Annotated in this window: 109 protein-coding genes, 3 tRNA genes and 5 pseudogenes (2 of these 117 only partly in view); 63 read left to right on the top strand and 54 right to left on the bottom strand. The window is 54.7% G+C overall.

The features are described 5' to 3' along the window. Positions 1–1,137: the 5' portion of a DHH family phosphoesterase gene (locus IPI71_06045; protein QQR70256.1), read on the bottom strand. Its footprint begins 261 nt before the window's first position; only the first 1,137 of its 1,398 coding nucleotides appear in the window; the start codon lies at positions 1,135–1,137; the stop codon falls past the left edge of the window. Positions 1,138–1,368: 231 nt separating this feature from the next. Here IPI71_06045 and IPI71_06040 point away from each other — a divergent pair, with 231 nt between their 5' ends. The 12 genes from IPI71_06040 (at position 1,369) to IPI71_05985 (ending at position 7,965) form a co-directional block, all read left to right on the top strand. Continuing rightward, positions 1,369–2,709, top strand: a complete 1,341-nt coding sequence (locus tag IPI71_06040) for an NAD(P)H-hydrate dehydratase (GenBank protein ID QQR71964.1) — start codon at positions 1,369–1,371, stop codon at positions 2,707–2,709. Continuing rightward, positions 2,709–3,173 carry a cyclic pyranopterin monophosphate synthase MoaC gene (gene moaC / locus IPI71_06035; protein QQR70255.1) on the top strand — a complete coding sequence of 155 codons (465 nt, stop codon included), beginning with the start codon at positions 2,709–2,711 and terminating at the stop codon, positions 3,171–3,173. Before IPI71_06040 ends, moaC begins: the two co-directional genes overlap by 1 nt. A gap of 120 nt (positions 3,174–3,293) precedes the next feature. Further along, positions 3,294–3,884, top strand: coding sequence for a 50S ribosomal protein L15e (locus IPI71_06030; protein QQR70254.1), 591 nt, complete (start codon positions 3,294–3,296; stop codon positions 3,882–3,884). Between the two features lie 31 nt (positions 3,885–3,915). Beyond that, the gene (locus IPI71_06025) at positions 3,916–4,557 is read left to right on the top strand and encodes a ribonuclease P (GenBank protein QQR70253.1); all 642 of its coding nucleotides are present in this window, start codon (positions 3,916–3,918) and stop codon (positions 4,555–4,557) included. Beyond that, positions 4,554–5,039: a ribonuclease P gene (locus IPI71_06020; GenBank protein QQR70252.1), complete on the top strand. Its 486-nt coding sequence runs from the start codon at positions 4,554–4,556 to the stop codon at positions 5,037–5,039. The genes IPI71_06025 and IPI71_06020 overlap by 4 nt, the downstream gene beginning before the upstream one ends. A 2-nt stretch (positions 5,040–5,041) precedes the next feature. Further along, complete coding sequence (psmA, locus tag IPI71_06015; GenBank protein QQR70251.1) at positions 5,042–5,767, top strand: archaeal proteasome endopeptidase complex subunit alpha; 726 nt, start codon at positions 5,042–5,044, stop codon at positions 5,765–5,767. A gap of 10 nt (positions 5,768–5,777) precedes the next feature. Further along, positions 5,778–6,482, top strand: coding sequence for a ribosome assembly factor SBDS (locus IPI71_06010; protein ID QQR70250.1), 705 nt, complete (start codon positions 5,778–5,780; stop codon positions 6,480–6,482). A gap of 44 nt (positions 6,483–6,526) precedes the next feature. Continuing rightward, positions 6,527–6,817, top strand: coding sequence for a 50S ribosomal protein L37ae (locus IPI71_06005; protein QQR70249.1), 291 nt, complete (start codon positions 6,527–6,529; stop codon positions 6,815–6,817). A 6-nt stretch (positions 6,818–6,823) separates the two neighbouring features. After that, entirely contained in the window at positions 6,824–6,958 is a 135-nt protein-coding gene (locus IPI71_06000; GenBank protein ID QQR70248.1) for a DNA-directed RNA polymerase subunit P, read from the top strand. Further along, positions 6,955–7,359 carry a hypothetical protein gene (locus tag IPI71_05995; protein ID QQR70247.1) on the top strand — a complete coding sequence of 135 codons (405 nt, stop codon included), beginning with the start codon at positions 6,955–6,957 and terminating at the stop codon, positions 7,357–7,359. The genes IPI71_06000 and IPI71_05995 overlap by 4 nt, the downstream gene beginning before the upstream one ends. Next, positions 7,349–7,606, top strand: coding sequence for a hypothetical protein (locus tag IPI71_05990; GenBank protein QQR70246.1), 258 nt, complete (start codon positions 7,349–7,351; stop codon positions 7,604–7,606). The genes IPI71_05995 and IPI71_05990 overlap by 11 nt, the downstream gene beginning before the upstream one ends. Beyond that, positions 7,603–7,965, top strand: a complete 363-nt coding sequence (locus IPI71_05985) for a prefoldin subunit beta (GenBank protein ID QQR70245.1) — start codon at positions 7,603–7,605, stop codon at positions 7,963–7,965. The genes IPI71_05990 and IPI71_05985 overlap by 4 nt, the downstream gene beginning before the upstream one ends. Before the next feature lie 8 nt (positions 7,966–7,973). On the opposite strand, the gene IPI71_05980 is transcribed toward IPI71_05985, so the two are convergent. Further along, positions 7,974–9,512, bottom strand: coding sequence for a 2-isopropylmalate synthase (locus tag IPI71_05980; protein ID QQR70244.1), 1,539 nt, complete (start codon positions 9,510–9,512; stop codon positions 7,974–7,976). Positions 9,513–9,639: 127 nt separating this feature from the next. Here IPI71_05980 and IPI71_05975 point away from each other — a divergent pair. Then, positions 9,640–9,749: transfer RNA gene (locus tag IPI71_05975), tRNA-Tyr, on the top strand. An 11-nt stretch (positions 9,750–9,760) separates the two neighbouring features. After that, positions 9,761–9,833 (top strand) — tRNA-Asp (locus IPI71_05970). 918 nt (positions 9,834–10,751) lie between these two features. On the opposite strand, the gene IPI71_05965 is transcribed toward IPI71_05970, so the two are convergent. Continuing rightward, complete coding sequence (locus IPI71_05965) at positions 10,752–11,666, bottom strand: DNA adenine methylase (GenBank protein QQR70243.1); 915 nt, start codon at positions 11,664–11,666, stop codon at positions 10,752–10,754. Between the two features lie 703 nt (positions 11,667–12,369). Here IPI71_05965 and IPI71_05960 point away from each other — a divergent pair. The 4 genes and pseudogenes from IPI71_05960 (at position 12,370) to IPI71_05945 (ending at position 20,271) form a co-directional block, all read left to right on the top strand. Next, positions 12,370–13,924 (top strand): annotated as a pseudogene (locus IPI71_05960) (IS1634 family transposase). A gap of 19 nt (positions 13,925–13,943) precedes the next feature. Continuing rightward, positions 13,944–14,783, top strand: a complete 840-nt coding sequence (locus IPI71_05955) for a hypothetical protein (protein ID QQR70242.1) — start codon at positions 13,944–13,946, stop codon at positions 14,781–14,783. Between the two features lie 543 nt (positions 14,784–15,326). Next, the gene (locus IPI71_05950; protein ID QQR70241.1) at positions 15,327–16,799 is read left to right on the top strand and encodes a potassium/proton antiporter; all 1,473 of its coding nucleotides are present in this window, start codon (positions 15,327–15,329) and stop codon (positions 16,797–16,799) included. A gap of 514 nt (positions 16,800–17,313) precedes the next feature. Continuing rightward, positions 17,314–20,271, top strand: a complete 2,958-nt coding sequence (locus tag IPI71_05945; protein QQR70240.1) for a hypothetical protein — start codon at positions 17,314–17,316, stop codon at positions 20,269–20,271. 350 nt (positions 20,272–20,621) lie between these two features. On the opposite strand, the gene IPI71_05940 is transcribed toward IPI71_05945, so the two are convergent. From IPI71_05940 to IPI71_05925, 4 genes are all read right to left on the bottom strand, one after another. Further along, positions 20,622–23,192 carry a right-handed parallel beta-helix repeat-containing protein gene (locus IPI71_05940; GenBank protein ID QQR70239.1) on the bottom strand — a complete coding sequence of 857 codons (2,571 nt, stop codon included), beginning with the start codon at positions 23,190–23,192 and terminating at the stop codon, positions 20,622–20,624. Between the two features lie 754 nt (positions 23,193–23,946). Next, positions 23,947–25,329 carry a glycosyltransferase gene (locus tag IPI71_05935; GenBank protein ID QQR70238.1) on the bottom strand — a complete coding sequence of 461 codons (1,383 nt, stop codon included), beginning with the start codon at positions 25,327–25,329 and terminating at the stop codon, positions 23,947–23,949. Then, entirely contained in the window at positions 25,316–26,416 is a 1,101-nt protein-coding gene (locus IPI71_05930; GenBank protein ID QQR70237.1) for a DegT/DnrJ/EryC1/StrS family aminotransferase, read from the bottom strand. The genes IPI71_05935 and IPI71_05930 overlap by 14 nt, the downstream gene beginning before the upstream one ends. 380 nt (positions 26,417–26,796) lie before the next feature. Further along, a complete protein-coding gene (locus tag IPI71_05925) occupies positions 26,797–27,564 on the bottom strand; it encodes a methyltransferase domain-containing protein (GenBank protein ID QQR70236.1) in 768 nt (255 codons plus the stop codon). 919 nt (positions 27,565–28,483) lie between these two features. Here IPI71_05925 and IPI71_05920 point away from each other — a divergent pair. Together IPI71_05920 and IPI71_05915 are read left to right on the top strand one after the other, a co-directional pair. Beyond that, the gene (locus IPI71_05920) at positions 28,484–30,151 is read left to right on the top strand and encodes a glycosyltransferase family 61 protein (GenBank protein ID QQR70235.1); all 1,668 of its coding nucleotides are present in this window, start codon (positions 28,484–28,486) and stop codon (positions 30,149–30,151) included. A gap of 293 nt (positions 30,152–30,444) precedes the next feature. After that, the gene (locus tag IPI71_05915) at positions 30,445–32,463 is read left to right on the top strand and encodes a glycosyltransferase family 61 protein (protein QQR70234.1); all 2,019 of its coding nucleotides are present in this window, start codon (positions 30,445–30,447) and stop codon (positions 32,461–32,463) included. 38 nt (positions 32,464–32,501) lie between these two features. Here IPI71_05915 and IPI71_05910 read toward each other — a convergent pair. Next, positions 32,502–32,931: pseudogene (locus IPI71_05910) on the bottom strand (WxcM-like domain-containing protein). 177 nt (positions 32,932–33,108) lie between these two features. After that, entirely contained in the window at positions 33,109–34,047 is a 939-nt protein-coding gene (locus IPI71_05905; protein QQR70233.1) for a GNAT family N-acetyltransferase, read from the bottom strand. Between the two features lie 383 nt (positions 34,048–34,430). Between IPI71_05905 and IPI71_05900 the strand changes: the two genes are divergently transcribed. After that, positions 34,431–35,021 (top strand): N-acetyltransferase, encoded by a 591-nt coding sequence (locus IPI71_05900; GenBank protein QQR70232.1) that lies wholly within the window; start codon positions 34,431–34,433, stop codon positions 35,019–35,021. Positions 35,022–35,296: 275 nt separating this feature from the next. On the opposite strand, the gene rfbB is transcribed toward IPI71_05900, so the two are convergent. The 4 genes from rfbB to rfbA form a co-directional block, all read right to left on the bottom strand. Next, positions 35,297–36,358: a dTDP-glucose 4,6-dehydratase gene (gene rfbB / locus IPI71_05895; protein ID QQR70231.1), complete on the bottom strand. Its 1,062-nt coding sequence runs from the start codon at positions 36,356–36,358 to the stop codon at positions 35,297–35,299. After that, positions 36,355–37,203, bottom strand: a complete 849-nt coding sequence (gene rfbD / locus IPI71_05890) for a dTDP-4-dehydrorhamnose reductase (protein ID QQR70230.1) — start codon at positions 37,201–37,203, stop codon at positions 36,355–36,357. Before rfbD ends, rfbB begins: the two co-directional genes overlap by 4 nt. After that, positions 37,200–37,784: a dTDP-4-dehydrorhamnose 3,5-epimerase gene (gene rfbC / locus IPI71_05885; GenBank protein QQR70229.1), complete on the bottom strand. Its 585-nt coding sequence runs from the start codon at positions 37,782–37,784 to the stop codon at positions 37,200–37,202. The genes rfbD and rfbC overlap by 4 nt, the downstream gene beginning before the upstream one ends. 99 nt (positions 37,785–37,883) lie before the next feature. Continuing rightward, the gene (gene rfbA / locus IPI71_05880; protein ID QQR70228.1) at positions 37,884–38,756 is read right to left on the bottom strand and encodes a glucose-1-phosphate thymidylyltransferase RfbA; all 873 of its coding nucleotides are present in this window, start codon (positions 38,754–38,756) and stop codon (positions 37,884–37,886) included. Between the two features lie 483 nt (positions 38,757–39,239). Between rfbA and IPI71_05875 the strand changes: the two genes are divergently transcribed. Beyond that, complete coding sequence (locus IPI71_05875) at positions 39,240–40,841, top strand: hypothetical protein (GenBank protein ID QQR70227.1); 1,602 nt, start codon at positions 39,240–39,242, stop codon at positions 40,839–40,841. A 236-nt stretch (positions 40,842–41,077) separates the two neighbouring features. Next, a complete protein-coding gene (locus IPI71_05870) occupies positions 41,078–41,272 on the top strand; it encodes a hypothetical protein (protein QQR70226.1) in 195 nt (64 codons plus the stop codon). Positions 41,273–41,482: 210 nt separating this feature from the next. Here the strand turns inward: IPI71_05870 and IPI71_05865 are convergent, their stop codons facing one another. Both IPI71_05865 and gmd read right to left on the bottom strand, forming a co-directional pair. Continuing rightward, positions 41,483–42,433 (bottom strand): GDP-L-fucose synthase, encoded by a 951-nt coding sequence (locus tag IPI71_05865; protein ID QQR70225.1) that lies wholly within the window; start codon positions 42,431–42,433, stop codon positions 41,483–41,485. A gap of 16 nt (positions 42,434–42,449) precedes the next feature. Continuing rightward, a complete protein-coding gene (gmd, locus tag IPI71_05860) occupies positions 42,450–43,502 on the bottom strand; it encodes a GDP-mannose 4,6-dehydratase (GenBank protein QQR70224.1) in 1,053 nt (350 codons plus the stop codon). Between the two features lie 413 nt (positions 43,503–43,915). On the opposite strand from gmd, the gene IPI71_05855 reads away from it, so the two are divergent. After that, the gene (locus tag IPI71_05855; GenBank protein QQR70223.1) at positions 43,916–44,623 is read left to right on the top strand and encodes an SAM-dependent methyltransferase; all 708 of its coding nucleotides are present in this window, start codon (positions 43,916–43,918) and stop codon (positions 44,621–44,623) included. 152 nt (positions 44,624–44,775) lie between these two features. Here the strand turns inward: IPI71_05855 and IPI71_05850 are convergent, their stop codons facing one another. From IPI71_05850 to IPI71_05840, 3 genes are all read right to left on the bottom strand, one after another. After that, the gene (locus tag IPI71_05850; protein ID QQR70222.1) at positions 44,776–45,207 is read right to left on the bottom strand and encodes an FAD synthase; all 432 of its coding nucleotides are present in this window, start codon (positions 45,205–45,207) and stop codon (positions 44,776–44,778) included. After that, on the bottom strand, positions 45,204–45,575 hold the full coding sequence (locus IPI71_05845; GenBank protein QQR71963.1) for a Mov34/MPN/PAD-1 family protein: 372 nt from the start codon (positions 45,573–45,575) through the stop codon (positions 45,204–45,206). The genes IPI71_05850 and IPI71_05845 overlap by 4 nt, the downstream gene beginning before the upstream one ends. Before the next feature lie 153 nt (positions 45,576–45,728). Next, positions 45,729–47,141 carry a dihydropteroate synthase-like protein gene (locus IPI71_05840; GenBank protein ID QQR70221.1) on the bottom strand — a complete coding sequence of 471 codons (1,413 nt, stop codon included), beginning with the start codon at positions 47,139–47,141 and terminating at the stop codon, positions 45,729–45,731. A gap of 72 nt (positions 47,142–47,213) precedes the next feature. Here IPI71_05840 and IPI71_05835 point away from each other — a divergent pair, with 72 nt between their 5' ends. The 8 genes from IPI71_05835 to IPI71_05800 all read left to right on the top strand — a co-directional run bounded on the left by IPI71_05835 (position 47,214) and on the right by IPI71_05800 (position 52,678). Next, a complete protein-coding gene (locus IPI71_05835) occupies positions 47,214–47,537 on the top strand; it encodes a hypothetical protein (GenBank protein QQR70220.1) in 324 nt (107 codons plus the stop codon). Between the two features lie 250 nt (positions 47,538–47,787). Continuing rightward, positions 47,788–48,456 (top strand): PHP domain-containing protein, encoded by a 669-nt coding sequence (locus IPI71_05830; protein ID QQR70219.1) that lies wholly within the window; start codon positions 47,788–47,790, stop codon positions 48,454–48,456. Beyond that, complete coding sequence (gene truA / locus IPI71_05825; protein QQR70218.1) at positions 48,420–49,235, top strand: tRNA pseudouridine(38-40) synthase TruA; 816 nt, start codon at positions 48,420–48,422, stop codon at positions 49,233–49,235. Before IPI71_05830 ends, truA begins: the two co-directional genes overlap by 37 nt. Positions 49,236–49,310: 75 nt before the next feature. Continuing rightward, positions 49,311–49,871 (top strand): YkgJ family cysteine cluster protein, encoded by a 561-nt coding sequence (locus tag IPI71_05820; protein ID QQR70217.1) that lies wholly within the window; start codon positions 49,311–49,313, stop codon positions 49,869–49,871. A 57-nt stretch (positions 49,872–49,928) separates the two neighbouring features. Further along, positions 49,929–50,810 (top strand): pyruvate synthase subunit beta, encoded by an 882-nt coding sequence (locus IPI71_05815; GenBank protein ID QQR70216.1) that lies wholly within the window; start codon positions 49,929–49,931, stop codon positions 50,808–50,810. Continuing rightward, positions 50,804–51,916 (top strand): pyruvate ferredoxin oxidoreductase, encoded by a 1,113-nt coding sequence (gene porA / locus IPI71_05810; protein QQR70215.1) that lies wholly within the window; start codon positions 50,804–50,806, stop codon positions 51,914–51,916. Before IPI71_05815 ends, porA begins: the two co-directional genes overlap by 7 nt. Continuing rightward, positions 51,909–52,436, top strand: coding sequence for a 2-oxoacid:acceptor oxidoreductase family protein (locus IPI71_05805; protein QQR70214.1), 528 nt, complete (start codon positions 51,909–51,911; stop codon positions 52,434–52,436). Before porA ends, IPI71_05805 begins: the two co-directional genes overlap by 8 nt. Next, entirely contained in the window at positions 52,433–52,678 is a 246-nt protein-coding gene (locus IPI71_05800) for a 4Fe-4S binding protein (protein ID QQR70213.1), read from the top strand. The genes IPI71_05805 and IPI71_05800 overlap by 4 nt, the downstream gene beginning before the upstream one ends. A gap of 144 nt (positions 52,679–52,822) precedes the next feature. Here the strand turns inward: IPI71_05800 and IPI71_05795 are convergent, their stop codons facing one another. From IPI71_05795 to IPI71_05785, 3 genes are all read right to left on the bottom strand, one after another. After that, entirely contained in the window at positions 52,823–53,185 is a 363-nt protein-coding gene (locus IPI71_05795; GenBank protein ID QQR70212.1) for a hypothetical protein, read from the bottom strand. 77 nt (positions 53,186–53,262) lie between these two features. After that, on the bottom strand, positions 53,263–54,921 hold the full coding sequence (locus tag IPI71_05790; GenBank protein ID QQR70211.1) for a TCP-1/cpn60 chaperonin family protein: 1,659 nt from the start codon (positions 54,919–54,921) through the stop codon (positions 53,263–53,265). Between the two features lie 51 nt (positions 54,922–54,972). Next, positions 54,973–55,887 carry a transcriptional regulator gene (locus IPI71_05785; GenBank protein QQR70210.1) on the bottom strand — a complete coding sequence of 305 codons (915 nt, stop codon included), beginning with the start codon at positions 55,885–55,887 and terminating at the stop codon, positions 54,973–54,975. Between the two features lie 51 nt (positions 55,888–55,938). Between IPI71_05785 and IPI71_05780 the strand changes: the two genes are divergently transcribed. The 5 genes from IPI71_05780 (at position 55,939) to IPI71_05760 (ending at position 60,155) form a co-directional block, all read left to right on the top strand. Continuing rightward, on the top strand, positions 55,939–57,186 hold the full coding sequence (locus IPI71_05780) for a DUF1743 domain-containing protein (GenBank protein ID QQR70209.1): 1,248 nt from the start codon (positions 55,939–55,941) through the stop codon (positions 57,184–57,186). Positions 57,187–57,212: 26 nt separating this feature from the next. Further along, positions 57,213–58,142, top strand: coding sequence for a deoxyhypusine synthase (locus IPI71_05775; protein QQR70208.1), 930 nt, complete (start codon positions 57,213–57,215; stop codon positions 58,140–58,142). Next, positions 58,139–58,774, top strand: coding sequence for an orotidine-5'-phosphate decarboxylase (pyrF, locus tag IPI71_05770; protein ID QQR70207.1), 636 nt, complete (start codon positions 58,139–58,141; stop codon positions 58,772–58,774). Before IPI71_05775 ends, pyrF begins: the two co-directional genes overlap by 4 nt. Positions 58,775–58,893: 119 nt before the next feature. Further along, positions 58,894–59,256 carry an oxidoreductase gene (locus IPI71_05765; GenBank protein ID QQR70206.1) on the top strand — a complete coding sequence of 121 codons (363 nt, stop codon included), beginning with the start codon at positions 58,894–58,896 and terminating at the stop codon, positions 59,254–59,256. Continuing rightward, positions 59,253–60,155, top strand: a complete 903-nt coding sequence (locus IPI71_05760) for an adenosylcobinamide amidohydrolase (protein QQR70205.1) — start codon at positions 59,253–59,255, stop codon at positions 60,153–60,155. Before IPI71_05765 ends, IPI71_05760 begins: the two co-directional genes overlap by 4 nt. A gap of 71 nt (positions 60,156–60,226) precedes the next feature. On the opposite strand, the gene IPI71_05755 is transcribed toward IPI71_05760, so the two are convergent. Further along, complete coding sequence (locus IPI71_05755; protein ID QQR70204.1) at positions 60,227–60,418, bottom strand: DUF1858 domain-containing protein; 192 nt, start codon at positions 60,416–60,418, stop codon at positions 60,227–60,229. 116 nt (positions 60,419–60,534) lie between these two features. Between IPI71_05755 and IPI71_05750 the strand changes: the two genes are divergently transcribed. Genes IPI71_05750 through IPI71_05740 form a run of 3 tightly spaced genes read left to right on the top strand, consistent with a single transcriptional unit; the run spans position 60,535 to position 62,564 of the window. Further along, positions 60,535–61,758, top strand: coding sequence for a nucleotide-binding protein (locus IPI71_05750; protein ID QQR70203.1), 1,224 nt, complete (start codon positions 60,535–60,537; stop codon positions 61,756–61,758). Positions 61,759–61,766: 8 nt separating this feature from the next. Further along, positions 61,767–62,345 carry a nucleic acid-binding protein gene (locus IPI71_05745; GenBank protein ID QQR71962.1) on the top strand — a complete coding sequence of 193 codons (579 nt, stop codon included), beginning with the start codon at positions 61,767–61,769 and terminating at the stop codon, positions 62,343–62,345. Positions 62,346–62,396: 51 nt separating this feature from the next. After that, positions 62,397–62,564: a hypothetical protein gene (locus IPI71_05740; protein ID QQR70202.1), complete on the top strand. Its 168-nt coding sequence runs from the start codon at positions 62,397–62,399 to the stop codon at positions 62,562–62,564. 2 nt (positions 62,565–62,566) lie between these two features. On the opposite strand, the gene IPI71_05735 is transcribed toward IPI71_05740, so the two are convergent. Genes IPI71_05735 through IPI71_05725 form a run of 3 tightly spaced genes read right to left on the bottom strand, consistent with a single transcriptional unit; the run spans position 62,567 to position 64,180 of the window. After that, complete coding sequence (locus tag IPI71_05735; protein QQR70201.1) at positions 62,567–62,788, bottom strand: ferredoxin; 222 nt, start codon at positions 62,786–62,788, stop codon at positions 62,567–62,569. Positions 62,789–62,843: 55 nt separating this feature from the next. Further along, positions 62,844–63,518, bottom strand: coding sequence for a 3,4-dihydroxy-2-butanone-4-phosphate synthase (ribB, locus tag IPI71_05730; GenBank protein ID QQR70200.1), 675 nt, complete (start codon positions 63,516–63,518; stop codon positions 62,844–62,846). Beyond that, entirely contained in the window at positions 63,515–64,180 is a 666-nt protein-coding gene (locus tag IPI71_05725) for a DUF120 domain-containing protein (GenBank protein ID QQR70199.1), read from the bottom strand. The genes ribB and IPI71_05725 overlap by 4 nt, the downstream gene beginning before the upstream one ends. 115 nt (positions 64,181–64,295) lie before the next feature. Here IPI71_05725 and IPI71_05720 point away from each other — a divergent pair, with 115 nt between their 5' ends. From IPI71_05720 to IPI71_05705, 4 genes are read left to right on the top strand one after another with little or no spacing between them, the layout of a single operon-like run. Next, positions 64,296–65,006 (top strand): helix-turn-helix domain-containing protein, encoded by a 711-nt coding sequence (locus IPI71_05720; protein QQR70198.1) that lies wholly within the window; start codon positions 64,296–64,298, stop codon positions 65,004–65,006. Further along, entirely contained in the window at positions 65,000–66,052 is a 1,053-nt protein-coding gene (locus tag IPI71_05715; GenBank protein QQR70197.1) for a hydroxymethylglutaryl-CoA synthase, read from the top strand. The genes IPI71_05720 and IPI71_05715 overlap by 7 nt, the downstream gene beginning before the upstream one ends. Continuing rightward, complete coding sequence (locus IPI71_05710) at positions 66,049–67,212, top strand: thiolase domain-containing protein (protein QQR70196.1); 1,164 nt, start codon at positions 66,049–66,051, stop codon at positions 67,210–67,212. The genes IPI71_05715 and IPI71_05710 overlap by 4 nt, the downstream gene beginning before the upstream one ends. Before the next feature lie 6 nt (positions 67,213–67,218). Beyond that, on the top strand, positions 67,219–67,611 hold the full coding sequence (locus IPI71_05705; GenBank protein ID QQR70195.1) for a Zn-ribbon domain-containing OB-fold protein: 393 nt from the start codon (positions 67,219–67,221) through the stop codon (positions 67,609–67,611). Positions 67,612–68,003: 392 nt separating this feature from the next. On the opposite strand, the gene IPI71_05700 is transcribed toward IPI71_05705, so the two are convergent. Together IPI71_05700 and IPI71_05695 are read right to left on the bottom strand one after the other, a co-directional pair. Beyond that, entirely contained in the window at positions 68,004–68,312 is a 309-nt protein-coding gene (locus tag IPI71_05700; protein ID QQR70194.1) for a hypothetical protein, read from the bottom strand. 41 nt (positions 68,313–68,353) lie between these two features. Then, positions 68,354–69,019: a hypothetical protein gene (locus IPI71_05695; GenBank protein ID QQR70193.1), complete on the bottom strand. Its 666-nt coding sequence runs from the start codon at positions 69,017–69,019 to the stop codon at positions 68,354–68,356. Between the two features lie 86 nt (positions 69,020–69,105). Between IPI71_05695 and IPI71_05690 the strand changes: the two genes are divergently transcribed. Then, the gene (locus tag IPI71_05690) at positions 69,106–69,315 is read left to right on the top strand and encodes a molybdopterin-binding protein (protein ID QQR71961.1); all 210 of its coding nucleotides are present in this window, start codon (positions 69,106–69,108) and stop codon (positions 69,313–69,315) included. A gap of 95 nt (positions 69,316–69,410) precedes the next feature. Here the strand turns inward: IPI71_05690 and IPI71_05685 are convergent, their stop codons facing one another. Continuing rightward, positions 69,411–70,322 carry a methyltransferase domain-containing protein gene (locus tag IPI71_05685; protein QQR70192.1) on the bottom strand — a complete coding sequence of 304 codons (912 nt, stop codon included), beginning with the start codon at positions 70,320–70,322 and terminating at the stop codon, positions 69,411–69,413. A 26-nt stretch (positions 70,323–70,348) separates the two neighbouring features. Between IPI71_05685 and hmgA the strand changes: the two genes are divergently transcribed. Then, positions 70,349–71,554: a hydroxymethylglutaryl-CoA reductase (NADPH) gene (hmgA, locus tag IPI71_05680; protein QQR70191.1), complete on the top strand. Its 1,206-nt coding sequence runs from the start codon at positions 70,349–70,351 to the stop codon at positions 71,552–71,554. Here hmgA and rimI read toward each other — a convergent pair. Beyond that, positions 71,551–72,012 carry a ribosomal protein S18-alanine N-acetyltransferase gene (gene rimI / locus IPI71_05675; protein ID QQR70190.1) on the bottom strand — a complete coding sequence of 154 codons (462 nt, stop codon included), beginning with the start codon at positions 72,010–72,012 and terminating at the stop codon, positions 71,551–71,553. The two genes, hmgA and rimI, sit on opposite strands and share 4 nt — an antisense overlap. A 73-nt stretch (positions 72,013–72,085) precedes the next feature. Between rimI and IPI71_05670 the strand changes: the two genes are divergently transcribed. From IPI71_05670 to IPI71_05660, 3 genes are all read left to right on the top strand, one after another. Then, positions 72,086–73,339, top strand: a complete 1,254-nt coding sequence (locus tag IPI71_05670; protein ID QQR71960.1) for a DUF1015 domain-containing protein — start codon at positions 72,086–72,088, stop codon at positions 73,337–73,339. A 38-nt stretch (positions 73,340–73,377) separates the two neighbouring features. Continuing rightward, a complete protein-coding gene (locus IPI71_05665) occupies positions 73,378–74,250 on the top strand; it encodes an ATP phosphoribosyltransferase (protein ID QQR70189.1) in 873 nt (290 codons plus the stop codon). Between the two features lie 214 nt (positions 74,251–74,464). Beyond that, positions 74,465–75,133 carry a reverse transcriptase-like protein gene (locus tag IPI71_05660; protein ID QQR70188.1) on the top strand — a complete coding sequence of 223 codons (669 nt, stop codon included), beginning with the start codon at positions 74,465–74,467 and terminating at the stop codon, positions 75,131–75,133. Between the two features lie 675 nt (positions 75,134–75,808). Here IPI71_05660 and IPI71_05655 read toward each other — a convergent pair. Next, positions 75,809–76,247 (bottom strand): annotated as a pseudogene (locus IPI71_05655) (N-acetyltransferase). Here IPI71_05655 and IPI71_05650 point away from each other — a divergent pair. Beyond that, a complete protein-coding gene (locus tag IPI71_05650; GenBank protein ID QQR72025.1) occupies positions 76,170–76,928 on the top strand; it encodes a hypothetical protein in 759 nt (252 codons plus the stop codon). The pseudogene IPI71_05655 and the gene IPI71_05650 overlap by 78 nt on opposite strands. A 58-nt stretch (positions 76,929–76,986) precedes the next feature. On the opposite strand, the gene IPI71_05645 is transcribed toward IPI71_05650, so the two are convergent. Then, positions 76,987–79,059 (bottom strand): exo-alpha-sialidase, encoded by a 2,073-nt coding sequence (locus IPI71_05645; protein ID QQR71959.1) that lies wholly within the window; start codon positions 79,057–79,059, stop codon positions 76,987–76,989. A gap of 2,387 nt (positions 79,060–81,446) precedes the next feature. Between IPI71_05645 and IPI71_05640 the strand changes: the two genes are divergently transcribed. From IPI71_05640 to IPI71_05620, 5 genes are read left to right on the top strand one after another with little or no spacing between them, the layout of a single operon-like run. After that, complete coding sequence (locus IPI71_05640) at positions 81,447–82,427, top strand: hypothetical protein (protein QQR70187.1); 981 nt, start codon at positions 81,447–81,449, stop codon at positions 82,425–82,427. Beyond that, positions 82,417–82,956: a hypothetical protein gene (locus IPI71_05635; GenBank protein QQR70186.1), complete on the top strand. Its 540-nt coding sequence runs from the start codon at positions 82,417–82,419 to the stop codon at positions 82,954–82,956. The genes IPI71_05640 and IPI71_05635 overlap by 11 nt, the downstream gene beginning before the upstream one ends. Continuing rightward, positions 82,944–83,297: a hypothetical protein gene (locus tag IPI71_05630; protein QQR70185.1), complete on the top strand. Its 354-nt coding sequence runs from the start codon at positions 82,944–82,946 to the stop codon at positions 83,295–83,297. Before IPI71_05635 ends, IPI71_05630 begins: the two co-directional genes overlap by 13 nt. After that, positions 83,278–83,766, top strand: a complete 489-nt coding sequence (locus tag IPI71_05625; protein QQR70184.1) for a hypothetical protein — start codon at positions 83,278–83,280, stop codon at positions 83,764–83,766. Before IPI71_05630 ends, IPI71_05625 begins: the two co-directional genes overlap by 20 nt. Before the next feature lie 32 nt (positions 83,767–83,798). Then, positions 83,799–84,566 (top strand): hypothetical protein, encoded by a 768-nt coding sequence (locus tag IPI71_05620; protein QQR70183.1) that lies wholly within the window; start codon positions 83,799–83,801, stop codon positions 84,564–84,566. A gap of 78 nt (positions 84,567–84,644) precedes the next feature. Here IPI71_05620 and IPI71_05615 read toward each other — a convergent pair. From IPI71_05615 to eif1A, 3 genes and pseudogenes are all read right to left on the bottom strand, one after another. Beyond that, positions 84,645–86,070: pseudogene (locus IPI71_05615) on the bottom strand (IS1634 family transposase). A 994-nt stretch (positions 86,071–87,064) separates the two neighbouring features. Then, complete coding sequence (locus IPI71_05610) at positions 87,065–87,250, bottom strand: hypothetical protein (GenBank protein ID QQR70182.1); 186 nt, start codon at positions 87,248–87,250, stop codon at positions 87,065–87,067. A 103-nt stretch (positions 87,251–87,353) separates the two neighbouring features. Beyond that, positions 87,354–87,659 (bottom strand): translation initiation factor eIF-1A, encoded by a 306-nt coding sequence (gene eif1A / locus IPI71_05605; GenBank protein QQR71958.1) that lies wholly within the window; start codon positions 87,657–87,659, stop codon positions 87,354–87,356. Between the two features lie 221 nt (positions 87,660–87,880). On the opposite strand from eif1A, the gene IPI71_05600 reads away from it, so the two are divergent. Together IPI71_05600 and IPI71_05595 are read left to right on the top strand one after the other, a co-directional pair. Beyond that, positions 87,881–88,021 carry a hypothetical protein gene (locus IPI71_05600; GenBank protein ID QQR70181.1) on the top strand — a complete coding sequence of 47 codons (141 nt, stop codon included), beginning with the start codon at positions 87,881–87,883 and terminating at the stop codon, positions 88,019–88,021. A 54-nt stretch (positions 88,022–88,075) separates the two neighbouring features. Beyond that, positions 88,076–88,609: a Holliday junction resolvase gene (locus IPI71_05595; GenBank protein QQR70180.1), complete on the top strand. Its 534-nt coding sequence runs from the start codon at positions 88,076–88,078 to the stop codon at positions 88,607–88,609. A gap of 66 nt (positions 88,610–88,675) precedes the next feature. Here IPI71_05595 and IPI71_05590 read toward each other — a convergent pair whose 3' ends face one another. The 3 genes from IPI71_05590 to IPI71_05580 form a co-directional block, all read right to left on the bottom strand. Then, positions 88,676–89,230 carry a hypothetical protein gene (locus IPI71_05590; protein QQR70179.1) on the bottom strand — a complete coding sequence of 185 codons (555 nt, stop codon included), beginning with the start codon at positions 89,228–89,230 and terminating at the stop codon, positions 88,676–88,678. 597 nt (positions 89,231–89,827) lie between these two features. Then, on the bottom strand, positions 89,828–90,088 hold the full coding sequence (locus IPI71_05585) for a hypothetical protein (protein QQR70178.1): 261 nt from the start codon (positions 90,086–90,088) through the stop codon (positions 89,828–89,830). Positions 90,089–90,175: 87 nt separating this feature from the next. Next, positions 90,176–90,394 (bottom strand): hypothetical protein, encoded by a 219-nt coding sequence (locus IPI71_05580; protein ID QQR70177.1) that lies wholly within the window; start codon positions 90,392–90,394, stop codon positions 90,176–90,178. Between IPI71_05580 and IPI71_05575 the strand changes: the two genes are divergently transcribed. Further along, complete coding sequence (locus IPI71_05575; protein QQR70176.1) at positions 90,393–90,653, top strand: hypothetical protein; 261 nt, start codon at positions 90,393–90,395, stop codon at positions 90,651–90,653. The two genes, IPI71_05580 and IPI71_05575, sit on opposite strands and share 2 nt — an antisense overlap. Positions 90,654–90,773: 120 nt before the next feature. On the opposite strand, the gene IPI71_05570 is transcribed toward IPI71_05575, so the two are convergent. From IPI71_05570 to IPI71_05540, 7 genes are all read right to left on the bottom strand, one after another. Continuing rightward, entirely contained in the window at positions 90,774–91,475 is a 702-nt protein-coding gene (locus tag IPI71_05570; GenBank protein ID QQR70175.1) for an HAD family hydrolase, read from the bottom strand. Then, positions 91,439–92,449 carry a hypothetical protein gene (locus tag IPI71_05565; protein ID QQR70174.1) on the bottom strand — a complete coding sequence of 337 codons (1,011 nt, stop codon included), beginning with the start codon at positions 92,447–92,449 and terminating at the stop codon, positions 91,439–91,441. The genes IPI71_05570 and IPI71_05565 overlap by 37 nt, the downstream gene beginning before the upstream one ends. Then, on the bottom strand, positions 92,439–92,936 hold the full coding sequence (locus IPI71_05560; GenBank protein QQR70173.1) for a hypothetical protein: 498 nt from the start codon (positions 92,934–92,936) through the stop codon (positions 92,439–92,441). Before IPI71_05560 ends, IPI71_05565 begins: the two co-directional genes overlap by 11 nt. Next, positions 92,926–94,491: a ribonuclease J gene (locus IPI71_05555; GenBank protein ID QQR70172.1), complete on the bottom strand. Its 1,566-nt coding sequence runs from the start codon at positions 94,489–94,491 to the stop codon at positions 92,926–92,928. The genes IPI71_05560 and IPI71_05555 overlap by 11 nt, the downstream gene beginning before the upstream one ends. A gap of 447 nt (positions 94,492–94,938) precedes the next feature. Further along, positions 94,939–96,291, bottom strand: coding sequence for a Fic family protein (locus tag IPI71_05550; GenBank protein ID QQR70171.1), 1,353 nt, complete (start codon positions 96,289–96,291; stop codon positions 94,939–94,941). A gap of 217 nt (positions 96,292–96,508) precedes the next feature. Continuing rightward, positions 96,509–96,591: transfer RNA gene (locus tag IPI71_05545), tRNA-Leu, on the bottom strand. Between the two features lie 181 nt (positions 96,592–96,772). Further along, positions 96,773–97,951: a cysteine desulfurase gene (locus tag IPI71_05540; GenBank protein QQR70170.1), complete on the bottom strand. Its 1,179-nt coding sequence runs from the start codon at positions 97,949–97,951 to the stop codon at positions 96,773–96,775. Between the two features lie 104 nt (positions 97,952–98,055). On the opposite strand from IPI71_05540, the gene thiC reads away from it, so the two are divergent. Beyond that, entirely contained in the window at positions 98,056–99,306 is a 1,251-nt protein-coding gene (gene thiC / locus IPI71_05535; GenBank protein ID QQR70169.1) for a phosphomethylpyrimidine synthase ThiC, read from the top strand. A gap of 16 nt (positions 99,307–99,322) precedes the next feature. On the opposite strand, the gene IPI71_05530 is transcribed toward thiC, so the two are convergent. From IPI71_05530 to IPI71_05490, 9 genes and pseudogenes are all read right to left on the bottom strand, one after another. Then, complete coding sequence (locus IPI71_05530; GenBank protein ID QQR70168.1) at positions 99,323–103,183, bottom strand: DNA-directed DNA polymerase II large subunit; 3,861 nt, start codon at positions 103,181–103,183, stop codon at positions 99,323–99,325. Between the two features lie 61 nt (positions 103,184–103,244). Next, positions 103,245–103,754 carry a HEAT repeat domain-containing protein gene (locus IPI71_05525; protein ID QQR70167.1) on the bottom strand — a complete coding sequence of 170 codons (510 nt, stop codon included), beginning with the start codon at positions 103,752–103,754 and terminating at the stop codon, positions 103,245–103,247. A 2-nt stretch (positions 103,755–103,756) separates the two neighbouring features. Then, positions 103,757–104,581, bottom strand: coding sequence for a mechanosensitive ion channel family protein (locus IPI71_05520; protein ID QQR70166.1), 825 nt, complete (start codon positions 104,579–104,581; stop codon positions 103,757–103,759). A 1-nt stretch (position 104,582) separates the two neighbouring features. After that, complete coding sequence (locus IPI71_05515; GenBank protein ID QQR70165.1) at positions 104,583–105,293, bottom strand: DUF432 domain-containing protein; 711 nt, start codon at positions 105,291–105,293, stop codon at positions 104,583–104,585. A gap of 44 nt (positions 105,294–105,337) precedes the next feature. Beyond that, the gene (locus IPI71_05510) at positions 105,338–106,588 is read right to left on the bottom strand and encodes a HEAT repeat domain-containing protein (GenBank protein ID QQR70164.1); all 1,251 of its coding nucleotides are present in this window, start codon (positions 106,586–106,588) and stop codon (positions 105,338–105,340) included. A 114-nt stretch (positions 106,589–106,702) separates the two neighbouring features. Next, the gene (locus tag IPI71_05505) at positions 106,703–107,878 is read right to left on the bottom strand and encodes an aconitase X catalytic domain-containing protein (protein QQR70163.1); all 1,176 of its coding nucleotides are present in this window, start codon (positions 107,876–107,878) and stop codon (positions 106,703–106,705) included. A 4-nt stretch (positions 107,879–107,882) separates the two neighbouring features. Continuing rightward, positions 107,883–109,122, bottom strand: a pseudogene (locus IPI71_05500) (UbiD family decarboxylase). Between the two features lie 180 nt (positions 109,123–109,302). Further along, the gene (locus tag IPI71_05495; GenBank protein QQR70162.1) at positions 109,303–109,746 is read right to left on the bottom strand and encodes a hypothetical protein; all 444 of its coding nucleotides are present in this window, start codon (positions 109,744–109,746) and stop codon (positions 109,303–109,305) included. A 75-nt stretch (positions 109,747–109,821) separates the two neighbouring features. Then, entirely contained in the window at positions 109,822–111,027 is a 1,206-nt protein-coding gene (locus IPI71_05490; protein QQR70161.1) for an HD domain-containing protein, read from the bottom strand. Between the two features lie 47 nt (positions 111,028–111,074). Here IPI71_05490 and IPI71_05485 point away from each other — a divergent pair, with 47 nt between their 5' ends. Then, complete coding sequence (locus tag IPI71_05485; protein ID QQR70160.1) at positions 111,075–111,974, top strand: 2-phospho-L-lactate transferase; 900 nt, start codon at positions 111,075–111,077, stop codon at positions 111,972–111,974. A gap of 95 nt (positions 111,975–112,069) precedes the next feature. On the opposite strand, the gene IPI71_05480 is transcribed toward IPI71_05485, so the two are convergent. After that, positions 112,070–112,444 (bottom strand): hypothetical protein, encoded by a 375-nt coding sequence (locus IPI71_05480; GenBank protein ID QQR70159.1) that lies wholly within the window; start codon positions 112,442–112,444, stop codon positions 112,070–112,072. 105 nt (positions 112,445–112,549) lie between these two features. Here IPI71_05480 and IPI71_05475 point away from each other — a divergent pair, with 105 nt between their 5' ends. From IPI71_05475 to IPI71_05465, 3 genes are all read left to right on the top strand, one after another. Beyond that, a complete protein-coding gene (locus IPI71_05475) occupies positions 112,550–113,197 on the top strand; it encodes a nucleotidyltransferase domain-containing protein (GenBank protein QQR70158.1) in 648 nt (215 codons plus the stop codon). Between the two features lie 77 nt (positions 113,198–113,274). Next, complete coding sequence (gene aspS / locus IPI71_05470; protein ID QQR70157.1) at positions 113,275–114,567, top strand: aspartate--tRNA(Asn) ligase; 1,293 nt, start codon at positions 113,275–113,277, stop codon at positions 114,565–114,567. A gap of 17 nt (positions 114,568–114,584) precedes the next feature. Then, on the top strand, positions 114,585–115,343 hold the 5' portion of the coding sequence (locus tag IPI71_05465; protein ID QQR71957.1) for a methionine synthase. It continues 123 nt past the right edge of the window; the window shows 759 of its 882 coding nt (coding positions 1–759); its start codon is at positions 114,585–114,587; the stop codon falls past the right edge of the window.

The raw sequence follows: 115,343 nt of genomic DNA, 5'->3' as shown, positions 1-115,343 counted from the left end.
CTTGTCCATGTTCAGTTTCGAGAGCGCCATCCCGGCACCGATGCCCACGATGGTATCCGGATACCGGTCGCCGACATGGATGAACTGGAGGTGGGAGAGCTCGGTCACCCCCGCCTCAAGGATGTACTGGAGGAGATCACGTATAGCGGCGCGATGGTTGGTTAGCATGTGTTCGGCCTGCCGGTAGGCGACACCACGGTCGCCGCGACAGATGGAGCCTCCCACGCTGGGTCGTGACCACCGCCCGCAGGAGTTCAAAAGAGTCGCGAACTCCTGGGCGTTCCGGAGCGGGGTGCGTTCCGGCTCACCGGGGAAGATGTACGATTCGGCAAAGAGGCGGGAGATACCTTCTCCGTGAGCAAGAAGCTGCTGGGCAAGCGCGCTGGTGACCCGTCTCCGGTGCTCATCGGGCACCTCCTCCCATACCAGCATGCCCTTAACCGGGTCACGGAGCGGGATGCCAAGCCGCTGGAGGAACTTCATAGCCCCGGGGGCATTATTGCTGATGCCCGGGATGAAGGGATCGTCGTTGTACGAGAGACAAACATGGAGTGGGCGGGTTGAAATGCCGTAGCAGTTGAGATCGCGCTCCCGGATCTCGATCAGGCCCTGGGATGCCCCTTCCCTCGCGATCTCGCGGGCCAGGCCCACCAGGCCACAGTCCTCACGTGCCATCATGTCACCGATGTTCCCGATCACCGCGAGGGGGGCCAGGTCTGCATTGGAGGCATCCAGTTCCTTTGCCACCAGGTAGGCAACCCCGGCAGCAGCAAGCTTGGTGTGGCCGTAGGGCAGGCAGTTGACCTGCTGGTAGGCGGTCCCGCAGTCCTGGCTCACGTGGTGGTCGATGATCAGCACTTCTTCGTTCGAGAGCCCGTACCCCTCGAGCAGGTTCTGCTGACCGGCACCGAGGTCGCAGAAGATCTTGAACGAGTCGTCCATGGGCACCTGCCGCATGGTCAGCGGCTCAAGCTGGCGGACAAAGACCGAGGTCGTCCGTATACCTTCCCTGGCGAGGGCCTGCGCGAGAATCGCCTCGCCGGATATCCCGTCCGCATCGATGTGGGATATGATGGTTGCTTCGGGATGCGAGGAGATCTCCTGCACCGCTGCCCGAACGTCCTCAGAAAGTCCCATCATTCTAGTAATTTGCGGATCCGGTCAAAAATGTTGGCGTTCGGCTGTTTCATCGCCACGGGAACACTTCCCGGGTTTGTGAACCCCGGTGCTGCCTCATAATTCATAAGCACTGCCGCCAGATGCTCTTGCACACCAGGGAGTTTCATGAGGCACCTGAACCAGGGGCTGGACCCTCTTCCGCATGGGATGGAGGAATTTGCCGAAACCGGGCTGATCAGCAACGAGCGGATGCGGGTGGTGGATGCAAACGCCCGGGCACTGGGACTCACCGCGCTGCAGCTGATGGAGGGAGCCGGCCGGGCCCTCGCTGAATCGGTCAGGGCTACCGGCGGGAACCAGGTTCTGATCCTCTGCGGCAGGGGAAACAACGGTGGCGATGGCATGGTTGCTGCACGCTACCTGCAGGATCTCGGACCGCATGTGGTGGTCGTTTCCGGAGCAGGGATGACTGCCGAGACGGCAAGCCAGCTCGGGGTTCTCTCCCACTGCCGGGTCTCAATATATCCGGTCACCTGCAGGGAAGATGTCATGGAGCTCCGCGCCCTGTTCTCGCAGGCAGAGGTCATTGTTGATGCGCTGCTCGGCACCGGGCTGTCAGGTGCGTTGAGAGAACCGGTCCGGACCTGCGTGGATCTGACGGCCGGCTCCCCGGCAACGGTCATCAGCGCCGATATCCCCACCCCAGGAATCCGGACCGATGTGATCCTCGCCTTCCACAGGCCAAAGGTGGAAGGTTCACGGGTCGCGGGGATCGGCATTCCTCTCGAAGCCGAGGTCTTCACCGGGCCCGGCGACCTCCTGGTATTGAAGAAGAGGCGGCCTGATGCCCACAAAGGAAACGGCGGGGAAGTGCTGGTGGTGGGGGGAGGGCCATACCAGGGAGCCCCGTATCTCTGCGGGCTCGGGGCGCTCCGGGCCGGGGCAGACCTCGTCCGGATCGCATCGCCTGTCTTCGAACCTGTGCCTGACCTCATCTATGAACCGCTTGAAGGCACCATAATCGAGGCCGAGCACATCGGGCAGATCCTCAGGCTCATCGACCGTGCCGACGTGGTGGTGATGGGACCGGGGCTTGGCGACCAGAGCCACCACGTGATCCGGGCCCTTGCTCCACATTGCGACAAGGCAGTCTTCGATGCAGATGCCCTCCGCACCCCGCTACCCCGGGCCGGGGAGGCGATATACACACCGCATGCAGGCGAGTTTGAGCGGATGACCGGGAACCGCGTCGGGGGCGACCTCATCGGGCGTGCACGTATGGTCAGGGGGTCGGGAATCCCCGGAACAACGCTGCTCAAAGGCCCGGTCGATATCATCAGCGATGGAGCCCGGGTCAGGTTCAACCGTACCGGGACCCCCCTGATGACCGTAGGGGGGACCGGGGATGTCCTTGCAGGGGTTTCCGCAGCCCTCTTCGTCCAGCTGCCGGCTTTCGATGCCGCCTGCATTGCTGCCTACGTGAACGGCAGGGCAGGCATGGCGATCGAACGGGAATGTGCCGGGGGGATGCTGGCAAGCGACCTGCCGGCACAAATCGCGCTCGAGCTCTTCGGGAAAGGAGACAGGTAATGGTCGAGTTTACACATATCAGGGATGAAAAGGTCCACATGGTGGATGTCGGCGCAAAAGCTGATGTTCGAAGGGGAGCAACCGCTGCAGGCAGGATCATACTCCGGAAGGAGACCCTCGAGGCCATCCGGTCCGGGACGGCGCTCAAAGGTAACGTGCTTGCGACTGCGCAGGTTGCCGCAACGCTCGCGGTGAAGGATACATTCCGCTTGATACCTATGTGCCATACCATTCCCGTGACCGCGGTGGAGGTCTCTTTCGACCAGCAGGAGGAGGCGATCGAAGTGACCGTCACGGTGCGTTCGGTCGGAAAGACCGGGGTGGAAATGGAGGCGCTCACCGGTGTATCAGTTGCACTCCTGACCATCTGGGACATGGTGAAGTCGGCTGAAAAAGACGGGCAGGGCCAGTATCCGGTAACGAGGATCGAGGCGATCCGGGTGCTCGAGAAGCGCAAAGGGTAAGCGAGAAGCAGGTCCTGGGGATGGCTTTATGAAGCCCCCTGCCGATATATACAGGTCTTACGGGATCCGTCCCGTGAAGGAATGTGGCGCATCTGGCGCTGAACCTGATGGTGATCTGACATGGCAAGATCGATGTATGCCTACGTACGTGAGGCATGGAAGAAGCCCGGTGACTCGGAGGTAAAAGCCCTCCAGTGGCACCGGATGCAGGTATGGCGGCGGGAGGGCAGCGTGGTCAGGGTCGAGCACCCGACCCGGATCGACCGGGCCCGGAACCTTGGCTACAAGGCGAAACAGGGGGTTGCCGTGGTGCGGGTAAAAGTGCGCCGCGGAGGGCGCCGGAGATCGCGATACGTCCGTGGTCGCCGGTCCATACGGATGGGGAAGAACCGCATCACCCCGGCCAAGAGCCTGCAGCGCATGGCTGAAGAGCGGGCCTCCGTGCGGTACCCGAACATGGAAGTCCTCAACTCCTACTGGGTAGGGCAGGACGGAAAGCAGAAGTGGTTCGAGGTTATCCTGGTCGATACCCATCACCCCGCCGTCCTTGCCGACAAGCAGCTCGCCTGGATCGGGAAGGGAACGAGCCGTGGCCGTGCCGAGCGCGGGAAGACCAGCTCCGGGAGGAAGGGACGCGGCATGATGACCCGCGGCAGGGGAACCGAAAAGACCCGCCCGAGCATCAGGTCACATGGAAACCTGGGCAAATAAGATATCCCTTATTTTTCCAATCCTCTCACTGATGACTGTTGCAGACGCCTGTGTCCACCCCTATCCAGATGGCAACTCTTCGCTCCGGCGGATGGCGGTTGAGGCACGGGAGCTTGGTTTCGATACTCTCGTTGTCCCAGGTGCCGCCCCGCTCACCGTTGCGGGAGTCAGGATCATCCCTGCGGTTATCATCAGCGGGGAGAGTGTGCGGACGGTATCAGGCCGGCTGAGTAAGTGTGGTGATGGCCAGTCTCTGGTCATGGTGGAAGCAGGAGAGAAAGGGTTCAACCGTGCCGTGCTGAACCTCAGAGGAGTGCACGTGCTGCGGGGGCTCCACCGGACCAGGAAGCAGTCCTTTGATCACGTCTGTGCCCGGTCTGCTGCAGAACGGAGTATAGCGGTGGATATCGATATCTCTCCCCTCATCCATATCACGGGAACCCCCCGCCAGCGTGCCCTGGGGAGGTTCGCGGAGCTGATGCGTCTCCACAACCGCTACCGGTTTCTCCTCACCGTATCAAGCAATGCCCGATCGGTTCTCCATCTCCGGTCAGTTGATGACATCGTGCTCCTCTGCAGCCTCTTTGGGATGGAAGAGGGTGATGCCTGGGAAGCTCTTGCCACAGCCGGGCATCTTATTGCCCCTGCCGGTCCGGTCAGGGTGGTGTCATGAAACCGCTTCCCCCCACGCTCAGAACGAAGAAACGGTACATCCTTGCCACCATCGAACCGATGGGAATTGGTGCCGACCAGAAGGAACTCTACCAGGCTGTCTCCTGCGCTCTCACCAGTCTCTTTGGGGACGTGCGTGCTGCGATGATCAGCCCTGCGGTCATCGATTCGGGCCCGGGCCATCTCATTCTCCGGTGCACCCGGGGAGGAGAGCGCGATCTGCGGATCGCCCTTTCTACAGTCACCGTCGCAGGAAACGATGCCCTCGTGCTCCGCCCGAAAGCGACGTCCGGCACGCTCCATGCGCTCCGGAGGAGAATTCCACGGGTTGCTCCCCCTGAACCAGGGGGTCCGGAAGAGGTCAGTTTCGGGGGAAAAGTGTATTGTGCACGGCGATACCAGGGTCAAAAGGTTGATTTGATGGAAAAAGGAATTAAAAGTCAGGAGCTCTTGTTTCTCACAAAGGATGATCTGGAGGAATAATAATGCAGCCACAGGCATACCAGATGGGATATGACCGGGCCATCACGGTATTCAGTCCGGACGGCCGCCTTTATCAGGTCGAGTACGCACGCGAAGCGGTGAAGCGGGGCACGACCGCGGTTGGAATGAAGTGCAGGGACGGTATCGTGCTTATCGTTGACAAGCGGGTGAGTTCCCGCCTGCTCGAGCCGTCATCGATCGAGAAGATCTTTGTCATCGATGAACACATCGGGGTTGCATCCTCGGGGCTTGTCGGTGATGCCCGCGCCCTGGTGGACCGGGCCCGGATCGAGTGCCAGATCAACCGCGTTACCTACGATGAAAGAATCGATGTGGAAGCCCTGGCAAAGAAGCTGTGCGACCACATGCAGACCTACACGCAGTTCGGCGGAGCCCGTCCGTACGGGACTGCGCTGCTCATTGCCGGGATCAGCGACGGCGAATTCCGTCTCTTCGAGACCGACCCGAGCGGGACCCTCCTTGAGTACAAGGCGACCGGGATCGGGATAGGAAGGAATGCCGTCATGAAGGTCTTCGAGGAAGAGTACGATTATGACGCTCCCCTGAAAGATACCATACTCCTCGGCCTCAAAGCCCTCCACGATGCCACCGAAGGGAAGTTCGACGTCAATACAGTGGAGATCGGCGTTATTGAGGCGAAGAGGCCGGGGTTCCGGAAGATGAGCAAGGAAGAGGTCGCATCGTTCGTGGAAAAATTCGAGAAGTAGGACCGATCGCATGATACCTCTCGAGAGAGCGGTAGTAGCACGGCTGGAAAGCCATGGAGAGAAGTTTGAACTGCTGGTCGATCCTGACCTGGCAGTCAGGTACCGCCAGGGAGAGGCGATCGCTATCGAGGACATGGTGGCCGCGCTTTCCGTGTTCGAGAACTCCTCGCGTGGCACCCGGGCATCCGATGAGGCACTCACCAGGGTGTTTTCCACCACCGATTTTCCCGCTGTCGCTGATAAGATCATCAGGAAAGGGGAGATCCACCTCACGGCCGAGCAGCGCCGGCACATAATCGCCGAGAAGAAGAAAAAGGTCATCACCTTCATCGCCCGCAACGCGATCAACCCCCAGACCAACCTCCCCCATCCTCCGCAGCGGATCGAGATGGCGATGGACGAAGCCCGGGTCAATATCGACCTCTACAAGAATACCGAAGAGCTCGTCAAGGAGACGGTGAAAGCGCTCCGCCCGATCCTCCCGATCAAGTTCGAAGAAGTCCGCATTGCGGTAAAGATCCCGCCCGATTTCGCTTCAAAGGCCTACGGGGAGATCCAGGCTGCTGCCCAGATGGAGAAGGAGGAGTGGCAGAGGGACGGGTCCTGGATCTGCGTTGTCCGCATCCCGGCCGGGATCCAGGGAGAGTTCTACGACCTGATCAACCGCGTCACCAGGGGCCAGGGCGAGGTACGTATCCTCAATCAAGTATATTAACCGAGAAGACATAGTTCATAAGACAGATATCCGGAGCAGGTTCAATGGCACGGAAAACGCAGAAGGCAAAGGGAAGAGTCACCGGAAGCGCCGGGCGTTTTGGCCCGAGGTACGGCAGGTTCATCCGCAAACGCGTGAAGGAGACTGAGAAGGTCTCCCGTGCAGTGCACCGCTGCCCGAAGTGTGACACCGTTGCGGTACGGAGGGAGGGAACCGGTATCTGGGGCTGCAGGAAGTGCGGGTTCCGGTTCGCCGGCGGTGCGTACCAGCCCCAGACACCACAGCTTCGCATCGCGCTGCGCACTATCGACCGCGCTCTGGGCAAGGAGGTCTGAACGGGCATGGCAGGGTCCTACAAGTGTGCCAGGTGCAAGTCCAGAGTCGAGATTGATGTCAATGTCCGGTGTCCGTACTGCGGGCACCGGATCCTTTTCAAGGAACGGGGTGCTGCGATCAAAGAACTCCGCGCCCGATGATCGTCACCACGTCACGAAAACCCGTTCCCGAACTCCGGTCGCTTGCCAGGGACTTTGCCGTTGCAGCAGGATGCCCGTACGTCCTGCGGGGGAGGATGGGGCTCCCTGACCTGGATACCATCGATCCCGTCTCTTTTGTATTCTCCGGACAGGGAAAGGAATTCTCGCTCCGGGTTTCGGATCATGGCACGATCGTTACAGAAATCAGGATTCCTTCCTGGAGCGTTAAAGAGCGATCCGGTGAACGCCTGCCGGGAATCCAGGTCAATGACCCATCTCTTTATGAGCGGCTGGCACCATATGTACCGGTGAAATTGTCGGAATCGGGCAGAGGAGGATGCCTCTTTGACGGCACCCGGAAACGCCGTTACCTGCTCCGGCTGATGGTCCATGAGGTATGAAGCGGTCTTCCGGTTCAGGTCGGATCAGGCCGAAGCGATCTTTCGGGCGGTCAGCCCCGAGATGGAGGCCGAAGTCAACCCCCGTTCCCGGGCTTCATGCCTGCTGAACGGGTCGGACACCCTGGTCCTGAAAGTCCATGCGGGGGATGTTGCGGCGCTCCGGGCCTCGCTCAACATGTGGCTCCGGCTGATTTCCGTGGCCGAGGAGATGCAGGATCTTGCCCTCAACGAGGAGATAAATCCATGAGCAGTGCACTGTCACCCAAAGTCCAGAACCAGATTGCCATGCTGCAGCAGATGCAGCAGCAGATGCAGACTATCGCTGCCCAGAAGGCACAGTATGAAATGGCCGTCCGCGAGGCGAAGCGGGCGACCGAGGAGCTGAACGATGTACCGGACGACGCCCCGGTCTTCATGAGCGTTGGCACGGTCATGATGGAGAAGAAAAAAGAGTACGTGCTTGCGAACCTGACCGAGAAGATCGAAACCCTCGAGCTCCGGATCAGGTCCCTGGAAAAACAGGAAGGACTGCTCTCCGGTAAATTCGAGCAGCTCCAGTTACAAATCAAGCAGGCACTTGAAGGGAAAGCCCAGAGCGCCTCCTGAAAAAAAAATTATTCTTTTCTTGCGTCCGGGCGGATCCGCTGCAGGAGGTTTATGGCATTGATCATTGCCTCGGTTGATGCGAGCACGATATCATCCCCCGACCCGCTGGCCGAGAAGATGTTGCCCTGTTCGTCTTCGACCGAGATGTTCACATGGCCGATGGCATCTGAGCCTCCGGAGATGGCCTCGATGTTGAACTCCCTGAGCTGTACCCGTGCCGGGACGATGCCCAGGATTGCGCGGAGCGCCGCATCGACGGGACCGTTCCCAGTGCTACTCGAGACCAGTTCTTTTCCATAGTAGAGGGCTTTCACGCTTGCCGTGGGGATCACGTGGTTCCCGGTCATGACGGCGATATCCTGGATCTCGATAGCCCGGGACCCATTGCCGACACCCATGATGCTTTCGGCGATTTCATACAGGTCGGCGTCGGTCACCTTCTTGCCCCTCGTTGATATGAACTTGACTTTCTCGACAATCCGATCGAGCTGGGCATCGCTTGGGTTGAGGTGGACATCAGCCAGCATCTGGCGGACAGCGTGTCTCCCGACATGCTTGCCAAGTGCAAGCTTTCTCCGGTGACCAACCATCTCCGGGGTCATGATGCCGGGCTCGAACGTGGCAGCGCAGGCGATAACGCCGTGGGAGTGGATACCGCTCTCATGGGAAAAGGCGTTGTCACCGATAACCGGCTGGGTGATGGGGATGGGGACACCCGAGTACCGTGAAATCAGCCGGGATGTCTCGAAGAGGTGCCCGGTTTTGATGCCGGTTTTCACTCCATATATGGATTCGAGGATCATGACTGTCTGGGAAATATCGGCATTGCCTGCCCGCTCACCGAGCCCGTTCACCGTGACCTGGACCTGCGATGCGCCGGCCTCCACTGCCGTGGTGGTATTGGCCACGGCAAGTCCGAAGTCATTGTGACAGTGCACATCCACGGGACAGTCCACTTCGGACACGATCCGGGAGATGAGTCCCTTCATTGCCGTCGGGGTGAAGACACCCACGGTATCAGGAACATTGATGATGGTAGCTCCTGCATCTGCCGCCGCACGGAATACTTCGATCAGGTATTCCGTCCCGGTCCGGGTTGCATCCATGGCAGAGAACATGCAGAGGTCGAAGTGATCCCGGACATAGGAGACAATTTCTCCGGTGATGGCAAGGACTTCCTCCGGTGTCTTCCTGATGGTGTGGATTCGCTGGACCTCCGATGTCGGGATGAAGACATGGACCATGTCCACCCCGCAGTCAAGGCAAGCGTCCACATCCTCGTTCCTCGAGCGGGCCAGGCCGCAGATCACCGAATCAAGGTCGAGTCTCGCGATGGCCTTCACAGTTTCCCGTTCACCCTGCGAAGAGGCGGGGAAACCTGCTTCAATGGCATGGACCCCCAGCAGTGAGAGCTGGCGGGCGATTTCGAGTTTCTGTTCAAAGGTGAATGATACACCGGGTGTCTGCTCACCGTCTCTCAGGGTGGTGTCAAAAACAGTTACGGATGACTTTGCCTGGCTATCGGTGAAGAAAACAATCCCCCGCATCTGGTGTGCGAGTCATACACCTATGATTCGTGTTCATATTATAAAATGGTGACCGATGAGCTCGCATTCCGGCGTTTCGTACCGATACGTTTAATAGCAGTATTATCCCTATATTATGAGCGCAAATCCCGCCTTAACTCAGCTTGGTAGAGTGCGCGGCTGTAGTATGATTTGCCGTATCCAGGCAATTGCGCAGCTACCGCGATGTCCCCGGTTCGAATCCGGGAGGCGGGACCATCTGCAGCAGTGCCCAGGTAGTGTAGTGGCCTATCATGTCGGCCTGTCACGCCGACGACTCGGATTCAAATTCCGACCTGGGCGTACATTTATTCGATGAATAATCACCAGTCTTCTGAATGTTCGTGAAAACCCTAACTTCGCCGCTTTTTTCGTTGTTCCATCAAATTTAGACGACTTAACCCAATTCGCCAGAAACAATCTCCCGGCAATTTGGCGCCTCCATGTTACCATAGCCCTGATAAAGCCTCCAGGAATTGGGCATATCCTGGCAGGATACACAGAAGAGGGATATATGATCGTAAGTGCCAGGTTCGTGGAGATAATTTTTGAGGACTTTCGGATTTTTCACGACGGAATCTTCACAGAAAAGTTATGTCAAACTGACCAGGACTTTCGTGGGGAAAACGATCAGCACGTACCCGATCACCGCGTGTCTGGACCGGTGCCGGATCGGTCGGAGCCCGGCTCTTCTTTGAGGCGAAGTTCCGGGGTGAGAGCCCGGTGGAAGGTTTTAAGGTCCCGGATTTACTTCTCTGCACGGGAACGATTCTTGCAGGCATTCAGGATGTTTTCGGATAGTCCTCGACCTGTCGCTCCAACTCCGGGTCTTACAGGCTGTACAGCCTGGAATTCACTGCTTATGGTACCGAAATTGAGTGTCTCGATCGAATCTGCCGAATGATTCGGACGCATGGCGTTCAACCGGGTTGGGTGAAGCCCCATGATCGAATGAAAAATAACCCTTTTTTATGAGGATCCTTGAAAATAACATATTCGCCGTTTGTTGTCGGTAATATCGAAAGATGGTTTCTCCGGATGATTTCTGGCCGGGACTCGAGCGTGTCCTGCTTTGCCATGAGTCCCGGTTCTCGGGCCCCGCTTCCTTGAGGGTTACTGCAGACACAATTGCATACCCTTCTGCATTGATCCGATCGAGGAAGGACAAATTCGGCAAAGACCTTATTCCATGGTATTATCGTTCTTCGAGGGCATGCATCCTCAATAATTCGTGACGATAATCTCCTGTATCTCTCCTCGTTTTGTCCCGTCGCAATTGATTACCCGTCTGGCCGGGACCCGGTCGATATGGTAGTCGCTATAGAGAATGTCGAAAAAGTCGTCATTCGGATCGATGTTCTTCGGATCAGAATTACTCAGGAGCAGTTTCGCGCCATTCTTATCGCATTTCACAAAAAACTCGGCAAGTCTTTTCTGTTCGGAATCATCAAAGCCCCCTTTCGCGTACTGGGTAAAGGACGATGTCTCATTCAACGGCCGGTAAGGAGGGTCGAAATAGACAAAGGTTTTTTTCGAGATTTTCGAATAGGAATCTGTGAAATCTCCCAGGTGTATTTTTGTATTTTGCAAAATTTGAGAATCAACTCTTAACAGGTCCGCGTTAAGGATTTTGGGGTTTTTATAGCGGCCGAACGGGACATTGAACTCCCCATGGAAATTCACCCTGAACAGACCGTTGAAGCAGGTTTTGTTGAGGAAAATGAGCTGTGACGCCCTTTCAACCCATTTCTCCTCATATTTATGGAAGTTGATAGACGGTTTGGCACGGTTGAATTCATCACGGATGTAATAGAAATATTCCCTCTTCCCGGTTTCATCCTTTGATAAATATTCCTTCGAGATGCAGTCGGTGAGATCGATCAGATCCTCTACTTTGTTCTTTACCACGGTATAGGCAAGGATCAATTCTTCGTTAATATCGTAGATATGGCATTCCTTGAAATTGAACATACTATTGAAGTAAAAGAAAACGGCCCCACCGCCGACGAATGGCTCGACAAAAACCGGCAATTTCCCTTCTTTGAGCTCAAGCGGGATCCGTTTCGTGAACTCTTCAAGTAACTGAGTTTTACCTCCTGCCCATTTCAAAAAAGGTTTTGCAGACGATTCAACCATGTGATGGTTCCCTGGTTCTTTCTTATTATTCCAGAGATATTGATTCCAGCGTTTTTAGTTGTACCGATGGGGAGTGAAAGTATACCACGGGCCACTTACCCGCACACTTCCTTCACTTTTTCCGGATCGTACCGCAACGCTATCTCCCTTTTTCTTCGTCTCTGGTTCAGATGGGAGAGTTACACCAGCCGCATTTGATCGAACTTCCGGAGATTTTCATAAGGATCCTGTATAGCTCATCTTCATCCTCGCTGTTGCCGATTCGTAAGACTGTTCCGGATGTCATGTTACGAGTCTGTATCACCGGCCATGATATTGCAGTGACTTCTCGTCTGTGAGCTGGAACTCGAAGTTCGCATGAGCGAAATTTTGCCAAGGCGAACGCCTGGGGATCCCTCCCGGCTCTTTTTCTTTCTCCTATTTTTCCAGAGTGATCCAGTCACATTTCACTGTCATCGATACGATATTTCCCCAAATTCCGCTCATATCCTTCTTATCTGAGGAAAACGAACGGAAAGGTTTATAGATTTCCTTAGGAACAAAGAAGGTGATGCTGATAGTATCAGCATGAAATGTAGGAGGATATTTATGACCTGACCTCCCGAGTTTTAGGCACATGATTCCATCAAATATCGGTCCAATTCTATAATGCGACCCTCAACCGCAAGATCTAAATAATATAATGTGCTTATATTATAAGCATATGAAACCCATTCGCCGAATCAAGAAGATCAATGGGATAGAATACTGGTATGAGGATGTTCCCTACTACGATCCGGTGAAGAAACAAACCCGCCACACCTCACATTATTTAGGGAAAAATATCAATGGAGTTCCAGTAAAAGTAAGAACTGAAGGTATTCCAGGCCCAAGCATCTCTGCAATCCCAAAGGAAGCATTCACTCATGGAAATCTCCTCCCACTTCAGCAAATCATCCAGGACCTGCACATTGATGAATATCTCTCCACACTTGCCAGCAAGAGTGAGAAAGAGACCATTCTCGCCATAGCCATCAACCGGATCCTACATCCCGTCGCGATGCACCTTGTATCGACCTGGTAAGAGAGACCGCTCTTCCTCACCAATCCGAACCTCCATCTGAGCAGCCAATCTATCAGCGAACTTCTTTCCACCATTGGCAACAGCGGTGTTCCCGAGGAATTCATGCATCTCCTCATTCGAAACCTCGGCACCGATGCAACACTCATCTATGACATCACCAGTCTCTCAAGTTATTCTGGCTGTCTATCTCTCCTGGAATATGGGTACAATCGTGATGGCTTGGACCTTCCACAAGTCAATTTCTCCCTTATTCTCGACACGCATCAGGCCATTCCCGTTATGTATGACATCTACCAGGGGAGCATTGTCGATGTCGTAACCTTAAAAAATACCATCAAGAAAATCGGAGCCATAGGGGTCAACAATTACACATTGGTGCTCGACCGTGGTTTTTTCAGCCAGGGAACCTGGAAGGCTGGTCCAGGAAGGATTCTCATTCGTAATACCTGCGTCCCTCACGCTCAAACAAGTCAAAGAGGTTCTCACCGGGACAACGTGACCTTGAAAGCCCGCAATACCTGCAGAAATACCAGAAGAATCCGATCTTTGTCAAGCCTATCTCATTCGACGTGCACGGGAATGATATCAAAGCATTTTGCTATTATGACATGAAGCGGGAGCAGGATGAACGAAATCTCTTCTATGTTCGCCTCCATGACCTGAAACAGAAACTTGAGCGTCTCAAAATACCACGGTGGCGGAAGCCCGATGATATCTTTAAGGAGTGCCAGGAAAGTTCTCGAATTATTTCTCCTGGCATGTGCAGGGTAACCAGTTTGTGGTCGAAATCCGGAATAATGCCGTGTCACAGAGGGTTAACAGAATGGGCAAACAGATCATTCTGTCCCATGGACCACTCGATTGGAAGGAGTGTCTCACCGTCTATCGGGAACGCGATTATATCGAGAAAACATTCCGAACTTTGAAACAGGATCTCCAGGTTCTCCCTCTGAATGTGAAAAAGGAGTCTACAATGAAGGGGTTTCTTTTTGTCACATTTATCAGCCTCATTTTGAGGATGAAACTGCTGAAACAGATGAAGGACGCTGGACTCCTGGAAGATTATACCCTCGATGGTCTTCTCCTCGAACTTTCCAAGATCAAGAAGATTCGATTGGTGACGGGAGAGACGATTATAACTGAAATTTCAAAGAAACAGAGAACTATCCTGGATGCACTCGGACTATGTGCTTAAACTACCCGGAAGTCAGGTTATGAAGAAACTCGGAATCTTGGTCATTGCCCTGGTCCTTCTCGTGGTCGGCATGGCGATGGCAGATCCAGGGATCCCGCAGGTCAGAGAAGTTCAGGGACTCTCGACGTCCACGACCGTCATTGGGGTCGGGAACTTCAACGCTGCATCCAGTGTCCAGATGTCTATTATGAGTGGTGATGAGAACTTAGCAACCATCCCGCCACTCGGTGAAGGCGTTCTCTACCAGACCGTATATACTGAAGATACCCAGAACGCTGAGTATGGGTACCTCTCCTATGACAAGGACCTCGATGTGAGTACCTCGAACAAGCTCACCGGCCAGTACAACGTCCAGGCCGTCAAGCAGATCACCTACCTCGGCATTGACGCATCTTCGATAATCACTACCGATTACATGATGCTCGATGGTGTTGGTGAGGATTACGGAATAATCGGAGGTCTGATGCTCTGTCCGTTCGGAGGCGCTGTGTATGCACCCACATTCTGCAACATTGTCGAGACCGGCAGCACCATGAACCTCAAGGTCGCCAACCTGAACACCCAGATGGGCGAGCGCTTCATCATGAAGTCCGCTGACCCGGGCATCCAGATCTACAACAATGTCGGTGTCGGTTCCTACGCCGCCGATATTCCGTCCAAGGGATCGGTCTCAGCCTTCATCCAGGGCAGCGTAAGAGAGGGCGGTCGTTATGATCTAGAAGTACAAGAGTCCCCATGGGATCCTATGATGACCATGACCTTCAAGGACTCCACGTCATTCTCTGGTGACATCTCGACCTTCGCAAAGAGCATGGGCTGGAGCTCGAAGTTCGTTGCGGAAGGCGGACGGATATGGTGACATCTCGACCTTCGCAAAGAGCATGGGCTGGAGCTCGAAGTTCGTTGTGGAAGGCGGACGGATGGAGTGATAACAGGACTCGTGGATAGAGAGCTCGAAGTTCGTTGCGGAAGGCGAACGGATACCACTGCAAGCATCATCCTGAAACCAGTGTCATGGGAGCCCGGACCGAAAGAAGAGAGATGGACGCATTTCGAGATATCGTATGCTTCCAGGACATCTCCTTCCAGGATAGCCGTTCGTCCCACCCATTCGGTGGTCAACGCACTCTGCTCCACCAAGTCCAGCCCGGCCCTGGAGGGCCCCTGCACCGTATCGTCTGTTTCGATGTTCGGATCGAATACCGATTCCGGCACGGCGTTGGGATAGAAGCCCTCCCTGGTTCGGGCGTTCGGCAGTTGACCCTGAACAGTTAATTTTGTTTTTATAACCACCTTTTTTAGGGTTCTTATCTAATGATTCATACTATGCGAGGACGATGGCTCCGATCGGTGCAAAATCCCCGATGCTGTATCCTTCATAACATCACTTGAGGTACGACAGATGCAACCTTCCATAGAGTACATACTCCTTGTTATTGCTGTACTCATCATCGTCAGTATCCTCGCCAACAAAGTGTCCGGGAGGCTTGGAGTCCCGGCCCTCCTGATCTTTCTCATCGTGGGGATGCTTGCCGGATCAGAGGGTCCAGGGGGAATTTACTTCGACAATCCCTGGGTCGCTCAGGCTGTCGGAGTCATCGCCCTCACATTCATCCTCTTTTCAGGCGGTCTGGACACCCGGTGGTCCGAGGTCCGGCCGGTACTGCCCCATGCAGCGGTTCTTTCCACCATTGGGGTATTGCTGACCGCCATCTTCATGGCAGTTATTGCAGTCCTTGCCTTCGGCGTCTCAATAATGGAAGGATTTCTGCTGGCGGCAATTGTCTCCTCTACCGATGCAGCAGCAGTCTTCTCCATCCTGCGGACCAAGAGGGCAAGCCTGAAAGGTATTCTGCGCCCTCTTCTCGAATTAGAGTCTGCAAGCAACGACCCGATGGCGGTCTTCTTGACCATCGGGGCCATTACCCTCATCCTCAACCCGGAACTGTCGATACTCGCCCTGGTCCCTTTGTTTATCCAGCAGATGGTTGTGGGAGGAATCAGTGGATATGTGATGGGAAAGGCGATGGTCTATTTCATTAACCGGCTCAAGCTCGAGTTTGAAGGACTTTATCCAGTCCTCACTCTCGCTATTGTCATGATGACATACGGGATTACCGCATCTCTCGGAGGAAGCGGGTTCCTTGCCGTGTACATCGCAGGGCTGATCTTTGGCAACAGCATGTTCGTTCACAAGAACAGCCTGATGAGATTTCACGAGGGTGTCGCCTGGCTGATGCAGATCGCGATGTTTCTCACACTGGGTCTGCTGGTATTCCCCTCCAAACTCGTAGCCCTTGCCGGGGTTGGAATGGTTTTCTCACTGTTCCTCTTATTTGTCGCACGCCCTGCTGCCGTCTTCATCTCCCTCTCCCCATGGAAGATGGCTCTTCGGGATAAGGTCATGGTATCCTGGGTTGGATTGAGAGGGGCTGTACCGATTGTGCTTGCTACGTTTCCCCTTATTGCAGGCATCCCGCAGGCCGAGATAATCTTCAACGTTGTTTTCTTCATCGTCATAACCTCTGCGCTCCTGCATGGTACATCGATCCCCTTTGTTGCCCGCCGCCTGGGCGTATCAGATCCCATGGAGTATACTCCCAGGCTGGCAATGAGCCTCGGCGATGGATGTGCGCCGGGGAACGATCTGATAGAGCTTATTGTGCAGCCGGAGTCCAGGCCGGTGGGGAAACAGATTGTGGATATTGGCCTTCCTTCCGGAACCCTCATCATCATGATCGAGAAAAAGGGAAACCGATTTGTCCCCTGTGGCAGCACCGTCCTGGAAGAAGGCGATCACCTGCTCATTCTTACGAATCCATCACAATCCGATCAGGTTCGATCGATGTTCTGCTCCAAACAATCCATTCCCTAAAAAAGACCTGGTTCGTAATGTGGCATAGAGAGCATAAGCTGTATAGCCCCCTATCGGGATTACCGATCAGCCGGAAGTTCGACCGGGTGATGCTCGATGATTTTTTCGCAGCGGTTTTCTGTTCATGAAGATGAAATTCACTGGCGACGTTTTGCCGTTGACCGGTACGCCGGCCCGGTATGCACAAGAGGGTTCCGTGACTGATTCCCGATTATGGAGGGGAAAAGCCTCTTCATGGCCGGGATGTTCTCTTCACCAAACTATCCGGAGGGAGGTATGGAAGGTTCACTTCTTATAGTGTCAGCTGATAATTCTTTTATCAGATTTGATGAGCGAATACTTATTCATCGATTACGTAGATATAATAACAACCGGAAAAGGGGGAGGAAAAAGATGAGATTTGTCGGTACCGAAATCTTATTTTTCCATCTTTCGAAATCTTTTAAAACCGTTCGTAGTATTCTTTAAACCATAGGATGTTTGGAGATCAATGTTACCAAATCACCGTCAACGAATGAAAAAGAGTTTTATTTATAAATTTATCCTGAAATTCCATAATAATTTCATCGAGCCGTTTTTTCCACATGAAACTCGAAGAAGAAGATATTACGATCTTGGGTTATTTGGTGGAAGAATCATAATAAACGATGGTTTCACATCGTTCTGGAGTGTGTCGAAAAAATATATTCTTGAAAATTATAAAACAAATCCGAATAGATATACATATTTTCATGGAGACGGTGTATTTTCAATACCAGAAGATCAATTCATTTCTCATACCGGTCTGAAAATCGTCGTACATGCTCACGTTTATTATATTGACCTATTTGAAGAGATGTGTGAGTACCTTAAGAATATCCCATTTAGATTTTCATTATTCGTATCAGTAAAATGTGCTGATGACAAAAATTTCATCAGGGAAAAGGTAAAAAACTTATCCCTTGTTGAATTCACTGATATTCGGGTGGTTCCAAATCGAGGTCGTGATATAGCACCATTTCTTGTTGAATTTGGGCCATCGTTCAAGAATTATGATATTATATGCCATATCCATACCAAGAAATCCCTTTTCACTGGAGAGGAGAAAACTGATTGGCGGACGTATCTTTTAAAGGGAGTGTTGGGTTCGAAAGATACAGTTACTGCGATAATGACCGTGTTTGAAAAGGATCCATCAGTGGGTATAATATACCCGGAAATCTGGCCGGACCTTCCGTATCAGGCATGTACCTGGTTATCCAACAAAACCATCGCTCCAACAATCCTTAAAAAATTGAATGTAAGATATGATCCGGATGAATATTTTGACTTTCCTGCGGGGTCAGTGTTTTGGATTCGGAGAGAGGCTTTAGAGCCGTTACTAAATATAGGGTTGAGGATAGATGATTTTCCTGAAGAATCAGGTCAAAACGATGGCGCACTTCAACACACCATTGAGCGGTGTTTTGTCATTTCGGCCCAGAGTAAAGGTTTAAAATATTTGGTTCTTCAAGATCCGGACTCGCGTACATTCAGTTACCGAAGCCATAAAAACGTTAAACAATATTTTTCTTTATCGTTCGAAAATAAATTTTTTTATCATCTGTCGTCATCAGAAATACTCTCCTTCGATATTTTTGATACCCTTCTTATCCGGCCATTTGCGACACCACATATGGTTTTCAGATATCTGGAAGGAAAAGTGGCAAAGGAATTCGGTATTTTTAATTTTGAAAAGGTACGGATTGAATCGGAATCAATCGCCCGGGAAAGGAAGAATTACCAATATGATGTTACGCTATCGGAAATTTATTCGGTTTTATCAGAATTTGCCGGGATTGATTTGAAAACTGCAGACAGACTGTTGCGACTTGAGGTGACAACGGAAAAAAATTTGTTGATCCCACGTTACGCTGTAATAGAAAAGGCAAAATATGCGAAAGACTTGGGTAAGCGAGTAATCCTTGTATCTGATACCTACTTCGAACGGGAACACATTGAAGAGATATTATTTTTAAAAGGTATCGATTTTTTTGATGAGATCTATTTATCCAGCGAGATTGGGAAAAGGAAGGATCGGGGGGACTTATGGGATCATGTTTTTGCGGCCGAACGAATCAGAAAGGATAATTTTACCCATATAGGCGATAATGAACAATCAGACGTTCAAAAAATTGGAGATAATGGATTTACTGATAATTTAGTCCACGTTATGCGGCCAACCGCATTATTCCGACATAGCGAATTAGGCAGGGTTCTTTGGGAGGCTATGCGGCCTTATAATGGGTGGAGAGAAAATCTCCTCTATGGAATGATTGGAAATTATTTTTGCAATGATCCGGATGGAAAAAAACTGTTTAATTCACCAAGGATCCTGGATGATTTTGAAGGATTTGGATATGTTGTTTTCGGGCCAATCATCTACAATTTTATGAATTGGGTATTAAAATGTTCGATAGAAGATGAATGTACTCAATTATGGTTTATTTCTCGGGAGGGTTATTTACTGGATACTGTTTTTAAAACAATGGTAAATCATCCTAATTTTTTTCATTGGAAAGAAAAATTTCCTGCAGGCAGGTATGTTCCCTGTTCCCGCCGTGCTGCAATTTTTTCACTATTAAGAAAAGAAAGCGACATACCGCGATTATTGGATGGTATTTTTAAAGGTACTTTGCGGGATTTCTTAACACAAAGATTAAGTATTGCTGTCATTAAACCAATCGAGGCCCGTATTGGAACCCGATCTCTTGATCAATGTATTTCACTTCCTGAAGATTATGACACTGTCCTGAAGCAAATGAGAAAAATATCAGATATACTCATTGAGGAGGCCAAGATTGAACGTAAGTCTTTCATTGACTATTTTAAAAATCTGGAATTTGAAGAATCGAACCGAATCGCAATCGTTGATATCGGATATTCAGGAACGATCCAATCTGCCCTGAGCGAACTGTTACATCATCCAATTAATGGTTATTATTTTGTCACTGAAACCAAAGCATCTAAATTTCAATATTCAGAATCCTTTTGCAAAGCTTACTTTGGAGAGTATATTGATCCATATGATAAAACACTCCCCATTCATCGGTATAGCCTCTTACTCGAAGCAGTGCTGACCGCACCCACAGGACAATTAATCAAGTTTGTAACGGATCACTCGGGCGGAATTCAACCAAATTTTAAAGATCCAGGGACTTCACAAAATGAATTTGTAAAAATTAACCAGATCCATACCGGGATTTTTAAGTTTATTCAAGATATGATTGAAGAATTTGGTCCTTCAGCGCTGGAAATTGAATTCCCTAAGGACCTTGTTCAAATTGTTTTTGAACAGGTAGTGAAAGGAAATATTGATATCGGTTCTGTCAAGTCGATTATGGTAGTAGAAGATGAATATTGCGGAAATAATGAGATTTCTGTATTAGATTTATACCAGGCATTATATAAGCGGATTTGGGAATTCGAGGGTTCCGTCATTAATAAGATGTAATTCCAGAACCCGTATCCGTAAAACGTATTTCACCCGCATTAGGTAAATAATGTCAACTTGTGATCCACTCCTCATTGTGGTCAATAAGGATCGATCCTGCAATTAACTACCAGATCTCTACTATTCATTGCCCTGTATTCCTCCGTTTCCCAATTCAGAGTGTATACAGGGAATCTTCAATTTTCAGCTATATATACACACTATCTGGAACTAATGAGAAGTGGCGAACTGTTGGGTAATATGCAATATATTGTTTTTACCGGTCATTCCAAATCCCTGAAACTTTGGAGGGGGCTAAAGAGTAATTGAAGTTATCCTCTCAACTCGCGAGGAACATGGAACGTTCTTATTTACCAGTCTCCGACAACGGGAACATCGCCTGCCTGTCCGATAAAGGTAACCCGATCGATCTCCGGACCATCCCACACGTAGTTACCGTTGTAATCGAGGACCCAGAGGCCGTCCCGGAAGATGCCGATCTTATCGGTACCATCTCCGTTCCAATCTCCGATAACGGCAATATCCCTTGCCTGTCCGATACAGGCAACCCGATCGATCCCCGGACCATCCCACACGTAGTTACCGTTGTAATCGAGGACCCAGAGGCCGTCCCGGAAGATGCCGATCTTATCGGTACCCATCTCCGTTCCAATCTCCGATAACGGCAATATCGCCTGCCTGTCCGATACAGGCAACCCGATCGATCCCCGGACCATCCCACACGTAGTTACCGTTGTAATCGAGGACCCAGAGGCCGTCCCGGAAGATGCCGATCTTATCGGTACCATCTCCGTTCCAATCTCCGATAACGGCAATATCGCCTGCCTGTCCGATACAGGCAACCCGATCGATCCCCGGACCATCCCACACGTAGTTACCGTTGTAATCGAGGACCCAGAGGCCGTCCCGGAAGATGCCGATCTTATCGTGCCATCTCCGTTCCAATCTCCGATAACGGCAATATCGCCTGCCTGTCCGATACAGGCAACCCGATCGATCCCCGGACCATCCCACACGTAGTTACCGTTGTAATCGAGGACCCAGAGACCGTCCCGGAAGATGCCGATCTTATCGGTACCATCTCCGTTCCAATCTCCGATAACGGCAATATCCCTTGCCTGTCCGATACAGGCAACCCGATCGATCCCCGGACCATCCCACACGTAGTTACCGTTGTAATCGAGGACCCAGAGACCGTCCCGGAAGATGCCGATACGCTGAGTAGTCGTGGTACCTGATAAGTATTTTAAAGGGAGGTAATCATTCTGGCCGGTGGCGACCTGATATACTCCATCACATATACCATCACCATCTGTATCGGGTGTCACTTCCGAAAACCCGGTATGTTCCGGTGTCGCCCATACATTTCCACCGATATACGGGCCACCAATGATGTTCGGTCCAGAAGATTTTGAAATATTCCACCGGTTTCCGGTTATTGTCCCATAAAGAATAGTGTTCCTATTATTATTGCATAAGAAGTTATCATAAATGGTATTGTATGTACTATCGTCTAAGATAATTCCGATGTTATTTGTAGTAATTGTGTTGGTATTGATGGTATTTTGGTGGGGACCTTTTTCAAGGAATATTCCAAAATCGGTTATCCCCTCGATGGTATTTCCAATAATCGTGTTGTTATATGAGGTGCTTCCACTCACATGGATACCATACACACTATTATCCGAAATAATATTCCCTGAAATAGTATTACTGGGACTTCCATAAACGAGGATACCCCCAACCGAATTGCCGGAAATGGGATTGTCTGCAATTATCTGATGGTGGGGACCATTGTGTAACATGATACCTCCGCCATCTATGTTCATGATAGTATTTTCTGAAACAACATTATTGCCTGAATTGGAACCCATGATACAGACGGCATGTACTTGTGTATTGTTTATTTGGTTCCCCTGGATTACCAGATTACTCGAATTTAGAACGCTAATACCTCCACGGGTGGAATTTATTTTATTTTGAAGGAATTCATTTCCATTACACGAATCAATAATGTCAAATCCAAGACCGGGAGAGTTAAAGACGGTATTATTCTGGAATTTATTATTGCAGCTGCTCATCCATATCAGCATCCCGTTGCTCATGTTTGAAATAATATTGTCCTTGACACTATTTTCATTACAAATGTTTTGAAGGACAATTCCATATCCATCTATAATAGTATTATCAGAGATCCTGTTTCTCTCGATTGTATTCTCATTCGAGTTGTCAAGAACAACTATACCACCGTAACAATTTTGAATGGTATTATTGACAATCGTGTTGTTCTCAGAATTTTGAATGGTTATACCACCTTGACCGTTTATGATTGTAGTATCACTCACCCGATTGCCATATCCATTGAAATGAATTATGATTCCTGTTTGTGTAGTGGAAGAGACTGTGCTTTTCTCTATACTCACCCCCCGTCCATTGTAGATTGAGATTCCTCCACAGATATTACCGGAGATATTTCCATTCTCGAGAGTTCCTTTGGTCACATTGTTGAACTGTAACCCCCAATTCCAACCGGTTAACGTGATATTGGAGATTGTCGCATTCGACCCCGATGCTATTATCCCAACATTATTTGGCAATGTGCCTTTTATCCTGTGGTTCGCACCATTGAAGACAATATCAGATGCATTTAATATTATTGCCCACTCAACACCGGCGGGCGCCGTGTAGTCCCCTCCCAGAATATAATAACGACCATGTTTATTGACAAAGTTGTTGTCAATATAAAGGGGTAACTCTGAAGGCTTTATCGTGTACCATGAAATAGCATTCGGGTTACTTTGATCGATTTCCACTACTGTTTGGTTTTCAACTTCGTCATCATTCGTCCCCATAGCACCCTGTGCTGCCGCGGCAGAGAGTAAGACAAATAGAAGAGCCAGGATGATTCGGATAATTCTCATATGCCACCTTGACTTATGACTTAGAATAATAATTGTTGGATATTTATTATTTTTGAGCTTTCAAGTTAATTGCAAAAATTTTTTGAATGCCACTTAACTTTTTACCTGAATTGTTGTCTTATGAGAATATCCAGGAAGGGGATGGTATTATGCTGATAAATTGAGAGAAGGATTGAATGATAGATCATGACTTGCTTTCCATGAAGGCAGTAGGGTCATTTATCGTCTTTATCTTTTTATTGCGTCTCCTTCCCTCGCTAATACAAAGTTTTCCAAAGCGGCGATCCGTTTGAAGACCTCCTCTACATTGCCTTGAAATGCAATTCACAGGGTAAGAGGAGATCAAAACCGCTCTTCATAATAATCGGACCAGAAGTGAAACACAGACCGCCGTCGGTATATGGAAACTATTCAGGGAAGTTACGATAATGAGCGCTCTTGTCTATGGACAGGTCCACCATAACCTGAAACATCTGAACTTGAACACCATCGCTCCAATTCTCGACAGCTATCTTGGGAACGCGGTAAAGGTATAAAAAATTACCCTGTCACTACTATTGACACATCTGCTTCGAAATGAATTCTTCGCCGTGAATATTGATGCGGGCTCCAAAGAATATGCATTGTTGTGCTAAGATATAATTCTAAATATTCCATTTCCAGAAATCATGGTGGCCAGGTGCGAAAGGTGGGATAGAAGGGAATTAATAGGTTTATCCGGGAACCTCTCCAGTACCCCATTGACGACTCTTTTTTAAAAAACACTCCTAATTCGTCTTAAAAATCGGTTATATAGCATTCTTGGCCGGGTTCCTTGAGGAAAAAAACGCTCAATGAAATTGACATGAAATGCAAGGGTGACACGGTACATAACACTTTCATGCAGTTGATGAACTTCATTCTCAAGGTCTTGAATACGGCTTATCTTTTCCTGTTTGACTTGTTCGAGGTTCTTAATACTATCCTGCTGTTTCAGGGTTTTTGATTCAAGTATTTCCGTATAGGCAATCTTTTCCGTTAAATGTTGGTCCAGTTCCACGATTCTGGCCTGCTGTTTCAGGGTTTTTGATTCAAGTATTTCCGTATAGGCAATCTTTTCCGTTAAATGTTGGTCCAGTTCCAAGATTCTAGCCTGCTGTTTTGCCACCAGATCATCGAAATATTGTTTATCATCTCTAATTTGATTTTTAAGTTTTCCGATTTGTTTATCTTTCATCTGGACGGCTGACTGCTGTGATTTCGCGTACGTGATCAGTTCTCCCAGGTGTTTGTTAAGATCGCTGATGCGGCCTTCCAACTCAGGAATCTGCTTTATTGTATGGTGGAGAGAACCGATTTCTGTCTCGCGAGATGTAATTATTTCATTGAGTGCATCGACCGTATATTGAAATATATAGATTTTTATGTCATTTCTTATTCCATCACCATAAGTCTCTAAAACATAACGGAACAATTTTGGTAAATCCCGAAAATGACCTTCCTTATCCTTAATTATGGTATTATGCCCATGAATCCGGTATTGAACGAGAGGGGTATCGATATAGAGATAGGGATATTTTTTTGCCATATCGATAAAAAATTGATGATCGTTGAGGTATTTCAATTCTTCATTAAACCTGGTGGTTCCCAAATTCTGTTTTTTAAATACCAGGCTTGATCCCAGGATGAAGTTTCCCCATAGGAGATCTTCAAAAATATACCCGCTTTTTTTTCGTTCCCGGACCTGGTGCAACCTCGTAAAATATTCTCCGGAAGAAATACCCCCCTGATCGATAATTAGTCCCTCTGACCATACGAGGAGATTCTCATTTTTTACCAATTCAGCAATCTGTCGTTCAAGTTTCTCTATCGACCAGACATCGTCGGAACCGATGAGCGCTATAAATGTGCCTTCTGCGACGTCTATTCCTTCATTGAGGCTTTTTGCAATGCCAAGATTCTTTTCATGGAATATCGGTTTTATCCTGGTATCTTTGGTGGCAAATTCTTTTATCACTAACGGAGAGTTATCGTTTGAAGCATCATCAATGATGATAAGTTCAAAGTCAGTATAACTCTGGGAAAGCACGCTCCGGATAGCTGTTCCAATATATTGTTCGTGATTGAACGATAGCATGAGGACACTAACCAAGGGCATCTTTCACCTCACGTGTAATATACCGGACCTGGTCATCATCCAGCCAAGGATGCATCGGGAGCGATAATACTTCACTGCAAGATACTTCAGTGATCGGGAGCCGACGATCCAACCCGTACCGGAAATACGCAGGTTGTCTGTGGACCGGAACAGGATAGTGAATCTGGGTTTGGATACCTTTTTTTAATAGTTTTTTCATCAAGACGGTCCTTTCCGGAGCCCGAACAACATAAAGATGGTATACATGTCGTGAATCCTCTCTCTCAAATGGCGTGACAAGGGAAGTTTGACTCAGGTACTCATTGTAACGATATGCACATTTGCGTCTTTTTTCATTCCAACTATCCAAATACCTCAATTTAGTTCGAAGTATAGCTGCCTGTATTTCATCCATCCTGCTGTTGAAGCCGGAAATATCATGATGGTATTTTTCTGACTGCCCGTAATTCCGCAACATGGACACCCGGGATGCGAGATCTTCATCATTCGTGAGAATTATGCCAGCATCTCCATAAGCGCCTAAATTTTTTGTCGGGTAAAAACTGAAGCAGCTTACATCCCCTATGCTTCCGACTTTCTCGCCGTTGTACGTACTCCCATGCGCCTGACATGCATCCTCAACAACGAATAATGCATGATCATCTGCACACTCCCTGATAGGGTTCATGTCAGCCGGATGTCCATAAAGATGTACAGGGAGAATGGCCCGCGTTCTTTTATTTATTTGTTTTTTTATCTGTCTCGGATCGATACACAATGTATCAGGTTCAATGTCTACAAAAATCGGTTGCGCTCCGTTTCGTAGGATAGCATCGATATTCGATACAAAGGAATTTCCCACCGTTATAACTTCATCGCCCCGGCCCAATCCCAGGGCTTTAAGCGCCAAAAAAAGGGCATCTGACCCCGAATTAACGCCAATCCCGTGTCTCGTTCCAATATACGCTGAAAACTCCTTCTCAAAGGATATGAGCTCTTCGCCGAGGATGAACCATCCGCGATTTAGCACGCGCTGTATTGACACCCCAATCTCGGTCTTTATCGCTTGATATTCTTTATTCAGGTCAATAAAAGGAACATGATCCATTTTTATCTTTCCTTTGAACTTACTTTTTAGGGTTCAAGGCAGTGTATTTAGAATGCTGTAAATTCGACCCGAGTATCCCGACACACTATCACCTCACACCCAGATAAATACCTACCAGAAGCAACAGACCACCGTACCACGGAACCGCGAACAGGAACTGCAGGTCACCCATTGCCTGAGACCATCGTTTTCAATGGTGACCATATGCAGTGAGGATCTCGATACTCGCCACATGGAAAACCATTCCCGGATGCCGTTCACCCGCATCCCGGTCTCGTCCACGTTGAGTTACATGTGCTCCTGCCATAAGCTCTCATGTTGTACCTTCTCTTCAGCTTCACCCAAGTGCTCGTGCCCTTCCAAGACTGCTTATCCCTGCATTATTCATATCGTCTTTTAGCAATAACGTACATTTCAGATCCATATTCTGGTAGGTATGCAGTAAGACCTATGAGACCATCGATTAATTTCATATCGAAAATTCCTTTCATAATTAATTCCTCCATCTGCTTATTAGTGAAAGGTTTAATAAAATAAGTACCGAAATCAATCACAGAGAATCCCATTTCATTCATAAGCGATATTATTGACTTTTTATCATATACCAGTGCCCGATGATATTTTTTATCAGTATTGGAAATCTCAAAAATGGTTTTAATAAGCCCCATTTCTTTTGCTAAAAGACGATGCAAAGATGCCGCATTTGGAAGGCTAAAATAAGAGATTGTATTTTCGTGAGAGATGGTTTTCACTGTTGTTAGAAAAGAACGAGGGTCGGTAACTTCGTGAAGAACACCATTTGCGATAATGCAATCAAAACCAATTTCCTCTAAAGTCTCCTGACAATTTTCAAGAAAATCTCGAATAATGGTTATTCTGTGGGAACATTGCAATTGTGATGAAGCGCTTGAGACAAATTCTTGGATAGGTTCAACAAGAACATATTGGTCAAAATTGACAAGATACGGAAAAAGAGGCATTTTTCCACCTCCAATTTCAAGAATCCTATTGCATTTATTGATCTCAAGAAATGTAAGTGCTTGTTTTACCCTTATGTGTGAATGGATCTCTTCAAAAGAAAAGGGCCGGGAGTATTCTTTTATAAGTCGTGAAGCATAGTCTTTGAATTTATTAGAATCTTGCTCCATAGGTTTCCACTCGTAAAAAATTCAACGATTATAGCACTTTCACTGAAACTTTTATTTATAGATTTAAGATTCTGGAATAAATAAGTAATTAGCCTCCTACAAAATTACCATTCAGCAATGTGTTGTAGAACGTCTTTTGTGCCAGAGCCCAAACACTAGCAACGACCACTTTTTCAACAGGACGGGTTGTATAGCGAAGCAATCGTTTCAAGGAAAAAGTACTTTCACAGCTTTAAAAACACCTTCAATGGGTGATCGTATGGTAATACATTCGTCAACTCGATTAAACAAAGTGAAGACACGTGTTGAACAGGCATTTTCATACCCCTGAACATCCTGCTGAATTCTAGATCGGGAGAATCGAAGTCCGGATTCCCGCATTAAAAAGACCGAGGTATTTCCACCTGAAACAGACCCCGGACCTGGTTGGGGTTCTCTACTCATTCCAGGGTATGACCTTTATGCCCATTCTGTCCGCCAGGCAGCCTTTCCCCTTTCTTCCACCGACCCTGGGAGCGTCAGAATCCATCCATCAAGGGTGGCAAGGCTGCTGTTCCGGCTGTGCCGGTTCAACCGTGCTTCGAGCTCTGCGATGCAGGCTTTGGAGTTGGGCGTTTCCTGCTCGCAACTCTGATATGATGCGGTTTTGTTCTTCGATGAGGGCGAGAGGCGATTGAATATTTGTTGCAGGGGTTATTTCGTTGGTATAGCTATTCTGCCGATTTTCGGTTACTAATTATTATTATTACATCATTATACAAGGATATTGGGGTTGACCCTGAACAGTTACGAATTTTTTTATTGTGGACAAATCAATTGTTCAAATTGGGAAAAGGATTTCATCCGGCCAGTGAATAATTCATCACAGGTATTGCCTTTCAAACTGCACGTGTAGGACGCCAGGCCGGTTTTGATGCACATGGACAAGGTCGATAAGGATCTTTTTAGTGTTACCATGATATGCCCTCTCCGGAATCTCCGGATGCGGATTGGCGAACAGTTAAGAATCCCGCTTTTTATCCGGAACCTTAGCCCGTTTACTATCGATTCCTTCCCTCCCGATCCCATGCTGATAATCCATCGATGGGTGCGGGAACCGTCCGATAAATGCTACGAAGGTAAACGGCCTACGCTACTGAATAAGCCACTCCAGACCGGGGAATCAAGAAAACTTGTTGTGTATATCGAATCTCCGCCAGAGGAAGGGAAATATTGCCTTGATATAACAATTTTATATGATGGATGCCGGTTTGAAGACTGTTCCCCTGAAATCAGCACCAATCTCAACAACGTGCGTGTGAGTTATGCTCAGAAGAGAATCCATGCCAAGAGCTATGAGTCTGCTCTCAAAAAGGGAAAAATTGATATAGCAACATCTGCTTTTATCAAAGACCGGAAGCGGTTGGGTAGCTATTTTTCCGATACAAATACCTGTATTTTTACAATAAAAGGTGTCAAAGAATGGTGCAAGGACCAAGGATTACCGTATTATACCGTAAAAAAAGAAATACCAATGAATATCCTTGGAAAGGACAATCCGGACATCGTGCATGATCCATCATCTTGGAGTACAACACTCCCTGAAATTTATCTCGCGGAACTCAAAGATGTCAGTATCATCGGGGGGCATAATCCTCTCTTTGTCGACACACATGTAGCCCTGTACGATGAATATCTGCATCATAGGCGGGAGAAATTCGATTATACCCAGAATGGATATCAAATACTGTATGGTCCCGGTGACACCCTCACCGTGCACGGTGAGCAGGAAGTTGGTGAGCCAATACAGGAAGGGATTTTCATGTCAGGGATTCATTCTTCGAATTATTTCCACTGGTTAGTGGAATACATATCCCGTTTCTGGACCCTTGACCAGTTTCCGGAATACGGCCATATCCCTCTTATCATCGACCAAGATCTTCATCCCAATCTCCTGGAGGCACTGGATACAGTTTGTTCGGTGGAAAGAAAAATAATTCCTGTGAAATATGGAGAACGATATCTTGTACACAGACTTGTCGTTCCCTCCCGACTATCTTTTATTGTCCAGGAGTATAGGGAAGGAATTTTGCCTCAACCATCAGACACGGCAATTTCTCCAATCGCCATCTGGTATTTACGAAAACGATCAGGTCTAATCACCCTTCCTCAACGGAAGCCATTCAAACGATTGTATATTTCAAGAAGTGGCCAGGAAAATCGAATGTTACTAAACGAACGTGAAATTGAAGAGGTTTTCATGCAATACGGGTTCGAATCTGTCAATCCGGGTACCATGACATTTCATGAACAGGTGAAAGAATTCTCAACCGCAGGAATCATTGCCGGTCCAACTGGTGCCGGGTTCACGAATATCCTCTGGGCTCCTAAAGATGCAACGATTCTGCAGTTGATCGGGGAAGGAATGTCTCAGGGATTTTCACAAATTACCCGTATAATCGGACAGAACCTGATAGAGGTGCGGGGCGCTTCTCTCCCCGGGACGGGTCCAGTACCTTGGCAATGTCATTACGTCATTGCTATTGAAGAGGTGGAACGAATTATTCAGGGGGTTCTTGAATCACATCATCACTCTGAATCGGCATGACTTCCCCGGTATCATCAGTCAATGAGTTTCACGAAATTCCTGTTTAAGAATTATTTCCAGACTATGAACTTCGTAATGAAGACCGAATCCCGGCGCTGGTATTACATCCGGCAGGTATTTTTTTGTCCATGAGAAATCATTCCTGGTTGGATGGGTAGGAACAGGTCAGAATGATCAGGAAGAATACGCAAAAACGTAAATTAAAAAAGTCTTATTCCAGGAAGAGGAAAATCAAAAGGATACCCTCCCCCAGACTCGACATTCCTGTTGTCTGTTGTTTAACAAATCTATCAATGCGAATTGACGAGCAAAATAGAATTCCTCTCTTTATTTACAATAATACTGGCTTTCCTCTGGGTTCACCTTCTTCTGATCCGGTATACTTTATTTACCAGTGGAGATCTATTTCCGACGACAATCTCGTTCAGGGATACGCCAAGACGCCTCTCCGTGCTTTCTTGCCGGCAGGCTCATCAACAAAGATCAGCATGCATGTCGTTGCCCCCTACACCGCAGGCGATTATATGCTGGAAGTCATGATGAGCGGTTCTCACTCTGAACCTGTATGTGAAATTGCGGTTACCATCACGGAAGAACAAATGCGGACTCATGCCCGGGAGTATGAAATTGCGGTAGCCGAGGGGCGTCTGGATGAAGCGTTCACCTGCTATAAAAAGGATCAGGAATGTCTCGGCAATGATTTCTCTGAAAATGATACCTTTTTATGTATAGTATCAACTGTAAAAGAGTGGTGTACAGCCAATTCCCTCCCCTATACCATCGTACAGGAGGCTAGGGTCCAGGAAGAACCATCCCAAAGGGGGTTTGGCTCATTCTACCGGCAGAATATCTTCGGCTTCGGCGATGTTCCCGAAGGCTATTTTGCTGAATTGCGTGATGTTGTTATTATTGGCGGATATACCCTCATTCTCGCTGATAACAACTCGAGGGCATTATACGATGCGTACCTGCATCCGGAAAAAGAGAGCATTGATTTCCGACAATGGGATCGTATTATCAATGACGATGCCACAAATACCGTCCTTTTAACCTTTGAAAAAGATTGGGGCCCTGATATAGAAGAGGGGATATTCATGGACGGTGTCAATGCAGAAAATTATTTTCACTGGCTGATCGAATTTATCCCCCGCTTCTGGACCCTTGACCAGTTTGACATAGATGAAAGAATACCACTGATCGTTAATGCTAAACTTCATCCGAACCTAATCGAAGCCCTGGAAATGTGCAACTCGTCCCGGAGACCGATTATCTGCATCCATGACGGAATGCGTTACAGGGTGAAAAGACTGCTTGTACCATCCAATTTATCATTTATTCCGCTCGATGGAAAAAAGGGAGCAGAGACTGGATCATTGGGGGCAATCCCCCCCCTCGCTATACAATTTTTACGGCAGAAATTCTCTCACAACATGAGAAAACGTGATTATGGTATGGGACATCTTCTCTACATCCATCGGAAAGAGGCGTTATACCGCAGGCCCGTCAACGAAAAGGAGGTTGAGGAGACATTCGTTAAATACGGTTTTCTATCACTGAACCCTGCAGAACTCTCATTTAGTGAACAGGTAGCTCTCTTCTCCTCTGCCCGCGTGATCGCTGGTCCTGGGGGGGCGGGGCTGGTCAATATGATTTTTGCCCCGAACACAACCATAATCTTACCTCTGACCGCGACAGCATATTCCTTCTATTCATGGTTTGCCAGATATATGGATTTGGAAACGGTCAATGTCACAGGTAAACCAATTCCCGGAACTTCCATCGTTAAACATCAAAGAGATTATGTTATTGATGTTGAAAAAATAGAAGAAACCATTCAATCACTAGATGAGCTGTCCGGTATGGTATCAGGCAATCACCCCTTGAATAAACCCCATCAGGTATCACATATTTGCATCGATACTCTCCCCGTTTTCCCTGCCGACACAAGTTATCATATCGATAGAATCAATTGGAAGATTCGTTCTGATTATCCTTCAAGTATTTTTATTGACGGCGGACAGGATCTTTTCATCGAGGGCTGGGCTATTGATGTCATTGCAGATGCACCAGCGGCAACCGTCTTCATCTCTTTTGATTCTGGCCAGCAATATCGTGCATTCTACTCTCTGAAAAGACCGGATGTGTCAGCCCACTTCAGGAATGAAAAACTCTTGCATTGTGGTTTTATTGCAATAATACCTGCTAATAGTCTACCTCACGGGATAAGAAAATGTAGTTTAAAGATCGTTACACATGATCGACACCACTACTACCATTATCCTGACCTGATCACTTTTAATATCACCCAATAGAACTCCATCATTGGATCAACAATTTTTTTAAAAATTTATTAAAAATTCTTCAGGTTCGTAGAATTTTTCCGTTGATCTGTGAATTCAAGAAAATCACGAATATAGTCATCCTGATCGAAGTATTCTGACGCCAGGACCAGGCACACCGAGCCCGAAGAGAAATTTTCGAGCTCGCGCCAGGTCATCGGAGGAAGATAAAGACCATAATTGGGTCGGTTGAGATGAAATTTTCTTTTCAGGCTACCGTCGTGGATAATTACATCGAAACTTCCGCTCACTGATATTATTAACTGCTCAAGATTCCTGTGGGCATGCCCTCCACGTTCTTCCCCGGCTCGGGATATCATACAGATAATATACTCTCTGTATTTCAAAGGGAATATGTTTTTTAGCCTCAATAAAGGTGATATTCCCCCTGTAGTCGACTATTTTCGGCAATTTGATAATCCTGCATGTTTCCCTCTTCATTTGCTCCCCCCTATCCGAAAATGATCTCAAATCGTTCGGTTTTGTGGCAAGATGAAAGATATGTCTAGCCAATGAGTTATTATTGTAATAGTCTTTTTAATAAAGTATTTTTAATTTCTCCAGTGCGATTCTGTCAATTTTTCCACGCTTCAGTATCGAGATACAGCACTGGATCGATTATCTGACTTTCAATTCATAAAAATCATGAACAACAGCTCCCGACCCATAGCTTTCCTTGTACCGCGAAAGATTCCTATTCAGATACCATCCTTGCTGTTCGGTAGATACACCCAACGAAAGATATCTTTTCTTAAAATAAGTGGTTGTTATGAGATAGGGGACAATAAGGTCAAGGGCATGCATCTGTCGACCCTGTTCAGAATTTGCTACATATTGAATATGTGCGACATTTCTGCTTGCGTAAATCACCACTCCACCCAGGTGCTGATCCTCCTTATAGCATGAAAAAAACCGAATTTCATCGGGAAACCTATCCTTGAGTAACTTAATCTCTTCATAGCTGTGCACAGGTTTCGTGCCATACCTTTTCATGAGATTCGATCCCAAGATATCCCAGAATTCCTTGATGTTATCACTCTCCCTTACATCAAGCCCTGCCTTCTGTGCCTTCCGAATCCCCCTGGTACGGGAGCTCAGGGGTCTCAATGGTTCAGAGATGTTGATTGCAAAAGAAAGGTCGCGCCGGTAAAGCGATGCTTTATTGATAAAAAGGGCATACCGGTCTTCCTCTGCCGGAATCGTGTGAAAGATATAGGGGATTGATTTGTACCTGATCTTTTTTATGTTGTTTTGCTTTGCGTAACCCAGTAATTCACTGAAAATATCAAGCATGGTGACTGCCCTCATCTCCATCCCGCTGATGATTCCTCCAAAGGTTAAGCCTTCATGGGAATACAGGGTATCCTGATCAAGATGGGCAGGAAGAGTTGCGATAAGACGTTCGTCTTTGTAGAACATCAGGGAACAATCATCAAACCGATCCTGGTGATATTCCATGTAATTACGATCGAAGAGAAACATGCCGTTTTTTGATCTTGCAATAAATGCGTTCCATTCGGATTTTCTTTCAGGACCGTACGTTTCAACTGTAATCATCAGGCATTTCCTCCACAGGAGTTCATTCTATCATGATCGTGCATTCCCGCATGAATAGTAACCGGGGAGCCATCTGTCGATCGAAAAATCTGTTTCTATGGATAATCGGGATTAATAGACAAATAATTTTTCTTTCAAATGGAAATGTCGCGCTTATCTTCAAAATGAGAGGGTTCGACAGGCTTGAAATGCGGTCGGTTAAGGCAGTTTCAAATAACAGATTTGAACTCTGCCGACAATTCGCAAGATTTAAAAAAAAAAGGTGTCAATAAAATACTATACTTCATTCATTCCATGAAAAGTAACTTTGATCTATTATCCAACCAAAGTATTTATTCACAGATGTGTGGGTAACCTTAATGATTCCCAGGTCGTGAGAATTCATGGTCAATTATGGGAGAAATATTATTGGAAAAGGAACGACAATATTTGAACCTGTTGTCCTTGGATTCCCTTCACAGGAGCGAATAGGTGAAACAGATTATCCCGGAACAGTAATCGGAAAAGGTTCGGTTATCCGTTCCGGAACAGTCATATACTGCGACGTCGCTATTGGGGACAACCTTCAGTGCGGCCATAATATCCTGATTCGGGAGAAGACTACCATCGGTCATCATGCAACCATCGGTCACTCGGTTGTAATTGACGGTAATTGTGAAATTGGAGATTATGTCCGAATCCAGGCATTGGCCGGTATCTGTCCCTATTCTACTATCGGAAACGAGGTTTTTATTGGCCCGAACGCGATTTTTACAAATAACCGGTTCCCCCCGGATAAAAGGATCGAGCAAGGTCCTCTTATTAACGATAAAGCAGTAATTGGGGCTGGATCCATCATTCTCCCCGCGGTGGAGGTAGGGGCCGGTTCAGTTGTGGCGGCAGGATCAATTGTCACCCGCGATGTTCCACCTGGAATGCTGGCAATAGGCTCTCCAGCACGATTTCGTGAATTACCGGATGAGTTGCAGAAGTAACCTTGTATTGAGTCTTTCCCTGAAGTCTACCCATTAGTTTGAGTGGAGACCCGACGTTCCGCAGGTCCCGCGAAGAAACCAAACATTTTTAGATAAACTCACTACTATCCTTAACGGTTATAAATGGCATCGAATAAAAAACCAATCATCATCCACTAACGCTTGTTAGTGTTGTGATTAACGAAGTTTTCGGAGCTAACCTGTTAAATCGGTCGGATATCAATTTAATATACATCTGTTCACGATATAATTTAACCAACCGCTTGAAACGTTCTCTAATTATAAGGCCATTCACTGGTTTCTCCGGTATTCCCCGAGGCAACCCTCTGCAACCAGGTCTTATTTTCCAGATACCAGCGAATCGTTTTTTTAATACCCTCATCAAACCGTGTTGCCGCATTCCATCCAAGGACCCGGCGAATTTTTCCCGAGTCTATTGCATATCTGCGGTCGTGTCCTGGACGGTCAGCAACATGGCGGATCAGGTTTTCGTTGATTTCAAAATCACCGGTTTCTCTTGAAAGCTCCGAAAGCACCAGGCGGATCAAATCGAGATTCTCCAGTTCGTTATTCCCCCCGATGTTATAGATCTCACCGATACCCCCTCTTTCATAAGTGAGATCGACAGCTATACAATGGTCTTGCACATAGAGCCAGTCCCGAACCTGCCTCCCGTCCCCATAGACCGGGATTGGCTGGTGATCCAGTGCTTTGGTGATTACCAGAGGAACCAGTTTTTCAGGGAACTGGTAGGGGCCGTAATTATTTGAGCACCGGGTAATGATTACCGGAAGCCGGTAGGTGTCATGGTACGCAGAAGCAAGAAGGTCGGCGGATGCCTTGCTCGCAGAATACGGGTTGTGCGGATCGAGGGGAGTGTCCTCGGTGAAGTATCCGTCGGGTCCGAGCGAACCGTATACTTCATCGGTTGAGACCTGCAGGAATCTCGTATCCTCATCGCTGAATGAACTTTCCTGCCAGAATTTGAGAGCTGTATCAAGCAATACGCCGGTGCCAAGGATGTTTGATCTCATAAAAACTCTTGGATCCCGGATTGAACGGTCCACATAGCTTTCTGCAGCAAAGTTGATCACGCCTTCTATCCGGTATTCCTGAAATACCTCTTCGACTCTGTCCTGGTCACAGATGTCTCCCTTGATAAAGATAAACCGGTTCCGCTGGGACCCCGGGATGGCCGAAAGGTTGTCCAGATTTCCTGCATAAGTCAGGTTATCGTAGCCGATGACCGTCCGATCAGGGTGACTGTCCAGGTAATGGTACACGAAATTGCTGCCGATAAACCCTGCAACACCGGTAATCAGGATATTTCTGGTCATGATAAAAATTTCTCCATGAGATACCTTGCCGTGGCATCCTTCCAGCCGGGAAGATCGTATCCGAGCGCCTCACGGGTACCGAAATTGTCGAGCACCGAGCAGCGGGGTCTTTTTGCGGGGAGGGGAAATTCTTCAGAAGATGCCCTGATGATGGTCCCGTCCCAGCCAAGTATATCCAGGATAGCAGAAGCCCATTCGTAACGGGAGCAGTACCCACTGTTGGTGATGTGATAGAGTCCGTATTGTTCTGATCCGATGAGATCGAGGGTTGCCATGGCAAGATCAGCGGTATACGTGGGAGATGCCACCTGGTCATCGACGATTTTTAATTCCTTTGAGGCCCTGCTCCATTCGACCACTTTCTGTGCGAAGTTGGTATTATCTTTTCCAAAGACCCAGCTCACCCGTATGAGGAAAAACCGGTAGGAAAGATCCCGGACAAATTGCTCGCCCAGCAGCTTGCTTTCTCCATAACGGTTCAGAGGAGAGGGGGGGTCGAAAATAGTATAGGGCCTCTTCATCTCCCCATTAAAAACATAATCGCTGGAATAGTGAACCAGGACCCCGCTGCATTCATTGACCGCACAGGCAAGGTTTCTCACGCCGAGACCATTGATCTGGTACGCGTTTCTCCAGTCCTTTTCTGCCTGATCGACGGCATTGTATGCGGCACAGTTGATAAGTATGTCCCACGGGTGGTTTTGAAGGTATTTTCGAACCAAGGCAAAGTCGGTGATATCCAGGGTTCTTGAATCCGCCGCGGTGACCGGGAATCCCCGCTTTGTGCAGGCCCGGACGATATCCTGCCCCAGCTGTCCCCTCGCTCCAGTGACCAGGATTTTCAAGGCTGATTCCCTCCGAAAGTAAAAGGAGGCTCAATTTCACTCAGTCGTGGCAGTTGCCGGTCTTTTTCCGAAACGATCGGCTTCTGGATGCCATATTCCTCTAGCGGCCAGTGAATTTTCAATTGCGGGTCGTTCCACAGGATGCCTGCATCATGTTCCGGGTAATAGAACTCCGAGGTCTTATAGAGCACATGGGTATTCTCTTCAAGGGCGAGAAACCCGTGGGCGAACCCGGCCGGGATATGGATCGTCGCCCCAGCCGCTGACAGAGTAACCCCGGCAGACCTCCCGAATCCTGGTGAATTACTCCTGAGATCAACCACCACATCGAATATGGATCCTCTCACAACCCTGACCAGTTTCTCCTGAGGATGCTTTTTCTGGAAATGCAGCCCCCGAATCACACCCTTTTCAGAAGCAGAGTGATTATCCTGGACATATTCGGTATAGATCCCAATCTTTTCGAACTCCCTCTTGTTGTAGGACTCGAAAAAAAATCCGCGGCCATCGCTAAGGACAACAGGCTCGATGAGTGTGACACCGTCAAGGTCAGTAGGGATCTTCCTGAATTTATCCGTCATACATTCTCACTCATCCTTTCCGGTTAATGGATGGCATCAGTCATGAACATACACATCCTTTCCTGGAAGAGGAGTGTATCCCTCATGATCCCTCATCAATCACGTATCACTTCCGGCAAGTTCACTTAAATAGCTTCCATATTCCGTATTATTCATGCTTTCAGCCAGGTCTTTGAGCTGGTGCCTCGTGATATATCCCAGGTTAAAAGCAATTTCCTCGATACAGGCGATATAAAGGCCCTGTCTCTTCTGGATCGCTTCGATGAAATTGGATGCCTCAAGCAGTGAGCGGTGGGTACCTGCATCCAGCCATGCCATGCCTCTGCCAAGCGGTATCACCTTCAGGGCTCCCTTTTTCAGGTACTCCTTATTTACATCGGTAATCTCCAATTCGCCCCTTTTTGAAGGGGTGATCGTCTTCGCGATCCTGACCACCTCGTTATCATAGAAATAGAGTCCTGGTATCGCGTAATTCGACCGCGGTTTTTGGGGTTTTTCCTCAATGGATACCGGTTCTCCCCGGGAATCGAATTCCACGACCCCGTAGGCACGGGGGTCTTTCACGTAGTACCCGAATATCAGTGCCCCGCTGTCCAGCTGCACTGCATCCCGGAGTAGTGCGCTGAAATGCTGCCCGTAAAAGATGTTATCTCCGAGGATCAGGGCAACCTTGTCCCTCCCGATGAATTTTTCACCGATGATGAACGCCTCCGCCAGTCCTCCGGGATTTTCCTGGACAGCATATGAGAACTTAATTCCGAGCCGGCTTCCATCTCCCAGCAGTTCTTCATATGCGGGGATATCGCGGGGTGTCGATATGATCAGGATTTCGCGGATCCCGGCAAGCATCAGCACTGAAAGAGGATAATAGATGAGCGGTTTGTCATACACCGGGAGCAGGTGTTTCGATACACCCCTGGTTAGCGGATAAAGACGGGTACCGAATCCCCCAGCCAGAATAATCCCCTTCATAATACAATATGGTATCGTATCGCTATATATGCATTTTTTGAAGGTGGGGTGGGGCTTTCGAGAGAGATTAGGCACTTTGCTGATATGGGCGAATCGCTGGAGGGGTGGTCCGCTGCTCTACTGAAGAACATAAAAACATTCGATCGAGAAAAACACACGAGATAAGGAGGATATGGAATTATTCTCCAACACGCTGAACCGGAGTTATTCCCAGCTTGTCCATTTTTTGTTCGGTTCTGCGTGTCGTGGAGATGGTCAATACCAGTTCTAAAAGAAACCATTTTAGGTTTATCCGGTTACTCTTCATATGTCCGATGAACCTGAATGCCGGAAAATATCAAGACGAGGCACTTCTGAAACTGTACCTGGCACATTCGTATGACGTTCAAAATAATCTCTGCAGTTCTGGTTATCCTGGTATTCGTTTGTTCCGTACCAGTCTGGGCAGATAACCTGACCCCTCCTGATTCCGGGATCTTACGCATGGAACAGGAAGGCTATGCCGATAATGCGACTCCGGACTCCCTGTGGGGATCGATTTCAAATGAACCGGCACTGGCAACGGAACCGGCCGTTCCGATGGATTCAGCACCCACACCCGAGACGATGGTCGAAACAGAAGCTGCACTGTTTTTTCCATCGTATGATGCCGCCGCAGAATTCCCTTTGTCCGCTGAAACACCCGCTTTTGCAGAACCAACAGCCCTTTCGAAAGAGACCATGATCGAAGCCGCCATTGCGTACTATATCAATGTCGAGCGGGTAAACATGGGCCTTCGTCCCTATACCTATAACGAAACACTTGCATCGGTGGCCAGGAACCACACGCTATTGATGATCAGCTCGGATTATGGCGGCCACACCATTCCCGGAGAACCGAACCTGGGAACCCGCCTCACTGCCGCAGGAATACCCTGGCTTGCCTGGGGGGAGTGCATTTCGTTCGGCTATCCGGATCTCGATGCAGACACTGTGGCAAACATGATCGTCCATGATCTGGTCTGGGACGATGCAGCCTCGAGCTGGGGGCACCGGAGAATCATCCTCGACGGCCTCACGAGCGATCCCGGGTATCCTACACCAACCGTGTACGGTTTCAACCTGGTCGGAACCGGAGCTGCCTATGGATCTTTGAGATTCCTTGGCGGGGCACGATATACCGGCTGGCATGCAACAATGGATTTTGTGAAAGTAACACTACCACAGCAGGTTTATCCAAAGATCGGCATCTTCCGGGACGGCCTCTGGGTTCTGGACTACAACGGGAACTACCTGTGGGATGGTCCGGGGATCGATCGGGTTGCCTTTATCGGACAGGCTGGTGATGTTCCCGTTATCGGAGATTGGAACGGAGATGGTACCGATAAGATCGGCATCTTCCGGGACGGTCTCTGGGTCCTCGATTACAACGGGAACTTCGTGTGGGATGGTCCGGGGATCGATCGGGTTGCCTTTATCGGACAGGCTGGCGATGTTCCCGTTATCGGAGATTGGAACGGAGATGGTACCGATAAGATCGGCATCTTCCGGGACGGTCTCTGGGTCCTCGATTACAACGGGAACTTCGTGTGGGATGGTCCGGGGATCGATCGGGTTGCCTGGATCGGACAGGCTGGTGATGTTCCCGTTATCGGAGATTGGAACGGAGATGGTACCGATAAGATCGGCATCTTCCGGGACGGCCTCTGGGTCCTCGATTACAACGGGAACTTCGTGTGGGATGGTCCGGGAATCGATCAGGTTGCCTGTATCGGCCAGGCAGGCGATATTGCCGTTGTTGGAGATTGGAACAGTGATGGTACCGATAAGATCGGCATCTTCCGGGATGGCCTCTGGGTCCTCGACTACAGCGGGAACTTCGTGTGGGATGGTCCGGGGATCGATCGGGTTGCCTTTATCGGACAGGCTGGGGATATTGCCGTTGTTGGAGATTGGAACAGTGATGGTACCGATAAGATCGGCATCTTCCGGGATGGCCTCTGGGTCCTCGACTACAGCGGGAACTTCGTGTGGGATGGTCAGGGGATCGATCGGGTTGCCTTTATCGGACAGGCTGGGGATATTGCCGTTGTTGGACCATGGTGAAAAAGTTATCAATATCAATAAAAAACTTTCATGAAGTTGGAGCTTAGCACCGAAGTGAAGAAAATCTAACCTTGTGCAAGATCTTCTTTTATGAGCGGTGAAGGCTGTTTGTCTTTCAGGACTTGGATCCTGTTACAAAAACCAGCCTAGCATGACTCATCGAACACCGAAGTGCGCCCGAGAGCGCGGATTACAAAGTGGCCTCCGAGTAATCATTCTGTCCACACGAGGTAAATATGAGGAGATCACGAAGTGAAGTTGGCGGGAAAAACGTTCACAAGAAATGTCTCGTTAGGACGGCTCTATACCGGAGCAAGGAGAAGAAAACCGAGAAAATTCCAAATCCACTGGAACATCTTCTTCAATTGCGGGAATGGATCCTTGCGGAACAATACGAGGTTATGGCATTTGAATCGATGGGAGATTACTGAATTCCTCTTTACGACGCCTTGCAGGTAAGCGTTGAGACGATCGTTGCGAATGCCTACCACATCAAGTGGATACCGTGGAAGAGGACCGATACAATCGATTCGGAATGGATCGCAAGAGCTTGCACTGAACGATTTAGTCACACCTTCAAGTCCTGATCTGTCCGATTGAAAATCTCCGGTCTTCACAGGGAAAAAGGCATTCCCTGTGGGTCACGCCGGGTTCTGCTTCCGGATCTCCCTGTACCATGCGATGGTCTCTTCCAGTCCCTCGCGAAACTCCATCGCCGCTTCGAACCCGAACTCCCGCTTCGCCCGCGAGGTATCAAGACACCTCCGGGGCTGGCCGTCGGGCTTTGATGTATCCCAGGCGATGTTTCCATCAAATCCGGTCAGCTCGGCAATGAGATCCACCAGGTCCCTGATCCTGATCTCCTTCCCGGACCCGAGGTTCACCGGTTCTGGACCGTTATAGGATTCGGTGGCCATGGCGATTCCCCGGGCGGCATCCTTCACGTAGATGAACTCCCGTGATACCGACCCGGTCCCCCAGACCTCCACGCTCTCCTTACCTTCATCCACTGCCTCGACAAATTTCCGGATGAGGGCCGGGATGACATGCGAGACTGCCGGGTCGAAATTGTCCCGCGGCCCGTACAGGTTGACCGGGAGGAGGTAGATGGCATTGAACCCGTACTGCTCGCGATACGTCTGCGCCTGGACGAGGAGCATCTTCTTGGCAAGACCGTAGGGCGCATTCGTCTCCTCGGGATACCCGTTCCAGAGATCTTCCTCGCGGAACGGCACCGGGGTGAACTTGGGATAGGCACAGATCGTGCCGATAACCACGCATTTTTCAACCCCTTCCAGGCGGGCGGCCTCGATGACATGGATGCCCATGAGGGCATTGTCATAGAAGAGAACCGCCGGGTTGTCCCGGTTAAAGCCGATCCCCCCCACCGTAGCTGCCAGGTGGATGACGAGATCCTGCCCGGCCACGACCCGGTCACAATCCTCACGTCTCCGGAGGTCGGCATCCCTGCTCCGGGGTATCCGGATCTGGGAATCACGAACCCCCCTCCTCCGGAGCTCCTCTACAAGATGCGACCCAAGAAAACCTGCCCCACCCGTGATCAGGATTCGCTTTCCATCCCAGTAGTTCATTTTAAAACCTCCCCGGCTAATCGGACTTCCACCACCGGTCAGGATATATGCGGGCGAGGATTTCATCGCCTTCTCCGGGCGGGTTTATCCCGGCAATCCTGAGATCGGCGTCAACCATGATCTTCACGAGCTCGGGGAACCTGATCCGGGGTTTCCATTGGAGCACCGTTTCCGCACGCGAAGGATCGGCGATCAATACCTCCACTTCGGTTGGCCGGAAGTAGCGGTGATCGATGCGGACATGCTCCTCAACATTCAGACCGGTATAGGCGAATGCCGCCTCGAGGAACTCCTTCACCGAATGAGTCTCGCCAGTCCCGATCACGAAGTCACCGGGAGTGTCCTGCTGGAGAATCTTCCACATGCACTCCACGTATTCGGGGGCATAGCCCCAATCACGTCGTGCATCGAGGTTGCCGAGATACAGGTACCGATCCTTTCCCCCGAGGATCCGGGCAATCGCCCTGGTTATCTTCCGGGTGACAAACGTTTCCCCCCTTCGCGGCGATTCGTGGTTGAAGAGGATGCCGTTCGAGGCGAAGAGTTGGTATCCTTCCCGGTAGTTCCGGGTCATCCAGAAGGCATACAGCTTGGCGCAGGCGTAGGGGCTCCGGGGCTGGAACGGGGTTGTTTCACTCTGGGGAGGTGGTGCAGACCCGAACATCTCGCTCGAGGAAGCCTGGTAGAATCTGATCCCGGTCGCGCACTGGTACCGGATGCATTCGAGGAGACGGGTTGTCCCGATTCCGGTTACGTTTCCGGTGTATTCGGGAGTGTCAAAACTTACCCGGACATGGCTCTGCGCCCCGAGATGGTAGATCTCATCGGGGCAAATGTTGTAGATGACATTGGAGATCATCTCGTTGTCTGAAAGGTCCCCGTAGTGGAGGAAGAGCTGGGCACCCCTCACATGGGGATCGACGTAAATATGATCGATCCGGCTGGTATTAAAGGTCGATGATCGTCGGATGAGGCCATGTACTTCATATCCTTTGGATAACAGGAGCTCGGCCAGGTACGACCCGTCCTGGCCGGTTATTCCCGTGATGAATGCCTTTTTATGTGCCATGGATTACGTTCCACCTTCAACCACTGTCGATGATTCGGAACAGATCTTTATGCCTCCCGCAGGGGCGTATGTGACTATGCGATTTCTTCCGTTATAGTCGTTGTTCATTTTCCGGGACAGAAGAAGGCATCATATTGTTCCTGATTGTTTGAACAGCTGATTGATTCCTCATAGCTCAGCTCAGAACATCAGGAATAACGAAAAGCAATTCATTTTCTTGGGAAGAAGACGGCATCTCAGTTAATTCATACAAATCAATGATCGATTAGCCAACCGGAAGAGAACGGAATAACTTCAAGGTATCGGGATCAACGAATTTTTTTTTAAAAAAAAACTAAATAAAATGCTTCGCTCACCATGTGAAAGATAGATGTTGGGATATCCTTATTCACTCTGTAACTTATTACTCCCTCATGCCCTCTCCTGCCACCGGCTGCCTCATCTGCGGCGCCCCCATCGAATACTTTACTGAGCCGGAGGAGATGGAATGCCTGTTCTGCAAAGAAAAACACCTCTCCTTCTCCCGGTGCGTGAATGGCCATTACGTCTGCGACCGCTGCCACAGGATGGGTGCCGATGACCTGATCGAGTCCACCACCATCCGGAGCACATCGGACAACCCCTTCGTCATCGCCGAACCGCTCCTGGAAAGTCCGGCCATCAAGATGCATGGCCCTGAACACCATTTCCTGGTCCCGGCGGTGTTAATCGCAGCGCTCTACAACCACTCCGGTCAGCAGGACCGGAAGGAGCGGTGCATCAAGGCAGCCCGTAGGCGAGCGGAGCTGGTGAAGGGGGGTTTCTGCGGGATGATGGGCGACTGCGGGGCGGCGGTGGGAACCGGTATCTTCGTGAGCGTGGTCACCGGGGCAACACCGCTTTCCCAGGAAGAGTGGCGGCTCTCGAACCTGGTCACGGCCCGCACGCTTGGGGAGATCGCACTGCATGGCGGCCCGCGCTGCTGCAAGCGAAACACCTTCCTCGCGCTCCAGTCAGCGGTCAGGTTCCTGGACGAGGAAATGCACATCAGACTGCCCATGCCAAGGATCATCCGTTGCCGGTTCAGCACCAGGAACGCGGAGTGCCTGAAGGAGAAGTGCCCCTTCTACCCGGGAGTGTGATGTTGGGATTGGGCACTGGTTCGGATACCGGATCTGTAAAGAGTACACTCTCCCCGATATGGGAGGCGGGATCCTGGTCCGGAAAGGGAGAACCGGGGATCAGTACCATTCCATCTTCAGCGGATCGGATATTGCGAAGCTCACCCGGGTTTTTATTGATTCCCGTCCCGGTACCGCTCGAGCACCTGCCTGATGATCAGGCTCGAGCTGCAGTAAGTGTCGCCGGCATACTTCCCGATCCTGACCACCTCGGCAGAAATGCCCTGTGCCGCCAGTTCCTTCCGGAGCTTCTCCTCGTTGAAGTGCTGGTTGAACCCGATGGTGATGACCGCCGGCCGGATCTCCCGGATCGGCCGGAACATGTCGTGGAGGTCACCGAGAACGGCATGGTCGACCGGCTTTAGGGAGGCGACCATCTTCAGCCGCTGATCCTCAGGGACGATCGGCCGGGGCTTGTGCTTCACGTTCGCGTCCCGGGCAACGATCACGTACAGCACGTCGCCGAGTCGCCGCGACTCTTCGAGGTAGTACAGGTGCCCGGTATGGAGTAGATCAAACGTCCCGGTCGCGACCACCCGTCTCATCCCACCACCTCGAGCTCTACCGGAGTCCCGTTGGCCCGGAAGCAGGCCCAGTCCCCCTCGTTGTAAGGGAAGCCGACGATGAGGTGATAGCTCCCGGTACGGGGGAAGAAAGAGAGGTCGGCATCCGAGGGGATGAGCACGCCGTTTGGATGTGAGTGGACGCTCCCGGCAAGGTGGGTGTCAAGCGGCATCATGTCGAGGTACAGGCTCGCCGAGACCCCGGTACTGGTGGTCCCGGGAAGGAGGTTCAGTTCCTCGATGATCCCGTCCTTCTCCCGCAGCAGGCCGGCGTACTCGTTCGGGTGCTGCTCTTTGCCGACCTGCAGCAGGAGGATGAGGAGATCCTTTCGTATGCCCCGTATCTGCATCCTGTTCTTCTTCATTTGGTAAGAATGGAAATTAAACTAGGGGTCGTGAGAAACCACAAACGGTTGAACGGCTTCCCGGACACGGAAGGCGGGCACGGGACGAGGGTAGCGCAGGATACCGGAAACTGCCGCGTGATCAACCCGGGCCTTTCCCTAGAACGGCCCGTCCTGCTCGAAGCTCCGTCCGAAGCGGATCGCCAGCCCGGCCTTGAACAGCTCGGCACCCAGGTACGCGGCATGGTCAAGGAGCGAGACGTCCCCGTTCTCCTGGATGGTGTGGAACAGGTCCGCCCACGAAGTGCCCCGGTAAGCCTTCCCGTGTACGACCGCCACGATCTCATTTCCCTCGACCCCGATCCGGAAGTTACCGCAGGGATCATAGCAAATCTCCCGCGGCATGGGCACAACCGGGACGAGGCTCGCGTACTCAACCGGCGGCTCCCTCCGCCGCCGCTTCTCCTTGATTACCAGGAGGTCGATGCCGAGATCTTTCGGGTACGGCCTGCCGAGGGAAAGCACCATCATCTCCGTTGCCCGCCGCATCTCCGCTATCGATCCCCTGGTCTTGTCGCTGTGCTCGCTTGTAAAGATGACCGCGGCGTTCACCTCCATTGCCATGCCGGCCAGCAATGCATTCGCCCCGATGGAATCGGCATCCAGGAGCTCGACCACGTTGCCGGCACCGAAGAAGAGCGGGTATCCTACCGCTGAAAAATTCCCGAGAGCCTCCACCAGTCCCGACCCTGCGGGCGGGAGCAGCGGGTCGGCGATGATGCAGGAGATGCCGGCCTCTTCCGCTGCCCGGATGTTCTCGGCAAGCGATCGCTCTCCAGGGACCACCACGGCACCGGTCCCCTGCTCCGCAAGGAGGCTCCCGATTTCCGGAATGTTCTTCTCCTGCAGGCTCAGCACGAGGTCAGCCCGTCCGAGTGCCGCAGCGATAAGGGCCGGGTCCTGGGTATCCACCGCGAGCGGCCCGGTTACTTCCGAAAGTGTATCAAACACCCGTTCCACATCCGCGGGAACGGCATCGAAACCGAACCCGAGGTCGACGATGTCCGCACCCGCGGAGAAATACTCCTTCACCCGGCCAGCGATATCCGGCTCCCGGTGGGCGTCCATGACCTCGGCAAGGACCTTCATCCGCGAGGTGCCTCCGATCTTCATCCCCCGGATGAGGTAATCGAATTCCGCTCCCGTTTCCCGCTCCATGACCTTCCGCATCGCCTCATCCCGCCGGCGTTCGATGAGCAGCTCGTCGGCCGGCACGGTGCGGGAGAGGGTCACGGTGGAAAGCAGCGGGAGGATGAGTTCCAGGTCGGCGGCGTGGCGTGGCCCGCGGTAGACCGGGACCCCGGTCTCCTTTTCAATGTCGTCAAACGACGCGGTGCTCATACCGGAGACCAGCACCAGGTCGTAGTCCCTCCCCAGGACCAGTTCCCTCAGCTGCTCCGGGACCAGGAACGAGGCGATTTCGCCGGTCACCACCACGTCGGCATCCATCCCTTCGGCCGCTTTTCTCACGATGGAGGCGGTCGCCGTACCGGTGGGGAGGAGGAGGCGCATAATAAAGGAGAGTATTGAAAGCCAGGGAATTTATACCCTCACTCAGGCCACGGGAAGATCTCCTCAAATCCGATGGTAGATATTCCTCCGGTGACCAATTCCGACAACAAGGGTTCGCCTGAGGATAGCAAAGAGGACCGTGTATTTGCCAGCCCGGAGAGACCGGAGCGAAACACCATCCAACGGGAATGCACCAGGACCGTTCCACCAGTGGTAAGCGATTCGGGCGATCGGGTGATCCTCTCCCGGTCCCTGCCGGGTGAGAGCCTCAAGGTCTCGGAGGACTCGTGGCAGTATAGCGGAGGGTATAGGGCATTTATCCTATCCCCGAGCTCCCGCTTCACACCATCGTGCGAATACATCCTGCCTGCCCGGATATCCTCGGGACTTTCCTGAACGGCACGAATTTCATCTGGGGTAAGCGGTCCATTACCGGAGACCATGTCAGGCAGGCGCCCGATTACATCATTGTTAGATTCGGGGGGTGGATTTTCAGGGCATCCTGCCTCCGCCTTCTTTCTTCGCTCACCTGGGGCAGTGCGCGTTATGCACACATGGATCTACACGAGCATTCATGAGAAACTGCCGTTGACAATAAAAAACCGGATTCTCTAATACCCCGGAAGAGAGAATTATATAACCGACCATGCTCGCCTGCGACCTGCACGTCCATACCAGTTTTTCGAAAGACGGCGAGAGCAGCGTGGAGGAGGTCATCCGGCGGGCAGAAGCAGCGGGCCTCGATGCCATCGCCATCACCGACCATGACACCGTCCAGGGCGCCCTGGCCGCACTCCGTGTTCCCACCCCGCTGGTCATCATCCCGGGCATCGAAATCTCCACCCGGCAGGGACACCTGATAGCGCTCGGGATCACCGAGAAGATCCCCCCGGGGATGGACGTGATGGACACCATCGCCCTGGCCCGGCAGAAGGGAGCGCTCCTCATCCTCCCCCACCCCTACCACATCTGGCGGCACGGGGTGGGCAGGAAACTCCGTGCTGCTCTCTTTGCCGTGGACGCCATCGAGGTCTTCAACAGCCGCTACATCGTGGGATCGGCAAACATCAGGGCAGCGAGGATGGCCCGGCGTATCGGCAAGCCCTGCGTCGGGGGGTCCGATGCCCACAATGCCCGCTATATCGGGTTTGGCCGGACCCTGGTGGACGCCGAGCGGACCGTGGAATCGATCCTCCAGGCCATCCGGGAGGGGAAGACCATTCCTGCCGGGAAGATGACCCCCCTGCCGAGCTATACCCGGCAGGCTCTCAGGAACACATGGAAGAAGTTCAAGCGCCGGATGTATCACCGGTAAGGCTCGCCTTCCGGACCGCATACCTCGGCGACCGGTTTGCCGGCTCGCAGCTCCAGGCCGAAGACCGGACGGTCGATGGAGAGGTCATCGCTGCCTGCCGGAGGTCGGAGCTCTTTTCCGATCCCCGGGAAGCACGGTTCCTCGCTGCCGGGAGGACCGACCGCGGGGTGCACGCCCGGTGGCAGGTCTACGCGTTCTCCACCCCTTTCCCGGAGCGGGCAATCGCCGCCCTTCCCTGGCAGCTCCCAAAGGACATCCTGCTCACCGGGTATGCGGTGGTTGATCCCGGTTTCCACCCCAGGTACCGGGCTTTGAGCCGGACCTACCGCTACTACTTCGGGAGGCACGACCTTGACCGGGAAGCGATGGACAACGCCGCATCGCGGTTTGCAGGGAGGCACGACTTCTCCCGGTTCGCCCGGATCGAAGACAAAGACCCGGTGCGGACCGTGCTCTCCTGCCGGGTAACGGAAGACCACGGGCTCCTCTGCTTCGAGGTGACCGCGGAGAGCTTTCTCTGGCACATGGTCCGGTACATGGCCTCCGCCCTGCTCCTCGTTGGAGGAGGGAAGTGGGACGAAGGCACCATCGACAGGCGGTTGCACGGCGAGGAGACCGGCCCGCTCTCCCCCGCCCCTCCGTTCGGGCTCATCCTCTGGGAGGTTGACTGCGGGATCGCCTTCGAGCCCCTCCCGGGGGGAGGCCGGTCCGCGCAGTTCGTGCAGGAACAGGGAGAATACCATGCGGTCATGGCGAGGATCTGCGGGCTGCTTCCCTGATACCCGGCTTCTCCTTTTTTAACGCCAGTTTTGTCTCTACGACATGCATCAGCGTTGACATCATGGATGGAGCAGGTGAAGCGCAGCGGTATTTTCGGACCGCTGCCAGGCTCCCCTTCCTGCACCTTGATTACGGCACCGGCAGAATTCCTGGTACAGGCCATGGCCACCTTCACCTGCACCCGGTGCGGGAAGTGCTGCATCAGCCTCGGGCGGCACATCCGGATCGAGCGGAGCCTCTCTCCGGTGCAGCACTACGTCCGGAACGCGATCTCAGGAGAGATCATGATGGTTACCATCCACCCGGATAAGCGCGCCCTCTTTTCAGAAAAGCCAGGGGAGGGGTGGTGCCCCTTCCTGCGCAGGGACCAGGACGGGCTTTTTTCCTGCACCATCTACGAGAACCGCCCGGCCATCTGCCGGGACTTCCGGTGCCTCACCATGGTCATAACCGGCCCGGACGGAACGGAAGCAGCCCAGGTCGTGGGAAAAGCCACCATCATCACCAGGGATACCGTCCTGGAAGAGCTGTGGAACAGCCTGAAAAAACAGGTGCCGGCGGGCGATCCGGGATGGCTCCTGCACATGCAAAAAGGACTGGTGGCGCAGGGCTATACCCTTGAGCCGCTGACCTGATACGCCGGATAGTACCTTTTTTACCGGTATACAGCCAACCTTTTTCCCGGATTTGCAATGACCGAGATCCCAAAAGAAGAGTATATTCTCCGGTGTACCTCGGCCTGTGCGGGGTGCCCCTCCTCGCTCACGCTGCGGTACGTGCTCAAGGCGGCCGGGCCCGATACCGTTCTCGTGGTCCCTGCCTGCTGCACGAGCATCATCCAGGGGATATACCCGAATACCGCCATGAATGTCCCGGTATACAACGTGGCCTTTGCTGCGGCAGCGGCATGCGCATCCGGGATGAGCGAGGCTTTCCGGAAGGCGGGCAGGAATACCAACGTGATCGTCTATGCAGGTGACGGCGGGACCGTGGACATCGGCATCCAGGCCCTGTCAGGGGCATTCGAACGGGAGACCGATTTCCTGTATATCTGCTACGACAACGAGGCATACGGGAACACCGGCATGCAGCGCTCCGGCTCGACACCGGCCGGTGCCCGCACCACCACCACCCCGGGCGGCAAGGTCCATGCCAAGAAAGACCTTGACAGCATCGTTGCCGCCCACAACCCGCCCTACATGGCGACCGCCTGTGTCGCCTACCCCCAGGATATCTTCAAAAAGGTCCGGAAGGCCCTCTCCATCCGGGGACCGTCGTTCATCCACGTCCTTTCCCCCTGTCCTCCGGGCTGGCGGTTTGCCTCCGACAGGACTATTGAGATGGGAAAACTCGCCGTGAAGTCCGGGATGTGGATCCTCTATGAACGGGAGTACGGGAAGGTCACCATCAACGGGGTCTCGAAAGCGGCACTGAAAAAGCCCATCCCGCTGGAGGAGTACCTGGCTCCCCAGGGGAGGTTCAAGGGGATCAACCGGCAGGCCATCGATTCCCTCATCTCCCAGCGGGACCGTACGGCGCAGCGGCTCCAGAGGGAGGAGGAAGGCATATGCTGACCATCGCCACCGGCAACAAGGCTGTCGCTGCTGCCGTGAAGGAGGTCAGGCCGGCCGTTGTTGCCGCCTACCCCATCACCCCCCAGACCGAGATCGTGGAACAGATCGCCGAGTACGTGACCTCGGGAGAGCTTGACTGCCGCTACATCCCGGTCGAGAGCGAACACTCGGCCATGGCGGCATGCATCGGGGCCAGCGTCACCGGGGCGAGGACGTTTACGGCCACGAGCTCCCACGGGCTGATGTACATGCACGAGATGGTCAACTGGGCGGCCGGGGCCCGCCTTCCCATCGTGATGGCCAACGTCAACCGTGCGCTGGGCCCGGGATGGAACGTCTGGGCGGAGCACACGGACTCGCTCCAGGAGCGGGACACGGGGTGGCTGCAGGTCTATGTCAGCACCGTCCAGGAAGCCTACGATGCAACCATCATGGCTTTCAGGATCGCCGAGCACCATGACGTGCTGCTGCCGGTCATGGTCAACCTCGACGGGTTTGTCCTCTCCCACAGCATGCAGCGCCTCGAGACGCTGCACCCCGGGGATTTCATCCCCCCCATGGAACTCCCCCATGCCATCGATACCGCGCACCCGGCAGGGTACGGGACGCTGACCGGGCCGGATGACTATTTCAGGTTCCGGTGGGATATCGAACGATCCATGCGCCGCTCGGCCGGGATCATTGCCGGGACGGAACAGGAGTTTGCAGACCGGTTCGGACGTTCTTACGGCCCGGTACACGAATACAGGTTCGAGGATGCCGATGTGGTGGTGATTGCCATGGGAACGCTGGCAAAGGAGGCCGAGGTTGCCATCGACAAGCTCCGCGATGAGGGGATACGGGCAGGATCGCTCGGGATCCGGTGGTTCCGGCCGTTCCCGGACCTGGACCTGGGTGGTCGCGACCTGGTGGTCATCGACCGCGACTATTCGTTTGGGTTCGGCGGGATCCTGGCCCAGAGCCTGAAGAGCAAGCACAGGATCGATCCCTACACCGTGATCGCGGGGCTCGGTGGCCAGGAAGTCACCTTTGACGACATCGCTTCATTCGTGCGGGAGCGAAGACCCGGCGAGGAGCACTGGTTCGGGGTGAGTGACGATGTATGAGGTCCGGATCCATTCCCGCGGGGGCCAGGGAGGGGTGACGGCCGCACGGCTGCTGGCGCTGGCCGCGTTCCGTGACGGCAGGTACGCTACCGCCTGCCCGTTCTACGGTGCCGAGCGGCGGGGGGCCCCGGTGGTCTCCTACGTCCGGATCGATGACCACCCGATCAGGGTCTACAGCCAGATCCGGAACCCCGACCTGGTGGTGATACTTGATACGAGCGTCATGGACGTGGTGGACGTCTTCCAGGGCTTAAAGCCGGACGGCAGGGTGGTCATCAACGCGACCGGCACACAAGAGGTTGCCGGCCATGCCACCTACTCGGTTGACCTGACCGGGATCGCCCTCTCCCTGGACCTGGTGGTTGCCGGAAGCCCGATCCTGAACACCCCGGTTCTCGGCGCACTGGCAAAGATGGGGATAGTCTCGATGGACTCGGTAAAAATGGCAATTTCTGAGATGTTTACCGATGTCCGGAACGTCAGGGCGGCCAAAGCCGCCTACCAGGAGCTGGTGCCATGAGCGAGCGCCTGGCCATGAGCAGGCCCAAACAGGGGTCGTCTGGGAAGACCGGGTCCTGGCGGGTATTCCGGCCCGTGGTGGACAGGGAGAAGTGCAATGCCTGCGGCCTGTGTGCCATGTACTGCCCGGATGCGGCCATAAGCGAGGATCTAGAGGTCGACCTCGATTTCTGCAAGGGCTGCGGGATATGCGCCCGCGAGTGCCCCAAGAAAGCGATAACCATGGAGCGGGAAGAAAAATAGGTATTTTTTTTGTATTAAACCTGCATCCTCGGTTTTCATCAGGGGGGGCATCTGGCCCGGCATTTCCATCCTGTCTGCCCGATCAGGAGCGGTCAATGGGGTTTCTAATGAAAATGCCCCCCGCATTTTCATTCCCATGTGACTTTATTCTTCGATCGGGCACTGGCCGATATACTCGAGGTCGAACTTGTAAAAGTGGGTGAAGCCGCAGTTGCGGCACCGGACGGTGAAGTGGTTGCACCCGATGGTCATGTCGTGGGGGCCGGTGACCCGGCAGTGCCGGCAGCCCGCGGTGGTGACCAGCTGCCAGACATCGAAGCACCCAATCGGCGTGTAACTCCCCTCTTTTGCCACATCCTCGATCCGGGGGACAAATATCCGTGTGGCGCCACAGTTCTGGCAGATGACCTGTGCCTGGTAGGGGACTGCCTTTATCACCTGGTCGGCCTCCTTCCCGCAGTTGTAGCACGTGGTCCGGTACCTGGTGAAGATGAACCGGTCCGTCATGTATGATAGTTCGGGGATCGGTCTATAAGAAAGTAGTCCCGGTTCCGGGCGGGGAAAAAAAAGAGTTTGAGGGGACCTTAGAAGTCCATGCCGGGGCCGCCCATGCCGCCCATTCCACCCATGCCACCAGGGCCGCCCGGGGGCATGCCTTCCGGAGCTGCGGTCTTGGATGCGGCGATGACGTCATCGATCCTGAGGATCATGATCGCTGCCTCGGCAGCGCTGGCGATGGCCTGGGTCTTGACCCGGAGCGGCTCGACAACGCCGGCCTTGAGCATGTCCTCGGCCTTGCCTTCGAACACGTTCAGTCCGACAGTCTTCTTGCCCTTCTCGTGGGAGGCCCGGAGCTCGACCAGCATGTCGATCGGGTCAAGCCCTGCGTTCTCCGCAAGCGTCCTCGGGATGATCTCGAGAGCGGTGGCGAAGGCCTCGATGGCCAGCTGGGCTCGGCCGCCCACGCTTGCCGCGTACTCCCTGAGCCGGAGCGAGAGCTCGATCTCGGGCGATCCCCCGCCTGCCACCAGTTTCTTGTCTTCAAAGACCACGCCGACAACCCTGAGTGCATCCTCGACTGCGCGCTCGATCTCGTCGACCACGTGCTCGGTCCCGCCGCGGACGATGATCGAGACCGCTTTCGGGTTCTTGCACTCCACCACGAAGACCATCTCCTCACCGGAGACCTTCTTCTCCTCGACGAGCCCGGCCCACCCGAGCTCGTCGCCGCTGATGGCGTCGATGCTGGAGATGAGGCTTCCGCCGGTTGCCCGGGCAAGCTTCTCCATATCGCTCTTCTTGACCCGCCGGACCGCGAAGATACCGGCCTTGGCGAGGTAGTGCTGGGCGATGTCGTCGATTCCCTTCTGGCAGAAGAGGACGTTTGCACCGGATTCGATGATCTTGTCAACGATGTTCTTGATCATCCGCTCTTCCTCGTCAAGGAAGGCCTGGAGCTGGTCAGGGCTGGTAATGTTGATCTCGGCATCCACCTCGGTCTTCTTGAACTCGACCGCGGCGTTCAGGAGGAGGATCCTGGCATCCTTCACCTTCCTGGGCATGCCGGGGTGGACACGCTCCTTGTCGACCAGGACACCTTCAACGATCTCGGAGTTGTCGATGGACCCGCCGACCTTCTTCTCGACCTTGATATTGTCCTTGTCGACCGTCCCGTCTTCATCGGCCACCATCGTGACCGCCTTGACCACGAGCTCGCACATCTTCTCCTTGTTCGCCTCCGCCCCTTTGCCGGTCATGGCGGTCTCGGCGATCTTCCGGAGCATGGCGCTGTCGGACCCCTTTATGGCGATGGCGATGCTGTTCAGGATCTCATGGGACTTCTCAGCCGCCTGGCGGTACCCCTGGGCGATGACCGTGGGGTGAACGTCCTGCTCGAGCAGGTCCTCGGCCCGCTTCAGGAGCTCGCCGGCAATGACCACTGCCGTGGTGGTGCCGTCTCCGACCTCGTCGTCCTGGGTCTTGGCGATCTCCACCATCATCTTGGCTGCCGGGTGCTCGATGTCCATCTCCTTGAGGATGGTGACGCCATCGTTGGTGATGACGACATCCCCGATGGTGTCGACGAGCATCTTGTCCATGCCCTTCGGCCCGAGCGTGGTCCGTACGGCGCTTGCCACCGCCTTTGCGGCAGTGATGTTCATGCCCTGTGCATCGCGTCCACGGGTGCGTGAACTTCCTTCTTTCAGGATAAGAATTGGTTGTCCTCCAAGCTGCTGTGACATGGTATTCACCACTTTGTAGCGATAAAATTGGTTTGTGGTTCTATATAAAAATTATGAATTATCGATCATCTCGATGAGCTCATCTCCGTCTGCGATCCGATGCAGGCGCTGCTCGCCGATAACCAGCGTGCTCCCGATCTTTTTCTGCTTGTGGTAGTCCGTGATCACGCACATTGCATGGGATCCGGTCACCTGCGAGATGTTCCCGATCAGCGCAGCGCGCCTGACCACCTTGTTCGCCTCGCCGTACCCGGTCAGTATGGTATGGTTGGAAAACTCGATGAGGGCCTGGAACGGAGCCCGCTGCAGGGTATGGAGCTTCATGCCAATCCGTTCCAGGAACCCCATGGGGATATCTTCCTGCTGCGAAGGCTCGTCCGGGAAGTGCGGCTCGTGCTTCATCAGGTCGATGGAACGGACAAGGGCGGTGTCAAAGATCTCCTCGATCCTGATGGCGATGTCGAGCGTTGTTCCCATCCCGCTCTCGTACTTGCTGATGGTGCGCCGGGATACCCCAAGGAGGTTGCCGAGGTCTCCGAGCGAGAGGTTTCGCCGCTCGCGTTCCTCGCGGAGCACTTCGCCGTTGATGTTGACGTAAAGGCCGCCTGGAGAAGCGTAGACCAGTGGAGGTACCTGCTCGACCAGGGCATCGTAGAGGGTCGCGACGCTGACTGCATAGATACCATACCGCACGTAGACCGCGCCGCGTTCAAGCTCGGAATCCCGCGCCCGCTCCCCGATGATAAGGGGCGAGCCCTTCAGGTGTAAAGAGATCTGGTCTAGGTCACGGGCGGTCTCTTCGCTCACGCCGTCTATATGCGAGACGACCTTGATGACGAGGATGGTCTCGGGGTTGCTGGCGATTAGATCGAAACTCCGCGGCCGCATGGAGAAGCGTTCCGAGACGCGGAACCGGGCCATGAGCAGGACAGAGATGACCATCTGGAGGAGGCGATCCTGTGACATTTCTCCTTTGAGAATGGATATAGCGCCCCGCATTATAAATAATAGTGCAGGATGCGGATCGGCATCGACGATACGGACTCCCCGGCCCGGATGTGTACGACCTACCTCGGGGCAGTACTGGCCCGTCAATTGGTGGATGCAGGGATGCGGGTGAAGGGGATCAACCTCGTCCGCCTGAACCCCAACGTCACCCACAAGACCCGTGGGAATGCCGCGGTCTGCATCGAGTGCGAGGGCGATCCCGGTACGGCACTCTCCCATGCCTGCCGCCTGGTCGATGAGCTTGCCGACCTGTCGTGCGAGGAGACCAATCCCGGGGTGGTGGTGGCTGACCGTCCTCTCCCGTCGTGGTTCTACCGCAAGGCCGTGCAGGACTTCTGCGGGATCGATGAGGCGCTCACCCTGATCGAGGAGGGTGGCGCCTTTTATCGCGGATACAGGAACCAGCGCGGCCTGATCGGGGCGGCAGCAGCCGTTGCCTGTGATTTTGACGATTCCACCTGGGAACTCCTCGCTTACCGGCCCCCGGACCGGTGGGGAACCCCGCGACAGGTCGACCGGCAGAGCCTCTTTGTCGCTGACCAGGAGACCCGGCCCCACACCTGGGACTCGGTCGACCGGGAAAACGACCTGGTGGTCTGCGTGCCCCATACCCCTGACCCGGTGCTCTTCGGAATCCGTGGAGCGTCCCCGGACTGGGTTACAAGGGCCAGGGGATACGTCCTGTCCGAGCTGCCTGCCTTCGAGCAGGTCTTTTGCACCAACCAGGGGACCGATGCCCACCTCGTTCCCGGCCGGATCGGGCACCTAAGAGAAGGCCGTTCCTACCTGCTCAGCGGCACGGTTACATCGCCTCCCGTCACCGGGATCGGGGGCCATGTCTCCTTCTTTCTCGGTGACGGCGGAAGATCGGTGCGCTGCATGGCCTACGAGCCCACCAGGGGGTTTCGCGATACCGTCAGGCTCCTTCTTCCTGGCGACAGGGTCACCGTTGCCGGGAGCTACAAGCGGGAAAGTATCAACCTGGAGAAGATCCTCGTCAGCACTGTTGCACAGGTGGTCCGGACCCGGCCGCCACGGTGCGCCACCTGCGGAAAACGGATGACCAGCGCGGGCACCGGGAAAGGATACAAGTGCCGGGAGTGCGGCAGCCGGTCGCGGAAGCCGGAACAGACCGCCATCGAGCGGGGGATCACGTGCGGCTGGTACGAAGTCCCGCCGTCTGCCCGCCGCCACCTCGCCCGGCCGCTGGTGCGGGGGCCCCCGGACTTCCCCTGGCCCGGAGGAACGCAGTTATAACCCCTCAGACATCCTATACTCCTCACATGGAGTGCGGGGACCCGGTCGAGCAGGTCAGGATCCGTCCCGGGATGAGCGTGAACGACCTTGTGATGCAGCTCTCCCGGGCAGGAGCGTACAACGGCGGGGCACTGGCGCGGGCGGCCGATATCTACGAACAAATGCTGCGGGACCCGGGCACCACGAAGTTTTTCGGGCTGGCCGGGGCGATGGTCCCGGCCGGCATGGGGATGATCGTGAGCGACCTGATTGCAGCCGGGCACATCGATATCCTGGTGAGCACGGGCGCAAACCTGACCCATGATATCATCGAGGCCCTGGGGTGCCGGCACTACCACGGTTCGGCAGTATGTTCCGACATCGAGCTCCGGAACGAGGACATCAACCGCATCTACGACGTGTTCCTTCCCAGCGATGCCTTCATCGCCTTCGAGGAGTTCATCCAGGAAAGCCTGGCCCTGTTCGAACCGGGCGTAACCTACCCGATCTGCGAACTCCTGTCCCTGATCGGCCGCCGGCTCGACCGCGGCATCCTGGCCACCGCTGCCCAGAACGGGGTCCCGGTATACTGCCCGGCAGTGGCAGACTCGATGATCGGGCTCCAGTGCTGGCTCTACTCCCAGGCCGGCAGAATCTCGGTCGACGCGTTTCTCGACATGAAGGCGCTGCTCGACACCTGTTTCTCGGCGGAGCGGGCCGGAGCACTGCTGGTGGGCGGCGGTGTGCCGAAGAACTTCATCCTCCAGAGCATGCTGATGACCCCGATCGGTTTTACATATGCCGTCCAGCTGACCGGTGACCGGCCCGACCTCGGGGGGCTCTCCGGCGCGACTCTTGACGAGGCCCGGTCATGGGGCAAGGTTGCCAGGGATGCGGCGGCGGTGACCGTGTACGGCGATGCGACCATCACCCTGCCGGTCCTGGTAGCGGCGGTCCTGGAGCGGATGGCACGATGACCGAGCTGATCCTTGCCCTGGATGTCGGGAGCCGGGGGGAGGCGCTCCGGGTTGCCGGGCTGTGTGCCCCGCATATCGATGCCATCAAGGTCGGCTACCCCCTCATCCTCTCCACCGGCCTCCCGTTTGTCCGGTACCTTGCAACTTTCGGCCTGCCGCTCATCGCCGACTTCAAGGTGGCCGATATTCCCAACACCGCACGCCTTATTGCCCGGCAGGTCTTTGCCCACGGGTTTTCCGCGGTCATCTGCCATGGCTTCACCGGCAGCGATTCGGTCCGGGCCTGTATCGGGGAGGCCCATGCCGCCGGGGGGGAATGCTACGTGGTGGCCGAGATGAGCCATCCCGGGGCAGAAGAGTTCTTCCACGGCGGCACCGCGGAGCGCATCGCCGCGCTTGCCGCCGGTATGGGCGCGGACGGGATAATCGCCCCGGCCACCCGCCCGGACCGGGTCGTGGTGCTCCGGCAGATCGTCGGGAATAAGAAGATCTATGCACCCGGGGTCGGTGCCCAGGGCGGCGATGCCGGCAGACTTGCCGGGCTCGTGGACGGCATTATTGTCGGCAGGCAGATCTACGAGGCCCCTGATCCGGCAGCAGCCGCTGGGCAGTATGCACCCCTCCGCCGATGATGAGAGACCTGGACCTGATCCGGTGACGATCCCTATGAGTCAGCTGAGGCGGAACAGAACCTTTTTTTTTACTTTGACCCATTCCCAAAGTTTAAATCGGAAATGGAACATTTTACTGTATGCAATGGACACAAGACCAGAGGAGCCTTGCACAAAAATATAAGCGCCTCGCCGATATCCCTCCTGAAGAGCGGCGCTACAAGTGCCATACCTGCCACCTCGTTGTCGATACCACCCCCTGCCCCAGCTGCGGCGATGAACACCTGGTGATCATGTGCCCCCTCGACCACTGCCACTGCTCCCACGATATCATCTCCGGGATCGAGTACTGCCCGCTCTGCGGCGAGCCGGTCTGCCCGGAGTGCGGGTGCCATGACGTGGTCCAGATCAGCCGGGTGACCGGGTACCTCCAGGAAGTATCGGGGTGGAATGCCGGGAAACAGCAGGAGCTCAAGGACCGGACACGCTACACCATAGCATGAGGTATTACCTCCGGGACGGGACCCTCATCATCCGGGGACGTTTCAGAGCGGCAAGCACGGGAATCGATGGCGGGATAGGAACGGTCAGCACGCTCCTGAACCATTCCGTCCCTCCCTCCTGGGACCACCGCGACCCGGGCCGCGATCTCATGACGATCATCGCCCGCAATGGTCTCCCGCCGGACTTCTACGGGCTGATGACCGCCGTGGAGATGAAGAACCTCTGTGTCTTCCAGTACGATTTTATCACCGCCTTCATCACCGCCGGGATCAGGAACCACGATGAAGGCGGTCCCGGGACCATCAATATCATCATCACCAGCAGGGAGGGGATGACCGATGCCGCCCTGCTCGGGTCGATCATCACCGCCACTGAGGCCAAGGTCCTCTCGCTCGAACAGAACGGCTACGGCCTGACCGGGACGCCTACCGATGCGGTCATCGTTGCATCGGAAGGCGACCCGGTGCACCAGTACGCCGGACCGGTCACCGCGGTCGGAAGGCGGATACGGGAAACGGTCAGCTTCGGCGTGGCCGCAGCCATGAAACGGCACGAAGGAAAGGTGGTGCGGGATTCCCCCTCCTTCTTCATCTTCTCCAGGTACGGCGGTGAGCACTGGGTGGAGTGGCAGGCGGAGAACTGCCCGTATTACCCCTGTCACTTCGCAGGTCAGCGGTGCGACTTCTGCTACTGCCCCTTCTACCCCTGCGGTGACGAATCGCTCGGGTTGTGGGTTGAGAGCTCGGCCATGAACGGAATGGTCTGGAACTGTGCCTCCTGCACGCTCCTGCACGAACCGGAGATCGCCGATTACCTGCTGCGGAATCCCGAAGCATCGCTCCGGGAACTCAAAGCCCGGAAGAAGCGGATACAGGGACAGGGCCGCTCATCGCCCTGAGGCTGCCAGGGGCCCTGCCGCGTCTTTTCAGTGACGGCAATACTCCGGAAAGGTGGGGAAAAGAAGGGGAATTATGCCGGGATGCCCAGTGCAGTGGTGAGCTCTTCCAGGGGAATGCCGTGGACCATCGCCGCCTCGCGAATCGTCTCTCCGCGGGCAATAGCACATCCGACACAGCCCATTCCGAACTTGAAGAGCACTTCTGCCGCTTCCGGCTTTTCTTTCAGGAGGTCGTAAATCGTGCTGTCTGCAGTTATTTCCATACCCCACCTGTTTGAAAATACAGGTACTTAAACCTGCAGCTGTGAGACAGTTTCACCATCCGCCCGCACCCTTTATCAGGGTACTGCAGGCCAACTCTGTACGGAGATGTAAGAGTATGGACTATTCCGATACCGCAACCAGAATCTCCCTGAACGTGAAAGCAAAAGGCCACGAGGCCGACCCTGTAAAGATCGCCGGAAAACTCCGCCGTCTCGTTGAAGAGTTCGGCGTCCCCCCGGCAGAGGCAGAACGATCGGTGGTAAACGAGCTTGCCAGGGAATTCTCCCTCAACGGGCTTGGGACCCCGGGCGGCGAGGAGAAGAACCTGAACGCGCTGCTCCCGGGGGAGTGGACCACCGTGGAGGCGAAAGTCGTCTCCCTCACCACCACCCCCTCGCCTGCCATTGCCCAGAGCGGCATCCTCGCTGATTCAACAGGAGCCATCCGTTTCGTGGTCTGGGCCAAGGCGAATGCACCGCGCCTCGAAGACGGAAAATGGTACCGGTTCGAGTCCGCGGTGGTCGATGAGTACCGGGGCTCGATCAACCTGAAGATCCATTCCGGAACGGTCATCCGGGAGATATCCCGGGACACGATCCTTGCCCCCGCGGTCACCCCCATCGCCGATCTCATTCCCGGCATCGGGAGCGTGAAGGCCAAGGTGATCCAGGAATGGGATGTCACCCATGACCGGATGCTCCAGAACGGGCTGCTTGCCGACCAGAGCGGGACGGTCAGGTTCGTCATCTGGAAAGAGGAGGGCAAAGAACGGCTCACCCCGGGGACGGTATACTCCCTCTACTATGCCATGGTCGACGAGTATTCCGGTCGCTACTCGCTCAACCTGAATTCCGCAACCGTGGTCCCCGAAGAAGGCGACATCCCGGTAATCAGCGGAGATAGCCGCTTTGCCGGAGCGCTCGTCCACATCGCGCCGGGTTCCGGCCTGATCAAGCGGTGCCCGGTCGAAGGGTGCAACCGCGTCCTCTCCCGGCAGAACTACTGCCCGGTCCACGAGATCCAGCCGGGATTCCTCTACGACCTCCGGATCAAGGGCTGGCTCGACGATGGGAAAGTGACCAGGGAGATCCTCATCCAGCGGGAGGTGACCGAGCAGCTGACCGGGATGTCCATGGAGCAGGCAAAGGAACTCGCCGAGAACAATCCCCTGGGGATGGACGAGGTCTTCCTCCGGTTCCGGGACCGCATCCTCGGCCGCTACCTGATCTGCAGCGGCAGGGAGATCGATTCCCGCATGCTGGTGAATTCCTGCGAGCCTCTCAGGTTCGATCCTGAAGAGACCGCGGCACTCCTGAACCGCGCCGGGGGTCCGTCCTGATGGCTGCAATGGCACGGGGCGGTTTTTCCCGCCGCGATTTTGAGCGGGAGCCGGCCCGGAGGGTCTTTGCCGGGGAGATCCGGGAGAGCAGGATCCACTTCCGGGAGGGGGATGACGAGAAAAGTCCCACGTACGTCCTGCTCCCTACCGGCGAGCGCTGCAACCGCGTCTTCCTGGTGGGCACCCTCACCGAGAAGAAGAAACAGGGCGACCAGAACCTCTTCTACCGGGCACGGGTGATAGACCCGACCGGGACCTTCTTTGTCATGGCCGGGAGCTACCAGCCCGAGGCGATGCAGCAGATCGCCCGGATTGAGCCGCCGGCATTCGTGGCCGTGGTGGGAAAACCGAACGTGTACGAGACTCCGGACGGGGCGGTACTGGTATCGGTCCGGTGTGAATCGGTCACCCCGGTGGACAAGGACACCCGCGACCGGTGGGTGATCGATTGCGCGAAAGCGACCCTCGACCGGATCGACGCTCTCGGCACGACGCCTGACGGGGAACGTGCCGTCCAGGAATACCGGACCGACCCGGCGCTCTTCCGGAAACTGGTGTACGAGGCCCTCTCCCAGCTTTCACTGTGAGCGCGGTATCTCCCGCAACCTTTATTTTTTTCCGCGGATATCTCCCGCATGATGCTTATGGATGAACAGGAAATGCGCAAGCTGCTCGAGGGGCTAGACTTAAAGACCCTGAAGGAAGCGGCGAAAGCCCGGGGGATCAAGCCCGGACGCTGCCCGACAAAGCTCTCGATCGCCCGGATGCTCCCTGAAGATGCCCTCCGTGCGCTGGCCAGGAAGTAGGACTACTCGATGAGGATGACCTGGACAGGGCAGAGATCGGCTGCATCCTTCACGGCTTCCTCAAGCCCGGGAGGGACCGACCCCTCGTCCAGTTTCCCGCCGGTCCGGTGCTGCTCCACGACCTGAGAGAGGCCATCTTTTTTTCCAAGTTCAAAAAATTCAGGACATATATCGACGCATGTGCCGCAGCTGATGCATTCATCGCGGATAATTCTCGCGTTCATACCGATATGCTCCAGTCCCAGTGTTCGGCCGGGAACGAGAAAAAAGATATGCCGATCAGGGAGTTGGTGATCCCCAGGCCTCGACCACTTCCGATCCTTCGATGAACACCAGGCCATGGCTCCGGGCATATGCCTGTGCACCGGCCTTGGAGAGGGCGGTGCCGGACTGCTCGTCGAGCATCTCGCAGATGGTGATCGCCGGCGTGATCCCGGCCATGGTGGCCAGCGCGATGGAGAGCTCGGTCTGGCCCCTCCGCTGGTCGAGGAGCTTCTCATCCGCCCGTAGGAGCGCGACATGCCCGGGGGACCGGAACTGGGAATGGAAGTTCTCCCCGCCACCGTTCAGGGTCATGCTGACCTGGTCGGCGATAGCCCGGATGGTCAGGGCACGGTCGTTGTCGGTCACCCCGGTCCAGGTATCGCGGTGGTTCACCCAGAGCGAGAATGACGAGCGGTTCTTCGGGTCGTAGGGGACCGGCCCGGCCATGCCTTCCATGCCGGGGCATGACCGGAGCAGGTCGGTGGCGAACGGGAGGCCGAGACGGTCTGCGGCGCGGGAGGGGATGGCCGTGCAGATCAGCCCGCCGCCATCCCGGCGCATCCGCGCCACATCGGCCGGCATGACCCGGTCTGCCCTGATGGCAAAGTCCGTCTCCCCTTCCCGATCGTCAAAATCGTAGAGGAGGATGAATTTCCCCTCCCTCAGTGCCTGCAGTGCGTCCTGTATCATGGTGCAACCTCAACGGCTATCGTATCCGAATCCACCAGCAGGTAGGTTTCCCGGAGCGAGACCGGGGCGATGATCTCCAGGACATCATCAGGATAGTGTGACCGGCCCGGGATGACGATCCCGCAGGGTGTATCCCGGAACCGGCAGGGCAGGCAGCGGGCGTTTCCGAACGTGCGCTCGTTGGCGGAAAACCCCTCGATCGGGATCCAGTCGCGCTGGTCCAGCCGCCTGCGTATGGAGAGGCTGGAGGGGTGGAGCCTGATATTGAGCGTACCGGGATACGGGACAAAACCCAGGGCCCGGGAGAACTGCTCCACGTAGTGGTCCAGGCTCATGTAGTATTTTCCCTCGCCCAGGCCGGAGATGACCGATCCCTGCAGGGAGCAGGATTCCGATTCATAGGTGAAGATCCGGCAGTAGTCCGAGAACTCGCGCCTGAGCTCCTCCTCCCCGCTCCTGGTTATGGTGATCGACTGCCCGTCCGGGCTAACCGAACGGGCCAGGAGCAGCTGGCGTTCAAGGGCCTGGAGGCGGCGGGAGGCGGTCTGCGGGCTGGTGCGCAGAGCATTGCCTAGCGACTGGGAAGAGACCCGCACCGGCCCGTTCAGGCCACCCATGAGGGCCAGCACCTTGAGACACTGGAGATCCTCAGGCATGATCATACTTATCAAAATTGAGATGCTTATTATTTATGGGTATCTCTCCTCCCAAAGGGTTCGTGGAATGTCGAATCCCTATTCGTTAATTATATCAACCCCCCTCCCCTCATCATATGGCATGAAATCTGATGTGCGTCATCAGCTGGCCGAGAAGATGGCCGGCGAGATAACGCTTTCAGACGCTCCGGGCAAAGCCCTGAAGAAGTGGCGGATGAGTTTCAACATCCCCCAGGGAGCACTTGCCGAACAACTCGAGGTCTCCCCCTCGGTCATCAGCGACTACGAGAGCGGGAGGCGGAAAAGCCCGGGGACGGCCGTGGTGGGAAAGATCGTGGACACGATCCTTTCCATCGACGAGGCGAACGGTGGCAAGTACATCAAGAAGTTCGGGAAGATCCTCTATGCAGACATCGATGACGATGTCATCTACGACATCCACGACTACCCGCAGCCGGTCCCCCTGGGCTCCTTTGCCGGGGCGCTTGGCTGCAGGACGGTCTGCGGCTCCCTTTCCCAGTCGATTTTCGGGTATACGATCATCAACAGCCTGAACGCTATCACCCAGCTCTCATCAAACGAGTTCAACCGCCTCTATGGCTGGAGCACCGAGCGGGCCCTCATCTTCACCGAGGTGACGTCCGGCAAGTCGCCCATGGTGGCCATCCGGGTCACCCCGTTCAAGCCCCGGTGCGTGGTGCTCCAGGGAATCGAGCCGGAACTGGTGCACCCGCTGGTGCCGAAGATGGCCAAGCGCGACCATATCACCGTGCTGTGCACCGCGATGCGGGCCGAGGAGATCGTGCGCGTCCTGAGGGAAAAACAATGGTAGGAATCATCACCTACGGGGTATACATCCCCCGTTACCGGATCAGGGTCGAAGAGATAGCCCGTGTTTGGGGGGCCAACGCCGATGATATCACGGGAGGACTGGGGGTATTTTCAAAGTCGGTCCCAGGCCACGACGAGGACACGGCGACGATTGCTGTCGAAGCGGCCAGGAACGCACTGGCACGGCGGGAGATCGATCCCGGCGACATCGGAGCAGTCTACGTCGGTTCGGAATCACACCCGTATGCCGTCAAGCCTACGGCCTGCACGGTCGGGGAGGCCGTGGGGGCCACCCCCTGCATGACCGCCGCGGATTACGAGTTTGCCTGCAAGGCGGGAACCGCGGCAATCCAGACCTGCATGGGGCTGGCAACGAGCGGTATGATCCGGTACGGCCTTGCCATAGGGGCCGACGTGGCGCAGGGTGCGCCCAGCGATGCGCTCGAATACACCGCCGCAGCAGGGGGGGCTGCCTACGTTATCGGCATGGATGACCCGATCGCCCTGATCCACCGCACCTGCTCTTTTACAACCGACACTCCCGACTTCTGGCGCCGCGAGGGACAGGGCTACCCGCGCCATGGCGGGCGGTTTACCGGGGAGCCGGGTTACTTCCGGCACGTGGAGGGTGCAGCCCGGCTGCTCTTCGAGCAGGCTGGGAAAGGCCCGAAGGACTATACCTATGCTGTCTTCCACCAGCCGAACGCCAAGTTCCCCCAGCGGGTGGCAAAGACCCTAGGGTTCTCACCGGAACAGATCAGGCCCGGCCTGGTGGTGCCACGGCTCGGCAACACCTACAGCGGGTCATCGATGATAGGGCTTGCGGCAACCCTCGATGTTGCTAAGCCCGGTGACCGCATCTTCGTGGCCTCGTTCGGCTCGGGGGCGGGCAGCGATGCCTTCGATATCGAGGTGACCGATGCCATCGGCTCAGATGCGTTCCGGCGGGACGCTGCGCCGGGTGTCGAGCAGCTGCTCGCCGACCCTGTCTATGTCGACTATGCACAGTACGCCAGGTACAAAGGAAAGATCGTGATGCAGAAATGAGAGACGTTGCCGTTATCGGGGCAGGGTGCACCCCCTTCGGGGAGAAGTGGAACAGCTCGTTCCGCAACCTCTTCGTGGAAGCCGGCATCCTCGCCCTCGAAGATGCAGGGGTTGCCGGAGAACAGATCGGCGGGCTGTACGTGGGGAACATGAGCGCCGGTCGGTTCATCGAGCAGGAGCATATCGGGGCCCTCATCGCCGATTATGCCGGGCTTGCGTCGCACCACATCCCTGCCACCCGGGTCGAGGCCGCCTGCGCTTCGGGAGGGCTATCCTTCCGGCAGGCGGTCATTGCCGTGGCCTCGGGCATGGAGGAGATCGTGGTGGCGGCCGGGGTCGAGAAGATGACCGATGTTGCCTCCGGGGCGAGCGTGGATGCGCTGGCCGGCGCGGCAGACCGCGAGTGGGAGGGGTTTGTCGGGGCGACCTTCCCTGGCCTCTATGCCATGATCGCCACCGATTACATGAACCGCTACCCCCTCACCCGCGAGCAGCTCGCGCAGGTGGCGGTGAAGAACCATTTCAACGGGGCGCGGAACCCTATCGCCCAGTTCCGGCAGGAGATCACCATCGACACCGTGATCAGGTCGTCCCTGGTGGCCGACCCGCTCCGCCTCTTCGACTGCTCCCCCATCACGGACGGGGCGGCTGCAGTCGTCCTTGCCCCGCTGGACCGGGCACGGGAGTTCACCGATACCCCGGTCAGGGTGCTGGCCAGCGCCCAGGCGAGCGATACCATCACCCTCCACGACCGGCGCGACATCAGCACCCTTGATGCCACGGTGGCAGCCGGGAGGCGGGCGTTTGCCGCGGCAAGGCTCTCCACGGCCGATATCGACCTTGTCGAAGTGCACGACTGCTTCACCATCGCCGAGATCTGCGCCATAGAGGATCTCGGGTTCTGCCGGAAAGGGGAGGCAGGGCGCCTGACCGAGGAGGGGGCGACCGCGCTCAACGGGGATATCCCGGTCAACACCAGCGGTGGACTGAAGGCCTGCGGCCACCCGGTGGGGGCGACCGGGATCAAGCAGGTCTTTGAAGTGGTCCAGCAACTGCGCGGCGAGGCCGGGAAGCGCCAGATCGAGGGAGCAGCGATCGGGATGACCCACAACGTGGGGGGCACCGGGGCTACGGTCGCCGTGCACATCCTGGGGGTGTGAGTGGCCTTGTCCGTTGCACGGTTCTGGAGGAAGATCCCCCAGCGCTACAACCTGATCGGGACCACCTGCACCAGGTGCGGGCGGTACTTCTTTCAGCCGCGGTCGTTCTGCCCAGACTGCCGGAGGGCAGGCAATATAGTCGATCACAAGTTTTCCGGGAAGGGGACGGTGGTCACCCACACCGTCATCCGGACGGCGAGCGAGCAGTTCGAGCAGATGACTCCCTACGTGCTGGCCATCGTCCAGCTTGACGAAGGGCCCAGGATCACCGCCCAGCTGGTCTGCGCACCCGACGAGGTCTGCATCGGGATGAGGGTGCGCCCGGTCTTCCGGAAGATCTCTTCCGACGGGGACAGCGGGGTCATCCACTACGGGACAAAGTACGCTCCGGCAGATTAACCCCCCTTTTTCCGGGCCCGGTCTTTTCAGGGGGGGGTGGGCCCGGAGAACATTGCCATGACATTAAATTTTTTATCCTAACTTCGCCACTTTTCAGTACTTCCATCAAATTTAAACGACTTAACCCAATTCGCCAGAAGCAATTTACCAGTGATTTGGCGCCTCCAGGCTACCATATCTCTTGATAAAATCTCCAAGAATTGGGCGTATTTCTGGGGAGAAGTTGGAAATGATCTTGACAGGATACCCAAAAGAAGGGTATATGATCGTAAGTGTCAAATTCGTGAGATAATTTTTGAGGACTTTCAGATTTTTCACGACGGGATCTTTACAGAAAAGTTGTGTCAAACTCACCAGGACTTTGGTGAGGAAAACGATCAACACGTGCCCGATCACCGCGTGTTTGGACCAGTGCCGGATCGGCCGGGCTCGGCTCCTTCTTTGAGGTCCCGGATGAACTTCTCTGCACGGTCACGATTCTTGTAGGCATTCAGGATGTTTTCGGGATCATCATCGATGGTTGATTCAAGCACGAAGAAACCTTCAAGACCGGTTACATAGGGGTTGGGGATATCGCCAATGATCTTCTGGAGATGACCACGGGCGATGATCCAACCCTCAGGAGCGATATACTGGCCGAGATCTTTTCCGCGTTCAACCTTCTTTTGTGAGAACCTTCCCCTTCTCCAGGTCTTTCTCAAGTTTCCTTGCTTTCTTCGTCAACTGGTCACAGGCCAGGTCGTCACAGAAAAATATATGCCCGGACTTCTTCGCCATCCCGATATTTGACACATGAATAGACCCGGTTGCCAGAAACGAATGAAACCTGGCTTTCTTTCCTGGCATGGTAGATCGTTATCTCGTTCCGGTATGGTCCTTTCTTCTTTGCTTTCAGGGTCAAATAATGGAACTTCAGATCGCGGATCCTTCGTTTGTTATCCTGGGTATTCCCTCCACAGTCAAACACCAGAAGACTGCCTTCAGGAAGAACGCTCGAGCATAACCGGATCAGCATCTGCATATGCTTTTTATCCTGAACATTTCCTTTCTGGATGGTCAGCATCGTCGGTATGTTATTGAGGCCGACACTGATCCCAAATGCGATCTGGAGTTTCCCTGGCTGATTGTCCCGGGAATACCCTAACTCAAGAGTCCGATACAAACTCCGGTCTGAAATTGTATCTTCAAACCCCAGTGTCTTGAGAAGTTCGTCGGGGGTAAAGTCCAGAATCTTATTGATCGATACCGATTGATTGAGTTTGTTGCTGATGAGAAGCTTTACGGATGGTATGAATGACTTGCTTCGACCACCAACTCCGCCAAGAACTGATGCGAAAAAGTTGGTCTCCGAATCAATTTTATCGATTAATGCTATATTACCTAATGAGAAGGCTGTGTTTTTTTGCATGAAATTATATAAACACTACCTTCTCATCCTTCTTCTGGCGAAGTCAGGTTTTATACTGCGGTTAACAAGTCTGCACGGTGATGTCTATGGAAATCAGCGCCAGGAACGTCTTCAAAGGAAAGGTAAAATCGATCAGGTATGGCCAGATCCTTGCGGAACTGGTTATCGAACTGCCCGGGGGAGTGGAGATCACATCGCTGATCACCAAAGCCTCTGCAGACCGGATGAAGCTTGCCGTGGGAAAGAACGTATCGGCGGTCATCAAGGCATCGAACGTGATGGTTGCGACCGAGTAGCTCCACGGGGCCATCCTTTTTTTCCGGGCGGTACAGGAGTTATCGCCCAGGGGATCACTGCGCCGGCCGGATGCCACGGCAGCAGGCTGCCCTTGTCATCCCACCACGATATCGTACACCGCGTGCCACTTCCCCGGCGAATAGGAGCGGACGTAGCGTTCGCATACCTCCTTCACGGGGTAACCCCTGATTTCCGGGAGGGCTTCTCCTTCCCTCTCCTGGAGGACGTAGCAGTGGATCGAGCCTCCCGGTCGGCAGAGGGCGAATGCCTCCCGAAGGAAGGGGAGGGCGCCGGTCGGGTGGTTCATGACGATGCGGTCGAAGGTCCAGGGGAGGGCGCCGCGGACCCGCGAGGCGTCTGCGAGAAACGGGAGCACGTTTCCGGCACGGTTCAGCCTGATGTTCTGTACGAGGAGGCGGACTGCGCCGGGATTGATGTCGACTGCCACCACCAGGGATGCCCGGTCTGCAAGGGACAGGGCAAACGGCCCGACCCCGGCGAACAGGTCGAGCACCCTCTCGCCCTCCCCCATGCGGGAGACGATACGCTGCCGTTCCGTTGCCAGCCGGGCCGAGAAATAGGCCTCCGCGAGATCGATTGCGAACCGCTTCCCGAACTCGGTGCAGGTCGTCCGGGTGGTGTCTTTTCCGGCAAGCGCCCTGAAGCGGCGGGTGCGATACTCCCCCTCCACATCGCTCACCGGGAAGAGCACGGTATGCAGGGAGGGACGGGAGGCCAGCAGTTCCTCTGCTGCGGCCGGGTTTTCCTCGAGCATGACCGCGATGCCCCCGATCAGCTCGTGGCGCGGCAGCTCCGGGGTCCTGGCGCGTCGCTGGAAGCTCGCCCGCTGTGCACCCTCCAGCTCTGCCACAACCGGGATGAGGAGCGTATCGCCATCTATGCCCGGACGGAGGCTCTGGTCTAGGAGCCCTGCCCTTGCAAGCCGCTGCCGCTCGATCTCTCCCCGGCTGCGGGGGACACGCAGCGCCCACTGGTCCTGTTCCATATTTATCCCGGAAGCGTACTAGTATCATGGAAGATTATCTCGAGAGGCTGAAAAAAGGGTCGCTGAAACTCTATGCGCTCGAGTCCGAGCTTCCGCCGGAGGAGGCGGTGCGGGTCCGGCGGACCTATATCGAGCAGGAGACAGGGACCGCTCTCCCTGCGATCGGGTCGTTCTCGATCTCCATCGACCGGGCGGCCACCAAGAACTGCGAGAACATGATCGGCACCGTCCAGGTACCGGTAGGGGTCGCCGGTCCGCTCCTTGTGAAGGGTGAATACGCGGACGGCCCGTTCTTCATCCCGCTGGCGACCACCGAAGGGGCGCTGGTGGCATCGGTCAACCGGGGGTGCGGGGCCATCTCCCGTGCCGGTGGTGCAGAAGCCCGCATCTTCCGGGACGGGATAACCCGGGCGCCGGTCTTTGCCGCCCGGGATATCCCCCACGCCCGCAGCATCTGCGAATGGGTTTCCTCCCACCGGGAAGAGATCGCCGCTGCAGCCGAGAGCACCACCTCTCACGGGAAACTGACCGGTATCACCACCACTACCGGAGGGACCAGCGTCTTTGTCCGGCTCGAGTTCGACAGCAAGGATGCCATGGGTATGAACATGGTGACCATCGCCAGCGCGAGGGCAGCTGAGGTGATCGCGGCTGCGACCGGCGCCCGCCTGATCGCTGTCTCGGGCAACTTCTGCACCGACAAGAAGCCGGCCGCGGTCAACCTGGTCATGGGGAGGGGCCGGACCGTTGCCGCAGGGGTCTTTCTTTCCGATAACCTGGTCCGGGAGGTCTTCAAGACGGACGCTGCCACCCTTGCCGAAGTGAACCTCCGCAAGAACCTGGTCGGGTCGGCCCGTGCCGGGTCCCTTGGCTTCAATGCCCATGCTGCAAACATCGTTGCCGCCCTGTTCATCGCCTGCGGGCAGGACCCGGCCCATGTCGTCGAGGGAAGCCTGGCCATCACCACGGTCGACCCTGCAGAAGGCGGGGTCTATGTCTCGGTAACGCTCCCGTCGCTTCCGGTGGGAACGGTGGGGGGCGGGACCGGGGTCGCGACCCAGCACGAATGCCTCACCCTCCTCGGGGTTGCCGGTGGGGGGAGCCCGCCAGGGACGAATGCGAAGAAGTTCGCCGAGATCATCGCCTGCGCGGTGCTTGCCGGGGAGCTCTCCCTGCTCGGGGCGCTCGGGGCACAGCACCTGGCCCGGGCCCACCAGCAGCTCGGCCGCTAGAAGCGGAATTCCTTCAGCATGACCACCGCGTCCTCTCCATTGGCATAGTATTGGTTCACCAGGAAAATCTGCCGGTAACCGAGGCGATGGTAAAACTGCTGGGCAGCGGTGTTCGACACCCGGACCTCGAGCTGGACCCCGGCGGCGAGCTGGATGGCAAACTGACGTTCGGCCCGCCGGACAAGCATCCTGCCCACCCCGCGTTTCCGGTAGGAGGGGGTGACGGCGAGGTTGCAGATGTGACCATAGACCTGCGCGCCGGTGTCCTCGATTCCTCCGGCAACGAAGCCGACCACTCTTCCCTGGTGATCCGCAACAAAGAAATTCGAGGGGAAGTAGGCGAGGGTCTCGGCAAGCACCGCGGCACTCCAGGGATCGGGGAACGATTCGGCCTCGATCGCGGTAATCGCGCCGATGTCGTCCTGCCGGGCCTTCCGTATGGTGATCTCGGCGCCCATGCTCCCTGTACAGGTATGCCACTGGACTAATATAGGTTCAGGGGAAATGACTAGAGAGAGCCCTGGATTCAGCATGGTGGCGATATTTCCTTTTGCCGCGGTCAGGCCGGAGCGTGAGGTTGCTGCACAGGTGGCAGCGGTCCCCTATGACGTGGTAACCGGCCAGGAGGCTTTCGCAATCATCAGGAAGAACCCGATGAGCTTCCTGCGGGTCAGCCGTCCCGATGCCGAGCTCCCCGACCTCCCTCCCCATGACGACCGGGTTTATGCCCGCGCCCGGGAGCGGTTCGATGAACTCCGGTCGGCCGGGGTGTTCCGGGACGATGGAAGCGCGGGGTTTTACATCTACCAGGTCAGTTCCCGGAAGGAAACGTTCACCGGGCTCGCCTGCTGCCTTTCGGTGGAGGACTACGAGTCCGGGGTCATCCGTCGGCACGAGCAGACCCGGTACGACAAGGAAGAAGACCGGACCCGGCATATCGATGCGGTAAACGCCAATACCGGTCCGGTTGTCCTGATCTACCGGGACCGGGAAGCGCTTGCCCGTTTCCTCGGTGAACTTGCCAGCACGCTTCGTCCCGACGCCGAAGTAGGGTGGTCCGACGGCTCGGTTCACCGGATCTTCCGGGTATCCGATCCCCGCCACCTGGCCCGGATCGAGGGCCACTTTTCCGGGATCGACCGCCTCTACATCGCCGATGGCCATCACCGGGCAAAATCGGCGGTCAATGTCGCCGCCATGCGGCGCCGGCAGGGGTGCGGCGGCGGGGAAGCGGACCGGTTCATGGGAGTGCTCTTCGCCGATTCGGAGGTCCGGGTACATGGCTACAGCCGCCTTGTACGCGATCTCGGGGGCAGGACCCGCGAGGAGTTCATGGAGGCGCTCTCCGGCTCCTACGAGATCGCTGCCTGCGCACCGGTCGACCGCTCGGCCTACCAGATCACCCCCCGGGCGCCGGGCAACGGCCACCTGATGCACATGTACCTCGGCGGCACCTGGTACGAATGCCGGGCAAGGTGCAGTCCGCCATCCAATCCCATCGCGGCCCTTGATGTATCGGTCCTGCAGCACGAGGTTCTCGAGCGGATCCTCTCCATCACCGACCCGCGGGGCGACGAGCGCCTCCAGTACCTCGGCGGCGCCCGGCCCATCGCCGATCTCGAAGCCATGGTGGACCGGGGCGAGTACGCGGTGGCCTTCTCCCTGCCGCCGGTCCGGGTGGAGACGGTCCTGTCCATTGCCGATGGGAACGGTATCATGCCTCCCAAGTCCACCTGGTTTGAACCAAAGCTCCTCTCGGGCCTGATCGTTCACACCCTCTCCTGAATACCTTTTTTCCCTTCCCGGGCAAAGGGAGTACAGCCATGATTTCCATCGCACTTCCCAAGGGCAGCCTTGAGGCGCAGACCCTGCAGCTCTTCAAGGAGGCGGACCTCGAGGTGAAAAGGGGGGAGCGGGACTACAACCCGGTCATTTCCGACCTCCGTATCGACAAGGTGAAGATCCTCCGGCCCCAGGAGATCCCCAGGTATGTCGAGATGGGCTATTTCGACCTCGGCATCTCGGGTCTTGACTGGGTGAAGGAGACCGGTTCCAGGGTGCGGGAGGTGGCACGCCTATCCTACAGCAAGACCGGGGAGGGGACGGTCAAGATCGTGGTCGCGGTCCACGAGAGCGAGCCCATCGCCAGTGTCTCCCAGATCCGGCCTAACAGCCGGGTGACCACCGAGTACCCGGAGATCACCCGTGAATACTTCGGGCGGCTCGGGATCCCGGTCCAGCTCTTCCACTCCTTCGGCGCATCCGAGGCGAAGGTGCCGGACCTGATGGACGTGGTTGTCGACCTGACCGAGACCGGGACGACGCTGCGGAGAAACGGCCTGAAGATCATCGGCCAGATCATGGAGTCCTACACGGTGATCATCGCCAACCGGGAGAGTTTCGAGGACGAGGGAAAGCGCCGGGCTATAGAAGAGATCGTGACCCTGCTCCTCGGGGTGATCGATGCCCGCCACCAGGTGCTCCTCTCCATGAACGTCCCTGACGAGGCGATGGAGCGGGTCGTAGCCGCACTCCCGGCCCTCAAGAGGCCTACGGTGAGCAGGCTGCACGGCATAGACTACTACAGCGTCCAGACCGTGGCCCGGAAGGCGGAGGTAAACACCCTCATCCCCAGTCTCAAGGCTGCCGGGGCCGAAGATATCCTGGAGATCCCCATAGCAAAGATAATCCGGTAAATTCCTTTTTCTTCGGTAACAGCGGCGATTTCATACCTGCGCATCCCGGGCAGGGACCATGGCGCTGCATCCCCATTGCGATCGACATCTGACGAATATTAGCCCTGCGATTGGTTATCACGTTTGTACCAGCGGTTTTTTTGCGAAAAGAGCGCAATTGTTAAATAGCGTGACGGTGATACCCCTGTAACGACACCCGGAGGTAGAGAGCCGGTTGCAAAGAGACGGGAGTGAGGAGGGGAGGGCGTATGACCTGGCGGCCCTCTCCCGCGCTCCCGACGCCCTTTTTTTCAAGAATTGTCCTCCTGGCACGGTCCCCGGCTCGCTTTTGCCATCCCCGGGTCCCGGTGGCGAGCCGGTGCATGACCGAATCGAGATCATGGTTGACGGGAGCGGCGACGGCCATTCCATCGCCCTCTTTCCCGGCGAAGAGGTGTTTTTCTCCTACGAGCGTGGGGCATCGAACAACGAGGCCGAGTTCAACGCCGTCATTCTGGCCCTCGAGAACCTGCCGGACAACAGCCATGCCCGGATCCGGACCGACAGCCAGGTGGTGGTCTGGCACCTCACCCGCGAGGAGCGGGTCCGCCACCCAAGCTTCATCCGGAAGCGGGCCATGTTCCAGGACCTCATCGTTCAGAAGAACCTGAAAGTCGATGTCCAGTGGATCCCGCGCAAGCAGAACCGTGCCGACCGGTTCCTGAAGCACTATATCACCAGCCTGTGCGGGGCGGGCGGGACCGAGCCGCTCTACCGGAGGGTGCGCCGCCTGGAGCATGAGAATGTCTGGCTGAAGGCCAGGCTCAGGCAGGCCATGAAGATGCTCGAGCGGAGGACTGCGTTTTCGCCGGACCCGGCGGTCGAGATGGACTTGTCCCGGTAGAGGGTGGTGTTCCCGGGCCAGGGGTTCCCTGCCGCGGAACCGGTTTGATGGTCTGCTGTTTTCAAGTTCCGTGCCGGGGAGTGTTTCATCCGGAAAGGAGATCCGCCAGGAAAGGATGGTGGATCTCCCTGCCAGCCCCGGTCTCCTGGAACGGTATCCGGTCAACCGGAATCGGGGCTCATTCCGGGCTCCGTTTCGGGGGAATGTGCAGGTAAATCCCGGCTGGATGGGAAATGGTGCACACCTGGATGGAGAAGTCTTTGTTACGGGGTTATTTTGACGAACTGGTTGATTTAACGCCTTTTAAAAAATGCTCATTATTGCGGGTTCCATGGGGGGGTGTTCATGGGTAGTGCTAATACCCGTCCTGATGACCGAAGTCCTGCCAGGACGCGATGGTGTTGCCTTTTTTTTCTCGCCGGGGTGCGGGGAACTGGTGATTACCGGTGGGTGGGTGGAATTTCGGAAAATTAACCTCCGAGATTTCATCTGAAAAAATTGTTTAAACTCCTCGGCCGTGATATCTGCCTGTTTAAGAGTCGCCATGAGCGTGCCTTTCTTTAACTTCTTGTGCAGGGGAACCGAAAATACCCGCCATCCTTTTTACACAACAACGTGGCTTGAAGTTTACAGCCTTATTTCAAAGTCCTGTCCCGCAAGGAGTTTTCCCTGCCATCAGATCTTCCCTTCCCTCAACGTCGGGGCGACGTTGCACCCTTCCATCTCGCCGAAGCAGAAGATGAAGCGCTCCCTGATCGATTCCGGCAGCTGGTGTTCCGGGATGGCGTACCAGCAGAAGACCTTGTAAAACGAGATCAGGACGAGGGTAGAATGGATGAAGATTGCCTCCTGCCTGCGGACGTTGACGAGGAACTGCATCACCTTATCGGGCATACCCCTCTCCCCGGTACTCGTCCAGGGGGAAGGTGAAGTCCATCTCTTTTTTTCCCTCCGGAGAGCGGGTTAAACGGGCGGTAGCGGGCAGGGCGCCGTTATCAAAGACGCCAAAGATCCGCTCGGTCTTCGCGTCAGCCTTATGGTCCCGATAGTGTTCCCAGATCTATTTGTCGAGGAGAAATTCAGCGGGAGTTGGTTCGCGGGTTTGGATCAGCATACATCCTTTCCAGGCAGAAATGAAGACGGTGACCAATATCTATATCTTCTCCCTCTTAAGAGAGAGATTAATATGAGGTTCTGGGCTTATTCTTCGGCGATTCCTTTATGCATTCTTCTCATATCCACCCTTTTCCTTTCCGGCTGCACTACAAGCTGGAGTATTGGCCCGGATGTCCCACGAGGGGAGGGGTTTACTGATATCACACCCCGAAATGAAATCGAATATATATCGTTGAACGAGGCCATCGAGGCATTGAAATCCACCGATCTGGCCCAGAAATCCTCGCCGCTCCATATTCATTACATCAGGGGTGACTCAATTACCAGCAACGGCACCGCAAAGGGTTGGATAATCGGTGTGTTTAAGGACCGGGAGCCGTTCTATTTTGTCTGGAGAGGGGGAAGTCAGTATACCATGGCGTGTAACAGTGAACTACCCCACGAAGAAATCGATCCCGAACGGTTCATGGACCCGAAGGCTCTCTTCGACCAACGGCCACTGCTCCTTCAGGATCTCACAGAAGGGAATAAGAGAGAGATTAATTCTCTTGAGCTCATGGATGGATCATATGTTATGACATATCTATCTGGTGACACAATGCGGGTTTTCTATTTCGATGCAGTATCGGGGATTGAAGCACGGCAGGAGCATGCCCACATAGTTTCGGGAGAAAACTGAAAAAATTACTAACACCTTTGAGAGAAAAAAGGAGGATCCCGGAATACCGGATTATGCGCTATGTCAGTAAGAAATACCACGGTCTCTTTGAAAGGTCTGGGTTTTCTAGTTCTAAAAATACAATTATTTCTCCACGGGCCTGTAGGGGATCTGGTTTATCATACTCAGTTAAGATTAATTCAAGCGCAATACTGCCTAAAGGAAGTCTCCTGGAAAGAATTGTATATTGTCGCTGTTCACGCGTTTGGTTTGGAGTCAAATTCGTATAGCCCAAGTAATGGCGCTGCTGATCAGAGGTCACGATATAGTATTTCTCGCTGAGATTATTTTTGCCCGTATATTCATGAGATAAATCAAATGTAACATAGAAAGCCGAATTATCGGCACTCCGGTTCTGCTCGGTTTGAATATAATAGAGCTCAACGTTTTTAATCGGAGTGTCGCTGAGTTCAGGATTCACCTTCAAGATGAGGTCAGGCAGAGTCAAAGGTTCATCCGCATCCTCAAATGTAACACTGGATTGAGGTCCGAAAAGGTTGAAAAATCCTTCCTGTCGCGCTATCAACCTGTACCGGATCTCCCAAACCTGGTGGAGGTGGACAGTACCCAAGGAAAAGGACAACTTTCTCGTATCAGTCCATTCGGATGTGTTGTCGAAATTCCATGGTAAACCGGGTATGTCTATTGGAGTATTATCGGTGAAATAGGAATTGATCCATGTTGAATTTCCATACGAATAATTATATTCAAAAATTGGATTTAACGGATCGTTTACTTCTTCCGTCGTGTAGTTCACAATGATTTTCTGATAGTCGAGATCCATGGAGGTATTGACGCCTGCTTCTATCTTGAGGTCTCCGGCGATGGCACGATAGATATCTTCGATATCTGTGGCACTCGCCTCGTAATACTTTCCTCCCGTGCCCAATGCAAGCGTTTGCAGGGTTTGCTTTCCACCTTCTGTCATGTCGTCAGCAAATGCAATAGAATATATTTTAATATTATTATTATTTGCATAAACGGACATGTTCTGGTTGCTGGACTGTCCGGTCGATATTATAATTACCTGGGTCCATGTCTTCCCATTATCGGTCGAACGCCATACATCATTCTTGCGACGTCCATCGTTTCCGCCCATGAGCACTATACTGCCGTCCGGCATTACCACGCTGGTGTGATACTGCCTCGCAGACCAACCGGCACTCGATGTCATCCGGGTCCATGTCGCCCCATTATCAGTCGAACGCCATACATCTCGCTTATTGCTGCCATCATAACCGCCCATGAGCACTATACTGCCGTCCGGCATTACCACGCTGGTGTGATACTGCCTCGCAGACCAACCGGCACTCGATGTCATCCGGGTCCATGTCGCCCCATTATCAGTCGAACGCCATACATCATTCTTGCGACTTCCGTCGTTTCCGCCCATGAGCACTATACTGCCGTCCGGCATTACCACGCTGGTGTGATACTGCCTCGCAGACCAACCGGCACTCGATGTCATCCGGGTCCATGTCGCCCCATTATCAGTCGAACGCCATACATCATTCTTGCGACTTCCGTCGTTTCCGCCCATGAGCACTATACTGCCGTCCGGCATTACCACGCTGGTGTGATACTGCCTCGCAGACCAACCGGCACTCGATGTCATCCGGGTCCATGTCTCTCCATTATCGGTCGAACGCCATACATCTCGCTTATTGCTGCCATCATAACCGCCCATGAGTACTATACTGCCGTCCGGCATTACCACGCTGGTGTGTCCATACCTCGCAGACCAATCGGCACTCGATATCATCCGGGTCCATGTCTCTCCATTATCGGTCGAACGCCATACATCATTCTTGCGACTTCCGTCGTTTCCGCCCATGAGCACTATACTGCCGTCCGGCATTACCACGCTGGTGTGTCCATACCTCGCAGACCAACTGCCCAGGTCATCGAAGGTACAATAATTAGTGGTCAGGTCGGTATAGTCTGTGGGACTACCCGAACTGCCAGTCCCCCTTGCGAGCGGGTCCCCGTACCAGTTATAATCACCATCCGAAAGCAGGACCACCGCTTTCAAGGCATTGGCTCTTCCATTTTTAGTTAATGTGCTGATTGAGAGACGTACTGCTTCTCTCATCGGGGTCCCATGATCAGGTAAAATTCTGTCAAGCTTTGTCTTGACATCAATGAAATCGTTGGTAAGAACCCTGTCATAGGTTGCATATCCGTCGTATGTTCCTGAATAGGGATCGTAAACATTATGTATTTCTGATTCAGGAATTCCCGAATTATAACCAGGGCGCCTTATGTACCCATTTCTCCCAAACGTGACTATCCCGATCCTGTCTCGCGATGCTGAAAACTCATCGACAAACACCTTTGCTGCTTCCCGGACAGAGTGCATCCGATCAGGATTGTCATAAAGCATACTCCCTGACCGATCCGTACAGAGAATTACATCGATGGGGGGTGGCTGGAGTTTATATCCATCACCTTTAAGCAATACCATTATGTCGATTGTGTCATTGACCTGTACAAGATTTGCACTTGCATTGGCTTCGACACTCAGGTAAGGATAATTTTTCCAGACCACTGGAACCGTCCTGGTAACCCCCCCCCAAGAAGCAGATACATCGCACCTCCCCGTTGCTGGTGTTTGGTTACTGGCATCAAACTCTCCGGGAAGGAACTCTACCATAGCGATACCATATTCATCGGTCATGGCCGTAGGAACAGGTATTTCAGGATCGGACGTGACTTGTTTTTCATAGGTGACCCCGGAAAAACCGAATGTGACCTCAACACTTTCGCTGACCGGGTTACCGTTTTCATCAACAACAGTTGCTATGAGCCAGGTACTGTCGCGATTCGGAACCTCGCGGCTTGGCATTGTCTGCGGACTGACTGTGAAGAGAACATCAGCTGGTTCTTGGGGCACGAAAAAGACCTGCTGGGTATGGGTTACTGAAGCATTGTCCAGAGCTGTCGCGGTTATATCGATTTTTCCGATGCTCCACTTCGGTCCGTATTCCAGCCATATTTCACCTTGAGGATTGGTCCCGACGATTTTTCCCTCTCCGGGAATACTTGTTTCAACCATTACAGAGCGGTTGTGAACACAATTGTCGTATTTATCCCAGAGAGTATAGACGATTTTAAAAACACTACTTCCATCGGCCGGTAACCGGAAATCGGGTGGGATGAAATTAGCTTCAATGCGAACAGGCTTCCCAGGAATCCCAAGAATTGTCAATGATTTTGTATTAATTGTCTGGTATCCTGAAGAGTCGTAGATCATTGGATGGATAGTTACAGTGTTATCACCAGGTACTTGGTCAGTTTTGAGATCGATCCGCACGTATCCTTCGGCATCGACAGGCACTATCCTGGAACGAACGTAGTCTGAACCGTTTACAAACCCGGCACCTTCGGGAAGAGATGAATACGAGGAGACCGTTAAGTTGACCTCCTCAGCTATTCTTCGGTTGTCAACCGGGTTTCCCCAGGTATCCGAAAACTTGAATGAGAGGGGTACGATTTCTCCTGCATCTGCCCGATAGGAATAATTATACTCGGATATGTGGTGAGGTATATCGTGATCGATTTTCTGTTCAATCGGCACAAGATGCTGTACATTTGACACATTGTAGGTGATATTGCCATAGAAAAGAGCGGTGCCGCTCTTGGTTTTGGTGGTGAACGTGCTCCGGGCAATACCATTGCTGTCCGTAATGGCGGTCACCGGGTCGAATCCCCCAAATATCGTATTGTTGACCCCAAAGTCCACCTGCAGGCCCGGTAGAGGATAGTTGGAGAAGCTTGGTGAGCTGTTGAATGCATAAACGGTGATGGTAGCACTGTCGGAGCCGTTTGCAATCAGCCATTCGACAGGACTTTTGATAAATGAGGTGTCGTCCGGGACAGGTGCTATGATCAGCTGGGGAGTGGTGTTGATCAAACTGCCGGAATCGGCCCTGATTTCTGCAATCCCAGACTCGACTCCTGTTGTAAATATTGTGGATGCCCGGCCATTTTCATCGGTGAACGCTGTTATCGGATTCAGGGTGCCCATCGATGGATTTACAACCGTGAAATTTACCTGAACATTACCGACCGGTATTGAACCGGATGATAAAATAACGGTAATAGTCGCCGTATCGTGTTGATTGGCTATTATGCCAGTATCTGATTTATCGCTCGATATTACTATCAGATCAGGTTCTGCACCAACCGATCCTATACAAAATATTACAAAGAGAGAGACCACTAGATAGAATGCTGTTTTTCCCACCATCATCCAACACCACTTGGACTGTTAGTCACTGGGAATATAAAGATAATTCTCAGATAATATACATCAATGGATATAATCACTATGAAAATTTATCTCACTGATAAATTTTTATCTCTCCGATGGAACAGCACATGCATATCTTAAAATAGTTGATTGGAGAACTTCCCTTTATTCATGGTTTATCTAAAGGTGGCATCCGTTTTGAAGCACAGGAGCGTTGATTTTCTTCCATGAAACTGGACGATTCCGGTCAGCTCTCCCTTGACTTTCTTATCGGTTTTACCATTTTTTTAGTAGCCTTTATCATTGTTATCACAATGACATCCGGTCTCATTGTCAGTCTCATGAGTAAAACGATTGACTATGACGCTGTAGCGTATCGGACCGGGGTAATCCTTGTGGAAGATCCTGGTATCGGCATATTAGGAGAGAGATTGGATGAGAATATTGTTACGAAATGGGAAGATATCACTACAACCTTCTGGGCTGACGACATCTACCGGGCGGGTTTGGCGGCAACCAATGATTTAATCAAGAAGAAATATCCCGGCATCCTTTCACAGGAAAAGATATCCCGTCTGGTTGAACTGAATTCCATTACAAAAAATGAATTCGTCCATGAAAAGGTCTTATTCGATAAGCCTGTTCACCAGGGAGGGGCATCCCTGTATTCATACAGATATTATATAACCCTTAAATCAATTGGCGATGGCGGAGTGCTTGAAGAGCTGGGAGAATCCGAGCATCCATACAATACAGGTTATATAAAAAGAGTGGTGAAAATCAACCTGACATATAAAACGCCAATCGACGTATATTCCCAGACACAACCTGGAACAGGGAGTTATATTGTTTCTCTGAATTTATCGGACCAGAGCCTTTATTCTCTCTATCAACCAGATCCTTGGAACGAGGGGGTTTATATTGTCTTGTCCAATGTCACACCTGCAATGCAGGCGAATTTTAGCAATGTGTCATTTTACCAATATGCAGACCCGCCGGTGTTAATTAACGGATCTGTCCCTAATTCTACCAAGCCGTATGATAACAAGATAGAAGTAAACCTTGATCCGGATTTTTTGATGGCATCATCGAACAAGGCTATAATTACTATTTCAAATTTAACTTCACCCCTGATACAACAGTGGGAGGCAGTACGAAATACGCTGCCTTCCTCCCGGCTATCCTGGAGGTGTACATATGGTAGATAACATTGGCCAGCTGTATACCATTGAGGGTGTCGCCGCAGCGATTCTCATGATCTTTACAACCTATCTCGTTTTAACCACGACTACCATCATGACACCGGCCGATACGCATGTAATCGATATGCAGCTCGAACAATTGGGTAACGATGCACTTGCCATGATGGATGTTATCGATCCCGGCGACACGTCAAGCCCCCTTGAAAATTACGTCATGGATTGGATCAGCGGTGGGAATCTGGATGAATTTAAGGAAATGTTCGATGATTATGTGAATTCTAATTTTGAAGGGAAAGATATCCGGCCGATTTCCTTCAACGCGTATATCATCTACAGGAATAACACTTCCGGAGATGTGATTAAAGAAAACTTTAAAAGTGGCTTCTTAGAACCCGATAGGTCTCGTTCAGCTCGTCCGGTGTCGGTCACCAGATGGGTACATCTTACTAAGCCGCCTCTTACTAAGCCGCCTTTACCCGACTTTGATAGTCGTCCCCAGTCTGTCCTGCTGGAGGTAATCCTGTGGCGAGACTGAATGACGATGCCCAATGGATTATCATGCTGGGATTGATCATCAGTATCAGCATCTTCTTTCTTGCTCTCATCGTGAATGAATCCATGCTTGTCGGGCAGACTACTGCCGAAAGTGTAATCGATCTCCCGAAGTGCGATGTCCAGGATTTACGAAATGAAGTTCAACGAGTATATGAACGAACAAGTTATCCTCCATATGTCAAAGATGATATCAAAGATGATATCGAAATCATCTCATTATATAAAAAAAACGCAATAGTCAGTTTAACATTTACAGGGAATAATATTACAATCCATTACAATAACGGAGTGACCTTGCTTGATGAAACAATCGACTATTGATGTGAAACCAAACGACGCGGCGGTATCTCATCTCATCGAATACCTAATTATCACCGGTGTTTTGATGCTCCTCATTGTAATTACTCTGCCTGTGGTGCCTAATGTTCTGATAGAGCGGCCCACTGAACAGCTTTCCTCTTATGCATTCACCGATATCGCAAATGGTATCAGTACCCGGATTGTCGATATGTACGCCATGTCAGGCAGTACAGGTACCTATTCTCGGCAAGAGATCTCTGAAGCTTACATCGAATCGAAATTTAACCTTCCCGACTTGGTTGCAAACCGGGATTACTATGTCAAGGTATCGGGATCAGAATCAACCCAGAATATTACAGTTTTCCGGGGGAACATTCGGAGTGTTGTATCAATTGCTGGAATTGGTACCACAAGGCATGTTACAACACCGTATGATGAAGGGATACCAGGCCATAGTGTTACAAAAATAATCTATGATACCAGGCCATAGTGTTACAAAAATAATAGATCCGTGGTGTGAAAATGAAGATCGAAAATCCAATACAACATGAACATGCTGTTTCCGAGACTGTAGGGTTTATACTCATATTTGGGATCATGCTTACGGGAATCGGACTGATTACTCTCTACGGGTATCCCGCACTCCTTGATGCACAGCAAAATGCCAACATCCGCAACATGGAACGGAACATGATATCGCTCCAGAGCGATGTGAAGAGCCTGGTCTACAAGAGTGTGCCGTACAAAGAAACGACGATGCAGGTGAGCGGGGGGACGATGTTAATTCGGAAGGATGGTGGACTAAATTCAAAATTTTATGTAGATAACGGCACAATCAATCAGTCATTTCCAACAGGGGGGATTATTTACAACTCACAGGACGATGCAACCACTATCTGCCTCGAGAACGGTGCGGTGCATACCCGACGGTGGAGCTTTGAAGAGGGATCGGCTATGCTCTCCGAACCACGCTGGTTTTATGACAAACTAACGAACACCTTCGTTATGACTTTCATCACCATGGATGCAACCGATGATTTTGCACAGACCGGCGTCGGAACGGTTGCGATGCGTCTGAATCCACGCCCGACCCAAATCAATGCGACCGCATCCACGCGCATAAATGTTACATACGACCCTGATATAACAAACGATTTCAGGATCGCATGGAAAAATTATTTCGATTCATTTAAACCTGTAATGGAACCATTATCAAACACAACATATCAGCTCGGTACCGGCGTCAACCTGATAATAAAGTGGTACAACGTGACGGTGCTCTCCCTCTAACTCATTTTCTGCCTTTTCGCATACCGAAATCTGGTCAAACAACGAAGACATTTTATCCTGCTTTCCGCAGATCTCGATTCATGCATAATAATTTTCACACCTTCCTCCAAGAATCGCAATTATTTTTCTTGCATTCTCGTTTAGATTAGTCAGTTGTACTTCTATCTCCCCGGAAATATCCGCTTTCACTTCAGTGACCCCAAGAAAATCAGTAAATATCCATTTCAATGTGGGTCTTTGGGTTGGCTTATTCACCTGATTAGGCACAAACTCATTTTGTTCCTTCAAACGTTTCCGAATCAGCCATTCCACCAAAGAGTAGATAAGGAGGGTAAGGACCATGACCATCGAAAGAGCCTCAATCCTTTCGGGTTTTTTCAAATAAACCTCGGAGACCCTGAAACTCTTGTCCTTGAGGAACCGGAATCCTCTCTCGACAGCTGCCTGGTTTTTGTAATATTCAAGCATTGTTTCAGGCTCCAAAGAGAGGTCATTTGAGGCCAGAATGAATCTCCCCAGTTTCTCCATTTCAGCAAGAATTACTTCGGTGTTCCGTTCGATTTCTGCCTGGACGGTGTAGGCGATACGTCGTTCCTCGTCATTCCTGGGTCTACCTCGTTTCATCTCGATCTTTCGCGAGGTTGGGACAATCTCAAACTTGGTATACCGGTACTCAGGGATGGTTCTTCGACCAGTGAACTGCTGCTGCTTGTGCATCCATCTCACATGCAAATTCCAGTCCCAGGAGTTTCTTGAACGATTTTGTGGTCTGCATCCAGTTTTTCGAGACGCTTCTCAAATGGCTTCTCCTTCCGGATCTGCATCTCCTTTGAATGCACGAGCCCCATTTTTGAGAAATACCGCCATATTCGGATCTGGTTTCATAGAACAAATACCGGGTATCCTTGCCCGGATTCAGCGGAACATCGGCGTGGAGCAGGGTCTTTACTTCGGTAATCGTGGAAGGTACATGGGTGATCCAGTGGAGATCCTGACGTAAGTTCTGGATATTTTCCGAGGTGTAGAGTGCGCTATCGGCGATGAAATAGGCGTCTTGAGGAACCTGTACCGCTGGTGTCCCGTCAATATGCTCATAGTTGCCATGGACGCTCACACTGGTGGTGTCGGTATGGAGAAGCTGGGTGCCAAACTGGACTTTCTGCATGACCTGAAGAACTATTTTGAGGAAGAGGTCGGTTGAATTTGCCTCGTAAATCTTATCCAGAGTCCTCCCAAGAACATCATCATTCAGGTCTTGGGGTGAAACTCCGGGTCCGAGCAATCGTTCTGTCGCTAGATTGTTGAAGAATTTCGGGAAGATATAGAGCCTCCTCTCGTTGAATCCGAGAGCATTCATAATCATGGCTTTGAGCACAACGGAATGCGCTAATTTATGCTGACCTTGTTTCGGGATTACTTCGTCTATGATCCGGCCTATCTCAAGATCATCATAGATTCCTGCAACAATCCCGTGGTGGGCTACGATGGCAGACGTAAATCTCATTCTGCTTTAGTAGTTATGCAGAAGTTAGCTAAAAATGTTTAGCTTCTTCGTGAGATCTGCGGAACGTCGGTTTTATTGGTATTGTCACCAATTTTAAACAAACTGCTATGTTGTACAAATCTAAATCAGGCTTATTTTATACCTGACTTCGCCAGAAGAAGGATGCGAAGGTAGTGTTTACTGAATTTTATGCAGAAAGACACAGCCTTCTCATTAGAAAATATTGCATTAATCAAAAAATTGGTTCGGAGACCAACTTTTTTGCATCAGTCCTGGCGGAGCTGGTGGTCGAAGCAAGTCATTCATCCCATCTGAAAAAGCATAAGCAACAAGTTCAATCAACCGGTATCGATCAATAGGATTCTGGACTTCACCCCCGACGAACTTCTCAAGACACTGGGGTTTGAAGATACAATTTCAGACCGGAGTTTGTATCCCCGGGTAAGTATTTCGCCATGTGGATCTGCTATGTTCATATATAGAAAAAACCGGCATGCTTATGTTGGGTATTGATTGCTCACACTCCATTTTTGCATTTTTTATGGAGATCGAAGCCATATTATGCTGTCAATTAACATTTCTTTGCGCAAAATAATACATAGATATATATACAATACAATAATCAATATCATATATTCATCGTTATGATGAATGGTAAATGCACGAAATGTAGGAATCAATGAAAACAGGGAGGAACACATGGCAACAGCACATCGGATCAATTACCTGTACGGAGCATTCTCCGTCATGCTGATTATCCTGCTCGGGGTAACAGCATGGGGCATGATCGCATTCGCCTGAAAACCCCTCACCTTTTCTCACCGCCACCACCCACCCCCTGTTCCGGGGAGCACACGAGGCTTCCCGGAACGTCCTACTGGTTCCCGTAGGATTGGAGCAGCATCATTTCCCCGGACGCGAGCGATGGCATTCGTTCATAGGCAGCGGTAAACACACGCAGTGTTCGGACAATCGAGCGGGGTACGATGCGTGATCAAGCGATCCGGACCTGATCTGGGTGTGGAATTGCTGCCTGCGAGAGCCGGTAGGAAAAGAGCTTATTCCGGCCGATACTCGCCCCGGTCATTCCCGGGCCACCCTGATCGTTGTTATTTTCGCGATCCTCGGCGGGGGTATGATTGTCAGTGTTTGACGAACAAGAATATTTTCTCTCTTTCATACCAGGGGGGACTCCCCCCTTTCCCCCTGAATCCGCGACTCATCCACGAGAAAAAATGATGCAGGGCGCGTGTCCCGCTGCCCTGATAGTTGCCCTGGAAAGTTTATAGATACCCGTTTCTCCGGAGCCATTCGACCTGCGGCCCGGTATACCGGTAGATGATATCGCACTTGTCGTCCTGGAAGCTCCAGGGGACAACAATGAGGATATCCCCCTCGCGAATCCAGACTTTTTTCTTGATCTTCCCCTTGATCCTGCCCATCCTGGTGACCCCGTCAAAACACCGCACCCGGATGTGGTTGGCACCCATCATCAGTTCGGCGCAGGCAAAAATCTCCCGGTTCCGCTTGTTCGGGAGGCGGACCCTGATTATCTCTTCTGGTTCTCCGGGCCCCTTCTTATCGGTCAGTCCATCAACTCCAGGTAAAAATTTTTTGCGTTCCTAACTTATGAAACTGTCTCACGGCAACCTGACGGTAATCCCCGCTGGCGAATGACCGGGGGAAAAGGGGCATTCCGGCCACTGTTGCATGGAGTTACCCAAGCCCGTTTCCCAACGAGATACGACCAGGCGGAAAAGGACCGTGGTGACGAAGCCCCCGTGATTCTGCGGGGCTCAAAGGACGAGGAATGGACGGTCAGCCGGGAGGTGGCCAGCAGGCTCGCGACCTTTATCCTCCGGAGATCCTCGATGACCTCATCCCCCGATCGCCACCTGGAAACGTGGCATTTCCCGATGCCACGATGATGTCAGACATTACACCAGGGTGAGGGGAAATGGTTTAAAAACGCCTCCAGCAAACCAGAGAGTAGTCTGGCGATTCTATGATCGAATGGGCGGTTATTTCAATCCTGCTTGGCACGCTCTTCCTGGTGCTCTACCTGTATGTCCGGCAGGGCAGCAGGATCGAGTCGCGGGCCAGGGAGATCTTCGAGGCCTGGCAGGCTGCAGAGCAGGACGCCGTTTCCCGGTGGCAGACCCTCGAACTCGAACGGCTCTCGGACGAGAAGGCAAAAGTTCTCTTCGAGGGCTGGAGAGCCCGGGAGGAGGAGGCGATCAGGGCCGATGCCATCAGGAGGAGCGAATCGGTAACCCGGGGGAAAGTAACCGAGCACCTCGTCCCATTCTTCCCCGGGTTCCCCTACGACCCCCGGGACGCCCGTTTTCTCGGAAGCCCCGTCGACCTGATCGTTTTCGACGGCCTCGCTGAAGGCAGGATCAGGGAGATCGTCTTTGCCGAGATCAAGACCTCCCGGAACCCTTCGCTCTCCCGGAGGGAGCGGGATGTGCGGGACTGCATTGGAAAACGGCAGGTTAGCTACACGCTGCTGCAGGTGCCGCCCGGAACGGACGAATGAGTGATTCCCGGCAGGTGCTGGAGTTCTTCCCCGGAGGAGTGCCAGGCGTGGGACCTCTCCTTCCCGTCAGGAAATAACCAGGACCAGGGACACCGTGTCCCGGGCACCTCCTCCCTCTCCGGTCAGAACCGCCTTGACCGTGATCCCACGCGGGACATCGCCGGGAACCACGAACCGGTAGCCGACGCTCTTCGGGTACGGCGGATCAACGGTCCCAAGGTCGAACGATTCGTGGTAGAGGAAGAGAACCCGCACATCGAGACGGAGCGATACCGGCTCGTTGAATCCCCCTCCCGGCTCTATGGTCATCGTGTACTGTATTGCCTCGCCTGGCCGGGCACGGGCCTCGACCGGGACGACCAGGAGCCGGAACGATGGCGGCCCCTGGATGGCTGCAGGAGGCACTGTCGCGACCGGTGATAACAGCGGCGGGGACGGGAGAGTGGCCGCAGGCTCCCCGGTAACCGGGGTGCCTGGAGAAGACACTCCAGGGAGGGGTTTTGGCCGGGCAGGTGTAGTCGGCTCGGGTATTTCAGGAATACTGAATACGAGAACGGCTATGACCCCGACCAGGATGACGGCGATGGTAGCGGGGATAAGGATCCTTGTCCGGGGAGACATCTCTGTTCAGGTGTTCGAACCAGGAAAAGAAGAACCCCGCGGTAGGGCCATGGCCTTTGTCACCCGAGCAGAAAGGGGGAGTGCCCAGGTGACCAGGCTCATCCAAGATGGTGCGAGCTACAGTGCCCGCACGGAGGGTCCTGCGATCTCATATCAGGGTCTGTGTCGAATGGGAATTCCACAGTAACACCAGAGGGTATTCGCAGAACAGGTTTGAGTTATGCAACCGAGAAGAAAGATATTTCGGTTTCATCTACCACCGCGGTTCCGGATACGGGAATACCGACATAACGGGGATAGTGAGCAGAAAAGTCAGGATTAACCCGCACAGGCCGGGTCCCGGGGCTATCCTTGTTCATGCGGTCTGTATAGTTGGATGAAGAATGAATCTCAAGCGGTGAACATGCAAAAACCGTACCGGATCAATACCGGATTTCATCATAGTCCAGGGTTCTTTGGAAAAGTTACCTGCGCTCCCGGTTTCTACCGGCGGTATTGTGCCCGGAAAAAGGGGTTGTTCCGCCAGGGTTGAAATCGTCCATGCCGAAGCAGAGCGCTGAAGCTACCTGATAAGCCCGGGAATGACAGCGTGCGGTTTCAATCAGGTGCCTGGTTTGCCAGGCCAGCGCCCGTTCCCCTGATGGTTTTGTTTTTCAGATCTGTTACCAGCATCACGCAGAGGACCAGGGAAATACTGGAAATTGCCAGCGTGATGACCATCGCCACAATGATCATCGCTCCCTGCACCGCAGAAAACCCCACCCAGAGGAGGGCTGAAAAGCTGGCAAGGAAGTAGATTATCCAGAATTTCCGGTCTGCCAGCACCTTATGAAGCATGATGCTGTAGTCAGATGACATAGAAAGAGGAGGGAGGAAGCTTCGATATTAATTCCTCAGCTGTTCATTCATCAGATCGATGAATATCGGGGAAGTCTGAAAGGGGAATTACAATCCGCTGAGAAAGATATCAATATTTTGAAGGATCTGGTCGATTCCTTCTGCGATGAAGATCAGAATACCCATTGTTACCCCCCCCATCCACTGTGCGAACTGGACGAGCGGGGCCGATGCCATATCCTGCCCGTCTCCATATGATATCATGAGCATGAGCCCGATGAAGATCATCCCGGCCAGCAGTATGATGAGGAGCAGGAGGGCAATCATGATCATGGTCGTGGGGCTCGATCTCATAATCTTCAACGGAATTGATGATCCTTCACACTATAAAGATTCGTTGTTATCCTCTTTTTTCGAAGTCGCTTCGTTCTCCAGTGGTCTCTCCCTCTGTTCCATAATCAGCATGATGCAAAGGAGAACGGAAAAGCCAAACACGATCATCGTGATGAAAAGGCTCGCAAAGATCATCACTCCCTGGACGGCCAGAAATCCTACCCAGAGGAGGGCTACGAAACAGATCAAATAATAAAAAACCCACGTTCTGGCGTCTTTAAATATCATGATTGCGAGTATAATCCAATGATAGGCATAAATATTACTATCTGATCTTACTGTTATTCGCGCCGTTCATTATCAACCATGAGTGTCACAGGTGTCGCATCTGGTCGACCAGGTGCAGCACCTCTGAGATGTCGGCAAGGGTCACATCGGCTTGTTCGCTCCACTCTTCGTGAAAGTTCCGGTCCCCGTAGCGGGCATGCGCGGTCATCATCCCCATCTGCCTTGCAGGGGCGATATCCCGGCGGAGACTGTCGCCCACCATCAGCACTTCCCCGGGATGCCGCCCGAGCCGCTCCAGCGCATATCGGAACACCTTCGGATCGGGCTTGTAGGAACCGGTCATGTCCGAGGTGATAACCAGGTCAAACATCCCGGAAAGCCCCGTCCTCTCCAGCCGGGTAATGGCATTCTTCCGGTGGGCATCGGTTACCACCGAGAGGGAAAGCCCCCGCGCCCGCAGCTGCGTCAGGGTCTCCTCAATGGCCGGGTAGGGAGCAAGGTGCCGGATTTTCATGTCCTCGTATAGCCTGCAGCATTCGTCAAATGATTCCTCCGAGTAGACCCCGTGATCCTTCATGAAGTCCCGCAGGTGTTCAAGGTCTTCGAAGTCCCGCCCGTTCTCCCGCAGGAAGTAGAAGAGAAGGTCCCGGGTCCGCTCGAGTCCAAGGCGGCGATTGACCGCTTCACAGGCTGCAATCTTTGTCTCGACGAAATCGAAGAGCGTGTTGTCCATGTCGAAGAGGACCGTGGTTATCGCTCGATTTTGAGTCTGCTCAGGTTCCTGCATAGTTCAAGCTCCCTGGTAAATTCTGCGTGCAGTGCCTTGTTCCTGGATACCAGCTTCAGGCTGTGGCGCCGGGCTCCCTTGCCCCGAAATTCGCCGTAGATGAATGCCGCATTGCACTTCACCACACCGAACGTGACGGCGAGCCGGGAGAGGAGGGCTATCGCCGCTGATGGCGCGCAGTCCCGGACCTCGATGGTATGTGGGAATTCGAAGAGGTAGTGGGCCACACCTTCAGCCCTGCAGAGCTCCGCAACATTGGAGTCAGCGGTGAGATGGATAGGTGCGCTGTATTTCTCCCGCTCGAACACTTTCAGTGCCTTGACGATGAGGAGGTCGTTCTTCTCCTTGTCCGCGGTTGCCGGCTCACCGGTCCTGATGATCTGCGCCTTGTCCCGGATCTTCTGGAACTCCGCGAGTGCTCCGTATGCTGCAAGGCGGGACCGTTTCATCTTCCGGTTGACCAGCTCGTCAAGCACCTTCCCTTCGAAGGGAGCCATCCTTTTGAGCTGGCTGATGACCTGCGGGAGGTACTTAGTGTTGAGTGCGCTCTCGATCTCGGCCTGAACGATATCAACAAGGAGAAAATCCGATGCATCAATCCCTGCCCGAGAGGGGAAACCATCGTAGAGCAGGTTGGTGTCGAGGCTGAAGAGCACGGTCTTGTTCATCGCTCGGGAAGTGGCCTTGAGGTTCTCGAACCCCTCACTGTTGCGGTACGAGATGATTCCAGCCACTAACAGAGACTGGATCACATCGTTGTAGGACGGCATGTCGTAGGCAAGTTCCCCAAAGCCACTGGCGGCATCCTCAAAGTCATCCCGGGAACACATCCCGCTCAGGACGAACCCTGTCCGGGATTCTTTGAGGACGACGATATCGAAATCATAGAGGGGATATTTTATCACCACCGGCCCCTTCATCAGGTTCAGGAGAACCTGGAGTTCGGGGATCTCGATGGCGACCTCAGCATCCATCGCGGGCCCTCACTGCCTGTGCCTTGAAGTCATGCAGCCGGTGGAACTGTCGCGGGATCATCTGGAACGGTTTTGCCACGTCAACGGTCGTGGAGATCTCCAAGTAGAAGACGTGGTCAACGTCATCGAGTTTGATGGGGAGGAGTATACCGGCAACGGTTGCTTTCCTCCCGGGCGTGATGTCGATGGCGACCTTGGCTCCGGCCTTCTTTTTTCCGCTGATTCTCGTGTGGAGTTTCCGGAATGCGTCCACGATGTCTGCCTGATCCACATCGATCGACTCGATCTCTGGTGAGAATCCCATGGCCCGGGAGATGATGAGGACACCCTCTTCCGCAAGCACTGCCTGGTCCCGGAAGGGCGCTTCGACCGCGATGTAGACGGTGTCGGGGAAGTACTGCGCCTCCCTGGTGATGGCGTAGTAGGTGTTCAGGAGCGCCCAGACGGACCGGCCGAGAAGGGTGATATACACCCGCTCAGAGCTCAAGTCGCTCCCCTTCCTGGACAACCCGGACCTCTTCAAAGGTGTCAGCGAACCACTGGTGCCCGGTAGTGTGGACCGGGATGATAACCTTCGGCTCGATTTGGGTGATAATCTCTTCGAGGTCTTCCCGTGAGGCATGTCCCGAGGCGTGGAACCCCTTTACCGTTTTTGGCTTCACCCCGTACGGTTCCCTGACCATCTCCAGTCCATGGACCCGCATCCCGAAGAACTTCAGCCATTCCCAGAGGCGCTGGAAATCGATAACCATCTCTTCGGAGAACGCCTCACACGAAGAGTAGATATAATCTCCACCGTCCGGCGAAATGTCGAGGAGGTGGTTCATATCGTAGAACGAGAAGCATACTACATAGCTCTCGGGAGCGCTCGAGATTTCGCGGTGCCCGATGAGTCTTCCCCCGGATGCGACTGCTAGTTCCTCCCACGCCGACTTCTTCTCCGCTTTCAGGGCGTCATAGACGAGGATCTCCTCGAGCCTCGCCACTGGTTCGACACGGTTGAGGGTCTGGAGGATGTAGGCGTCCTTAGCGGTGGCAACCAGGCTCCTGCCCGATTTCTGCGCGATGTCAAGGAACATTTCCAGGCGTTCGATGTTCCGTGCCGAGAAATCGGCAATCACGATGGCCGGTGATTCATCGACCACGGCCCGGCAGGTTTCATACACGGTCTGCTCGGATACAGAGTTCGTCGGGCAGGCCTCGCCACCGGCATTCTCTGCATCATCCCTTCGGGCACGGGTTCCCTCGGTTATGAGGACATCGGCCCCCCTGGCACGGCTAGCAAATTCCCGGGTCTGGTCCGCGTGCTTTCCATGGACCCGGAAGTCTCCGGTGTATGCGATGGTCTTGGTCCCCTCGATAATGAAGGCCGTTGCTCCGTAGATGGAGTGGTCGACCGGGTAGGCCGAAATCTCGAAGGGGAGGGTCCCGCAGGAGAGGCACTGGATCGGCGGGGGATTGAATTTTTTCCTGGAGGAGGGCGCGGTTGGCCGCATGTTTAGGAAATCAACCAGCCCGGCGCAGGGCTCTGTCATGCTGTAGAGAGCTCTCCCCACGTATGGTGCATCTCTCTTCGATTCCAGGGTGAATCCTTCCTCTCCGGACCTTGATTTGAAGGTGCAGTAGGTTACATCAGAACCGAAGACCTGGTTCTGGGTATCCTGCATCGCCTTCATCAACGCCAGGGTCGTGCACGACCCGATTACAGGAATGGCCTCGTTGAGCAGGCCCATGTATCCCATGTGATCCATGTGGGCATGGCTGATGAGGGCGGCACAGATGTTCAACGAGGGGAACTGGTCCACCGCGATGTCTGCCGGAACCAGGTCCGGGCGGTAGATGTTCAACCGGGGAATGAAGTTCAGGAGTAGGAGATCATGGATCCCGCGGGATGGCCGCGGTTTCAGGAATTCCTCGTAGTAGGCACTGTTCTTGCTGAAGTTCATCCCGAAGTCGAGGAACACCCCCCTGCCCTGGTCTTCAACAAATATCTTGTTGCCACCGATTCCATTCGCGCCGTCATACACCGTGAGTGAGACCATGCGGGAACACCCCCTTCTCCCGACCGTCATTCTCCATCGAAATCGAACCCCCGGAACCATGCGCCGGACCATGCGCCGGCGCGGTCGTTACCATCTTGAAGATACCTTTTTTCCCCAGCATAAGTGTTCCCCCCCTTCAGTCTCACGGCGTGAGGCTGGTTCGCGGTCGTCTATCCTCCGATGGCGATTTCCCAGGGTCTCATCACCGAATAACGCCCGGTTCAGCTGCTATTCCTGCAGATCGTTCTTCACTTCCTCCAGGATTTCACTTGCCCCGGAAAAGCCAAACACGATCATCGTGATGAAAAGACTCACTCCCTCCGACAGCCAGAAATCCTACCCAGAGGAGGGCTACAAAACAGATCAAATAGTAAGAAGCCCACGTCCTGGCCTCTTTAAATATCATGGTTGCGAGTATAATCCGATGAGGGCTCGAAGGTATGAAGTTTATTCCACTTCTTTCTCTACACCTTTTCTCTTCCGGGGGGAATCCTTCCAGAGGTTTGACTTTTCGTTGAAGATAAACATATATTGCTTTCCACGCTTCTCCTGGATGATGTATCCCAGCTTTGCAAGACGTAAGAGATCGGTTCGCGCCGTCTGATAGACCGTGTTGTACACCTGCATGACCTGGCGGATTGTGAAGTATTCATCAGAATGCTCCATCATCTCACGAAGGATATTTGCCTGGCGTGGGTTGATCTCCTTGATCTCTCGGATGATAGCTTTCGTCGCGCGCTGTACGGCCTGTTGTTTCTCAAGATATACGAGAAGATCAGTCAACGCTTCATTAATACAGGACAGGTTATATTGGAGAAAATACGTTACATCTGACCCGTCATATTCGGTATGGAGATATGCCAGGGTGTACTTCTTTTTTGACCGCAGGATGATCCGCGAGATTGGCATATACTCGAAGAGCCAGTATCCCCGCGAAAGTACGTACCAATAAAAGATGCTCCGCGCGGTACGACCATTCCCGTCGTTGAACGGGTGAAGGTACCCGATGAGGTAATGGAGCACTACCCCTTTGATGACCGGGTGAATAAAGGTATCAGGATTCGCTTTGCTCCCTGCGATATCGCTATTCGCGAAGGCACAGAGGTCCTCAATGAATCCCTCAATCTCAGAAAAGTCCGGAGGTGTGTGATATACCAGGCCGGTTTCCGAATCAGCCACAACAACTTCATTTGTCGTCCGGAAATGTCCAACAGCCGCATCATCGATCGTCCCTCTTGTCACGATCTGGTGGATCTCGAGGATGAACCCAGGAGAGAGTGGTTTTTCTTTCTTTTCCCTGATGAATCGCATCGCCTCATAATTATTCAGAACCATCCGCTCGGCGTTATTTTTTGGCTTCTTCCCTTTCCGCAGCATCTCTTTGGCATTTTTACGGGTAGTTGCCGCCCCCTCTAAAATACTCGAGGCAATGGCTTCTTCCATGAGTGAATTGACGATGTGGGACTCCTCAAGGGTAATCGTCTTGTTATGGATGCGTAATGTCCCGGAAAGGTACCGATCGATGGTATGGAGGCTTTTTACTATCTCGGGGATAAACGAGTAAGTAAGGGGAAGACGTTTGAACGGGACGTGTTCATACCGCAATACCCGGAGCAATTTCATGATCGCCCAGGTTGCTTTTCTTCGCTCTGGATCAGGTATCCTGTATTTCAGTTCGTCCCAGGAAAGATAGCGGCGATTATATTCAGCGACTTCCTCCAGAAGCTCCGGATCTTTCACCAAAGCAGCAGTGAACACATGGTTCCAATCAGACGGGGGCCGTTCGGGAAGTTTTTGCATTATGTTACCAACACTAAATACTAATTTAGTATATTTTAGTAGTTATTAGTTGTGCTATCAATTTGCATTTTCCCCCTCGAACTCGCTACTAATTTATTAGATTTTAGTTTTACCTGACTTCGCCAGAAGATGGATGAGAAGGAAGGGTTTATATAATTTTATGCTAAAACAACACAGCCCTTTTCATTAGGTAATACAGCCAAGATTAAAAAGAAAATGCGAGTGGCAGGAATCGAACCTGCGAACTCCTGTGAGAACCGATCTTGAGCCGGTCACCTTTGGCCGCTTGGTTACACTCGCTCCTGTACTGGTACGCGTAACTCCGTTATAAAGTCTTGAGATAGCGCCCCGTTTTCTCAGAAAAACCATCCATATAAAATGGGCCAACCTGCATACAGGGAACCGGGTATGAACGACAGCTCCTTAAAAAGATCGGGATATGGCCAGGACAGCGCTCTTCACCAGGTCCATTCAGTCCCCGTCAGGCCGTCACCTTTTCGGAAACGATCTCTTCCACCGCCCGGACGAGTACATCCGCCTCATCGTTGGTCGTGTAACACCCAACCGACGCCCGCACCGTCCCCCGGGTATCCAGGGACATGGTGAGCGGCTGGGCGCAGTGCATCCCGGAGCGGACGCAGATCGCAGCCTTCTGGTCGAGGCGGAAAGCCACGAGGTCCGGGGCCATTCCCGTGACGTTGAACGAGATGACCGTGCTTCCCAGGGGACTGTATACCGTCACCCCGGGTATTGCCGACAGCCCGGCATGGATCCGCTTTCCGACATCCCTCTCGTGCCGGTGAATGGCCTCGACACCGAGCCTCTCAACGAGCCCGATGGCCGCCCCAAGCCCTATCACGCCCGGGATATTAGGCGTGCCAGGCTCGAACCGGGCCGGGCAGGGGAGGAGGGTGAACCGGTCGAGACTGACATCGGCAACCATCCCGCCCCCGTAACAGGAAACGGCGAGCGTGCCGGGATCGGCGATGTACAGGGCCCCCGTCCCCTGGGGGCCAAGCAGCCCCTTGTGCCCGGGGATGGCCAGGTAATCGAAGAGGTCGGTCCGGGGCATGGGCAGGTGCCCGATGGACTGGGCGGCGTCCACCAGGATGGCAGCACCGGCATCATGGGCGACCCGTGCCAACCCCTCCACCGGAAGGACGGTGCCGAGTACGTTGGTCATGTGGTTGACCGCCACCAGGCGGGTGGAACGCCCCACGGTTTCCTGGAAATCGTCCTCCCGGACATACCCGTTTTTCCCCGGGACGACCTTCACCCTCACCCCCCGGTCCCGCAGGGCCAGCCAGGGGACCAGGTTGGCGTGGTGCTCGAGATCGGTGGTCACCACCTCGTCCCCCTCCTTCCAGCAGATCCCCTGTGCCACCAGGTTGATGGCCTCGGTGGTGTTCCGGGTAAAGACGAGACGATCGGCGGGCACACCCAGGAACTTGCCCAGGCGGGCCCTGGTCCCCTCATACGCTTCAGTGGTCCTGCGCGCCAGCCGGTGTGCTCCTCTCCCGTGGTTTGCGGAGTACTCGAAGAAGTAAGCTTTCATCGCCTCCACCGCACACCGGGGGGTCTGGCTGGTGGCGGCCGAATCGAGATAGATGCAGGTGGAGAGCACCGGGAACTCCTCGCGGAGGGCGGCGAGATCGTACATCGGGAAAACTATTACCGCGGGCAGGGATGAGGGTTGCCCTTCCGGCCGGGGGAGCCCGGCCAACCTTTAACCGTCACGTCAGCCAAGGGAATAAAGTACGATGCATGGAAACGGTCATTGATGCGGCCATCGATGGGGAGATACCCGAACTCCTCCACCAGGTGGCGGCCCGGGAGGGAATCGACCCGGACCAGGTCCGGGGTGCTGTCCTGGAAGGCAGCATGGTATTCATGCAGAGAGGAGACCATGCTCTAGGCATCGGCAGGGGCCTGTGCACCCGGGTGAACGTGAATATCGGGACCTCGAGCACCCGGGTAGCGCCCGAAGAGGAGGTGGAAAAAGCCCGGATTGCCGAGCGCTTTGGTGCGGACACCATCACCGACCTCTCCATGGGAGGGGATATCCGGTCCATCCGGGAGTCCATCATCCGCGCTACCACCATCCCTCTCACGACCGTGCCGATCTATGAGACCGCAGCGCGGGTGGGACTCGCACACATGACCGAAGCAGACCTCCTCTCCACCATCCGGGACCAGGCCGCCGCGGGGGTGAGCTCCATGGTGCTTCATTTCGTTGACCGAAAGACCCTCGGTCTCATGGAGCGTGAACAACGGATATCGGGAGTGGTCTCCAAAGGCGGTTCGCTGACCTGTGTCTACATGCACCTCCATGACCAGGAGAACCCCTTCATCGAACTGCTCGATGAGATCCTCGGTATTTTCCGCCGGTATGATACCGTCCTTTCCCTCGGCAACACGGCACGGGGCGGAGGGATCCACGACGGATGGGGACCGGCCCAGCAGGAAGAACTGCGAAGGAACTGTGCCCTGGGAAGATATGCACGGGAGCAGGGCATCCAGGTCATTATCGAGGGAGCAGGCGGGCATGTCCGGTACAACCGTATCGCTCCCCTTGTCCGCTCCTACAAGAAAGCCGCCCCCTACCCCCTCTTCGTAGCCGGCCCGCTCCCCACCGATATTGCACTTGGTTATGACCACATCGCCGGGTGTGCAGGGGCCGCCGCCGCCAGTGCGGCCGGTGCAGATTACATCTGCTCCATTTCGCCGTCGGAACACCTGGGACTGCCCGGCCCGGACCAGGTCAAGGAAGGGCTGATCGCCTTCAGGATCGCGGCCCATATCGGGGATATCGTGAAGTATGGGAAGGACGCCGCCGATAAGGAGATCTCGCTGCTCCGGTCCGGGTTGGATCGCGAGGGGCAGTTCAGCCGTGCCCTGGATGAGCAGAGAGCACGGGACCTGGCGGGAGACACCCCGGGATGTTCCATGTGTGGTGACTTCTGTGCAATCCGCCTGATGAAGGCACTTATGGCGGAACGTCGCCGGGAACGGTGAAAAACCCGGGGATCCTTCACATGAAGTCGGCAAGCCCCATCTGCTGGGACTTTTCCTCTCCGAAGGTGGACTCGATGGCCCGGTCGAGCACCATCACTCGCTGCCTGGTGTACTCCGAGACCCTGTACTTCTCGCAGATCTGCCGGGAAACCTCGAGGTATTTCTTGACCGAGCCCTCGTGCACGGTGGGGACGATGTTGCCGCCGCAGCGCGTGCACTTGCCGGCAAGCGGCATCCGCCGGTAACTGGCATTGCATTTGGTGCACCTGAACTTCTGCTTGGAGAAGGCGGATAGGTTCCCCATGAGATCGCGGATGAAATGGGTGGTGAGCACCCGTTCGGCAACGTCATCCTGGTCAACCGCCCGGATCTTCCCGGCAAGGGTGAGCTCGGCTTCGAGCTTTTCGAACATGCTCTTGAGCTGGGTGTAAGCGGACTCCAGCGGCCCGGCCGAGATATCGGAAGTGTCGTGAGTGAAGAGAAATCCTTCGAGAGCCGCCGCAGTCCCCAGCCGGTTCTCCACGCGGTCGATGTATTTTACGACATCTCGGGGATGCGAATAGTCCAGGGCCGCCTGGTAGAGCTCGAGCGGGTACCTGGAGACCACATCAAGGTTGTGGCTCTCCTTGTCGATCTCCTCAGGGTCGATGGCCGTGGTCAACACCAGGGGGGCGTCCATGGTCCCGCCCCGTGACTCGGGGAGGAATGCACGGGAGAAGTTGATCAGGGCGTCGAGGAGGAGCATTATGCAGTCCTCGTCGCCATCGCACTGCCCGGTGAAGATACCGTTCGCGCAGACCGTGTGCTCATCGGTCACAGTCAGGCAGAATACGCGGTCTTCCAGGCAGGGGACAATATCCCGGTGGAGGATGTGATCGGTGAGCACCGAAGTACCGGCCATGACCGGCACCGGGTCGCCCACCTTCAGCTCCACGGCGCGGATCTTCCGGAGGTAGCAGAGATCCCAGACCAGCATCGCGTGGTCAGGGGTCACGGCCAGCACCCTCCCCTGCCGCGTCTCGAACCGGATGATATGTTCCGGGGCCCGGTGGATGGAGACCGAAGTGACCCTCCGCAGGTGGGGTTTTCCCTCCCGGTCGATTGAACGGGTGAGATAGGTCTGCTGCGGGTCGGAGTGGTAGGTCCCCAGCCGGTCGATACCCGGTCGGGAGAGATCGAAATTTTCTGCCACGAACTGGCGCAGGGGCATCGTTTTCCAGGTCCGGCCGTCGAATACCTCGATAGCCGTGTCGCCATGGAAGCAGTTCCTCCGTTTTGCGGCATGGAAAAACGGGTGAGCGTACCCGACATTCGCCCTCGAGATCCCGATAATCCGCGCCAGGACCCCGGCGCTCGTGTGGGGGGCAAGACCGATTACCAGGTGCCCTATCAGGTCATCCCGTGAAGCGATCCGGTAGAACGGCGGCAGCCTGTACACGCGTTCCAGGAGATCGTCGACAAACGCGGCGGTGTGCACCATGTAATCAGCACAGGACTCGGAGACCAGGATATCCTGGGGTTTGAGCTCCACAACCTGGTCAGGGCGGGTGAGGGGAACGCCATGGATATCGGCCGGGTACCCGAGCTCGGCCAGCCGGGCCGGTGCCACACCGATCTCTGCCGGTCGGAAATGGGTGAGGGGGAGGTCGATCATGTCGAACCGGACCGTGCCGTCCTTGAAGACAAAGAGTTCATGCTCGGCCCGGAGGATGCCCTTCTCGATCTCCTCGACGGCCCGCTCCCGCGAGATGAGTCCTTTCACCCCCTTCACCAGGCTTACCGGCTGCTCCCGCTTCCCGAGTCGCTCGGTTGCCCGGGCATACTCCTGCTTCACGTTCAGGCTGACAACCTGCGAACAGGTCGTTGACACCTTGCAGGAGGGGCACTCGGATTCGCTCAGCTCCCGCCTGCAGCGTGGACAGGAGAAGACAGGGATGGTGTGCGTGCCGCACTCGCACCGGTTCCGGAACGTCACAGCCCCGCAGGCAGGACACCGGCGCTTCCCGGTCTCGATCTGGATGACCCCCCCGTCCATGTTCGGTTCGGGGGCATGGTTGGCTGCTTCCTGGAACGAGCGGCGGGAACCCCCTGCCGCTCCCAGAGGAAAGAGGGAATGGGGAGGGGGATTCATCTTCCTTGGCCTGGACTTGCCGGGCCGGCCCATTCTCCCACCGATACGAGTCCCTGCCTTCGAACGCATAAGGAACCCCGAGAGGTGCATGGCGGCGGTGAGCCCGTCGCCCTGCGGGACCGTGTCCCATACCTCGCGCTTCCTGAGCTGCAGGTCGAGCCCGAGACAGGCCAGGAAGACCATGTAACTGCTGATGCAGATCATGCCTTCACGGACCAGGTGCGGGACGAGGATCTCTTCGAGCAGCGCCTTGGTGCGGGCAGTGTTTGGCAGGACCAGGATCCCGTGTCGGACCTCCCCGGTCTCCGAGACCAGGCCGGCCAGCTCCTGCAGCTCATCGGAGCTGATATCGTCCCAGAAGTAGGTGAAAGCAGGGTGGAGGAACTGGCCGTCACAACAGCGTGATATCGCCTCCAGCTCGTTCTCCGGGCGGGTACCGCCGCCTTCGAGCTTCCACCACTCTTCACAGTACGACGGGGGGATGAGGGGGTGATTGTTTTCGAGAAATTCCCCGTAGCTGATCAGGATCTCCCCGATATCGAGGATCCGGTCTATGGAGGGGGAAATTGATTCGGCCGCGGCATGGTCATCGATCCTGAGCACGTCCCCGTTCACGAGGCGCACGGTGGGTCCCTCGATGGAGTCGACCGGGACGATCCCTGCCGCCTTCCCGGGCCGCTCGATTTTCATCTGGGTTCCCACGGCAAGGAAATCGCCAAGGACATGCATGGTGGCCGGGTTGATACCGGCCGCGGCAAACCCGGTATTCCGCGACCGGCCGTAGCGCAACCGGAACCCCCCTTTCCGCATGGGATAGGAGAAGACCGGCCGACCCCCTATAAGGTCCCGGAGGTACTTGTCGCGGGGGAGGACCCGCTCCTCCTCCCCCTCTGAAAGGCTCTTTTCCGTAGTGGTGGAAAGTTCCGCGAGCCACTCCCACCCGTCCATCTTCATGGAACGGACGTACTTCTGGATCTTGGGGGCCTTGAGGGCAAGCCCTTCGGCGAGGACCAGGGCCATCCCGCCCCGGACGGCATTGGTCTCGATACGCTCGAGGTTCCGGTACCCCCTCACTTCTTCCTGCTCGGTCCCCTCCCCATCGATGCAGACCGGGCAATTGCCGACGATGAGGCGTATCTCCCGCTCGCCGGGGAGATACTGCAGGTTCATGATGGTATTGTACTGGCGGACCTCCTCGATGTACCGCTCCACCTCCTCGTGGCGGGGGATGTAGCGGTTTATCCCGAGCGCACGCCGCACGTAGTCCCCGACCAGGACCGACAGCGCCTGGGCAGTTCCTCCTGCACTGCGGATCGGGCCGGCATAGAAGATGCGGAGATACTCGGACCCGTCGTCATTCTTCCCGGTCGCCACCTTTGCGATCCCTTCGGTGGGCGCGGCCACCACTCCTTCGGTGAGCATGGCCATGGCGGTCCTGATGGCATGGTCAAGGATCTCCTCCCGCGTCTGCTCCCCGAACTTCCGCGCCACGAAGTCATCACCGATCCGGAGGGCAGCCTCCTCCCTGCTCATTGTCGCCTCAAGCTCGCGGATCCTTGTGGCAAGGCCTTTGATGGAGAGCAGCGCTTCGACCCGGTCGGCGAGGTCGCTAGCCACCGGTATCTCGACTTCCGTCCTAGGGTCGATTCCCTGTGCCCGCGCTGCTGCCGCAACCTCGAGCGCCCGGGAAAGGTAGGCCATGAGGTTTTCGGAATACTGCTCCATGGCCGCGGACCGCTTCACCATAGCTCTCTCTCAATCCCCAGGGACTTATGCCTTGGGATTTTCAGGCGTAAAAGATCCCTGTTCAGCCTCCATTCCCCTCATTTTCGATCGATTCCACCATGGCCCGGATCCCTTCCTCCCCCATACCCCAGAGCGTAAGCTCCGCGCATGACCGGAGCTCCTCGTCAGGACCGGTGTACAGCTCGCGCAGCCGGGCGAGGGCCGGGGCACCGATCCGGCAGAGTGCTGCAGAAAGGTATCCCCGGAGGGCCGGGTCCGCGCCCTTCATGGCCTCGATGAGCGGGTCGATCGCCGCGTTACCGGTATGTCCCAGGGCCGCTGCCGCATACCTGCGGAACCCCGGATCCAGGTTCTCTCCAAGGGCCGCGATGAGGGGCCTGACCGCCGGGGCACCGATCCGGGAAAGGGCAAGGGCAGCATACCAGCGCTTGTCAGGGCTCCCGCTTTCCAGGAGGAGGGCGATCAGCGGCCCCACCGCCACTTCCCCCTGCTCTGCAAGGCGTTTCACCGCCAATACCCGGACTGCCCGCTCCGGACTGCCCAGGTTCTCGATATCATCAGCAAGGGGCATGGCTAGGATCCACTCCTCCCTTCATCGCTCATCGTGGCTCCGGTCATGGTGACAACCCTTTGCGGGAGCGGTATCTCGATTCCTTCCCGATCGAGGGTTTCCTTGATCACCTGGAGGAGCTCCTTCTTGACACTCCACCAGACCCGAGAGGGAGCCCAGATATGGATCACGAGGCGGACACCTGATTCGCCGAGTTCGGAAACGAAGATACTCGGTGCAGGATGCTTGAGCACGAACGGGTGCCGGTCAAGGATCTCCCGGATGGCCCTGGTCGCTTTACCGACATCATCCGCGTACCCGATGACCACCCGGTACTCGAACCGCCGGGCAGGGTTTGTCACGAAGTTGGTGATATCCGAAGAAAAGACCTTTTCGTTGGAGATCCGGACATAAACCCCTTCATTCGTTTTCACGATGGTCGAGAGGATCCGTATCTGGCTCACGGTCCCTGAAATCGAACCGATCCTGATCGAGTCCCCGATGTCAATCGGTCGCTCGATAAGGAGGATGATGCCGGACCCGAGATTGGAGACGATCTTCTGGCTGGCAAAGGCGATGATCAACCCCACCGTCCCCCCAACGACCAGGAGCTGCGCGATGTCGATATCGAAGCTGGGAAGGGCGAACCACACTCCGATCAGGATAATGACCAGCTGAACGACCCTGACCAGCTTCTCGAGTTCTCCCCGGTCCACCCGGTCCGAGAGCGCCCGCTTCAGGTACATGCCAACGTACCGGGCGATGATGATGATGATCGCCACCAGGACCGCAAACACGATCAGGTCAAGCACGGTCAGCGGACCATAGATAACGGTGTCCAGGGCCATCCTAACCACCCACCCCAAACTCCATGACGAAGGGCAGTTTTTCAGCTATCAGCGTTTTTCGGGCCCGGGTGACCAGGATTGACGGTAACATCCCCTCTTCCAGGGGCCGGTCCTCGCACCTGATGTCCGCAATCTCCTTCGACAGGATATTCATGCGGCCTGCCATCGATACGCGATCCCCGTAGTACAGAAAGAGGGAGGTACAGTCAAAAACGACACGGGAGACCTCCACCCAGTTCCGGCTTTCGTTGGCGATGGAGAGGGCGAGCACTCCCTCTCTCAGCCTGTCCACCTGCGGGACGGAACCTGAGGGGACGCTCTCGTGGTACCGCGTGATGACCCCTTCTTCCGGGGGCCCGTAGAGTGAATACTTAGGCACTGACAGCGAGAAGATATCCAGGATATCAAAATCACCCTTCGATTCGAGAAATACGCCAATCTCTACCGGAAAGGTGAGGTACACGGTTTCAGCCGAGTCAGGCTCCATTGCCACCGGTGTGAAATGGATCTCGAGATACTTAGTGACTTCCCGGGGAAGGTTCACCGGCTCGACAGGATTGATGACGATCTTCCGCGAACCACCGGAGATGATCTTGGAGATGGCTTCAGGACCGCACCTCCGCTCGTACCGGTAAAACCCGTCTGACGGGTCGATCCGTATCGAGACCTCTTCCGAGTGGTAGGAGAATGAGTAATCAGACTCACCAAACACAAGGAACAAATAGCGACATCACATCAGATATAGGTTCGTGACCGTCATGGTCGCCCGGTATCTCCAGGGGCCGCCCCCGGTTCTTTCCGGGAACGGAGCTCCCTGATTGCCGACTCGAACACCGCTCTCGTCTGTGGATCTGCCGGTTCGCAGGCGTTCCGGAGCGGTTCAAGGGCCTCGGACCGTCCCATGGCCGCGAGCGCCATCGCCGCCCCCTGCCGCATACGTGGTTCGGAACCGGAGAGCGCTTTGACAAGGAGGTCAAACGACTGGTCTTTCTGCGATGAAAGGGCGATGACGATGTCCTGGCGCATATCGTCCGCGGAATCGGCAAAGAGATTGATGAGCGCCTTTGTTGCGGCCGGGTCACCCATCTTTGCGAGCGCGGTCACGATCCCCCTCCTGACCTCGGACGGGGCTTCGCGCCACGCTTCGGACAGGGCAGGGATGGCCGGAGACCCGATGAGACCTAGGGCGAAAGCTGCCCTGCTGCGGACAAAACGGTCGGGATCGGAGAGGAGCCCAATGAGCGGGGCGATGCCGCGCTCATCGCCAATCTCGCCCAGGGCGATAGCTGCTTTCCACCGCACACCCTCGTCCGGGTTATCGAGGACCGCGATCAGCGAGGGAACGGCCGGCGCCCCGATCTTACCGAGCGCTTCGGCGGCCTTCCAGCGGATCCCGCTGTACCGGTCGCCGGTGAGTGCAGAGACCAGGGCACCAGTTGCAGCAGGATCAGCAAGCTCACCGAGCGCCTCCACCGCATCATACTGCACGGCCATGTCACGGTTCCGGAGAGCACGGATGAGGCCGGCAACATCTCCCTGCTCCTTGAGCCGCTTCACCCCGGCAAACGAGGCGATCCTGCTCCGTACTTCCGCGATACTGCCTGTCCCGGTCCGGCCCTTGATACCGGACTGTATGGCGGCATCGGTCACCTCGTCCACCATCCGCTCATGCTCCCTGCGCATGTAACCGGAGACCGTCCCGATAACCAGGGCGACACTTATTAACATCAGAACCCTGAGGATGGCATCGTTATCGATCTCCCCGCCTGTCAGGTACGTCACCAGCAGCAGGACGGTGCCAAGCAGGATGGCCACGGATACACCCCGCGTCCCGTACCACACCGCGGCAAGGACGATCGGTATGTAGAAGAAATGGGAATACACCTCTGCAATCCCGAGATGCCAGTGCACGATGATCTCGAGGAGCAGTGCGGCAGCGGTGAGCCCGATCACCACCACCAGCCTGTAGTCCTGCATCCGTTCTCCCACACCACCAGGAAGGGCCATGTGAGATATTCTGGTGCAGGATGGCAATAAGCTGTTCCCGTTCCCCACCGGGGAACGGCCCCTGTGGGGGAAAGACCTGGTATTCTCCGAAAGGACACCCGGTCTGCCGCGCAATCAGGCGCCCGGGGTGCCGGTTGCCACCGCTATACACTCCGCAGTGGTCCCGATCCTCACCGCAGCCCTGCACATGTCGGGCACGTAGGAAAACGCCTTGCCGCTGTTGACCATGATGGTCCCGAACCGCTCCATGGCAGGGGAGACGACCATGCAGGTATCGGCATATACCCGTGCCCCGCTCTGTTCGATGACCGCGACCGCGTCGCGGGATGCCTCGATAACCTTTCGTGCAGAGAAAACATAGACCGGTATCTTCACCCGTTTTCCGGCAAGCAGCCCGGCAATGACCGAGAGTTCCTCGGGTGAACAGTGGGGACAGCCCAGGGCAACGGCATCAACCGGGATCCCGCTCCAGAGGGCAGCAACTTCGCCCGCAGTCACCGGGAGGTATTCGAGGTCCGCCACATCGTAGGAGAATATCCGTGCCTCGGGGGTGATGCCTTCGACATGGTAGAGAGCAACTGCCCCGGACGCCGCCATCGCCGCGCCCAGCGCCTTTAGCTGGTCCCGCCGGGGCCTGATGCCGGAGAAGAAGGGGATGCGGTTTCCTGCAAGCTTCCCGGCAAGGAATCCAAGAGCGCCGTAGAAGGCGATATCGTCGTGCGGTCCGTCCCCCTCCACCCTGATGTGCACCTGGGGCCGGCGCTCCTCGACAAGGTGGAGGCCGTACTCGGGAGTTTTTCCGATGATTGCGGCAGCCAGCGCTCCCGGACCACCTTCCCGGTTGGTGCGGGCTCCGATGACCGAGTTCGCGAAAGAGACCGCGGATGATTCCGACCAGGCGAGGTGCTCGCCGAACCGGGTCTGGTAGATATAGTAGGGGGTGCAGGTGCACTCCAGGCGGACACCGAGCCGGGAGTAGGCAGCGATCACCTCTTCCTGCTTCCTGGCAAAATCAGGCGGGATCCCCATCTCCCGCCAGGAAATGCGATCCATGCCGACCGGGTTGAGCACGGTCGGAACCGAGACCCTGGCCTCAAGCCCGGAGAGCCATTCAATCCCGGCATCCCCGATGGTTTTGTAGGAGGCCCCGCTCACCTGGGCGCTGCGGACAGGGACCAGCCGGGCAGCGCCAAACACCTTGCCAAGCGCGACAAGGATCTCCATCATCTTCTGGCGCGTCTCGCCGTACTCACCGGCAAGCACCTGTTCTTCTTCCGGCAGAAGGTGCATGGGCTCACTCCCAGGCTGCCCGGAGGAATTCCGCTTCGCGGCCCAGTGGCATGGTAGCATCGACGCCGACTTTCACGTTTGTCCCGTCCTCGGCCTTCGATGGGTCCAGAGACGAGCCCCGGGCTCCGGTTATTAGCATGATATCCCGGTCACCCCTGACGCGGGTGGCAACCGCAAACTCCACGTCCTCCAGACAGGTGGGATCGATGTCCTCGTCCACCACCACCACGTGCTTTAGAGAGGTATGGGCGGAAAATGCAGCCATGATTACGTTCTTTGCATCGCCCTGGGTCTGCTTGCGGACCTGTATGACGGCGTGGAAGTACCCCGCACCCCCCGGTGGTCAGGACGACGTTTTTCACCTCCGTCACTCCTGCCACCGCCCGGAAGATGGAAGGCTCGTACGGGGCCCCCATCAGGAGGCGGTGTTCATTTCCGGCGGGCAGGATTCCATGATAGATGGAATCCTTCATAAGGTGCATGCCGGTAAACTCGATGACCGGCTGGGTCCGCACCACGTCATACGTTCCCGTGATGTCGACAAAGGGGCCTTCTTCGGTGGTCTCTCCCCCGATGTACCCTTCGAGCACGATCTCGGCTTCGGGCACCCGCACCCCGTTGCCGCATTGCCATACCCGTATCTCGCCGCCGAGCAGGTTCGCGGCATACGGGAGTTCCTTTCCTTTCGGCACCCTCGTGCAGCAGGCAAACGTGACCGCGGGATGGACCCCGATCGCCACGGCCACCGGCAGCCGTTCCCCCTGTTCACGGGCTGTCCGGTAGAGAGTTGAGGTATGGCGCCCTTCCACCAGCCGGGCGGCAACCCTCCGGGAATCGAGCACCTGCAGGCGGTGTATCGATGCATTCTCGGTATCGCCGAACCGTGAGAAGACGATCCCGGCCGTGATATATTTCCCTGCATCGAGGGGATAGTGTTTCATGACCGGCACCTTCGAGAGATCCGGGAGCTGCATCGGGATCTTTCCGTCCCGGACAACTGATCCCTGGTATTCCATACGGGCCAGGCGCTGGACCAGATCGTCCCTGGGAATGTTCAATGCGACCGAGAGCGCCTCTCTTGTTGCCGTAACGTTCATGACCGCGCGGGCACCCGCAATCCGATGGAAAAAAAGGAGCTTGTCGGTCTTGTGGGCATACCTGCAGGGCTCGTAGACCACGTCCACCGGATCATCGATATCGATAACCCCGTCGCACTCCCTCATCCGGTCGATAAATTCCCGCATCCTGATCCACTCCTCTCTCCTGCTCCATGGACCGGGCACTGCCCGTCCCTCTCACAAGATTAGCGATGCTGAATATTAAAATCCGGGGGTGGCCCGGGAGAACGGGACGCGGAGCCTGCTTTCGCAGTCCGGGAGACTGGAGCATCCAGGTGAAAAACAGGGAGTGAAAATGGTCCGGGATCATTCCCGGGCCGGTGTATAGAACTTGAACCTGAACCCGGAAGCTTCAATGGCCCGGGCCGATGCCGGATCGAGATCCTTTCGTGCCGCAATCACGATGGCATTCAGGAGATTCAGCTGCCGGAGCAGATCGAGGTTCCCTTCAGCGGCTTCGTTCAGGAAATCGAGCAGCTCGTTCACGCGTTTGAGGACCTCTTCCGATGCGACCAGGTTGAGCCGGTTCAGGGTGAAGGCCATCCTTTTCTTGGCACGATCGAGCCTGTATTCGTCCGACCCGGCGACGTTCATGTCGGTGATGGCATGGAAGAGTTCCTCGTAGACCTTCAGGCGATACCTGCTGCGGACCATCCGCAGCTCCCTGCTCTCTGCGAAGAGGTAGGTCAGGCAGAGAGCAACAACAACCACGATTACGCCAATCGTGACCACTATCCAGTATTCGAGCACGGAATCCCCCTCGCTGGAAGGTTCACCTGGATGTACATAAAGGTTCTTTTTTTATCCGGGACCAGCCTTCCCTCGTCACAACGGGAGACGGTCCTGGGTGGTGAACGGTTTCACGTGCAGGATCTCGCGGGTGGCCGACCCTACTTCTGTCACGCACCCGGGCGAAGAATACACCCCGAGCCGCCACTGCCCGCGCCGGGTTTCGTTGAGTGTCGTCACCAGCGGGGATATCTCTTCCAGTCCAACCACCCGGTCGCGGTTCTTCACCTTCACGTGCACGGACATGGCCTTTGGAAACTCAGGGATATCGACCAGCACCTCGTGGGCTTCGACCCCGGCGGCCTTCGCGATCCGTGCTGCGAGACCGCGCATCTTTGCCGGTGTGCTCTCCTGGGCGATGATCGCCATGTTGACCTGGTCCTTTCCCACATAGAGGGCACGCTTGTACATCCTCCGGCTGTAGATACTCTCGATAAGCACCCGGGCCACCTCGGATGGCGAATGGAGGAGGCTCTGGAAGCAGCCTGCATCATCGAGCCGCATGAAGGACCAGGGATGGGCGCCCCGGATACTCAGGAAATGCTCGTACACCGCGCGGGATAACATCATCTCAGCGATCCTGCTGACATGGTGGTAGTAGACTGCCGGCCTCATGAGGGTCCGGGCGATCAGCAGGGACTCGGCAGCATTGATCCCACCTTCCTGGATAGCGATCTGCCCATCGTAGATAACGGTATTTCGTATCAGGCGGTGGGCATCAACCGTCCCGTAGGGCACCCCGGTGTAGTGGGCATCGCGGAGGAGGTAGTCCATCCGGTCCACGTCCAGTTCGCCGTGCAGGATCCCAGAGAGTTCATGCTCCCCGTCCAGGAGCGCCGCTGATTGCCCGGTATCGATCCCGTGCCCGGCAAGGATGGAGGTGAGATCCGGGTCTTCGGTGAGCCATGCCGTATCGTGGTGTGCCCTCCCGCAGAGTTCCTTCATCGCAGGCTCGATGGCATGGGAGAACGGGCCATGCCCGATGTCGTGGATGAGCGCTGTCGATATCACCAGTTGCCGTTCATCGGGGGACAGGAGAAGCTGGCGGGCCATCAGGTCGGCAAGGAACATGGTGCCGAGCGAGTGTTCGAACCGTGTATGGTTGGCACCGGGATACACGAGGTATGAGAAACCGAGCTGTCGGATATAGCGGAGACGCTGGAGGACCGGAGCATCAAGGATGGGCAGGATGTAGCCAGGAACCTCGATGTACCCATGGACCGGGTCCTTGATGATCTTCATCGGATTACCTAAACAGTCTTGATATCGGGAAATAAAGGTATTGAGTGATGATCACCTTCCTTTCCGGAGGAACAGGCACTCCCAAGCTCATCAGGGGTATCCGCAGGCACATCTCCGATGCCGCGATAACCGTAGTTGTAAACACCGCCGAAGACCTGTGGATATCCGGCGGCCACCTCTCACCCGATATCGATACGCTCCTCTACCTCTTTTCGGGCATGCTCAACACCGGCGCATGGTGGGGGATCGATGGCGATACCTTCCGTACCCACGACGAACTGCTCCGCCTGGGGGTCGACGAGTATATCGCCATAGGGGACCGGGACCGTGCAATCCAGATCGCACGGGGAGACCTCCTGAACAGCGGCCATGCCCTTACCAGGGCCACCCGCATCCTCTGCGAGCGGCTGGGGATCACCGCCTCCATTCTCCCGATGACCGACCAGCAGGTTGCAACGCTCATCAGGACCGGGGACCGGGTCATCCATTACCAGGAATACTGGGTCAGGCACCGCGGATCGCTTCCCATCGACGAGGTCATCCGGTATGCCCCTGTCGGCCCGCAAGCCACCGGGGAGGTGCTCTCTGCCATCGAGGCGTCTGACATGGTCATCATCGGCCCGAGCAATCCTGTCACGAGTATCCTCCCCATCCTCGAGTGTGAAGGGGTCGTCCCCCTGCTCATGGATGCCTTCGTCATCGCCGTGAGCCCGTTTATCGGAGACGCCCCGGTCAGCGGCCCTGCAGGAGCCCTGATGCGGGCCAGGGGATTGACACCCGATTCCCGTTCCTGCGAGACACTCTACCATGACCTCATCGACCTCTTTGTCCAGGATATCCGCGATCCTGTAGATGTGCCCGGGAGCCTGCGGCTCGATACCCTGATGACCGGGGAAGAGCAGAGCGCGTCGCTTGCGCATGCACTGCTCACCGTCACCAGGGATTGATGGTAAACGATGCCCTTTGCCGGAAGGATAGAGTCCCGATTCCCCGGTATCCCAACCACCTACCGGCCAGGCGCGAATCCGGTCGTATCCAGGAGTCAGATCCCAGGTGAACCTGGCAATCCTCTCCCGGTGACAACAGTCGCCGGCATACCGGATGTGCGGTTGTCCGCGGTCTTCTTTGCAGGGGGTCCGGCCATGACCCCCATGGTCTCGATGAACAGGGTATTTCCATAGGGGCGGTTGGCTCTTGCCCGAGGGGAGATTGCCGCTACCCCCCGGTATTCACCGCTGGGTTCGAACTCGACCTGCTGGGGGCCGTTATGGTCGGGGGCCGGCCGGGCACCGTTCCCGGAGCGGTCAGGAGCGGTTTCCGGTGCCCGTGGCAGCCGGTGATTCCCGGGTACTGCCGGTGAAGCATCCTCCCCGGAGCGCCAGCCATTGAGGATGGTGGCGGGCCGGCCGGGCTTCATGGGGGAGGGGAGCACCTCTCACCGTATGGTGATGATCCACTTTCAAGAGGGGGCAGGTCCAATACCTTCCTGATACCACCGGGGCAAGTGGAGCAGGGTGGAACCGTGAAGGAACAAACGGCAGGGGCAGATATTCGCGAAGAAGTCATGGTGGCCATCAACGCCCGGTTTCCAGCAATGAGAAGGTTGTTTGGTGTCGGGAAGATCGGTATTTTCGGGTCCTGTGCCCGGGGGACAATGCGCCCGGGCAGCGATGTGGACATCGAGGTCGAATTCGAACCAGGGTCCGAGACCTGGACCAATTTCATCGGTCTTGCACATTACCTCGAAGAGCTCCTGGGACGCCGGGTGGATCTCGTGACCCGGCGGGTCCTCGAAGGGTATCTCTCGGACGATGTCAACGAGGAGCATGCCAGGCTGAACCGGGACAGGGTATACCTCTCGCGGATGGCTGCCGAGTGCGCCTTTCTCAGGTCCCGGAGTAAAGATCTCGATTTCAAGGCCTTTTCCCGGGACGAAACGCTGAAACGGGCAGCAGCATGGTCGGTCCGGGTTATCGGGGAATGTGCGGCCCATCTTTCTCCGGAACGGAAACAAGCCGCCCCGGGAATTCCCTGGGTGCAGCTGGAAGGACTGCAAACCCGGCTTAGCCCGCCATACTTCGGCCCGGACTGGGTCCTGATCTGGGACCTTATCGATTCCGGCATTCCTGAAATGGAACCGCGGATCCGGGACCTGGTAAGACAAACCTGAGTTCTTCCTTCCCGGGTTTCCGGCAGCAGGAGGCAAAAAAGAGATTATCTCCCACCCCCCATAGCTTCAGGACTTATATGCGGATTCCAATACGGGAAGTGACCCCTGAGTCGGAAACAGCCGAAGTGCTGGGCTGGGTCCATGAAATCCGGGACCTCGGTGGTCTCACCTTCTTCCTGGTCAGGGACTGGTCCGGGATTCTGCAGGTGACCGTCCCGAAGAAGAAGGTTGGAGATCAGGTGCTTTCGGCCATCAGGAACGCGTCCCGCGAATCCCTGGTCCTGGTAAAGGGGAAGGTGAAAGCCATCGAAAAGGCCCCGGGCGGCAGGGAGCTTGTTCCCGATGAGTTCGAGGTGGTAAGCAGGAGCGAGAGCCCGCTCCCACTCGACGTGGTCGAGAAGGTCCCCGCAGAGCTCGACACCCGGCTCGATGCCCGGTTCCTGGACGCCCGCCGGCCCCGGGTCGCTGCGGTATTCCAGGTCAGGAGTGCAGTCCTGCATGCGATATCTGACTTTCTCTACTCCCGCGGGTTCGTCAACATCTCCACACCAAAGATTGTGGCCGCTGCCACCGAAGGGGGAACCGAGCTCTTCCCCATCGCCTATTTCGAGAAGGAAGCCTTCCTCAACCAGAGCCCGCAACTATACAAGCAGATGATGATGGGGGCTGGGTTCGAAAAAGTCTTTGAGATCGGCCCGATATTCCGGGCAGAGGAGCATAATACCACAAAACACCTCAACGAGGCCACCTCCATCGACATCGAAGTCTCGTTTGCCGATCACCACGTGGTCATGGATCTCCTTGAAAAACTTATAGTTGCGGTCTACCGTGAGGTGAATGAACGTTGCGCACCGGCACTCGAATCCCTGGAGATCGGGCCGCTTCCCGTCCCGAAAGCCCCGTTCCCCAGGCTTCCCTACGCTGAAGCCATCCGCATGGCATCAGATGCGACCGGTGAGCCAATCGCCTATGGCGATGATATCGGCACCATCGCAGAGAAGACTGTCGGCGAGCAGATGGGCGATCACTATTTTATCATCGACTGGCCGACCGAGATCAAGCCCTACTATGCCATGCCATACGAGGATAACCCCGGGGTCTGCAAGGCATTCGACCTGATGCACCCCCGGATGGAACTCTCCTCAGGGTCGCAGCGGGTTCACCAGCACGACCTGCTCGTCCGCCAGATCCGGGCCAAGGGACTCGATCCCGATAATTTTGAATTTTATCTCGACCCCTTCCGCTACGGCATGCCGCCCCATGCCGGATGGGGCCTGGGTGCGGAGCGCCTGATCATGACCATGCTCTCGCTTGGAAACATCAGGGAAGCAGTCCTCTTCCCGAGAGATCGGCACCGGCTGACTCCATGAGCAGTATCGTCCCGGGAATGGATCTCCCCACCACGGTGGTAGGGAGTTATCCGGCCGAAAAGCGGAAGGGGATATCCAGCCTCCTCGACCCGTTCCGGGAAGCGGTGAAGATCGCGGTTTCCGATCAGGTTGCTGCCGGGATCGATATCATCTCCGATGGGCAGGTCCGCGGCGACATGGTCGGCATGTTCACCGGGCTGATTCCCGGTATCCGCGGAAACGAGGTGATCGGTCCGGTCTCCCCCGCACCCGGCCCGATAACCGTGTCCGACACCCGGTACGCGGTCTCCCGGGCCCCCCGGGTCAAGGGCATCATCACCGGTCCGTCAACACTCTCCTTTGCCCTCCATATCGCGACGCCATCCTACCGGAGCAGGGAGGATCTGGCAATCGACCTGGCCCGGGCACTCTCCCGCGAAGCCCGGCTTCTCGAGGAGGCGGGGGTTTTCCTCATCCAGGTCGACGAACCCATCCTTTCCACCGGAGCAACCGACCTTGCCACGGCAACCGAGGCACTCCGCCTGGTCACCGGAAACATCTCGGTCCCGGTCTGCCTGCACGTATGCGGCACCCTCTCAGGAGTCATCGATGACCTCCTCGCCATGCCCATCGATATCCTCGACGGGGAGTTTGCCAAATCGCCGGAGAACCTGGCGCTGTTCAGGGACCGCGATACCGGAACAAAAATGGTCGGTTTCGGGTGTATCGACTCCTCCCGGCCCGAGGTTGAAGAGGTTTCCGCCATCCGGGCACGGATCGAGGAGGCCCTCACGGTG

The sequence above is a fragment of the Methanolinea sp. genome, from assembly GCA_016699325.1.
Lineage (GTDB): Archaea > Halobacteriota > Methanomicrobia > Methanomicrobiales > Methanospirillaceae > UBA9949.
Note: the sequence above shows the minus strand (reverse complement) of the source record. Positions and strands in the feature narration are given on the sequence as shown.

Bases quoted from the DNA above. Each gene is read 5' to 3' on its own strand.
- IPI71_06040 (QQR71964.1), top strand. From the start codon at position 1,369: ATGCGGGTGGTGGATGCAAACGCCCGGGCACTGGGACTCACCGCGCTG.
- moaC (QQR70255.1), top strand. From the start codon at position 2,709: ATGGTCGAGTTTACACATATCAGGGATGAAAAGGTCCACATGGTGGAT.
- IPI71_06030 (QQR70254.1), top strand. From the start codon at position 3,294: ATGGCAAGATCGATGTATGCCTACGTACGTGAGGCATGGAAGAAGCCC.
- IPI71_06025 (QQR70253.1), top strand. From the start codon at position 3,916: ATGACTGTTGCAGACGCCTGTGTCCACCCCTATCCAGATGGCAACTCT.
- IPI71_06020 (QQR70252.1), top strand. From the start codon at position 4,554: ATGAAACCGCTTCCCCCCACGCTCAGAACGAAGAAACGGTACATCCTT.
- psmA (QQR70251.1), top strand. From the start codon at position 5,042: ATGCAGCCACAGGCATACCAGATGGGATATGACCGGGCCATCACGGTA.
- IPI71_06010 (QQR70250.1), top strand. From the start codon at position 5,778: ATGATACCTCTCGAGAGAGCGGTAGTAGCACGGCTGGAAAGCCATGGA.
- IPI71_06005 (QQR70249.1), top strand. From the start codon at position 6,527: ATGGCACGGAAAACGCAGAAGGCAAAGGGAAGAGTCACCGGAAGCGCC.
- IPI71_06000 (QQR70248.1), top strand. From the start codon at position 6,824: ATGGCAGGGTCCTACAAGTGTGCCAGGTGCAAGTCCAGAGTCGAGATT.
- IPI71_05995 (QQR70247.1), top strand. From the start codon at position 6,955: ATGATCGTCACCACGTCACGAAAACCCGTTCCCGAACTCCGGTCGCTT.
- IPI71_05990 (QQR70246.1), top strand. From the start codon at position 7,349: ATGAGGTATGAAGCGGTCTTCCGGTTCAGGTCGGATCAGGCCGAAGCG.
- IPI71_05985 (QQR70245.1), top strand. From the start codon at position 7,603: ATGAGCAGTGCACTGTCACCCAAAGTCCAGAACCAGATTGCCATGCTG.
- IPI71_05980 (QQR70244.1), bottom strand. From the start codon at position 9,512: ATGCGGGGGATTGTTTTCTTCACCGATAGCCAGGCAAAGTCATCCGTA.
- IPI71_05965 (QQR70243.1), bottom strand. From the start codon at position 11,666: ATGGTTGAATCGTCTGCAAAACCTTTTTTGAAATGGGCAGGAGGTAAA.
- IPI71_05955 (QQR70242.1), top strand. From the start codon at position 13,944: ATGAAGAAACTCGGAATCTTGGTCATTGCCCTGGTCCTTCTCGTGGTC.
- IPI71_05950 (QQR70241.1), top strand. From the start codon at position 15,327: ATGCAACCTTCCATAGAGTACATACTCCTTGTTATTGCTGTACTCATC.
- IPI71_05945 (QQR70240.1), top strand. From the start codon at position 17,314: ATGAAAAAGAGTTTTATTTATAAATTTATCCTGAAATTCCATAATAAT.
- IPI71_05940 (QQR70239.1), bottom strand. From the start codon at position 23,192: ATGAGAATTATCCGAATCATCCTGGCTCTTCTATTTGTCTTACTCTCT.
- IPI71_05935 (QQR70238.1), bottom strand. From the start codon at position 25,329: ATGCCCTTGGTTAGTGTCCTCATGCTATCGTTCAATCACGAACAATAT.
- IPI71_05930 (QQR70237.1), bottom strand. From the start codon at position 26,416: ATGGATCATGTTCCTTTTATTGACCTGAATAAAGAATATCAAGCGATA.
- IPI71_05925 (QQR70236.1), bottom strand. From the start codon at position 27,564: ATGGAGCAAGATTCTAATAAATTCAAAGACTATGCTTCACGACTTATA.
- IPI71_05920 (QQR70235.1), top strand. From the start codon at position 28,484: ATGGACAAGGTCGATAAGGATCTTTTTAGTGTTACCATGATATGCCCT.
- IPI71_05915 (QQR70234.1), top strand. From the start codon at position 30,445: ATGCGAATTGACGAGCAAAATAGAATTCCTCTCTTTATTTACAATAAT.
- IPI71_05905 (QQR70233.1), bottom strand. From the start codon at position 34,047: ATGATTACAGTTGAAACGTACGGTCCTGAAAGAAAATCCGAATGGAAC.
- IPI71_05900 (QQR70232.1), top strand. From the start codon at position 34,431: ATGGTCAATTATGGGAGAAATATTATTGGAAAAGGAACGACAATATTT.
- rfbB (QQR70231.1), bottom strand. From the start codon at position 36,358: ATGACCAGAAATATCCTGATTACCGGTGTTGCAGGGTTTATCGGCAGC.
- rfbC (QQR70229.1), bottom strand. From the start codon at position 37,784: ATGACGGATAAATTCAGGAAGATCCCTACTGACCTTGACGGTGTCACA.
- rfbA (QQR70228.1), bottom strand. From the start codon at position 38,756: ATGAAGGGGATTATTCTGGCTGGGGGATTCGGTACCCGTCTTTATCCG.
- IPI71_05875 (QQR70227.1), top strand. From the start codon at position 39,240: ATGGAACAGGAAGGCTATGCCGATAATGCGACTCCGGACTCCCTGTGG.
- IPI71_05870 (QQR70226.1), top strand. From the start codon at position 41,078: ATGAGGAGATCACGAAGTGAAGTTGGCGGGAAAAACGTTCACAAGAAA.
- IPI71_05865 (QQR70225.1), bottom strand. From the start codon at position 42,433: ATGAACTACTGGGATGGAAAGCGAATCCTGATCACGGGTGGGGCAGGT.
- gmd (QQR70224.1), bottom strand. From the start codon at position 43,502: ATGGCACATAAAAAGGCATTCATCACGGGAATAACCGGCCAGGACGGG.
- IPI71_05855 (QQR70223.1), top strand. From the start codon at position 43,916: ATGCCCTCTCCTGCCACCGGCTGCCTCATCTGCGGCGCCCCCATCGAA.
- IPI71_05850 (QQR70222.1), bottom strand. From the start codon at position 45,207: ATGAGACGGGTGGTCGCGACCGGGACGTTTGATCTACTCCATACCGGG.
- IPI71_05845 (QQR71963.1), bottom strand. From the start codon at position 45,575: ATGCAGATACGGGGCATACGAAAGGATCTCCTCATCCTCCTGCTGCAG.
- IPI71_05840 (QQR70221.1), bottom strand. From the start codon at position 47,141: ATGCGCCTCCTCCTCCCCACCGGTACGGCGACCGCCTCCATCGTGAGA.
- IPI71_05835 (QQR70220.1), top strand. From the start codon at position 47,214: ATGGTAGATATTCCTCCGGTGACCAATTCCGACAACAAGGGTTCGCCT.
- IPI71_05830 (QQR70219.1), top strand. From the start codon at position 47,788: ATGCTCGCCTGCGACCTGCACGTCCATACCAGTTTTTCGAAAGACGGC.
- truA (QQR70218.1), top strand. From the start codon at position 48,420: ATGGAAGAAGTTCAAGCGCCGGATGTATCACCGGTAAGGCTCGCCTTC.
- IPI71_05815 (QQR70216.1), top strand. From the start codon at position 49,929: ATGACCGAGATCCCAAAAGAAGAGTATATTCTCCGGTGTACCTCGGCC.
- porA (QQR70215.1), top strand. From the start codon at position 50,804: ATGCTGACCATCGCCACCGGCAACAAGGCTGTCGCTGCTGCCGTGAAG.
- IPI71_05805 (QQR70214.1), top strand. From the start codon at position 51,909: ATGTATGAGGTCCGGATCCATTCCCGCGGGGGCCAGGGAGGGGTGACG.
- IPI71_05800 (QQR70213.1), top strand. From the start codon at position 52,433: ATGAGCGAGCGCCTGGCCATGAGCAGGCCCAAACAGGGGTCGTCTGGG.
- IPI71_05795 (QQR70212.1), bottom strand. From the start codon at position 53,185: ATGACGGACCGGTTCATCTTCACCAGGTACCGGACCACGTGCTACAAC.
- IPI71_05790 (QQR70211.1), bottom strand. From the start codon at position 54,921: ATGTCACAGCAGCTTGGAGGACAACCAATTCTTATCCTGAAAGAAGGA.
- IPI71_05785 (QQR70210.1), bottom strand. From the start codon at position 55,887: ATGTCACAGGATCGCCTCCTCCAGATGGTCATCTCTGTCCTGCTCATG.
- IPI71_05780 (QQR70209.1), top strand. From the start codon at position 55,939: ATGCGGATCGGCATCGACGATACGGACTCCCCGGCCCGGATGTGTACG.
- IPI71_05775 (QQR70208.1), top strand. From the start codon at position 57,213: ATGGAGTGCGGGGACCCGGTCGAGCAGGTCAGGATCCGTCCCGGGATG.
- pyrF (QQR70207.1), top strand. From the start codon at position 58,139: ATGACCGAGCTGATCCTTGCCCTGGATGTCGGGAGCCGGGGGGAGGCG.
- IPI71_05765 (QQR70206.1), top strand. From the start codon at position 58,894: ATGCAATGGACACAAGACCAGAGGAGCCTTGCACAAAAATATAAGCGC.
- IPI71_05760 (QQR70205.1), top strand. From the start codon at position 59,253: ATGAGGTATTACCTCCGGGACGGGACCCTCATCATCCGGGGACGTTTC.
- IPI71_05755 (QQR70204.1), bottom strand. From the start codon at position 60,418: ATGGAAATAACTGCAGACAGCACGATTTACGACCTCCTGAAAGAAAAG.
- IPI71_05750 (QQR70203.1), top strand. From the start codon at position 60,535: ATGGACTATTCCGATACCGCAACCAGAATCTCCCTGAACGTGAAAGCA.
- IPI71_05745 (QQR71962.1), top strand. From the start codon at position 61,767: ATGGCACGGGGCGGTTTTTCCCGCCGCGATTTTGAGCGGGAGCCGGCC.
- IPI71_05740 (QQR70202.1), top strand. From the start codon at position 62,397: ATGCTTATGGATGAACAGGAAATGCGCAAGCTGCTCGAGGGGCTAGAC.
- IPI71_05735 (QQR70201.1), bottom strand. From the start codon at position 62,788: ATGAACGCGAGAATTATCCGCGATGAATGCATCAGCTGCGGCACATGC.
- ribB (QQR70200.1), bottom strand. From the start codon at position 63,518: ATGATACAGGACGCACTGCAGGCACTGAGGGAGGGGAAATTCATCCTC.
- IPI71_05725 (QQR70199.1), bottom strand. From the start codon at position 64,180: ATGATCATGCCTGAGGATCTCCAGTGTCTCAAGGTGCTGGCCCTCATG.
- IPI71_05720 (QQR70198.1), top strand. From the start codon at position 64,296: ATGAAATCTGATGTGCGTCATCAGCTGGCCGAGAAGATGGCCGGCGAG.
- IPI71_05715 (QQR70197.1), top strand. From the start codon at position 65,000: ATGGTAGGAATCATCACCTACGGGGTATACATCCCCCGTTACCGGATC.
- IPI71_05710 (QQR70196.1), top strand. From the start codon at position 66,049: ATGAGAGACGTTGCCGTTATCGGGGCAGGGTGCACCCCCTTCGGGGAG.
- IPI71_05695 (QQR70193.1), bottom strand. From the start codon at position 69,019: ATGCAAAAAAACACAGCCTTCTCATTAGGTAATATAGCATTAATCGAT.
- IPI71_05690 (QQR71961.1), top strand. From the start codon at position 69,106: ATGGAAATCAGCGCCAGGAACGTCTTCAAAGGAAAGGTAAAATCGATC.
- IPI71_05685 (QQR70192.1), bottom strand. From the start codon at position 70,322: ATGGAACAGGACCAGTGGGCGCTGCGTGTCCCCCGCAGCCGGGGAGAG.
- hmgA (QQR70191.1), top strand. From the start codon at position 70,349: ATGGAAGATTATCTCGAGAGGCTGAAAAAAGGGTCGCTGAAACTCTAT.
- rimI (QQR70190.1), bottom strand. From the start codon at position 72,012: ATGGGCGCCGAGATCACCATACGGAAGGCCCGGCAGGACGACATCGGC.
- IPI71_05670 (QQR71960.1), top strand. From the start codon at position 72,086: ATGGTGGCGATATTTCCTTTTGCCGCGGTCAGGCCGGAGCGTGAGGTT.
- IPI71_05665 (QQR70189.1), top strand. From the start codon at position 73,378: ATGATTTCCATCGCACTTCCCAAGGGCAGCCTTGAGGCGCAGACCCTG.
- IPI71_05650 (QQR72025.1), top strand. From the start codon at position 76,170: ATGGTCCCGATAGTGTTCCCAGATCTATTTGTCGAGGAGAAATTCAGC.
- IPI71_05645 (QQR71959.1), bottom strand. From the start codon at position 79,059: ATGAGAGAAGCAGTACGTCTCTCAATCAGCACATTAACTAAAAATGGA.
- IPI71_05640 (QQR70187.1), top strand. From the start codon at position 81,447: ATGAAACTGGACGATTCCGGTCAGCTCTCCCTTGACTTTCTTATCGGT.
- IPI71_05635 (QQR70186.1), top strand. From the start codon at position 82,417: ATGGTAGATAACATTGGCCAGCTGTATACCATTGAGGGTGTCGCCGCA.
- IPI71_05625 (QQR70184.1), top strand. From the start codon at position 83,278: ATGAAACAATCGACTATTGATGTGAAACCAAACGACGCGGCGGTATCT.
- IPI71_05620 (QQR70183.1), top strand. From the start codon at position 83,799: ATGAAGATCGAAAATCCAATACAACATGAACATGCTGTTTCCGAGACT.
- IPI71_05610 (QQR70182.1), bottom strand. From the start codon at position 87,250: ATGAAAGAGAGAAAATATTCTTGTTCGTCAAACACTGACAATCATACC.
- IPI71_05600 (QQR70181.1), top strand. From the start codon at position 87,881: ATGGACGGTCAGCCGGGAGGTGGCCAGCAGGCTCGCGACCTTTATCCT.
- IPI71_05595 (QQR70180.1), top strand. From the start codon at position 88,076: ATGATCGAATGGGCGGTTATTTCAATCCTGCTTGGCACGCTCTTCCTG.
- IPI71_05590 (QQR70179.1), bottom strand. From the start codon at position 89,230: ATGTCTCCCCGGACAAGGATCCTTATCCCCGCTACCATCGCCGTCATC.
- IPI71_05585 (QQR70178.1), bottom strand. From the start codon at position 90,088: ATGTCATCTGACTACAGCATCATGCTTCATAAGGTGCTGGCAGACCGG.
- IPI71_05575 (QQR70176.1), top strand. From the start codon at position 90,393: ATGATCATGGTCGTGGGGCTCGATCTCATAATCTTCAACGGAATTGAT.
- IPI71_05580 (QQR70177.1), bottom strand. From the start codon at position 90,394: ATGATTGCCCTCCTGCTCCTCATCATACTGCTGGCCGGGATGATCTTC.
- IPI71_05570 (QQR70175.1), bottom strand. From the start codon at position 91,475: ATGCAGGAACCTGAGCAGACTCAAAATCGAGCGATAACCACGGTCCTC.
- IPI71_05565 (QQR70174.1), bottom strand. From the start codon at position 92,449: ATGGATGCTGAGGTCGCCATCGAGATCCCCGAACTCCAGGTTCTCCTG.
- IPI71_05555 (QQR70172.1), bottom strand. From the start codon at position 94,491: ATGGTCTCACTCACGGTGTATGACGGCGCGAATGGAATCGGTGGCAAC.
- IPI71_05550 (QQR70171.1), bottom strand. From the start codon at position 96,291: ATGCAAAAACTTCCCGAACGGCCCCCGTCTGATTGGAACCATGTGTTC.
- IPI71_05540 (QQR70170.1), bottom strand. From the start codon at position 97,951: ATGTACGATCTCGCCGCCCTCCGCGAGGAGTTCCCGGTGCTCTCCACC.
- thiC (QQR70169.1), top strand. From the start codon at position 98,056: ATGGAAACGGTCATTGATGCGGCCATCGATGGGGAGATACCCGAACTC.
- IPI71_05530 (QQR70168.1), bottom strand. From the start codon at position 103,183: ATGGTGAAGCGGTCCGCGGCCATGGAGCAGTATTCCGAAAACCTCATG.
- IPI71_05525 (QQR70167.1), bottom strand. From the start codon at position 103,754: ATGCCCCTTGCTGATGATATCGAGAACCTGGGCAGTCCGGAGCGGGCA.
- IPI71_05520 (QQR70166.1), bottom strand. From the start codon at position 104,581: ATGGCCCTGGACACCGTTATCTATGGTCCGCTGACCGTGCTTGACCTG.
- IPI71_05510 (QQR70164.1), bottom strand. From the start codon at position 106,588: ATGGCCCTTCCTGGTGGTGTGGGAGAACGGATGCAGGACTACAGGCTG.
- IPI71_05505 (QQR70163.1), bottom strand. From the start codon at position 107,878: ATGCACCTTCTGCCGGAAGAAGAACAGGTGCTTGCCGGTGAGTACGGC.
- IPI71_05490 (QQR70161.1), bottom strand. From the start codon at position 111,027: ATGAAGATCATCAAGGACCCGGTCCATGGGTACATCGAGGTTCCTGGC.
- IPI71_05485 (QQR70160.1), top strand. From the start codon at position 111,075: ATGATCACCTTCCTTTCCGGAGGAACAGGCACTCCCAAGCTCATCAGG.
- IPI71_05480 (QQR70159.1), bottom strand. From the start codon at position 112,444: ATGAAGCCCGGCCGGCCCGCCACCATCCTCAATGGCTGGCGCTCCGGG.
- aspS (QQR70157.1), top strand. From the start codon at position 113,275: ATGCGGATTCCAATACGGGAAGTGACCCCTGAGTCGGAAACAGCCGAA.